Consider the following 115,343-nt stretch of genomic DNA (forward strand, 5'->3'; position numbering starts at 1 on the left):
AGTCGCTCCAGTAGAACCGGTATGACCAGCATCGCCAGTAACCCCCGTGGCGCCTGTAATTCCAGTAGTCCCAGTGACTCCCATAACTCCTGTAGCCCCAGTGTCGCCCTTCAAACTCTCGATGAAATCGGAAGTAGAACCCGTACCTCCATTAGCAAGGTACACATCATAAGCCGAAAGCCCAGTCGCTCCAGTGGAACCGTTAAATCCAGCATCGCCAGTAACCCCCGTGGCACCTGTAGTTCCTGTAGCCCCGGTGTCGCCCTTCAAACTCTCGATGAAATCTGAAGTAGAGCCCGTACCTCCATTAGCAAGGTACACATCATAAGCCGAAAGCCCAGTCGCTCCAGTGGAACCGGTAAATCCAGCATCGCCAGTACCCCCCGTGGCGCCTGTAGCCCCAGTAGCACCCTTCAAACTCTCGATGAAATCGGAAGTAGTGCCTGTACCTCCATTGGCAAGGTACACATCATAAGCCGAAAGCCCAGTCGCTCCGGTGGAACCGGTAAGTCCAACTGCGCCAGTAACCCCTGTAGCCCCAGTATCGCCCTTCAAACTCTCGATGAAATCGGAAGTAGAACCAGTACCTCCATTAGCAAGGTACACATCATAAGCCGAAAGCCCAGTCGCTCCAGTAGAACCGGTAAGACCAGCATCGCCAGTAACCCCCGTGGCGCCTGTAATTCCAGTAGTCCCAGTGACTCCCATAACTCCTGTAGCCCCAGTATCGCCCTTCAAGCTCTCGATGAAATCTGAAGTAGTGCCTGTACCTCCATTAGCAAGGTATACCTCATAAGCCGAAAGTCCAGTGGCCCCAGTGGAACCGGTAAGTCCAGCAGCGCCAGTAACCCCCGTGGCGCCAGTAGTTCCAGTTCCAGTTGCCCCGGTGTCGCCCTTCAAGCTTTCGATGAAATCTGAGGTAGTGCCCGTTCCTCCATTAGCAATGTACACATCGTAAGCCGAAAGCCCAGTCGCTCCAGTAGAACCGGTAAGTCCAACAGCGCCAGTAACCCCTGTGGCGCCAGTGTCCCCCTTCAAGCTATCGATGAAGTCGGAAGTAGTACCTGTACCACCATCAGCAAGATACACATCATAGGCAGACAGTCCTGTCGCCCCCGTGGAACCTGTATCGCCAGGAACGCCAGATTCACCTGTAGCTCCAGTAGCCCCGGTAGAACCTGTAGCGCCTGGAGTGCCCGTGTCACCCGCGATCCCTGTAGCGCCGGTAACCCCATTTGCACCAGTACTACCTGTCGCCCCTGTGGCCCCAGTAGTCACATCAGATTCAATTCTTACGATAGCAGACCCAGGAGTAACCTCAATCGATAATGTATTAGATGTAAATATGAGATTATCTCCTTGACCCATTGGTGCTGAGCCAGAATCACCTATGACTTGGAATAAAAAATCTCCAGTAGCAAAAGAACCAGTTGGCCCAGTAGCGCCAGTTGGTCCTGTAGCACCTGTATCCCCATGAGTGCCAGATTCACCAGTGGCTCCAGTAGAACCCGTAATGCCAGTAGCGCCAGTAACACCGGTAGATCCTGTATTACCCGTATTGCCGGTAACACCAATTTCACCAGTGGTTCCTGGATTCCCCGTTACACCCGTAGGCCCAGTAGGTCCGATAGTTATTGGCGTTTTCAGCACGGAGTCCAACTTGTTCTGCAGGAGCCACTCAGTCTTAGTGATATCCCCAAGGGTGGCCCTAACGCTTTTATTAACTTCTAAAATTTCACTAATTGATGTATTGGGAGAGATTACACCAGGCAAAGTTCCAAGAGCATATTGGATTTTCTCACCCTCGGCATTGAGAATATGGCTCAGGCCCATCTCCTCAAGTGCTATGGACGAAAGGAGCAAATTAATGGAATCTTCCCTTGTCACCGAAATGGTTGGCGTAATATTTGGAATATTCGATTGTGACAACAGAAATCACGCCCTTTCAAACGTATTTCTCCAATCTATTAAAATACAAGCAGGTTTGACACGGACAAATAATCATTGTCATATATTATTCGGAAACTCAAAAGGAGGGATCTAAATGAATGACCATGAGGTATGTTTTATTACTTGTGTGAACGATCAAGAGCAATTTTCCAAAGTAGAGGAAAGAATCCGTGCTCTCCATGTGCCGGATGGGATGAAAGTAGAAATTGTGCAGATTCATAAAGCGACCAGTATTACTTCAGGCTACAATACCGCCATGCAACAGTCTGAAGCCAAATATAAAGTGTATCTTCATCAAGATTTATATATTATGAATGATAATTTCATAGTAGATATACTTAAGCTGTTTACCTCGACGCCAAACCTTGGCATGCTTGGTGTCATCGGTGCCAAAGAATTACCTATATCCGGGATATGGTGGGAGGCTAAATCCAAGTTTGGAAAAGTATTAGAGAGTCACACCGGTGTGATGAATCTCTTAAACTTTCAGGAACCGCTTGGAGCGTACGAGAGAGTGGAAGCACTGGATGGACTCCTGCTAGTTACGCAATACGATGTACCCTGGCGAGAAGATCTTTTTGAAGGGTGGCATTTCTATGATGCATCGCAGTGCTTCGAATTTATCAAGAAAGGATACGAAGTAGGTATACCTAAACAAGCTGTACCTTGGTGCACTCACGATTGCGGGCTAGTGAACATATCTAATGGTTTCGCCGAGAATCAGCAACTTTTCAGGCAAGAATATGGTCTTGGGGGTAACTTCAATGGTCATACTTTTCATAGGCTCGGTAAATTTTGCCGTATGGATCCCACTTGTGACTTTTACGCTACAGAGGGGGTTTCTATCGGAGATGGAGTCAAACTGCAGAAAGATTGCTGGGTTATGCTACCCTATAATAATTATGACGGTGAGCCTCGAATTCGTATTGGAGACGGATGTGATATTGGGAGAAGATGCAATATATCTGCAGTGAATTTTATCTCTATCGGACGTAATGTGATTACAGCGCCAAATGTTCACATCACAGATCATAATCATGAGTACCACAACATCGATATTCCCATCATGCATCAAGGGATTACCTCATGGAGTGATAGGGTTAGTATCGGAGATGGTAGTTGGATCGGAATCAATGCTGTCATCGTGGGAAATGTTTCGATCGGCAAAGGGTGTGTAATTGCGGCGAATTCAGTTGTGGTCTCGGGTACGCAAATTCCAGACTATTGTGTCGTGGCAGGTGCTCCGGCTCAAATTGTCAAACAATACAATAAGCAGACCGGAACTTGGGTGAAGAACATTAAGGAGCAGCATGAACAGAACGAGTTGACTAAGCAGTTGACTGAGACTCCGTTAATTAGTATCTGTATTCCTACGTATAATCGAGAGAAGGATTTGGAGTATTGCCTAGAGAGTATCTTTAATCAGATTGGTAATGATTCGTCGTTTGAGATTATTGTGTCAGATAATTGCTCGACAGATAGTACGCTGCTGGTTTTGGGCAAATACAATGCTAAGTATACTAACTTTAGATTCTCTCAGAATTCTGAAAATATCGGTGCTGATGCTAACATTCACCATGTTATGACGTTGGCTAGTGGTAAGTATGTCATGCCGCATGGAGATGATGACTTCTTTCTTCCAGGCACGCTGCGTTCACTATTCGATCTGGTCAAAGGAAATGAGGATTGTGGAGTTATCTTTCTCGATGTGCTGCATTCAACAGGTGTTGTAGAACGGGGTTTCGGAATGAACGATTACTTAAATAAGGTATCTATTTATAGTACATTTATATCCGGACTGATTTTACGAAGAGAAAGTTTAGTTAAAATTGATTCATCAACACGATTTATTAAACTTTACATCAATCAGGTTTACCTTCAATTCTCAATATTGGCAATGGACCCGAACTTTTGCGTGTACCATCAAAAATTGTTTGGCAGCAATGGTAATATGAGCGGAGGCTACAATTTTGCAGAGGTTTTTATAAAAAATTACCTAGAAGTTTTAAATTATTTCGGTGATAAAGGGCTTGATCCTTCAGCGATTGCGGCAGAAAAAAGCAAAATTGTATATACCTTCTTGTTCTGGTGGTATGGACATATGTTATCTAACAAATTAGAGCAACTTCAACCGGACAAATTTGAACCCATTTTTATTGAGGCTTATCAGAATGAGCCTTATTTCCCGGATATTTATAAACAGATGTTGGAAATAAAGTCGAGTTGTATGTAGCGTCAATTATTGTAGTTGCATATTGAAATAGAAATCGGCCTGTGATTCTGTACATTTCCTAGGGGGAAGTGCAGATCACAGGCCGAATACATTATTAAGATGAGACGATTCTAGCTGGAACACCTTCAGCGATACAATGGGCAGGAATATCATGTTCCACTAAGCTATTAGTGCGAATTATACTACCACGGCCAATACGAATATTTCCCGCGATCACAACACCCTGTTCAATAACGGCACCTTCCCCAATCCATACCTGACCTTCTACTCCAGTAAGTCCCTGAGTTAGAATGGGTTTTCCGATGTCTTTGTAGGCATGATCAGTGTCAGAGATACATACATACTTGCCTATTCTCACATTTCGTTCGAGTTCAATCTTATTAATGACGGAAATAATAAGACCCTCTTCACATCGACAGAGCTCTCCGATAATGATTTTGGGTGTATGACCTATACCCTTGGCAATAATATTTATCCAATATTTATGATCAATGAAAACACTGCTGCCAATGGATATTTCCTCGGGATGGTTATACTTACCGTCCGTAGCTAGAAATGTTCCAGCACCGAAGTGGTTGAATAAACAAGATTGCTCCGGCTCTAGCGAAACTGACATTTCTTCACTCCTCTCAATAGCTTTATTATTGCTGTCTTGGCGACCAAGGTCGAATGGAGTTAATTATAGATAGTCCTTCTTCGAAGTAGGATTCGTTCTGATAAAACTCTACATAAGTCTCTTCAAACGAAGTAAGATCTGATAACGTTGTGCCAGCAACAATCGCTCGAAAACCGGGTAGTACATAATTAAATAGGCTGAACTTTTTCTCACTATTGAAGGCATCTTCACTTAATCCTTTTCCAACATAATGCTCTAGAATGGTAAGGTAGCCCCTAATAATAGCCCCTCCGTAATTGTATACCTCTGAAGCCATGCCTGCGTAAGTGAACATCGAGCAGTTCATAATACAGAGCCGAGGATTAAGCTCAAGAATTCCATATTGCAGATATAGCTGATTATAAGAGGAAGAAATAAATTTCTGGGGATCTGCGATTTGCTGGAGTTCCTCTCTCCGAAAGACAAGAGAAGTAATAAAGGTCGCATAGAATGACGTTGCAGCTAGGTAACTATTCATGCCCTCACCAATAACGATGGCGCCGTCTCCGCTTAGAACATTCACGAAAATAATGCCACAGTCCTGCTGCTGATATAAGACATGCAATAAAGGTTGGATCGTGTTATCCACGAAGAAATCGTCATCACCTTGAAGCTTGATAAACTTGCCGGATCCCAATTGCATCGCTGCAAGAATGTTGCGGTCACCACCGATGTTCTCGGTATTCCGGACGTATTTGAGATTCGGATACAGCTCACAATAACGTTTGGCTACTTTAGCAGTGGAGTCTGTAGAAGCGTTATCGGATACGATGACTTCAATAAGATCATTGTTAGGTACTTGAGAGAAAATGGAGTTTAGGCAGGCATCCAGACAATTAGCTCGATTGTAGGTAGGGATACAGATAGATAACAAGGGCTGTAGCTTTCTGGATGTGAGAATTTTATCTGCTTCCTCTTTGGTCGCAATATCTAACCATTGATTGGAAGTCGAGTCATACAACTGGACGATTGATGCAGGGCATCCTGCAACCACGCAGTAGTCAGGTACATTATCATAAACGATACTATTAGGTTTAACGACACTCCCCGTTCCGATCTTGACTTGTCCTAGGATTTTGGCATTAGTTCCGATCCAGGAGCCCTCACCAATGATGATTCCTTTCGAAGAAAAATGGACGGATTTCTCTTGAGCAGCTGCCACAGGTACATTGATCCAATCGCTGATAATGACGTTTGGAGCGATGAGAACATTCCGTTCCAATTGAACCAAATGCTTGGCCATTATCTGTAAGCCCATGTTGATATGACAGCCGTCACGAATAACAATAACCGGATTTTTCTCTTCATCTAGGTATGGAGAACCTGCGTACAAGGTGTAGGGAGCACTCATGTATATGCTATTATCAATGGCTATTCGTTCAGGAAAATGGAACTCTCCTCCGTTATGGATAGAGTTGTTGTTACCGAATCGATGGAGTTTTGCAATAAGATCCGGAGAAATGTGTGTGCTCATAGACTTCACTCTTTCTTCTTTCGTTTGTCAACCATGCAGAAGTTGGAATCAATTTATATCATTACGCAGTGTATGCAGATAAGCAGAGTAGGGTGTTCATTTCTATGATGTCTGTAGTGAACACGCAGTAACCATCATTTGAAACCCGCATAATATAGCAGTAGTTTGACAATAGGGGGTTTCTTAGCTGATGACAGTATTCGAAGCGGAAAAAAGGAAACAGATACAAGAACTGGCTGAACTTTTTTATGCGGAGAAATGGCCACTTAAAGCTTTTGCGCCCGGTGTTGATTACGTTCCGGTTAGTGGCAAGGTATTCGACAGTTCAGAGTTAATCCACTTATTGAATGCCTCTCTAGACTTCTGTTTGACTACAGATCGATATGCTCAACAATTTGAGAAGGAATTCGCTCAATTCATGGATAGACGTTGTTGCATACTAACAAATTCAGGATCGAGTGCAAACCTTTTGGCGATTTCTGCACTGACTTCCCCACAGTTAGGTGATCGGCGTTTGATGCCAGGGGATGAAGTCATTACAGTTGCCGCAGGATTTCCTACGACGGTGAATCCCATTATCCAGAATGGACTGATTCCGGTATTTGTGGATGTTGAGATACCTACCTATAATGTGGATCCAGCGATGGTGGAAGCTGCAGTTAGTGATAAGACAAAGGCTATCATTATCGCGCATACCCTAGGTAATCCATATCGTGTTGATGAGATTAAGCGTATCGCAGATAAATATAAGCTTTGGTTAATTGAGGATGCTTGTGATGCCGTAGGCAGTACCATGGGTGGGCAAATGGTAGGAACCTTCGGCGATTTGGCCACCGTCAGTTTCTATCCAGCGCATCACATCACGATGGGAGAAGGAGGTGCAGTTCTTACTTCCTCACCGAAACTCAAGAAAATAGTGGAGTCATTTCGAGATTGGGGCCGGGACTGCTGGTGTGGTCCAGGCAAAGACAATACATGTGGCAAACGCTTTGGGGTAAAACACGGGGATCTCCCACAAGGGTACGATCATAAATACACATATAGCCATATCGGATACAACCTAAAGGTAACCGATATGCAGGCAGCAATTGGAGTAGCTCAACTACAAAAGTTACCAGATTTTATTACTCGCAGGAAATCCAATTTTAAATATCTACATGAAGCACTTAAGCCATTGGATGATGTACTGATTTTACCGGAGGCTACGGAAGGTAGTGACCCAAGCTGGTTTGGGTTTCCGATTACTTTGCGGGATGAGGCTGCACTGACGCGAAATGAGTTAGTGCAGGCATTGGAAGAGAATATGATAGGTACACGGCTTTTATTTGCAGGTAACATACTTCGTCAGCCAGCCTACAAGGGAATTAACTGCCGGATTGTTGGATCATTGGACAATGCGGATCGAATCATGAATAACACTTTCTGGGTCGGGATTTATCCAGGGATTACCGAAGAAATGCTGAATTACACTGTGGATGTTCTTCACCATTTATTGAGAAGGGAGGGAACGGTGTGAAGGCTGTTATTCTGGCAGGAGGATACGGAACTCGGATCAGCGAGGAAACACAACTCAGACCCAAACCAATGATTGAGATTGGAGACCAGCCCATCTTATGGCATGTGATGAATGTATATGCCCAACATGGATATAGGGAATTTATTGTTTGTTTAGGATACAAGGGAAATGTGATTAAGGAATACTTCGCACATTATCACTTGTTTGGATCAGATGTTACGTTTGATTTTGGAAACTCCAAGAATGAAATTACGGTACACAACCATTATCACGATTCATGGAAAGTGACACTGGTGGATACAGGTAAAGAGACAATGACAGGGGGAAGAATCCGCCGTATTCGCAAGTATGTGGGGGATGAACCGTTCATGCTCACATATGGGGATGGACTTTCTGACATTAATATTGAAAAGCTAGTGGAATTCCATAAAGCACATGGGAAACTAGCAACAGTGACAGCAGTGCAGCCGATGGGCAGATTTGGAGTATTACAACTAACACCCAGAGGAGAGGTACAAGGATTCGAAGAGAAGCCGAATGGCGATGGAGGATGGGTGAGTGGTGGCTTCTTCATCCTACAACCTGAAGTTTTTGATCTGATTGATGCTGATATGACCTTATGGGAGAAGGAACCGATGTCTCGTTTGGCTGCCTCGGGTCAGCTTATGGCTTATCATCATAATGGATTTTGGCATCCGATGGATACACTCCGTGATCGGAATTACCTGGAGGATTTATGGAAATCAGGGAGGGCTCCGTGGAAGAAGAAAGGGGAGGAATGATGGTGTTCGCACCTGATTTCTGGAAAGGAAAAAAAGTGTTAGTCACAGGTCACACCGGATTTAAGGGGAGCTGGCTCTGTCTATGGCTTCAGTCTCTGGGAGCTGAGGTAACAGGGTATGCACTACCCCCAGTAGGTGATTCGAACTTATTTAGTTTATGTGGATTAGATACGAAAATGAATTCTGTCATAGGTGACATTCGTGACTACGTACTTTTAGAACGTACAGTCCGTGAGAATAATCCCGAAATCATTATTCACATGGCCGCACAACCATTGGTGAGGTACGGTTATGAGCATCCAGTTTTAACCTATGAAGTGAACGTTATTGGGACGATTAATGTGATGGAAGCCGTTAGATTGGCGGGTTCGAGTGTTCGTGCGCTACTAATCATCACTACAGACAAATGTTATGAGAATCGTGAGTGGGCATGGGGATATAGAGAGATTGACCGATTGGGTGGTCATGATCCGTATTCGAATAGCAAGGCCTGTGCCGAACTTGCTGTGGCGGCATATCGCAGTAGTTATTATCCCCCGGAGAGATACGATACTCATCAGCTCAGTTTGGCAACAGCTAGAGCTGGTAATGTGATCGGAGGAGGCGATTGGTCGCCAGATCGGATTGTTCCCGATATTATGCGAACTTTGCTCGCTAAGAAGCGACTTCGTATACGCAATCCAGAAGCCATACGTCCATGGCAGCATGTTCTTGAACCTCTACATGGGTATCTGCTACTAGCGCAGGCTATGGTAGAGCGTGGGGTTGATGTAGCTGGGGGGTGGAACTTTGGCCCAAGTGACGACAGTACCCGAAATGTGAAGTGGTTAGTGGAATCTATTATTGAAAAGTGGGGGCAAGAGGCGGATTTTGATAGTGATGAAGGCCCTCATCCTCATGAAGCTGCAATTCTGAGATTGGATAGCTCTAAGGCACAATCTCAATTAGGCTGGAAACCCAGATGGAACGTAAATCAAGCGTTGGAGCTGACTGTAGAGTGGTTTCGGGCTTATGAAGCGGGAGCAGTAATTGTTGATGAATGTAATAGGCAAATAAAGATGTACTCCGAAAGTGAAATATGAGTTGGAACATTTTGATAGATATGAGGTGATCTTATTCTTACCAGTATTGTAATTCTGACTCGCAATCAGTTACCTCTGACGAGGATGTGCTTGGAGAGCATTCGGAAGCATACCCGGGAGAACTATGAGCTAATCATCATTGATAATGGCTCAACGGACGAAACGATATCCTACCTGCGAAGTCAACCGGATTTGATCGTTCATGAGAACGGGAGTAATGCAGGTTTTGCTAAAGGTTGTAATCAGGGAGTCCAATACGCTTCGGGTGACTATATTATGTTTCTCAATAACGATACGGTTGTAACTGAGAATTGGTTAACCAATTTGTTAAGGGCTCTGAATGCGGATAACAGAATCGGGATGGTGGGCCCTGTGACGAACTATTCCAGCGGACACCAACAGATTCCTGTTTTTTATTCGGACCTTAGCGAACTAGATGCTTATGCGAAAGAGCATTGTGCTAGTCAGGATGGAATTACGGTAGAAGTTCGCCGTTTAGTAGGTTTCTGTATGCTGACTAAAAGGTCGATCCTAGATGAAGTTGGAGGATTCGACGAGCATTTTGGTCTTGGAAACTATGAGGATGATGATATGTCTCTTCGTTTGATACGGCGTGGATATGTATTAAAAGTAGTCCATGATTCATTCATTCATCACGTAGGACACGCGACGATTAATCAGCTTCCTGATGATACTTTATCCACGTTACTTCAGAGAAATTCGCAGATTGCGGCAGTGAAGTGGGGGAAGAACATCCATCAGTTGATCTATAATCCTCCGGTTTCAGTAGCTCTTTGCATGCTACTCCACAATGCGGAATCTACAATTCTTCAGTCATTAAATTCACTTACCGCCGATTTAAATGAAGTGATCATAGTAGATTTAGGTTCTACTGACAGAACTATTGATATTGCAAAGTCATTCACTTCACAAATATACAGTTTGGGCAACTATGATAACATGGCAGAGGCTGCACAATATGCACTCCAACACTGCACAAGCCAGTATGTACTTTGGTTAAACCAAGGAGAAGTCTTAACTTCGGAAGAGATCAAAATATTACGTGGAGTGAAGATATCTGTTGAAGGTTACCCATCTCTTATTCCTCTGCAATTTAACGATGGGCAGGGCAAGAAGGAGGCTGATTTACGCTACCTGATGAGTAAGGAGGCTGGATTTCAGTTTCTAAGCCCTAGTACAGAAAGTAATACAACAGAGGAATAGGGGGAGCAGTAATGATCACGATTAGCTTGTGTATGATCGTACGCAATGAAGAAGAGGTAATTGGGCGATGCTTATCTTCGATAGAGGGAATAGCAGACGAGATCATTATTGTGGATACTGGATCCACGGACCGTACTAAGGAAATAGCCTCTAAATTTACGGACCAGATCTTTGACTTTACATGGATCGACAATTTCGCTGCAGCCCGGAATTATTCATTTAGTAAAGCAACGAAGGAGTTCATTCTCTGGTTGGACTCAGATGATATCATTGATGAGAAGAGCAGAAATCAGTTTATCGAATTGAAGAATAATTTTCCCGCAGGGATTGATCGGGTTACATTACCTTATCACCTCGTGTTTGATGATGCAGGAAATGTGAAATCCACTTTACGTAGAAATCGAATTGTGCGTAGATCTTGTAATTTCCAATGGATTGGACCAGTCCATGAATACCTCGCAGTGTGGGGGCCGGTATTGGATGGTGAGGTCGCCATCAAACATATGAAGAATAAACCGTATACGGATCGTAATTTAAAGATTTACCTTGCTCGTGAACAAAGTGGGGAGGAGTTTACACCCCGTGATCTTTATTATTTCGGCAATGAACTGCGGGATCACGCTAGATACAAAGAGGCAGTAAATTATTACACCCGCTTTCTGGCGACTGAGCAAGGGTGGGTAGAGGACAATATACAGGCCTGTGTAAAGATGGCCCAATGTTTAAAGGAATTAGGCGATCCTAACGCTCAATTTGCAGCTTTATGTCGAACACTATTATACGATACTCCCCGCGCTCAACCCAGCTGCGATATTGGGGGCTTCTTCATGGAGAAGGAACGCTATGCTGAGGCTATTTACTGGTATAAGCAAGCGTATCTTAGTGATAAAGAAACGAATAACCTAGGTATGGTCAATCCTATCTTAAATACATGGTATCCACATCTGCAAATTTGTCTATGCTACGATAAACTTAAAATGCACGAATTAGCCAATGAACATAACGAGAAGGCGCTGGCCTTTCATCACGATCATCCTAGCATGATATATAATCGTAGATACTTCCGAGATGTCCTGGGAGACCGTTTTGTCAGAGGGGAAGGTACACCTCCGATCACTTCTGAATCAGGGTCTTAATTTAGCGATAATAAATTGAATGATTAGAAAAAAAATAAAGGCAAGCTGTCGTCGGGAATTCCCATACAGCTTGCCTTTCACTGTATTTTCTATATTTATAACATAGTTAAAGAGTTACAGGACTATGATTTTAATAAGGTACATCAAAGGATTAGTTTAACTAAGCCTTTGATGAAGAAAGGACAGTGAATACGCATGAAGTCACAAAAATTGTCGCTTTGCATGATTGTAAAGAATGAAGAAAAATGGCTCGCGCGGTGCCTTGAAAGTGTTAAGGATGTTGTAGACGAGATCATTATTGTCGATACAGGCTCAAGCGATCAAACAAGGGAGATCGCCCTAAGTATGGGAGCTATGCTCTATGATTACGAATGGAACGATCATTTCGCTGACGCTCGAAATTATGGTTTGGAGCGGGTCTCGGGGGATTGGGTGTTGTGGCTCGATGCGGATGAAGAAGTGGATGAAGCAGGAAAGGACTATCTTCGAAATGTATTACTAACAAATGAGTGTTACTTAGGCAGAGTACAAATTGTCAATTACTATGGCTCGACTCCTCATGATTACAACCGATCTCATCTTATGGCACAGTATAGGGTGTTTCGCAATGATCAGCATCTCCGTTTTCGAGGCGCTATTCACGAGCAGTTAAATATCGAGGGATTAAAAATAACTGCAGATTCGGTTACGGTGCTTCCAGTTATCGTACACCATTTCGGTTATTTAGATGAAACAGTTCAGGATAAGGGGAAGATGGATCGTAATTTGCGTCTTCTGGAGAAGGAGAGGGGGCGCAAAGACTATGATCCGTGGGTGGATTATCATCTTGCGAGCGAATTGTATCGCGGGGGTAAACTTGCCGATTCGTTCGAAAATGTAAATCTATCGATTCGCCGGTTTATTGAGACAGGTAAGAAACCACCATCTCTACTTTATAATTTGAAATATACGATTTTAATAGGTCTCGGTAGCTTCGAGGGAGCGTGGCCGGGAATTGATTTGGCTATTCAGTTATATCCCGATTATGTGGATCTGCATTTATATAAGGGGATCATCTTGGTGCGTTTGAGACAATATGATAAGGCTCTTGAGGCTCTTAATCAATGTCTAAGGATAAAAGAAGTTAACATATCCCACTTAACAATGGTTGGTGCAGGTAGTTTCTATGCTTGGTATTATATCGGATACTGCTATCAAGAATTAGGAGATTTAGTACGGGCAGAGGAGGCTTATCGAATGACACTGGAGCTATCACCTAATCATCTCGACGCGCAGGAAGCATTACGGGGTATGGGAGTTGCTGAATTTACTACAAGAGTGCAAGAGGAGAATAAGTAATTAACTTATGTAAAATGAATGATTCTCACAACGCAACAAGAACATTGCCAGTGACCTCCAATGTCATCTGGTTATGTTCTTGTTGTTATGTTTATTGATGTAATAAAATGAAGCCGGGCTTAAGGGGGGCGTGTATTTTAAGATATTCTAAGTATTAACGGTATGGGGCGTACGTAGTGGGTGTAGGTCCCTCTGGAGGACATGGATGATTTGTAATTGGAGGAATTCTGGAATTTAGAATGGTTTCTAGCTTCATTTGTAGCAGCATCTCTTTACGAATAACTTCACTCAAAGTGGCACGTACATCTTTATCAACTCTCAGTATATCTTCGATCGAGCTGTGTGGTGTCAGACCTGGAAGCGTCCCCACTACATATTGAATCTTCTCTGCTTCTGCATTAATGATATGACTCAGGCCAATTTCTTCTAACGCAATGGATATCAAAAGTAAGTTAATCGCATCAGCTGTTGTGACTGTGATCGTGGGTGTTATGTTTGGAACATTGGGTAATGACATTAGCTACTCGCTCCCTTTTTACTAAGTAATATTTTTGTGTTGTGGGTATTAATTTAAAGTGAACGTTTGTGTATTTAACCAAATTTGATAGTGAATCTTTAATCATCCTTATACAATCAAGAGGCATCACCCCCCAAATAACGAATGGCTATTCATCGCAATATTCTTCTAAATTGTCGTAATCCTCATTTATACACTCTTCTGACTCAGTATCATCGTAATGCTCGTCAATGAGCTGAATGACCCGATCTAATTTGTTCAGACCTAACCATTGTTCCATAGTTACCTCTTCCATAAATTTAGAAACTGCATTATTGAATTGAATGAACTCTTTAGTTTTGACGCAAAGAGACCGTTCGGCGTATTTCACAAAAGCCTGCATTTTTTCCGCTTCTGCATTTAAGATATGTGACATAGCTAATTCATTCATGGCGATAGAACTGAGAAGGAGAGATATAGTTTCTTTTTTGGTTACTGTAATGAGTGGAGTTATATTGGGAATAGATGGCTGCGACAGGACAATCCCGCCTTTCTGTTCGTTTTATCCGAAGAAATAATTCATCACGTGCTTTACCTATCGATATCTAAGTATATAGTTGGTAAGGCATGTCTTATTACTCTCATCTATTTTTTTGCGTAGCGCAAGATGAAAGGGTGCAGTAAGCCATTGCACTTCCCGAAAGTTTACATACACTACAATAGAAACTTTTATCAGTTTCATACTTACATCCAAGAAAATGTGAATAAAAGTGAGGGGAAGTGTTGTATGTCGCAAGCCAATATACCTAATATTACTCCTGCTATTTCGTTAACACGTGATGAAGTCGTCAATTTAATATTATCTTCCATCGCTATGCAAGAGCTGGGATTAAGTCACATTATTAATGCGGAAGCGGAGAAAATTCAGTATGCGCTAGGAACGTTACCTGGGGGGGGACTTACACCTCCACCCACGATTGAGGAAATTACCGCACTTAACTGTAATGTGAGGGAAACGCTTAGTGAGGTAATGAAGACAGAGTTTATTCTTCAGAATAAGATGGATTCGTTAAAATCGTTTACGCATTCCTATAATGGAGTTACTGGTGGCACGGGACCTGCTGGAGCAACAGGACCCGCTGGACCAACCGGACCAAGTGGCGGGCTTCCAGGACCAACGGGTCCACAAGGACCAGCCGGTCCAACGGGAATAGGGGGCGGAGCAACGGGAGCGACTGGACCCTCGGGACCAATGGGGCCACAAGGACCAGTAGGACCGACAGGAGCAAGTGGTGGAACTCCGGGTCCCACTGGGGCACAAGGACCAACCGGTCCACAAGGTCCAACTGGATCGGGGGGTGGAGGTGGACAAAACTATTGTAATCTTGTCATTGATACACAATGTGTCCCATCTCTAGGAATAGTAAAGCTTCATCAAGCGCTAGCGAACGATATATCGGGTGTTTCATTTAATGGAATTGACATGGTTACTATTACGAGGGCTGGACTGTATTATATCGACTGGGTCGTCACATTGTCTCCATGTCAAATGGTTCCGTCCTTATTCTCACTGCTTATTAATAATTCCCCATACAGTGGTATAGCGCTATATGAGAATTCCGGGGTAATGACCTCAAGTCGAATTGGGTTACTGCTGGTTGGAGATACGATTAGCCTATCTAACCGTTCAGATTCGCAGCGGGGTTTGCAAAGTGCTTACGCCGCTAATACAGCAGGCCATTTATCGATAGTAAGGATAGCCGATGGTGGAGTTGTATAACGACATAGAGGTTTGGTAAGAGGGATTCGCAGATTACAGACTATTGAGATTGTATTCGATAGTCTATTTTTTATAAATTTGAAGATTTACCTTCCTTTATATCGAGAAATAAGTTTAATGTATGACTAGATATTTGTGAGTACTTTCGGAGTTATGGGAATGCCAAGTATGAATTTAGCATATGCATGATACAAATTGTATTGTGTACTTTGGGTTCCCATTGAGGAGTGAGCGTGATGAAGCGATTATCGCTATGCATCGTAACTACAGGTGAAGACAAGAAGCTCGAACGCTGTCTTAGTAGTGCACATACATTGGTTGACGAGATTATTATCGTGAACATGGAGCCTACTGAACGCGCTCGAAAAATAGGTGCATCATTTGGCGCAAAAGTGTTTGATTTCTATAAAAGCGGAAGTTATTCCGATGCTGGAAATTATGCTTTGGAGCAAGCTACAGGGGATTGGATTCTGTGGATGCATGGAGATGAGCAACTAGATCATTCTGATCGAACTAGGCTGCGGGACCTCCTATACATGGAACAATATGATCTTATATTTTTACATGTACTGCAATATGGAACAACTAACCATGGGCGCTTACGGATTTTTGATATAGCCTGCCCAAGGTTATTTCGGAATGGAATCAAATTTCAAATCTTCAGTAAATTCCAAGAGATGCTGAATTATTCGGAACTTACGTCTGAACCGGGGGAGGAAGAGCGAGTAGGCATCTATCCTCTGAAAATTCATGATTATAGACAAAAGTCAGTTCATACAAAGAATAAATCAAATGCTCTCCGTGAATTGGATCAGTTGGGGCGGCAGATTGGGCAAACGGAGGAGAATAATCATTGGTATGCCTATCATTTGGCATGCGAGTATTATCGTCTTCAAGTATACCGTCCCGGATTTAAATATCTAAATAACGTGATCAAGCATTATCTTGATGCGAAGGAGCTTCCTCCATCAATTATTTATAAATTGAAATATTCAGTTGTTTTGGATGAGGTAAGCACTGAAGAGGTTGATCGTGGCTTACAGTTAGCATTAAGAATGCATCCTGATTATGTAGATTTCCAGTTCTATTCTGGAGTAATTCATTTCAGAAAAAAATTGTACGCAGAGGGACTTCATTATTTCGAACGGTGTATGGAACTCGGTGAGAAAGCCGTAGGAAGCTACCTAGTGCGTAAAGGAGTGGGCAGTTACCAAGCGGCTTATTACAAGGGTTTATCTCTAGAGAAGATGGGAAATATCGAGGAAGCTACGGAGTCATACATTGAGTCGCTAGCTATGAATAATTCCTTTAAACCCCCGTTGGAAGCACTAAAGAGACTTATGGGATTTGATTTTAATTTTGAAAAATTGACCAATCGTTTGAAAGGGGACCATGTTATCAACTTGACCGATCTCAGGGCTATGTTGGATGTCGATCAGAAGGTTCACATCCAGATAAAAAAACAAGTACACAGTACTTGATAGGGAGTTGAGATTCATGATTAAACGGGGACCAAGGTTCTCTGTTACGTCAAAACAGAGTGATGATTCATTTGAGTCTAGCGACGAAGATATTCTTAAAGCGATAGCACAAGAAGAACTGGAAATATCCAATGAGGAAAAAAGAGAGAATATGCCTAACGATCAAGAACAACCGTTTCATTTTGAATTTCTAGCTGACAAGATAGTTTCGGATAACAAACGTACAGGAAGAGACGTCTTTCATGATATTCTTGCTTCTGTCGCTATGGAGCAAGTTTCTATATCCTATCTGATTCAAGCTGAGGCATATAAGATCAAAGCGTTTACCGGGGTTGCCGGAGATTTCCCGACGATGCCTACGAACCAAAATATTAATGATTTTCAAAATTCGATTGCCCGTGTTTTGGAAGCACTAGTAGAGAAACAAAAACTTCTTATGAGATTGGTTGAAGTCAGCAAACGTATTCTTGATGAGGGGGAAGGACATGGAGACTTATGAGAAATGGAATCCATTCCAAAAACCGAAGAGTCTGGGGCTTCAAAATTCAGTAGTAGAGACCATTCAGAGTATTGAGGAACTGGAAATGGCATGCACGCGATTATCCTCGTATATACATCGGATAGTAGCTCAGTTGCTACAGGAATCTAGTGAAATGCTCAACACTACAGGGCAAGGTATCAATAAGCATCGTGTAACTGGGGTTGATGAGTTTGTGCAACCAGTTAAGAATATTTCGGTAGAGAAAGATGATCATTTAATGGAGTTTAGTACGCACATGCCTGAAAACTTTATCCCAGTCCTTCAACCACTTAGAACAAGAAAACTTAGTAAAGAAAAAATTAGAACTAGCATGCCATTTATCCAAACTTCACCTAATCTTAGACTAAATAAATAATGGCTATTGCAATTAACTTTTATTTTAGTATTTAAGTTTTCCGAATTCTTCACCATATTGGAGTTGCTGTGCTAATTCGTTCGCTCTGTACAATGAAGAATGAGTTCCTGCATCAGTCCACCATCCTTGTAAGATATCAAAAGTTAATTCATTTCTTTGAATGTACGCATTGTTAACATCTGTAATCTCAAGTTCTCCCCTTCTTGATGGATTTAACGTTTTAATGATATTAAAAACTTTATTATCGTACATATAGATTCCTGTTACAGCGTAATTAGATTTAGGTTGTAAGGGTTTCTCTTCTATAGAGATGATTTTTGTATCTTCAAGCTCTGGAACACCGTATCTCTGTGGATCGGGTACGGCTTGAATTAAAATTTTCGCTCCTTTTTGTTGCGCTTTGAAATGTGCAGTATAAGTAACGATACTATCGGTAAATACATTATCCCCTAAAATAACGACCATCTGGTCATCCCCTACAAATTGCTCAGCTAATCCAAGAGCCTGTGCAATACCCCCGGCATCATCTTGGACTTTATAGGTGAAGGTAACGCCCATTTCTAGACCGCTACCAAGAAGGTTGACTACATCCCCCATATGATCCTTACCCGTAATAATAAGTATTTCTATAATATTGGCTTGTTTTAGTTTATGAACAGCGTGCAGAATCATTGGATATTTACCTACTGGCAAAAGATGCTTATTGGTCACTTTCGTTAACGGATAAAGTCTTGAACCTGTACCACCTGCTAGAATAATTCCTTTCATGTATAGTTCTCCTTTAATGTAGGGTATTATTGTGACCGCCACCCTTAAGGGGTGGCGGTTTGTTTATACATCCACATCGCATATTCAAGTGGTTTAATAATCGCTTGTCGATATGCCTCCGTATCGCCAGACCTTAGGAATACTTCGCGTGCCGGTTTGGGGTTAACCTCTAACAAGTACACTCGACCGGTTTTGTCGATGGCTAGATCCAAAGCGAGTTCACAGAGTGCTCCATATGATTCCTCAAGATAAGCCGCAATATCGAGGCTGAGTCTTTCGGCTGTCCGACGAATTTCGAGGCGTTTTTCCTCATTTGGTGTCCACTGTTTGAGTAGCGTATTCATTGTTACTGCATGACCGCCACCATGTAAATTAGAAGTGACGCTGCGAGCGGGACCTACTCGGCCCGCACAGCCAGTAACCTCCCATTTGCCGCTTCCGTTCTTCTGCACAAGCATACGATAGTCATGAACCCTACCACCCGGAAGTTTAATCTGAATACCTTGCTGGACAAGGAAATTTTTACTTCCCCGCCAGCTAAGTAAATACGAACTTAGACGCGATGTATTGAACTTTTGAGCTGTAATGATTTGCCGGGTTTGTTTCCTACCTTGAACTAAATAACTGTCTTTCCCAAGTCTATCGACTCGAAGAATACCTCTTCCACCAGTTCCATTAATGGGTTTGATGTAGACAGAGGAATGATTCTTCAGGGTAGAGGTCACATTGTTGAAACTTGAAAATAGAGTTGTATCTGGTAAATATGTGCGGAATTTCGGTTTCCGATGGAGTGTTTGATGAACGGTCCACTTGTCTCGTAGAGGACGATTGAGGAAGGTCATGTGTCTATATCGGGCACGGAATCTCTTCAATTGTTCGAATCGCTTACTCCGCTGGATTCGGCAGCGATCAAAGATGAGGTCAGGGAAACTTCGCCACTTACGTGACCAAGTTTTAGACTTTGGATCATAGATAAGTGCGTGAATCAACCGTTTGCTATCGTTAACATCCATTGGTGTGAATACAAAAATGTCTAAACCTATTTTTTGACCTTCTATAATCATTCGTGAATAAATATGCCGTTCTTCAAGTTGTTTCTTATCATTTAGATATAGAGTCAATATGCCCAGGACGGGTTGTGACAACAGGATCACCTTCTTTGAACGTTGTTGGCGACACGACCTTTTGTATAGGGGAAAGGTCGGATATATCTTCTAATAGCAGTAGGGGCCTGCCGCCCTGGCCCTTGATCAGCCCCCGTGCACTTAGTCCTGCGCGAAAACACATTTGGAGACTGGATATATTATTCAAGGAAACCAGGCATGACAGTCGTCCAAGGGCAGAAATTTGGTTCATCAGAAGCTTCGAACCTATTCCTGTTCCGCGATACAGGGGGTGGACGATAACTAGGTTAATCCCGCAACCGTAAGAAGTCATACAGGATGCTCCAGCAATTCTTTCGCCATCCTCGGATGTGATAACCGCCAGCAGAAGTGAGGTTCCCGGTGTTGTCAAATCTTTGGGTGATAATTTCCGGAGATAGCGAGAGGCCTCCTCACTAACGACTTTATTACCAAATCTGGTGATGAAGGCTAAAAACTCACTATGCTGCCGCTCCCAAGAGCCTTCTTTATTGGCCATCAAGGATCTGATTTCCATGATTTTGCTCCTCCATTGTTATCCTAATCTTTAGATTGCTGGGATAGATAATGGCTATAGTGAAAAATGCGTTCCAGCGATTTTTTGCGAATATGAGGTTCATCAAATTTCATGGGTTTGGCATTAGCCTCGAAGAACCACATTTTTCCGTTGGTGTCTATGCCTAGATCCATGGACATCTCGCCTAGATTGTAACCCGCTCCTTTTTCAAGCTGTTTGGCTATGAGCAGGGAGTTCGACTTGAGTCGATTTAGTAGAATCGTCGTCATTTCCTGACCAAACACAGGGATTAATAACTTCTCCGGATCCTCTACACTTCCCCCTTGCGGTACATGTGTAGTAATTCGCTTGAGTCCTGCGAGACGTGCTCCTACCCCAGTTACCATCCATACACCTTTACCTGTTTTTTGCACTAGTACACGTAGATCGAAGTGGCGGTTGCGAAACGTTGCTAGCGAGATTCCTTCCTGCATGATGTAGGGTGTCTTTCCGGTTTCTTTTCTAATCCGTTTCCATAGAGAGGAGAGCACGGCAGTCTTATAAACGATATTTTTCTTTCTTTGCCCTTGAATAGTTAGTCGGTAAGGCATAGGACTGCTAGCGTCGAACTGAAGTAGCATGATTCCTTTACCCGCCTTACCGCTTTCAGGTTTCAGATAAAGACTTTGATATGTTCTTAGCATGGTGGATAGTGACTTGGAAGCAAGCATTCTTTTGGTGTCGGGAACTAACGCTTTTGTCGAGTTTCCCTTTTTAAGCCAGTCAAACAGCCGCCATTTATTGAAGAAGAAAGGATTATAGATATGAATCGAGCTATGATGGAGACATTCATCAATTTTTTGTAGTGCCGCCTTTTTTCGCTCGTCTTCACGAAGTGGTATCCGGTTATATATAACGTCAGGGAGAGGGCACCATTCTTTGTGCCATGCTTTTTCCTCTGGGCTGAACAAATATCCTTGAATTCGTGAGGCAGAAAGCTTTAAATCCTTGGTAGTTACAACGTAGACGGGAAAATTAAGATCCCGTCCTGTTTTCATAATATCCCGGAAGTTAGCGCGATTTCCTTTAAACTGCTTCCACTCATCTTCAACTGTCAGCACGGCAAGGACTGGCTTTCTATCGTCTAAAGGATGGCTCACGAACCTTCCCTCCTCCGAAATTTACTTAGATATAGGCAATGTTCCAGAATATGTTCTACGGACGCTTTTCCTTCCGAACGTAGGGAAGGGTGCTTGAAGATGGAACGCCCAGGTTTAGCGTTAGCTTCGAACATCCAGATTTTCTCTTCCTTATCGATCCCGATATCGAAGCCAAGCTCCCCGATTAGATGCTGTTGCTGAGATTCAATAGCCTCAGCCAATGAGATGGCAGCAGATTTGGCATGCCGTAGAACTTCTTCTCCACGTGCGCCAAATGCCCGACTGAGTGCTTGTTCTGGTGTTAATAACGAGCCCCCATTTTTAAGGTGAGTAGTCACACTACCTTTACCTGACTTTTTGGCTCCAATACCGACGACAACCCACTGGTTTTTACCGTTCTTATGCATATGGAATCGGAAGTCAATCGGACAGCCGTCGATTTCAATAAGTCTAATTCCTTGCTGAGCGACATATCCTCGGAGAGCACTTCCGTGTCGTGCTTGCAGCGTGCGCATCAGACTACCGAAGGAACTGAATCTGAGTAATGCATTTTTGCTGCCTTTACGGTAACGAGCATAGTACCCGCTTTTGGCTATATAGGATAAACGGTATATACCATGGCCAAGACTACCATTATTTGGCTTGTAGTAAATGAGAGAGTGGCTGTGTAGTAATTCTTTGATTTGTTCTGGAGTGGGGTTCATTATGGATTCAGGTACATGCCGACTTGCTACCGGGTCTCTGTCAAGCAAACGGTAAATATCTGCTTTATTGAAGAAACTCCAGTTGAAAAATGGTATTTTCCGACGAATGAATCGTTCACGGAGTTGATTGATAGGAGTGGTAGTCTCCGCACGACGACTGGGCAGTCGATTGTATACAACATCTGGAAGTGGTACAGTCTTCCGGATGAAACGCCCAGCCTCATTCAAGAAATATCCATGAACCGTTTCATTTTCCCAATGGATATTTTTTGGAGTGAAAGCGAAAATATAGGACTTTTTACTGCCGTATCTCAGAAGTTGTTTGATAAATCCAGTTCTTGAACCAAACGGATTCGTCGCAGAAGTAATTGGACCGTCCGATAAAATACCAATGAGTGGGCCAATTTGGACTTCACCATCTTGACTACGGAGATGTATACCGCCTGCATTAGGAATTTTCATTTTCTTATGCACGCCGGAGGTAAGATATAGATGATTTCCCGTTTTCTTAATGGGTTTGAGGGTGGCGGGAAAGAGTTCACCGCCCAATCTGAGACGAACCGACTTTTTCCCCGACAGTTTCAGGTCTTTCATTAAGGCCCCAGACACGTAGACGACCCTTTGGGGCTGCCCAGTGAGATGGACGTTGCAAAAAGTCAAACTCATGAATTTTTCCTCCTATAATTTTGCTACTCCCTAGGTTTACTTAGCAGCAAATAGCGGGCGTAATGAATCGGATTCTCGATCGACTTTCTTGCACTTTTCATATCACCAATCTGTAAGAAAGAGGACCGTCCGGGTTTGGAGTTAACTTCCAAAATCCAGACTTTTCCTTCTCTGTCGACACCGAAATCAATACCGAGTTCTGCAAGGCGACCGAAGTGGGATTCAAGGTAACCAGGGATCCATTGTGACAACTTAGTGAGTAGTATAATTAGTTCATTACTTACGGATTTCCCTTGCTCTCGTATAAGAAAAGGTAGTGCTTCATGGGCAGTACCTCCACCATGGAGATTGGAAGTCAAAGAATTCCTCCGTCCTGCCCGAACTGCCATTCCTGTTAAACTCCATACTCCCTTTTGATTTTTTTGCATTAATACTCTGATATCAAAGGGTTCTTCCTGTGAACTATTCAGTTTCAGATACTGCTGGAGTAGAAAATTTTTATTCTGGGTGAACTTATCAATCCATTCATAACCATCTGCTCTACAGGGGAAAATTCTACGGAATACAGTGTTAGTACCGCTTCGCCCTCTAATTAAGAGTCCTTCCCCCGCACTTGAGACTTTGACATGCAGTGTCCGTTTGCCGTGTGTTCCATTTTGAGGCTTTAGGAATGCTTCTCCTCCATGGGAAGAAAGCCAATCAGACAATTGGGTTGCCCCTTCATACTTTGCAGTTTCAGGTAAATAGGGGGCGATATCATTTGATTTGGATAGTGCCTGATGTACAGCCCACTTTCCAGCCAGTCCCCGAGTTAAATAGACAAATGGTCGTTTCTCAGATAATAGGAATAAACATCGTTGCTTGCGTCGTTGTTGTCTACTGTCTCGTGAGAAGAAGCGGTCATAAATAATATCTGGAGAAGGGAACCACTTTTTGGTCCATTCCCCTTTTTCGTAGGTATAACCTGGTAACCCTATTCTTCCTGCATGGACCCACGTTGGACAGAAGACATAGATAGTCATGTTTTGTCTTCTGCCGATAATACAAAGCTTGCGACAAAAATCTGGTTCAGTGAAGGGGAGAGAACCATGACTCTCAGCGACCAAAATACCGATCGTGCCTTGGATTAGACTGTTCATCGCTTGGTTCCTCCATAAAAGCCGGACAAATAACGAGAGTAATCAATTACTTGTTTAACCGAAGGACGAATTTTACTCCCACCCATGGGGGTGTTATCGTTCTTGGATGGCTTGGAATTGACCTCTAGTAGCCAGATTCTTCCTGTCGTATCTACAGCCAAATCGATTCCGAGTTCACCAAAATGGGCTGGAATCTGTGCATCAACGCCGATTGCAATATCGAGCGCAGCTTTTCGCAGGCGCGTGCCGATCTTAGTCTTAATGCCCCCCGGTAGAGAACTGTGAGCGATCGCATCCTTAACGGTACTTAGCGATCCACCCCTAGCCAAATTGGACACAAAGTGCTGACTTCCAGCAGTTCGGGCGACAATGGAGGTGATGTCCCATTTCCCAGCTAGGTTCTTCTGGACGAGTGCGCGGAAGTCGACGGGACGACGTTCTGTATCGATCAGAAGGAGGCCTTGTTGAATCTGATAACGGGTTGTTTTCATTTTCTCAGCTAAGGAGGAGAAGAGCTTGGTGAGACTAGGATAGGTTTGACGCCGTGTCCCTCCTACTTGTGCAGTTAATGTCTGGTAGCCTCCGCCTTCCAGTCTAGAAATTCGAATGATTCCTTTTCCGAGACTACCTCTAATCGGCTTAAGGAAGATGATGGGGTGCTTGGCGCACATCGCTTTCAACATGGCATAATTACGGAATAAATGGGATTCGGGCATGTACCTTGCTAGTGAAGGATCATGATCAAGCGCGTCAAATACTTCTGTCTTGTCTAGAAATTTTTCGTTGAAAATATGGCTCCCATAGCGAGATTTTACTTCTTTAATAAAATGCTGTACGCTAGGTTTGTTCTCTAACTTGCGAGAAGTAAGACGATTGTAGAATACATCTGCAGCCGGCATTGTAGTCTGCTTCCAGCCGTCGCCATAAACCCAGCCTGACACGATACTGGAGTTTGTATTGATTTGCCCAGTAGTGAAGAAGTAAACAAAAGCGCCTTGCCGCTGACATGCATTTACAAGCTCCTTGCAGAACATGGTGATTTGACCAAATGGTCTTTCCGGTGTGTCCGGATAATCCTTGCTAATGAGTACACCAATCAGTGGCCCAAATTGGATTGTGGATGAATGTGGACGGTAAATTAGCCTTAGCGACGATCGCGGCAGGATGCCCATTTTTCGTGCAATTCCTTGGCTGATACGAACTGCATCAACTTTTGATATTGGAATCACTTTGATTTTGTGCCGAAATGAGCCAAATGATATTTGCAGTGGATGATGAATGGGGATTTTCCACTGTTTGATGAGATTCTCCCCGAGCACGAGACAGTCGTCTTCCAGCAATCCCGGACTCATGATCTGTACCGTTATTTTTTTGGAGGACATGAAGCGGATCTCCTTCCAAGCTTAGGCTTGATGTTTTGGCGGCCAACTGGATACTCTGCGTAAGTGCATGTAATGCATCATATGAGGACGTATAATCCTTGGTGATTAACCTATTTTTGTATTTAAATATTAAGGAGGAAGAAAAGATGAACATTTATGATAAAGCGCATGAACTAGCACAATCTTTGAAAGACAGCCCAGAGGTAGCTGAAATTAATGCAGCTATGAAATTAATCGATATGGAGCCTGAGAGCAGAAAGATGCTCGATGACTTCCGCATTAAGCAGAACGAGGTACAACAGCGGATGATGACGGGTGAGATGCCTTCTCCTGAAGAGATGGAGAAGATGGAAAAATTGTTTGAAGTTTTAAGTCAGAACTTAAGTATTCGCCGTCTGTTTGATGCTGAACGTCGCTTAAGCGTAATTATTCAGGACGTGAATAAGATTATTACGGATAGTCTAGTACACCTGTACGGTTCGGATTCCCAGTTGGAACAGTAGTTTGTATATGCCGTAGCTCGATTTCTTGTAACTTGTCTCATATTCTTCTGATTGTCTTCATAGAATAGAGATATAGATTCAAGAAACAAAGGAGCTGCGACTTATGAACACGTTGAAGAAGAAAAGTAAATTTAAACATGCATTGTACTTGATTCTGGCTTTGGCTATGCTGGTGTATGCGCTACCTCTTATCTCATTCCAGCCCGGAGCGGGTTGGATATCTCTATTTGGCGCGGTTTGGGCTGGTTTTGCCTTTCTGGTGATCGGTGCTCATCTGCATTTCATATTGGGAGTGAATGAGGATAAACAACGGGCGCTAGACGCGATTCGCCTTGAGAAGTATAAAGAGTGGCAAGAGAAGTGGCTGAAGGAAGGCAAACGGGGTCAAAGTTTATGAGAACGGAATGGAGTTGTCGAAAGAATAGTTCAAACTATTGAAGAAGACACTCACTATTGTAAAAAAAGAGAACGCTACACCAAAGAGCAGGTCAAGGTATCCTTGACCTGCTCTTTGGTGTTTACGGTCTATTGCGTTTAATGGGTAGATTACATTCCCCGGCCGTCTTCCATAATTTCTCTTCAACGGTCCGTTCGCGGAGCGTCCACTCGAAGAGCAAGATATCTTTCGGGCTGACTACTTCTGTTCGTCGATGATCATCTTATCGTTGCTCTCACCAGGAGGGACTATAGGATAAACATTTTGTTCTTCCTTCACTATAAATTCCATCAGGACCGGACCTGGAATTTCCAAGGCTTTCTTTATGATAGATTCGGCTTCCGACAAGGTTTGTGCTCGCAATCCAGCTACTCCATAAGCCTTAGCAAAGGTCACAAAATCCGGAGAAGATATCTGAACAGAAGAATAACGACGTTCGTAGAACAACTGTTGCCACTGCCTTACCATCCCAAGATATCCGTTATTCAGAATAGCAATTTTGATAGGTAGACCGTAGTCAACCGCAGTCATCATTTCCTGCAAATTCATCTGAAAACTACCGTCACCAGTAACACAGATGATAGGCCTAGAGCCATCAGCCACAGCCGCGCCAATTGCAGCCGGAAAGCCATATCCCATTGTGCCGAGTCCTCCTGAAGTCAGAAAGGAACGTGGGCGGGAGAATCGATAATGATGGGCCGTCCAGATCTGGTGCTGACCTACATCTGTCGCTACGATAGCATCGCCCGCAGTATATTTGTTCAGCAATTGGATGACCTCTTGAGGGTTCAGGATTCCAGGCTCGGCGGTGTAATGTGGGACCTTCTTCTGCCATTTTGCAGTTTCAACGGACCATGGAGTTGTGGAAGACTGGACTGATAGGGGATTCAGCCTATGTAGTATATCTCCGATATCTCCTTGGATGGCGAGATCAACGGGGATATTTTTATTCAACTCTGCATTGTCGATATCGATATGAATCTTCCAGGAGCCAGGTGAGAAGGATTTAACCTTACCAGATAGACGATCATTAAACCTTGCGCCAAGGCATAATAAAAGATCTGCGTGATGAACAGCACGATTTGCTGCATAGGTGCCATGCATGCCTAACATTCCGAGATATAGGGGGTGGTTGGTTGGAAATGCCCCGATACCCATCAAAGTGCTGACGACCGGAATTTGCGCGCTTTCTGCCAAAGTAAGTAGTTCTTCTGCTGCACCCGATAGGGCGATACCACCACCGGCAATGATAACTGGACGTTCAGCAGAGATTATTGATTCCTTGATACTCTGAATGATTTCATCCGAAATCTTTAGAACTTCAGAATACCCTCTAATGGATACTTCACTTTCAGGAGCAAGACTCGACTTGGCGTTCATGATGTTCTTAGGTAGATCGATCAACACGGGACCGGGTCTCCCTGTAGACGCAATATGAAACGCCTCTTTAATAATCCTGGGTAGGTCTTTGAGATCCATAACAACATAGTTATGCTTCGTTATATCCATCGTCATACCAAAGATGTTCACTTCTTGGAAGCTGTCCCGTCCGATCAGGTCGGTGGATACTTGGCCGGTCAAAATGATAAGTGGTACGGAATCCATGAACGCATTGGCGATTCCGGTAATTGCATTCGTCGCCCCTGGTCCAGAAGTTACTAATGTAACCCCTGGTCGTCCGCTTACTCTAGCGTAACCGTCTGCTGCATGAACAGCAGCTTGCTCATGGCGGGTCAAGATATGTTGAATTTCTTTACAATCATATAGTGCATCATAAATCGGAATGACCGCTCCACCTGGATATCCAAATATGGTATCCACCTTCTCTGCCAGCAAACATTGGATGAGTAACTCTGCACCCGTAATCGTTGTCTGCGCGGATGTTAGGTCTGTACTGCGGCTTACACTCAGGTTTGTTGTCTGACTTTTACTTTGAAGTGTACTCATACTTTTGTCCCCCTGCTCATTATTTTGACTATTATAAACTGATTAAAAATGAAGTGAGAGTGACTCTAGTCATAGAGGAGGAAATTTGGGAGCAGCCAGACACTGAGATGTTTATAAATTCCGGCGTTAAACTTTGCCGATTTTAACTTGGAAATTTATCGGCCCTTGTTCGATATACTCCCATGTGAATTGTCCTGTGTGCATCGCTTCAAATTGAAATCGTAAAGGTAACGGATCATGATCATTCACTAGAAGCATAGCTTCTCCAGGTTGAAGAGCATTGTAAGCCGCGAAAATAGTTTGATGCTTCAAATGTGGTGGAAATTCAGGGGCATTGACGATTGATTTAAATTGACTCATGGATAAATCCTCCTGTTATTAGAAATTCAAAGTACTTGCGATCATTATATCAATCTAACAAGGCTTAATAGTGATATGAATCACCTATTGATAAACTCATCCAAATCTTATCCTGTTACTTCGAGAAGCTGTCAATTATGAAGTGATGTCAGTCACTATACTAATTCCAGTTACAATTAATATAATATTTATAATGGACATTAACTCGGATTGAGGGGGGAATAAGTTGAAATATTATATTCCAAATCAGCATGGGGCTTGGGCGATGTTAATCGTACCGTTTATGTTTGGGGTGATTGCTTCAACACCAAGCCCTCTGCATATTTTGCTGTTTGCATGTTGGTTGCTTATTTATTTGTTGATGTTCCCGCTGCTCCAGTGGATCCGTACTAGAAAGACGAACTTGTATCGAAATCCGATCCTATTCTATGGAGTGCTACTGATACCAGTAGCCATATGGCTCGTAATTCTTCGTCCTGATCTTATTCTTATAGCACTCATGTTTATTCCTTTATTTATCGTTAACGCCTATTATGCTAAGACAAAAAATGAGCGTGCATTATTCAACGATATCGCTGCTATCGTGCAGTTTAGTTTGATGGTGTTCATCTCTTTTAATATCGGAGGAGGCAATAATTACTCCGTTGCGATGGAATTATTCTTCATTAGTGTTCTTTATTTTGTCGGTACTGCATTTTATGTTAAGACGATTATCCGCGAGAAGAAAAATAAATCATTCTATTATTTTTCGATAGGATATCACGCTATCTCAGTATTACTATCTGCATGGCTCCTTCCTTGGTTGATGGTCGTGCCAGCTTCTATACTGTTAATACGAGCAGTTTGGTTACCCCGAACGAAGATTAGCGTGAAACAATCCGGAATCATGGAGATTGTTTATTCCATTATTGTATTAATGAGTGTTTGGGTCACTTACGGATAATAAACTAAGAGTTTTTTGGCCTGTGGGGTTCACCTCGGAGGTCTTTTTTTGTTTGCTAAAATAGTTCAAATGACGTGAGAGCGAGCTCCTTTTTTTAGAGTCCTATAATGTGTATAATAGATACAGAATAGTACAGATTTGAACGGGAGGTATAACAGTTGGAAGGGCATGAAGAAAGTGTCACCAAACACGAGCAGTTGCTTCAGCACATCGAAGGGCTTAAGGTTGGGACGAAGATATCAGTGCGGAAATTGGCTAAAAGCTTGGCTGTTAGTGAAGGGACGGCATATCGTGCCGTCAAGGAAGCTGAGAACCTTGGCCTTGTGATTACGAAAGAGCGGATCGGTACGGTGCGCGTGGAGAAGAAGCCACGAAATATATCCGACCAGTTATCATTCCATGACGTGGTTGAAATCGTTGAAGGGAATGTGCTGGGTGGCGGAGAAGGTTTGAACAAAACACTGCATAAATATGTTATTGGCGCGATGAAGATCGATGCCATGGCTCGATATATTGACGCAGGCAGTTTGCTCATTGTGGGAAACCGTGAGAATACCCACTCCCTTGCCTTAGAGCAAGGTGCAGGCGTATTAATAACCGGTGGTTTCGGAACAAGTAGAGAAGTAAAAGCATTAGCGGATCGGCTGTCACTGCCTATTTTTTCTACGCGACATGATACATTTACTGTCGCCTCCATGATCAATCGAGCGCTGTTTGATAGATTGATCAAGAAAAAAATCATGTTAGTTGAAGACATTGTTTCCACGAAGCCACGTGTGAATATGCTCAAAGTTACAAGTAACATTTCTGATTATGACCAGTTGTCATTGGAAACGGGACAGCAGCATTTTCCTGTGGTGGATGAATGGAATCGAGTGATCGGCATTATTAGCCGTAAAGACGTGGAAGAACTGAGTGGAGATCATAGTATTGAGAAGTGTTTGACGCGGCATCCGATTACGGTAGGTATGCAAACTTCACTAGCTTCAGCTGCACAAATCATGGTATGGGAAGGGATCGACTTCTTACCTGTAGTTGATCGCAATCGGAAGCTAGTCTCATCAGTGACACGTAGGGAAGTGTTACAGGCGATGCGTGATGCTAGGAATCAACCGCAGCTCGGAGAAACGTTTGAGCATCTGATGTGGAATGGGTTTGCTGAGGAACGGGATGAAGTAGGTAAGCTATTTTTCCACGGAATGGTTACACCACAAATGTCAAGCGATCTGGGCACCATTTCACATGGGGTATTAACGTCGTTGATGACACAGGCAGGGCTCAGAGCTGCTAAGGATATGAGTGGAGGGGATTACGTAGTAGATAATCTAACCAATTACTTCGTCCGACCTGTTCAAATCGAGAATCCGATTGTGATTACGCCGTTTGTACTAGAAATGAGCCGCCGGGCGTGTAAGCTGGAGATTGTCATGACCCATCAAGATCATTTGGTCTCGAAGACCATAATGACGCTGCAATCAATCGACCACGCATAACAAGATGAAGTTTATATTATAGAGGTTACTCTACTCTATTCCGCCTTACGACGCGAGAACATGCTATGATTGCGAATCCCTGCGAAGATGTTAAACGCACCAAGCACCATAAACAGAGCTCCAATCACAACGCGAAGTGATGAACCGCTGAACACAAACATTTGAATCAGAGCTAGGACGATGAGCATGGATCCCATACTAATGTTCATTTTGGCGGCGTAAAGTCCACGAAGTGCTCCGTCGAGCGATCTGCGGGACCGGAAACTGAAAACTAGTGAACTGATACAAGAAATGATTAGTCCAGCGTACAACACGTATTGAATGATCTGTGTCATGAGATTAGAGGCTCCTTTTTATATAATCTATCTTTCCAGCTCAAAACCATAATTAGAGCTTGTGAAAACAGCTATTCACTCTACTGTTTTTTCAAGAAATAGTTTAAGTTTTGAGCTGTATTTCTATTATTAATTATTGTAGCATGAAAAATCAGCTCCGGACATAAGGCTTCATATCTACCCAGACTTGCAGTACGCCTTCACTAACCAGCATCGTCTTGATTTGAATACTGTATTCCTTATCGCGAACGGCGTAAATTTTCTTGTTTAATAACGTTCGGGTCATTTTGGCATCGGAATCGATTTCAAAAATGCTTCTACCACGAAGTACTTCAAGTTCCTCATGAAGTTGTTGCATGACTTCTTTGACGGCGAGTGAATCAAGCGGAGGATCACGTTCTTCTACGGTCACTTTGATTTCTTTGATCACCGTTGATCGTTTGCTATATTTCTTCAGTGTTTTATTGTCTTCTTCAGCCTGATGGAGCTGAATTTGTAGATCCTTGTTCTGTATCCATAAAGTGTTGTAGCTTGTCTGATAAATAACATTGTAAGCAACACTTCCTACAACCATTCCTAATACGAATATGGCAACAACCTGCATGAACCTCCGGAACCCTTTTAGTGTCGGTCGGTTGGTTCCATTCATCCCCGACTTCCTCCACACATCCATCTCACAAGTTCCGAGCCCATGTGGGCACCCATAAAGGCAAAAAGCAGATACAGAATCTGCTTGATCGCTGGAGATAAGTTTCCATCAAAGAAATTGCTTTCGATAACTCGCATGGGGTCAATGGTTCCCCCAACCGCGGCAGCTAGCGCCCATATTTTGATGCGATCGGCAACATCTAACATGGTCTGAGTTGGTGGTTGTAGGGATACTACAGCTCCGATTCCACCAACCATTGCCCCTCCCAGTACGATGCCAAAAGCGATAAAAAAGTCCATGACTGCTTTGGTTAAGAACGTACTCATCTTTGCTAATTCCCCTTTCAGCGAATGATCGTCGCCGGGCCAAGTTTCGCTTGTCCGGTCCTACTACCTATTCTATGGGCGCATTTGAGCTATGTATGATAAAATATTTTATAGATAATATAGATTTATTTTCCCGAAAGGAATGGAACTTATGGACGGCTTTGTTCATCTGCACGTGCACAGCGAATATAGCCTGCTGGATGGCGCCGCCCGGCTTGAAGATCTCGTGAAGAAAGCTGTTGACTCTGGCATGAAGGCGCTAGCGTTGACGGATCACGGGGTGATGTACGGGGCGGTTCCTTTTTATAAATTATGTAAAGCCAACGGCATTAAGCCGATTATTGGATGCGAAGTGTATTTTACCTCGGGGTCTCGTAAGGAACGAGGCAGCCGTAAGGATCAGCCAATTCATCATTTGATTCTACTTGCCAAGGACGAAACCGGTTACCGTAATCTCATGAGACTCTGTTCGATTGGGCATTTGGAAGGATTCCATTACAAACCTCGGATTGACTGGGATGCACTGGAGCGTCATAGTGAAGGGCTTATTTGTCTGAGCGCCTGTCTTGGCGGAGAAGTCCCGCAGCATTTGTTGCATGGCCGATATGAGGAAGCAAAGAAAGCGGCCTTGCGCTATCAAGCAGTTTTTGGTGATGATTTCTATTTGGAGTTACAGGATCACAGTATCCCGGAACAGAAACGAGTGAACCCTGAACTCGTGAAATTGTCCCTGGAAACAGGAATTTCCCTTGTTGCTACAAATGATGTTCATTATCTCGGCAGAGAAGATGCCGAGGTTCAAGATGTACTTATTTGCATCGGAACAGGCAAAACGGTGGACGATGAGGACCGGTTCAAGATGACGACGAACCAATTGTATTTTAAAACAGGAGCCGAGATGGCGGCTTTGTTTCCTCATATTCCCGAAGCCATTGTGAATAGTGGACTCATCGCAGATAAATGTAATTTAGAGCTAGAATTTGGTCGTCACATTCTCCCTGCTTATTCTCCGATCCCTGATGAGATGAACGCGGAGTCTTATTTGGCCGCACTTTGTGAGAAGGGACTTTCAGATCGATATAGTCATCTCGAAGCATGGAAGGATGATGAGGAACAGAGCAAGCTTCGGCAGCGTTTGAATTATGAATTGGAAGTCATCCGCAATATGGGGTTCTCTGATTATTTTCTAATCGTGTGGGATTTCATTGCCTTTGCGCATCGTGGTGGCATAGCTACAGGACCTGGGCGGGGGTCTTCAGCGGGGAGCATAGTCGCTTATGTCCTGAAGATAACGGATGTTGATCCAATGAAGTATGCGCTGTTGTTTGAACGTTTCTTGAACCCAGAACGGATTACGATGCCCGATATTGATATCGACTTTAGTGATGAACGACGAGATGAAGTCATCGCTTATGTATCGGAAAAATACGGATCAGAACATGTAGCACAAATAATTACGTTTGGTACGATGGCAGCTCGGGCTGCGGTTCGTGATGTTGGACGAGCACTTAATGTTCCGTTCGGTGAAGTGGACAAGGTAGCGAAGCTTATCCCGGGTAATCTAGGGATGACGATACAACGTGCATTGAAAGAGAGTACAGACCTGAAGGCTCTGTATGATGGTCAGGCACGGATCAAAGTATTACTTGATATGGCTATGAAGGTGGAGGGCATGCCACGACATGCGTCTACACATGCTGCAGGTGTCGTGATTTCACGTGATCCATTGACTGATGTCGTACCTCTACAAACGGGGAGCGAAGGAACGGCGCTTACGCAATACTCCATGGAGAACCTAGAAGCAATAGGTCTACTTAAGATGGACTTTCTTGGTCTACGTACCCTATCTATCATAGAACGGTGTATGTCTTGGATCGGAGAGGAACTAGGAAGTGTACCTGACTTTAAGTTAATCCCAGATGATGATGAGCTAACTTACGCTATGCTAGGACGCGGGGAGACGACCGGAGTATTCCAATTGGAGTCTGCGGGGATGCGGCGTGTATTGCGTGATTTGAAACCATCAGAGTTCGAAGATATTATCTCTGTTCTAGCATTATATCGTCCGGGTCCAATGGAATTTATTCCGAAATATATTGCGGGTAAACATGGAGAGATTACTGTGGATTATCCTCATCCGGATCTGCAACCGATTCTCAAAGACACACACGGTATTATCGTGTATCAAGAGCAAATCATGCAAATTGCATCTAGGATGGCTGGCTTCTCGCTCGGCGAAGCCGACCTGCTAAGACGTGCGGTATCGAAGAAGAAGCGGGAAGTGTTGGACGAACAACGTAGTCATTTTGTAGCCGGAAGTAAGGTTCAGGGTTATACCGAGGACGAGGCGAATGTAGTGTACGATATGATTGTCAAATTTGCCAATTATGGATTTCCACGTGCTCATGCCGCCGCTTATGGTGTTCTTGCGTTTCAGACTGCTTATTTAAAGGCACATTACCCCGTACATTTTATGGCCTCGATGCTTACGGCTGTAATGGGCAATCATCGCAAAGTTGCAGAATATATTCTCGAATGCCGTCGAATGGGGATAACGGTAATGCCACCAGATGTTAATGAAAGTGGCGTGTTATTTACACCTCAGGTGCAGCATATGAATGATAACGTAGCGAGCGCAGATGTTGAAATTAAGGGTAAGAATGGGATGGAAGAACCGGATGAAGAGCCCGCTACGGTAGGTGTTTCTTCAACTGGAACTACCCTCGGAGTGATTCGCTTCGGTCTTGCAGCAATCAAAAATGTGGGGACACAGGCAATGGAAAGTATTCTGCATGAGCGTCTTGAAAGACCTTTTGATAGTCTGCTTGATTTCTGCCGCCGTGTCGATTTACGCGCATGTAATAAGCGAGTGATTGAATCACTCATTCAAGCTGGTGCATTCGATTCTTTGCCAGGACACCGTGCACAATTGCTCGCAATGCTCGATGAAAGTGTTGATGCGGCTCTGAAATGGCGTAAGGAAAGGGATGATTTACAGATCCAATTATTTGATTTTGTGGAAACACCTAACTGGGACATCCAATATCCGAATATTCCAAGTTTCTCTGTAGGTCAGCAATTGGATCTGGAACGTGAGCTCTTGGGGTTGTACCTGTCGGGCCACCCGCTCGATGATTATGATGATTTGCTTGATCAAGAAGGAATTGATCGATTAATGGAGCTTGCAGAAGCGCCGGATGAGAGCCGTAAAATCGTCGCTGGTATGGTCGTTACGGTAAAGACTATTATGACCAAGCAAGGAAAAGCCATGGCCTTTATGGAGCTTGAAGACCAGATTGAACGCTGCGAAGTCGTGCTATTCCCTGAAGTATGGCGGCGCTGCTCAGCGTTGATTGGCAAAGGGGCGTTGCTCGCACTTCGTGCCACGGTCCAGCAGCAAGACGAGGGCTTCAAGCTGCTGGCTGATGAGGTGGTGGCACTGGACGCGCAGAATCTCACGCAATTGCAGCGCGCTGCTGCTGCTCGTGGCCCTGCGCGGGGGCCAGCGCGAGGGGGCAACGGTGCTGGCAAGCCGCCAACGTCTGCTGCAACGAAGGCGCGCAAGGGCGAGGACACAGCGCTGCCCCCTGCAATAGCAGGCAATGAGCCGTCCCCCGCGACCGAAGGGACCGGTGGGGGAGACGCGGTGAGCGTACCGCCGTCTACGCAGCAGCAGGGCAGGCACGAGCGGAAGACGCAGGCACAGCGCGTCTTCATTAAGATTGCGGCCGCGAAGGAGAATGCGGCCCTGCTTGAGAAGCTGAAGGCGCTACTTGCGCTCCATCAGGGTCCTATGGGGACCGTGCTCTTCTACGAAAGCACCGGCAAGCTGCTCGCTTTGAATGAGCGTTATAGCATTAAGCCGTCACCTGAATTGTTCAGTCATATGGAGGACATGCTGGGTCCAGATACCGTAAAAGTAAAATAGAGAAAAAATTAGGTCCGTTCTTCGATAATTAATCGGAGTTCGGACTTTTTAATGAACATTTTGGGAACCTCGCGCATACACTTAGGAACACGATAGGACAAAGTCCGAAATCATTATTCTGGTGGAAGTTGAAAATGGACTATTGCAGAATTCTGACGAGAATGCGGAGGGATAATCATGTCATTTGAAATTGCGGAAGCCCAGTTGCTTCGTAGAGGTGTTAAACTTGGAGATATTGCGGAAATAGTACATTCACTACAAATTGTATATAATTCGGAACTAACGTTGGAAGAATGTCTGGACAGTGTTAAGGCCGTGTTGCACAAGCGTGAGGTGCAGTACACTTTATTTACGGGAATTGCTCTAGATGAATTAGCAGAGAAGAAGTTGCTTCCTGAGCCATTGCAGGCCATTATGGAGGCAGACGAACCACTTTATGGAGTAGATGAGACGATGGCGCTCGGAATCACAAGTGTATTCGGCATGATCGGGCTAACTAGCTTCGGCTACTTGGACAAGGTTAAGCCTGAAATTATTGGTAGGTTGAATGATATGGGAGAGCAAATTCATGTGTTTCTAGATGATTTGGTGGCGGGTCTTGCCGCCGCTGCCTCGGCACGGATCGCTCACAAGAGTCCGAAGGCTAACGATTATCAATCCCCAAAGCAAGTTTGAAGCACGGGCTGGTCATCGGATGAAGGCCGGGAAATCCGGCCTTTGGTATTTGTTGCGGGAAATTTGAAAATTATGTTATCATTATTCTATTAAACGGGTAAACGGGCTCAGAAGTAAAGGTAAGGGGGCTTAGGAAAGGACATGTGGACAGTCATTTATATTGCGCCTACCGCGAAAATTACAGATATGATTAAAATGAGACTCACAGAAGAAGGCTTTCTTGTCCAAACACGTCCCGTCAATTTATCAAAACAGCAGTTTGAGATTTTAGTTCCTTCAGGAGAACTTGAGGAAGTTCAAGAAGTATTAAATTTAATCCTTCATCCCTGAGGAAGGAGTAGGCAAATCATCGAACAATAGATCCTTGACTGTAGATGTAGCCAATAAATTTACGGCTGAAGAGGTGTAGTTGTGTTTAAAGATTTGTTTCAGAAGAAGAGGAAATACGCGACCATTCCTTCAGAGCGCCTAGGAAGCAATGATAGTTCGCAATCGCAAGATCGTCCAAAGCGTGAAGTTCCAGAAGGTTTGATGAATAAGTGCGGCAACTGCGGCAGCATTCAATATAGTAAAGAACTGGAGAAAAATTTAAAGGTCTGTCCTTCATGTGGATATCATATGCGGTTAAACGCCATGGACAGAATTAAGTTCACTGTGGATGAGGGCACCTTTGTCGAATATGATGAAGATTTGGTCTCGGTGGACCCGCTTACATTTCCTGGATATGCCAGCAAGCTGGAACAGCAGACTCTGAAATCGGGTCTACGTGAAGCCGTTATTACTGGGCAAGGAAGCATCGGTGGATTTGAAGCAGTTGTTGCCATTATGAGCTTTGATTTCTTCACAGGTAGCATGGGTTCAGTTGTGGGTGAGAAAATTACACGAGCCATCGAAGCTGCAATTGAGAAGTCTCTTCCGTTAATTATCTTCTCCACCTCTGGTGGTGCACGGATGCAGGAGAGTATTCTCAGTCTAATGCAGATGGCTAAGACTAGTGCGGCACTGTCACGACTCCATGAAGCAGGTGGGCTATATATTTCGGTCATTACGGATCCAACAACAGGAGGCGTATCGGCCAGCTTTGCTATGCTTGGAGACATTATTATAGCTGAGCCTGGAGCGGTATTCGGTTTTGCCGGAAGAATTGTTATTGAGCAAACCATTCGCCAGAAGCTTCCTGACGACTTCCAGACAGCGGAATTCAATCTAGAGCATGGCCAGCTTGATCTGGTCGTCCACCGTAAAGAGATGAGAGCAATGCTTTCCAAACTGCTTGATTTGCACGGTGGGAAGGGAGGAGTCTAAGTGGCTGGGGAATTACCTTTTGAGAGCCCACTAGTTAAGCTGCGTGAGAAGATTCAAGAACTTGAGCAGTTTGGTAGCGAGAAGGAAATCGATTTCGGCGATGAAATTGCGCGGTTGGAAGAACGCTACCGTCAACTTGAGGAAGAGATATACACCAATATTTCGCCCTCACAGAAGATGCATGTGGCCAGACTTCATCAACGCCCTACTTCGCTAGATCTGATTCAACTAATATTTAATGATTTCGTCGAATTGCATGGTGACCGTTTGTTCGGGGATGATAAGGCTATCGTTGGTGGAATAGCCAAGCTGAACGATATACCAGTTACGGTATTGGGACAGCAACGTGGCAAAGACACCAAAGATAATATTGTACGTTTCTTTGGAAGCGCACATCCCGAGGGTTTCCGCAAGTCGATGCGACTCATGCAGCAAGCTGAAAAGTTTGGTCGTCCGATTGTGACGTTTATCGATACAAAGGGAGCCTATCCGGGTATTACCGCTGAAGAGAGAGGGATCTCGGAAGCGATTGCCCGCAATTTAATTGGTATGGCGAAACTTCGTGTGCCTGTCATTTGTGTTGTCATTGGTGAAGGGGGGAGTGGTGGAGCTCTTGCGCTAGGCGTGGGCAACCGCGTTCTGATGCTAGAAAATGCCATTTACTCTGTAATTTCACCTAACGGTGCTGCCTCCATTTTGTGGAAGGATGCTTCCAAAGCAGATCAAGCTGCAGAAGCGATGAAGATTACCGCTCAAGATCTTCTTGAAATGGAAGTTATTGAAGGTATTATTCCTGAACCACGTGGAGGAGCCCATCGAGATTATGAAGCTACTGCTTCGGCAATCAAGAATGCTCTGCTTCATCATTTTGAAGAACTAGCACTTCTTGGTCCGGACGAGCTTGTCGAAGATCGTTATCGGAAATTCCGTAAGATTGGACAATTTTCCGAAGGCGGCAAAATAAACCACCACAAAAAGGAAGAAAAAGAAGAAGTAACTATTATAGAATCGCCTTTAGTGGGTAATGAATAGTAAGATTGCATTATTTGAGAAGAATATGACGAATATCCTATACAAATCGAACGAACTATAGTAAATTTAGTTGTTGGTAAAGGTGATAATAGAGAGAACTAATAAAACGGAGGAAACCCAAATGCGCAAAACAAAAATCGTATGTACAATCGGTCCTTCTAGCGAGTCGTTAGAAAACATCAAGAAGCTTATTATGGCCGGAATGAATGTCGCTCGTCTAAATTTCTCACATGGTGACTTTGAGGAGCATGGTGCTCGTATCAAAACAATCCGTGAAGCGAGTGCAGAACTGGGGAAATCAATCGCCATACTGTTGGACACGAAAGGTCCTGAAATCCGCACAGGCAAACTTAAAGAAGAGCCGATTGAGCTAGTGCAGGATGAGTTTATCACTCTGACGACCGAGGAAATTCTCGGCGACAAAGATCGCATCTCCATTACGTACACAGATCTTCCAGGAGATGTAGAAGTCGGCTCGACTATTCTTATTGACGACGGATTAATTGGTCTTACTGTTGTTGATATTCAAGGTACGGAGATCAAATGCCGTATTGTCAATGGTGGTACGATCAAGAGTAAGAAGGGCGTTAACGTTCCAGGTGTGGATATCTCCCTTCCGGGTATCACAGAGAAAGATGCTAACGATATCGTCTTTGGGGTCGAGCAAGGCGTCGATTTCATTGCCGCATCCTTCGTACGCAAAGCTAGTGACGTTCTTGAAATTCGTCAATTGCTAGAGCGCCACAATGCAGCAAATATCCAAATCATCTCCAAAATTGAAAACCAACAAGGTGTTGACAATTTGGATGAAATTTTGGAAGTATCCGATGGATTGATGGTAGCACGTGGTGACCTTGGTGTAGAAATTCCTGCTGAAGATGTGCCATTGGCGCAAAAACAAATGATTGCTAAATGTAATCTTGTAGGTAAACCGGTTATTACAGCTACACAAATGTTGGATTCCATGCAACGTAATCCTAGACCTACACGCGCTGAAGCGAGTGACGTGGCTAATGCCATTTTCGACGGTACAGACGCAATTATGTTGTCTGGGGAAACAGCTGCAGGTAAATATCCAGTTGAATCAGTTCTGACTATGTCTCGTATCGCTGAGAAAGCAGAATCTGCTTTGGAATATCGTGAAATCTTCATTAAACAAAGTAATGCACAACAAACAACTGTTACTGAAGCGATCAGCCAATCGGTAGCCAATTCTGCTTTGGAGTTGAATGCTAAGGCAATCATTACTTCCACAGAAACAGGTTATACAGCTCGTATGGTATCTAAATACCGTCCTAAAGCTCCGATTATTGCTGTAACAACAGAAGATCAAACTATGCGTCGTCTTGCATTGAACTGGGGCGTTACACCTGTTAAGGGTAATGTTGCTTCCTCTACGGATGAAATGTTCGATAAAGCGATGAAGGGCGGTCTTGATTCCGGTATCGTTAAAGAAGGCGATCTTGTTGTAATCACAGCAGGAATTCCACTTGGACGTTCTGGTTCGACTAACCTGATCAAAATTGGTCAAGTTCGCAAATAGTAATTCAGTCAAATAATTCATTGTTGAAATAAATAATAGTCGGAAACGACAATTCAGAAGGAGCAATGGGGAGCCGGCAACGGAATCCATTGCTTTTTTTGCAAAATAAAATAGGGATCTCAATTGGGAGGAGTTGCAAGTATTATGTTTGTTAGCGAACTAACCATTCTACCTAAATATTCTGAATTTGATATGATGGGGATCATTTATCATGCCAATTATCTCGGATGGTTTGAAATGGGGCGGACTAAATTGTGCCAGGATCTTGGGTTTGAATATTTTGATATGGAGCAAGCAGGGTATATTTCACCCGTTCATGAGATGAAGGTGGAATATAAGCGTGGGATAACCTATGGGGATCGTGTGCTTCTCAGGACATGGATAAGGGAAAATGGTGGTGTCAAGACGGTTTATGGGTATGAAGTTGTGGATGGGAACGGTATAGTGCGTGTGGAGGGAACTTCTTCTCACTATGTCGTGAGGAAAGAAGATTTCAAGCCCGTACAGTTCAAAAAAGTATTCCCAGAATGGTATGCTGCCTTCGAAGAGGCGAGTAAATTTTGATTAAACCAGGGCGAAGCGTTAAAATACTTCTATGAGTAGGAAGCATTACTTATAAAGGAGTTGAATTATGCGTAAATGGATGATCTTATTAATTATTCTGGTTCCCACTGTTGAATTCTGGGCTTATGTAGAGGTTGCAGAAAGGTTGGGTATTGGAAAGACGATATTTCTTACTTTGGCCACCTCGGTCATTGGGGGATTAATGATGCAATTCGAGGGGCGCAAAGTGTTAGTTGATGCCAAGGCTCAAATGAATGGTGGACAAATTCCAGGTAGAACAATGCTGGATGGGATTTGTGTTTTTGCTGGAGGGCTACTATTGCTCTTGCCAGGTTTCTTTACAGATATCATTGGATTCACGATGGTGTTTCCGTTGACGCGTCCGTTATATCGCTTACCATTGATGAAGTGGATTAGTAAGAAAATGAAGGATGGATCTATTACGTATTTCCGACGCTAAAAAATAATGTTCATCTCAGTCTACCGCTGAGTATGTAATTTCTTAGATCGTGAAGTACTCCTGCGCGGGAAATCGCGCCAAAGACGACTAAGGATACCGGGCCAATAATAAGACCGAGGACTCCAAATAATTTCATTCCAACGAACATCGAGATGAGTGTGGGTAGTGGCTCGATCCCGACGTTGCTTGCTAAGATTTTAGGTTCAATTAATTGCCTTGCAACCAAAATGATACCATACAGAATCGACAACCCTATTCCGAGTTGTATGTCCCCTGTCATAAAGGCATAAAGTAGCCAGGGGGCCATAATTGTACCGACACCTAGGTAAGGTAGTAAGTCGACCGCCCCGATAAGTATGGCGTAAGTGAAGGGGGAGTCGACGTGTAGGATTAACAGCCCGATGAATACGATACTGGCAGTTATAGAAATCAATATAAATTGTGCACGGAGATAGCCAAAAAAGGCTTTTTGTAAATCCCTCCACACTTCCCCGGAAGTTTGACGAAAGGGTGCTGGAATAATGCCCCTCAAAATGGTCATGTTCTTATCCCAATTGTTGCTAATAAAAAATGTAGCAAGAAGAATCACACTAACAATAACCCCGAGACCTGGTAATGAAGCGATCAGATTTATGATGCCACTTAACAAAACGGTCACTATTCGTGATACGGCAGAACCTATCGTGGCGGCGGTATTATCGATATTTTTGGTGATTGTGGTGCTGTATCCGGGATTGTTGGCCACGAAGGTGTTGATTTCGCGAATGATCTTTTGTATTCCGTCACTCTGGCTCCAATCTATAAACCATTTTCTCCATTCCGCAAGATGTACATCCAACGTCTCCGCTAAGTGAATCAACTCTTGAAGAAGCCGAGTGATTGCTGCCGTGAGAACGATTGCTGCAGCTCCCCAATAGATCATGAGTCCAATAAGGACAGAGAGCCACTTGGGTAGCTTGAATGCAGTACGCAACCAGTGGACAAACGGATTCATGGCATATGCGATTAACCAGGCGATGAGGAAGGGGTACACCAGTGGGGTTAACCAATATATAGAAAAAAATATTGCTATTAGGACTATGCATACCCAAGTACCTCGTAGCACTCGTTTGGCAATTACGTTATCCATACGTTATTCTCCTTCGTGGTACATGCCTCTCTTCTCTAATACCATATTATTCGTCTTAGATTAGTATTCCGAGAATCGCTAGAATTGATAGATCGACACACAATATACAACTGTCGGCGTATCATCACACAATTAACGACTCGTTGTGACAAAAATCATTGTGCTTCTGAAATCGTTTACAAAATTAATTTATGATTGCGATAAAACAATTTGATATATGGAGTGGGACTCTAGGATGTTCCCTTGCCTCTTGAAATCCAGTATGATGATTTAGAAGGATGTAAATGGCTTAGATTCGCGCTATTCAGATGGTTTTTATCTAACTACGAAAATTTTAAACTTTCAAATTGGAAATGTTTACATGAGCCTATTGCTCAAATTCGCTTTATAAAGGAGAGATGTACTATGACAGCTACTAAAGGCCTCGAAGGCATTGTGGCAGCGACTTCCTCGATTAGTTCCATTAACGATGGCGTACTTGCTTACCGCGGAATTAATATCGACGAATTGGCGGAGAATGCTAGTTATGAGGAAACCGCTTATTTGCTTTGGTATGGCAAATTGCCTACGAAATCTCAATTGTTGACCCTACAGGATCAACTCAGCGAATATGCTGCGGTACCTCAGCCACTTTTAGACCAAATGAAGTTGTACCCTAAAGATGCAAACACGATGTCTGTACTGCGGACGACTGTTTCGGCTCTTGCTTTGTATGATGATTCGGTAAATGATAATTCACGGGAAAGCAACCAGAAGAAATCGATCAAGTTACAATCTCAAATTCCGACGCTTATTGCAGCGTATGCCCGTATCAGGGAGGGTAAAGAACCAATAGCTCCACTAAAAGGTGTATCTATTGCTCATAATTTCCTCTACATGTTATCGGGAGAAGAACCTGATGAAGTCGCGGTTAGCGCTCTGGATCAGGCGTTGGTGCTACATGCCGACCATGAACTTAATGCTTCTACATTCTCGGCACGTGTCACGATCGCTACTCTTTCGGATATTTATTCTGGTGTTACTTCTGCTATTGGCACATTGAAGGGTCCATTACATGGGGGAGCTAACGAAGCTGTCAGCCAAATGTTGAGTGAAATTGGCACATTGGACCAAACGGAGTCATATATTCAAGCTAAGCTTAATAATAAGGAAAAAATTATGGGTTTTGGTCACCGTGTCTATAAGAATGGGGATCCACGTGCTAAACATTTACAGAAGATGTCCTATGAGCTTAGTTTGTTAAAGGGCAACTCGACTTTGTATGATATTTCGATCAAAGTGGAAGAGATTGTTACCGGACAAAAGGGACTTAAGCCGAATGTAGATTTCTATTCTGCATCTGTCTATACACAACTGGGGATTCCGCGGGATTTGTTCACGCCGATCTTTGCAATCAGCCGTCTATCCGGGTGGACAGCACATATTCTGGAGCAGCTAGATGACAATCGGATTATTCGTCCACGCGCTGACTATACGGGACTTAACAACCAACATTACATTCCAATTGAATTGAGATAGAGAGTTCGAGCGGAAACAGGAACGTATTCTATGTTAGAATGAAGATCGTACGTGTTTTAACTAACTATACAAGGAGGAAAATATATCAATGTTGAAATTAGAAAAGTTTAACCTTCCTACCGAGGGTGAAAAGATTCAAATACAGGACGGCAAGTTGTTGGTACCAAATAACCCGGTTATCCCTTTTATCGAAGGTGATGGTACAGGGCGCGATATTTGGAAAGCATCTAAGCGTGTGCTGGATGCTGCTGTAGAGAAAGCTTATAACGGCGAGAAAAAGATAGCTTGGTATGAAGTTTTTGCTGGAGAGAAAGCTTACAATACATACGGAGAGTGGCTACCAGGCGATACGCTGACAGCAATCCGTGAGTTTATCGTAGGCATTAAAGGACCACTTACAACACCAATTGGTGGTGGAATTCGTTCACTGAACGTAGCATTGCGTCAAGAACTTGATTTGTATGTATGTCTTCGTCCTGTGCGTTATTTCGATGGGGTACCTTCTCCAGTGAAACGTCCGGAACTTGTAGATATGGTAATTTTCCGCGAAAATACAGAAGACATTTATGCGGGGATCGAATATAAAGAAGGTTCCGATGAAGTCAAAAAAGTGCTCGCATTCTTACAGAATGAAATGGGCGTGAAAAATATCCGCTTCCCAGAAACGTCGGGTATCGGTATCAAACCGGTATCAGAAGAAGGTTCCAAACGCCTCGTTCGGGCAGCGGTACAATATGCAATTGATCATGAACGGAAGACTGTGACGCTTGTCCATAAAGGAAACATCATGAAGTTCACGGAAGGTGCCTTTAAGAACTGGGGTTATGAAGTAGCTGAAGCGGAATTTGGCGATAAAGTGTTCACTTGGGCGCAATATGATCTGATCAAGGAAGAATCCGGAGTTGATGCTGCAAATGCGGCACAAAAAGCGGCGCTTGATGAAGGTAAAATTCTGATTAAGGATGCGATTGCTGACATTGCATTGCAACAAGTATTAACCCGTCCGACTGACTTCGACGTGATTGCAACGTTGAACTTGAACGGAGATTACCTCTCCGATGCTTTGGCAGCTCAGGTTGGTGGAATCGGTATTGCTCCAGGAGCAAACATTAACTATGTCACTGGTCATGCTATATTTGAAGCAACTCACGGTACGGCGCCGAAATATGCTGATCTCGATGTGGTAAATCCGGGGTCTGTCATTCTGTCCGGCGTAATGATGTTTGAACATCTCGGTTGGCAGGAAGCTGCAGACCTTATTTATAAAGGTTTGGAAACGTCAATCAATAACAAGACGGTTACGTATGATTTTGCCCGACTGATGGATGGTGCTACTGAAGTTAAATGTTCTGAGTTTGCAGACCAAGTCATCAATAATATGTAAGGGGTCCTGACCAAAATGGCAATTTCTCGTAAGAAAATAACGGTTGTCGGTGCAGGATTTACGGGAGCAACAACGGCTCTGATGCTTGCACAAAAAGAACTCGGTGACATTGTGTTACTTGATATTCCGCAATTGGAGAATCCTACAAAGGGTAAAGCGCTTGATATGCTGGAAGCGAGCCCAGTTCAGGGCTTTGACAGTAAGATAGTAGGTTCTTCTTCTTACGAGGATGCTGCGGATTCCGATATTGTCATTATTACAGCAGGAATTGCTCGGAAGCCAGGGATGAGTCGTGATGATCTCGTCCATACGAATGCGGGGATTATTACTTCCGTTTGTGAGAACGTGAAGAAATATTGTCCGAATTCTATAGTTATCATTTTGAGTAACCCGGTAGACGCTATGACGTTTGCTGCCTTTAAGAGCTTGGGTTTTCCGAAAAATCGTGTTATCGGTCAATCCGGTGTGCTAGACACGGCTCGTTACTGTACATTTATCGCACAGGAACTTAATGTTTCTGTGGAAGATGTACGTGGGTTTGTGCTTGGTGGACATGGAGATGACATGGTACCGCTCGTTCGGTATTCAAGTGTTGGCGGTATCCCGATTGATACGCTTATCTCTGCAGAACGAATTGAAGCGATTGTTCAACGCACACGCGTTGGCGGCGGTGAGATTGTTAACTTACTTGGTAATGGCAGTGCCTACTATGCTCCAGCGGCTTCACTAGTGCAAATGACAGAAACCATTCTCAAGGATAAGAAGCGAATCATTCCTGTCATTGCCTTATTGGAAGGCGAGTATGGTTTTGATGGTTTGTTCCTTGGAGTTCCAGTCATTCTTGGTGGTGATGGAATCGAGAAGATCTTTGAGTTGGAACTGACGGTCGAGGAGAAGAGTGCACTTGATAAGTCAGCGGATTCTGTACGTCAGGTTATCTCTGTGGTGAAGGGCTAAGAAGTTAGATAGTACTTTCACTTATTTGCTATAAGAGCATTGCTAAATTTAAACCTCCCATTTTGGGAGGTTTTCTTTTCTTTATTTCGGTTAATAGTTATAATAGAGTATGATATATCTAATTGACATTAAGGAGCGAGGGAATTTATGTATAAGGTTATGTTGTTTCTGCATATCGTTGGAACGTTAGCACTTGGATTTTATTTGGTGCTACCTTTTGTGCTTGGCACAGTTAGTAAGTTATCTCTTGCGGCACAAGAAGGAACTGTATCGGCGGTTAAATCGCTGAATCGTTATGCTCAATATGGATTGGTGATCCAACTTCTTACGGGTGGATATATGATCAGTAAAGGGGAATATTCAGTTGCTTGGATGATCGTCGTTGTGGTTCTATTTTTGGCGATTGCTGCACTGGGTGGAATTATGGGCAAACCACTTCGACTTGCTCTTGAAGGAATTCGTCAGAAGAAGAGCATTACTGCATATGCTGGTAAGCTTACCACGTTAAGCACTGCTCTTTCACTTGGTGTTCTGTTGATTGTTTTCCTCATGGTTTATAGCTCAATTATCTAAATCAGCTAGGGGATTGTTATTCTTCAAAGCTAGTTGTAGCATCGAGAAATCGCTCAATGGGACCGTTACTGGTATTTTCAGTAGGCTGCCCAGAGAGCGATTTCTTTTTTTTGACCGGCTATAACATAATGTAGACAAATCATGTGGCATAAGCTCCGCTAAGTGGGTAATTCTATATTGGATAAGCAAGTTGCATCAACTAACCAATACACAATTACTTCAAGATGAGAAAGGAGCATGTGGGATGTCTGGAAATCAACCAAGTAATAAACAAACAATGCCACCACAGCATCAAAATCAACAACCAGGAATTGAGGAGGAGATGAGCCCTAAACCAGAATACGAGCGTTCTCATCACGCTGGGGGAAGGTTGCAGAACAAAGTAGCGCTTATTACGGGTGGAGATAGTGGTATAGGGAGAGCAGTGGCAGTTGCTTATGCGAAGGAAGGTGCAGATGTTTCCATCGTATATCTTAATGAACATGAGGATGCGAAGATAACGAAACAAGAGGTTGAACAGGAGGGACGTAAGTGTCTTTTGATCCCTGGAGATATCGGTGATGAAGCCTTCGCAGGACAAGCCGTGAGTCAAACGGTTGAGAAGCTCGGAGGCTTGGATATTCTGATTAACAATGCCGCAGAACAACATCCGCAGCAGGATATTACAGATATCACGGCCCAACAATTAGAGAAAACGTTTCGAACTAACATTTTTTCAATGTTCTATCTGACCCAAGCAGCTATGCCGCATCTGAAAAAGGGAAGTTCCATCATTAATACGGCCTCAGTTACCGCTTATAAAGGAAATCCTACGCTGATTGATTATTCATCTACCAAAGGAGCGATTGTTAGCTTTACTCGCGCATTGTCTATGAATATCGTCGGTAAAAAAGGCATCCGTGTGAATGCCGTAGCTCCAGGACCAATTTGGACGCCGCTTATTCCTTCTACATTCGATGAGCAGCAGGTTGCGACATTTGGTGGAGATACCCCGATGCAGCGCCCGGGTCAGCCTGAGGAAGTGGCACCTGCCTATGTATTCCTCGGTTCTGACGATTCTTCATATATTAGCGGGCAAGTTATCCACGTTAATGGTGGTGAAATTGTAAATGGCTAACGGCTAAATCTAATTTCATTGGCGTCGGATACAATAACAAACACCCTATCCCAGTAAAATCGGAGATAGGGTGTTTGCTACATAAGAATAAGTAAGCATCTATTTTCGTTACGATAACTCATCTAATGTCATTTCGAAACTGGGTGCAAAATGCTCTAGGAAATAATGAACTTCCGGCAACGCAAGCTGCTTAAGTTTCTCTTGTATTTGATCCTTGGCCACAGCAAACTCTCGATTGCCGGCAGTTAGTTCCCAGGCACATTTGAGGTAAGCATCAAGGCTATCGGCAGCTTTGACATAGATCATGAGTTCTTTGTCGCTGATTTCACCGTTGTCTTTACCAGGAGACAATAAGTGGTCATACGTAGACTTCAATTCTGAAGGAACCATCGAAAGTAATCGTTCTGCAGCGATATCTTCCATTTCTCTGAAATTAGATAATAGACGAGGATTATGATGCTTCACGGGTGTAGGAATATCGCCAGTAAACACTTCAGTCGCATCATGGAATAGGGCAAGAGTTGCTGCGCGTTCTGAATTTAATTGGCGACTGAATATACTATTTCCAATTTCGCAGAGTAGATGAGTTAGTAAAGCAACGTGATAGGAATGCTCAGCGACATTCTCGGTCTTTGTGTTACGCATGAGGCTCCAACGTTTAATGGAGCGAAGCCGGTACATATAAGCGGAAAAGTGATAGCTCATCAGTGATAAACCTCGCTTTATATTGGTTAAATTTTGTATAGAAATTGTCAGCCTGTTAAATTGTATTATGTTATTATAAATCTAATAAACAGTATCGACAAGAGAGGGGATCCTAGGATGTTGCACAAGTTTGAAGAGAGTGTATATCAATTGATTGTGGAAACTTCGACAAATTTGCCAGGGGATGTGCGTCGGGCGTTGAATCGGGGGATGGTTATTGAGAATCAAGCCACACGTGCGGGTCTCGCACTATCTACGATCTCTCGCAATATAGGTATGGCCGAGGAGCAAATTTCACCGATTTGTCAGGATACAGGGATGCTAACTTTTATTGTACATACACCAGTTGGTGTGAATCAGATAAAAATGAAACGAAATATCCACTCAGCGATCCAGAGAGCAACCAAGGAAGGAAAACTACGTCCCAATTCAGTGGATTCACTTACAGGGGAGAATAGTGGCGACAATTTGGGGCCTGGGACACCCGTTATTCATTTTGAGCAGTGGGAGAGCGACTATATAGATGTGCGACTTATACTGAAAGGTGGAGGCTGCGAGAATAAGAATATCCAATACAGTCTTCCAACTGAACTAGAAGGGTTAGGCCGTGCAGGACGTGATTTGGATGGAATTCGTAAATGTATTTTGCATGCGGTATATCAGGCACAGGGTCAGGGATGTAGCGCTGGATTTATCGGAGTTGGTATAGGCGGAGATCGTACGACAGGATACGAACTTGCTAAGCAACAGCTGTTTCGTACAGTGGACGATGTGAATCCCATTGCTGAATTGAATCAGCTGGAGCAATATACGATGGAGCATGCTAACAAGCTTGGGATTGGTACTATGGGATTTGGTGGAGAAGTGACGTTGCTTGGTTGTAAGATCGGTGCTGCAAATCGACTTCCAGCAAGCTTCTTTGTGTCTGTGGCCTATAACTGCTGGGCGTTCCGCCGTCAAGGGGCCGAGATTAATGCAACAAGTGGAGAAATCATGAAATGGCTGTACGAAAGTGGATCCGATGTGGCGATGGAGCAGCAAGGCAAGAATGATGCTGGAAACACGAATGATACAACTGATGAACCGACTAGTCGCGAAATCGTACTACAAACTCCAGTGAGTGAAGAAGACATTCGTAATCTTCGTGTAGGTGATGTCGTTGTAATCAAAGGTGAAATGCATACAGGTCGTGATGCTCTTCATAAGTATTTGATGGATCATGACTCTCCAGTAGATCTGAATGGAGCTGTAATATATCACTGCGGCCCAGTGATGCTTAAGGATGAAGCAGGCTGGCATGTTAAGGCAGCGGGACCGACCACTAGCATACGAGAGGAACCTTACCAAGGTGATATTATTAAAAAGTTTGGTATTCGCGCTGTAATTGGTAAAGGTGGTATGGGCTCCAAAACCCTTGCTGCACTACAAGAACATGGTGGCGTTTATTTAAATGCGATTGGTGGAGCAGCACAATATTATGCAGAGTGCATCAAGCAAGTGAATGGTGTTGATTTTATGGAGTTTGGAATTCCTGAAGCGATGTGGCATCTAGAGGTTGACGGTTTTGCCGCGATCGTAACGATGGACTCGCATGGGAATAGTTTGCATGAAGGTGTGGAGAAAGCCTCAGCCGAGAAGCTAGCATCCTTAAAAGAAAAGGTGTTTCAATAACTTATGAAGACATTTCGACATAGACTTACGGTTATTATGATGGGGTTGGTGGGGGTATCCATGCTTGCTGCAGGGATATCCATGGCGTTGGTGTTCAAAGATTCACATATTGACGCCTTAGAGGAGAATATGGCGCGTGAGATTAACTTGCTTGAGAACACCTTTCCATTTGAACCTCTCGAAGGAAATCCAGGCGTCACAGACTATTATTCGGCCAAAGCGAAAGAACTGGAGAACTTGATTGGATCTCGGGTTACCTTTATTGGTAACGACGGGGAGGTTATTGGTGACTCCGAGATTTCTGTCTTGGAGATGGACAATCACTCTGATCGAGAGGAAATTATTTCTGCTACAGGTGATAAAGTAGGCAGTGCTATACGTTATAGTGATACTTTGGATGAGGATATGCTCTACGTTGCGAGACATGTCACTTCTGATTTGGGATTTGACGGTTATATTCGATTGTCTATGAGTCTTGCTATAGCTAGTGAGGGGCTGAATAAAGGTTGGTTACTCATGTTCGTGGGATTATTAATTTTATTTCTAGCTGCTACATTCATTAGTTATCGAATCGCTAAGGGGCTAACTAGACCCTTGGAGCACATTACTAAGGTTGCAAATAAGATTTCCAAGTTCGATTACGATGCGAGAGTGCAATTTAGTCGTAATGATGAAATCGGGCAGCTTGGGCAAGCCATTAACGGAATGGCTGATAGCTTGCAGCAGCAATTGAAACGAATCCGTGATAACGAAGGTTTAACGCAGAGCGTATTATCCAATATTACAGGTGGTATTGTAATGGTTGATGCGCAGGGTCGAGTCGCACTCATCAATCGAGAAGCTGAACGTATTTTGCGCATGAAAGAGCATTTATTACTAGGCAAACCCTACCATGTACTCAAGAGAAACTTTGAATTTACTAAGTTTATGGAAGAAGGCATGGAGCTCAAAGAACGTATTCACGAAGAACGGAATGTGTATGATCCAGAGAGTAAGATTTTACATTTTGACGGCGTGCCGATGTTCGAGAACGATGGTAGCTACCGTGGTATGCTCTTCCTCCTTCATGATGTTACAAGTATCCGTCGCCTGGAAGTGATGCGTAGTGAATTTGTAGCGAATGTGTCCCATGAATTGAAGACGCCAATTGCAGCTGTAAAAGGTTTTGCGGAAACACTCCTGGCTGGAGGAGTAAAAGACGAAGAAACCGTTAGATCTTTTCTGCAGATCATTTACGATGAGGGAGATCGTTTGAATCGTCTAATTGGGGACATCCTGGAATTATCAAAGATCGAATCGAAGCAAGCTCCGCTAGAATATGCTCCGATTCCACTGAAGGAATTATTCGATAGTATATTTGAAGTATTGCAATCTGCAGCGGACAAAAAGTCTATCGTAATGCTTCATGACATTCCTGAGCATATGTTTATTGAAGGGGATGAAGATAGGCTCAGACAGATTTTTATGAATCTATTGTCTAATGCAATCAATTATACGCCTGAAGGGGGTAAAGTTAAGGTAGACATCCGAATTGAGAATGAGGGCAGTGATGATGAGAAACTCCGAATTGTAGTGAGTGATACTGGAATCGGGATTCCTAAGAAGGACCTTCCGCGAATATTTGAACGCTTCTATCGGGTGGATAAAGCGAGATCAAGGAATTCAGGGGGAACGGGACTTGGCCTCTCCATTGTCAAACATCTTGTGGAGTTGCATCGTGGTAAGATTACTGTAGAGAGCAAAGTTGGAGAAGGGTCGTCCTTTATTCTTGAGCTTCCATTTATGCATAATTTGGAATGATCTTATTTATTTGTGTAAGCTGTTTTTTGGATTTTACACCGCGTTAACAAAGTGGTGATATGCTGAGCATGTATACATGAGTCAAGATTCGTCAACATCCATCCTGGTTGTAGAAAATATGGGGGTTTATATGACGCAGCGACTATTAGTAATTGAAGATGAGCCGACGCTTTCCAGACTTTTATCTTACAATCTTACGAGCGAAGGATATGCGGTAACCGTGGAAGACCATGGACAAACTGGTTATGATACGGCTTTGAAGAATGAGTTTGATTTAATTCTGTTGGATTTGATGCTTCCTGGAATGAATGGATTCGAAATTATGACCAAGCTTCGGAATGAAGGCGTGAAGACACCGGTGATCATTCTGACGGCTAAGAATGCAGAAGAAGAAGTGGTTGAAGGCTTAAAGTCTGGCGCAGACGACTATATAACGAAGCCTTTTGGAGTGGCTGAACTATTGGCCAGGGTTGCCGCTGTGCTAAGGAGATCGACAGGTGTTGAAGAACGGGAGAAGTTGCCGGAGCGGGATGAAGCACATATTTCACATGGCGCACTTGTTATCTATCCTGAGAAATACGAAGTGACGCTTAGCGGTGAACCGATTACGTTACGGCCAAAGGAATTTGAAGTACTATTGTATTTGGCACGTAAGCCGGGTGTAGTTATGACGCGCGATGATCTAATGAACGCGGTTTGGGGCTTTGATTACATTGGAGGCCAGCGTACTGTAGATGTGCATGTCAGTTCACTACGTAAGAAACTGGAACTTGACCCCGAATCAGTACATATTGATTCGATTCGCGGGGTTGGTTACAAGTTAGTTGTTAATAAGAAAAAACGTCCATCATTAATATAAAATGATGGATGTTTTTTTATGTATAAACATTATAACGTTATATTTACTTTATGGTAAATTCATGTTACCTTAAACATTATAATGTTTACATAAAAAGAGGTGAGAACTGTGAGTGAAAGATTCGTACTTCGTAATGTAAAAAGGGTGAATGAAGAAGAGATCGATATCGTAATGGAGTCCGGTAATATCGTCGAGATCACTGCAGCCGGAGAGGGATGCGGTGCGCAAGTTTGGGATGGCTCGGGCGCTTATGTGTCGAGTGGTTGGATTGATATGCATGTACATGCCTTTCCTGATTTTGATCCCTATGGTGATGATATGGATGAGATCGGAGTTAAGCAAGGTGTAACAACTATTGTCGATGCTGGTAGCTGTGGAGCAGATCGGATTGCTGACTTGGTTGCGAATAGCGAGCAGGCTAAGACGAAAGTGTTCGCCTTTTTGAATATTTCAAAGATTGGATTACAAAGAGTCGATGAATTAACAAACCTAGAATGGATCGATCGGGAAAAGGTAAGACAATCGGTTGAAGCCTATCGGAATGTTATTGTCGGATTGAAGGCGCGAATTAGTAAGAGTGTAGTGGGTGACAGTGGAATAGAGCCATTACGCATTGCCAGGGAGCTATCCAATGAAACAGCGCTGCCGTTAATGGTACATATTGGCTCAGGGCCGCCTGAAATTGAGGATGTTATCTCACTTCTGGAACGTAAAGATATTATTACTCACTATCTCAACGGAAAGAAAAACAATCTTTTTGATGTAGAAGGCAAACCTCTACAAGTATTACTAGATGCGATTGAACGAGGCGTTCATCTGGATGTAGGTCATGGGACAGCAAGCTTCTCCTTTAAAGTGGCTGAATCGGCGAAGCAACATGGTATTGGACTTCATACCATTAGCACCGACATTTATCGCGGAAATCGCCTCAACGGTCCGGTATACAGTATGGCGAATGTTCTCTCCAAATTCCTCTACCTAGGTTATTCGCTTGAAGAGACGGTTGCGGCTGTCACCAATCATGCAGCAGCGTGGCTCGGCAAACCTGAACTTGGGCGAATTCAAGTAGGGGATGTTGCAAACTTGACGTTATTTAATATCCGAAATGAACCAACGGAACTTATGGATTCTGAAGGGGAGCAGAGAGTAGCTAATAGATTAATCGAAGCTAAAGGAGTGGTTGTTAGTGGCGAGTACATTAAATGCTAAATACGGACTCAAACGTGTAATTAATGCAAGTGGCCGAATGAGTATTCTAGGGGTCTCGGCTCCGACCGATACGGTTATGGAGGCAATGAAGCAAGGCGGACAAAGCTATGTTGAGATCACTGATCTAGTTGACAAAGCTGGGGACTTCGTAGCCAACGTTGTAGGCTCAGAGGCAGCTGTTGTTGTGAACTCGGCATCTAGCGGTATTGCTCTCTCTGTAGCAGCAATAGTGACACAAGGCAATCGGCGCCGCAGTGAGCGTCTGCATCAAGAGGAAATTCCTAAGAATGAGATTATCATCCTAAAGGGACATAACGTGCAATATGGAGCTCCCGTTGAAACGATGGTATTTTTGGGCGGTGGTAAGCTTATCGAAGTTGGTTATGCCAATGAAGGTAAGGCAGAGCATATTGAGGATGCGATATCCGAAAAAACAGCCGCCATACTTTATGTGAAATCACATCACGCCGTTCAGAAGAATATGATTTCCGTTGAAGAAGCATGGGAGGTTGCTCGTCGTAAGAATATTCCGTTAATTGTGGATGCAGCTGCGGAAGAAGATATTCAAAAGTACGTGAAGTATTCTGATCTTGCTATTTATAGTGGCTCTAAAGCTATTGAAGGGCCAACCTCTGGCATCGTTGCAGGGAAACGGACTTATATTGAGTGGTTAAAGGTGCAATTGCACGGAATTGGACGAAGCATGAAAGTAGGCAAAGAAACGACATTTGGACTACTTCAAGCGTTAGAAGAATATACCGTCAAACAAGATAAAAGTGAGCAAGAAAAAGAAGCACTACAGGTGCTTATGCCACTAAACGAGGTTGCAGGAATCCGTGTTTCGATTGTACAGGATGAAGCAGGTCGCGCAATATACCGTGGGCGTATTCATATTGATTCGAAACAAGCTGGAGTTACCGCTAAAGAAGTTGCTGAAGGTCTTCAGAGTGGCGAAATTGCAATCTATACGAGAGATTATGGTGTGCGTCAAGGATACTTCGATATCGACCCACGCCCGCTACTTGGGGATGATATGATGGTTATTGAATCAAAAATACGTGAATTAGTTGGGGGACTTTAATATGTCAAATATATCAAAGCGTTTTTATAAAGGACGGGTCGCATTAAATGTACTAGCCAAGGACATTGAGAATGCCAAAGAGATTTTTGAAGCGGCAGAAGGCTATGTAGTAGTGGGTGTTTTGTCCAAGGATTATAAGACGGTAGAAGAAGCAGTAACAGCAATGAAACAATATGGTCAGGAAATTGAAGAAGCCGTATCCATTGGCCTTGGAGCTGGTGATAGCCGTCAAGCGGCTGTTGTAGCGGAAATTGCAAAATATTATCCTGGTAGTCATATTAACCAAGCATTTCCTGCTGTTGGCGCGACACGTGCCAATCTTGGGGAGAAGGATAGCTGGATTAACAGCATGATAGCTCCTACCGGACGCGTCGGATATGTGAATATCTCAACAGGTGCGATAAGTTCCACGCAGGATGAGCCTGCGATTGTTCCTATTAGATCTGCAATTGCACTAGTGAAGGATATGGGAGGAAATGCACTTAAGTATTTCCCAATGCAAGGGTTAAGCCGTGAAGATGAGTTCCGTGCTGTTGCTGAGGCTTGTGCCGAGACTGGATTCGCTTTGGAGCCAACGGGTGGAATCGACATGGATAATTTTGAAGCCATCTTACGTATAGCGCTAGAAGCTGGAGTTCAGCAAGTTATCCCTCATGTATATTCTTCGATTATTGATAAAGAAACAGGAAAAACTAATGTTCAAGACGTGCGCGATTTGCTAGTAATCATGAAGAAGTTGGCGGATCTTTATGCCTAAGAACATTGCAGCCTTTGGAGAGGTCATGATGCGCTTGCAAGTGCCTGGTTATGAGTTGCTTTCGCAAGGAAATACATTGAACTACTCGTTCTCTGGAACCGGAGTGAATGTGATCTCAGCCTTGGCTCGTTTTGGACATAACGGCCACCTCATTACTAGATTGCCTGCTAATCCCCTTGGTGATGCTGCTGCAGCGTATCTGCGGAAGCTGGGTATTACATCTACACTAATGAGTCGGGGTGGAAGTTACATAGGTATGTATTTCTTAGAGAACGGATTTGGTGTCCGGTCTAGCCGCGTAACCTATTCGAATCGCTTGGAAAGCAGTTTCAATACTTCCCCTGAAGGAACGTATGATTACGAAGCAATTGCAGAGCAGATAGACGCGGTTCATTTCTGCGGAATTACTTTAGCGATGAACGAAGTTGTCCGGCAGCATATGAAGTCTCTCGCAAGAGCGGTTAAGCAACGTGGAGGTACTGTCATCTTTGATTGTAATTACCGTCCATCCCACTGGGGAGAGAATGGTTATGAGAAGGCGAAACCCCATTACGAAGAAATGCTGCAACTAGCGGATATCGTGATGATGAACGAAAAAGATGCCATGTTAACCTTGGGTATGAGCACGGATAAGGTAGAACGTGAAGAGCAACTTGAGGAACTTATTCCAGCTGTTGCGCAGCAATATGGTATCCATACCATTGCAGGGACCCATCGCTCTATACACAGTGACAATTCACATTCCTTGCGTGGTTTTATCTTTAAGGATCGAACCTTCACTTATTCAAAAACGCTGACTTTTGCCGTCTATGATAGAATAGGGGCAGGAGATGCCTTTGCCAGCGGAGTCATTCATGGCGAGCTAGAAGGATACCCGGTGGAGAAAACCGCCCAATATGCAGCGACAGCAGGTATGTTGGCACATACGGTGGTAGGTGATACTCCCATGGCTTCTGCAGAGGATATACTTCGGACTATGACGCAATCCGTAGGAGATGTAGAAAGGTAGTGGAAACAACCGTGAGCTTGTCACGCAAAGATAAACCGTTATATTTGCAGATCAAAAATATCCTCAAAGATCGGATACTGTATGGTGTCTATCCTATAGGAACCAATATCCCATCAGAACCACAATTGGAAAAAGAGTTTGCAGTCAGTAAGATTACTGTCCGCAATGCCATTCAGGAGTTGGCTCTAGAAGGATATCTCGAAAAAGGCAGTGGCAAAGGAACGAAGGTAATCCGGAATACGTCCGCTTCTAAGTTATCCAAATGGAAACGATTCACAGAGATTTTGGTAGAAGAGGGTTATCAAATCCAAAAACAATGGTTGCGAGCGGAAGTGATTCGTAACGAAGTGGGGACTGAACCTTACCGGTTATTTGGGGAACGTTGTCTAAGCTTGGAACGAGTTTACAACCTGAATGATGCGCCGTATATTCACTACACGCATTACGTAACAATAGCTATGGAGGATTTGAATCTGAGTGATTTGAATGCCCAGTCCCTCTATGAATTGTTAGAAGAACAGGAGATTTCCTTGGATAAGCTTCGGGATGAATTTACGGTTGCAGTCCCATCGGAGCAAGTGGGAGACATATTACGGATTAGCAAGGGGACCCCAGTGCTGAAGAGGTCTCGTTATTCTTACGACGTACAGGGAAATGTAATTGAATTCAGTGTGGGTTATTACAATACAGAACTGCAAAATTATGTTGTAAACTACGATGTGTAATTAAGTGAGCTATTCTAGAAGTATTTTTTGCTTCTAGGATAGCTTTTTAATTTTTGGATAAATAGCGGGCTAAATTTTACACTGCGTTTACAATCAAGCCTATTATTGTTTACATACATTAGGTAAAATTGTGGTATGTCTGAGTAGAAATTGCCTGAATCAGAGAAACTGGATACGATGGCATAAGTGTTGATCCTCATCTTGTACCTGAAGCGCTGTTACGCATTTTGATAAGTTGTGAACTCGTGCTTTGTATGTTGGGTAGAGATGTTTATTTAGAGAAGGAGTAGTGACATGGAACCAATCATTCGCATTAAAGATTTGAATTTGTATTACGATCAATTTCATGCGCTAAAGGATGTATCGATGGATATTCCTGAGAAAGCGATCACCGCATTTATTGGCCCGTCTGGCTGTGGTAAGTCAACGCTGCTTCGGACCCTGAATCGGATGAATGACATGGTTGTCGGTACCCGTATAGAAGGTTCAGTACAAATAGCGGGTACAGAAATATATGGCGATGATGTGCAAGTTGAATCACTTCGCAAACAGGTGGGAATGGTATTCCAACAACCTAACCCATTTCCTAAGTCAATTTATGATAATGTCGCTTATGGTCCTCGTTTACATGGAGTAAAGGGGAAAGCTGAACTCGATGAAATTGTTGAGCAAAGTTTGCGGCAAGCAGTCCTTTGGGACGAGGTTAAGGACTTCCTTAAGAGATCAGCACTTAGTTTGTCAGGTGGGCAACAGCAACGTTTATGTATCGCGCGTGCGATAGCTGTTAAGCCAGACATCTTACTTATGGATGAAGCTACCTCAGCTCTGGACCCTATTTCAACATTAAAAATTGAAGAATTAGTTCAGCAGCTACAAGATAGGTATACAATTGTTATGGTTACACATAACATGCATCAAGCAGCTAGAATTTCAGGTAGGACTGTTTTCTTCCTGAATGGTGAAATTGTGGAGGTCGGTGATACTCAGAAGCTGTTTTCAACCCCGCAGGATTCACGTACTGAAGATTACATTTCCGGACGTTTCGGTTAAGAGAAGGGAGCAGATGATCTATGATTCAAAGAAGAGAATTTGATCGAAATCTAGAAGAGCTTCGCCAGTTACTGGGACAAATGGGAAAGCATGTGGAACATGCATTGCAGGAGTCTATTGTAGCGTTACAAACTTTTGAATCAAGCAAAGCTAAAGAAGTAATTGAACAGGATATTAAGCTTAATGCGATGGAAGAACAGATCATGGAGATCGGCTCACGATTAATTGTGACCCAACAACCCGTAGCTAAGGACCTTCGTCGGATTATCGTTGCATTTAAAATTTCCAGTGATTTGGAGCGGATGGGGGATTTAGCGGTTGATATCGCTAAGGTAACCTTGCGTTTGGAAGGCCAAACTTTAATCAAGCCACTGATTGACATTCCGCGGATGGTTGAATTGGTCATTCTCATGATAAGTGAATCTTTACAATCCTATTTGGATGAGAATACCGATTTGGCGTACAAGATGGCCAAGGATGATGATGAAGTAGATCATCTATACAGTCAAATGATTACTGAATTGTATTCGTTCATGATTGAGAACCCTAGCTCCTTGCAACAGGCGATGCTGTTAACTTTGGTCGGACGTTACATAGAAAGAATTGCCGATCATGCCACAAATATAGGTGAGAGTGCCGTTTACTTGGTTACGGGACATCGCCCAGATTTGAACCAATAGTTACTTTTTCATTAAATAAGCGACCGAATTACAAAGTAGATTGATCTACTTGTAATTCGGTCGCTTTTGTTTTTTTATAAAGGCGAGGCTTGTGTTAGAATAAAGGTAGGAGATAGCTGAAGGAGTAGGTGCTATATGGAAAAGTTGATTCTGATTGATGGAAATAGTATTATTTACCGGGCATTCTTCGCTATGCCACCACTAACTAATTCTAGAGGATTGCATACAAACGCTGTGTATGGATTCACAAATATGTTATTACGTCTGATTCAAGAAGAGAAACCAAGTCATATTCTAGTGGCATTTGATGCGGGCAAAGAAACATTCCGTCACGAAGGTTACAAAGAATATAAAGGTGGTCGTGAAAAGACACCACATGAGCTTTCGGAACAATTCCCACTGATGCGTGAATTACTAGAAAGCTTCGGAATTTCTTGGTTTGAATTGGCTGGTTATGAGGCAGATGACATTATTGGCACACTCAGTAAACAAGGGGAAGAGTCCGGCCTTCAAGTACTTGTTGTCACAGGTGACAAGGATATGCTTCAGGTCGTTTCTGAGAATGTAAAAGTAGCACTCACTCGTAAAGGTATCAGTGAGGTGGAGCCGTATGGACCGAAGGAAATTGAAGAGAAGTATGGTCTTCGTCCTGAACAGATCATTGATCTAAAAGGGTTAATGGGTGACGCTTCTGATAATATTCCAGGCGTTCCGGGTATTGGTGAGAAAACAGCATTGAAGCTATTGCATCAATATGGTTCGGTTGAGGAAGTGTTGGCTCATAGTGATGAATTGAAGGGTAAAATGAAAGAAAACTTAGTAAATCATGCTGAGGATGCGTGCATGAGCAAGAAGTTAGCTACTATTTTCCAAGAGGTACCGATTGAACGCTCGTGGGAAGATATGGTCTTTGCTGGAATCCAGGAGGATAAGGCAGCCCCAATGTTGCGCAAACTGGAATTTAAGTCGCTAATCGAGCGCATGGCTTTTACTGCTAGTCCTGCTGGAGATGCATCAGTTTCGGGTGATTCTCGGGTTGTATCTGAAGTTGATGTGACCATTGTAAATTCGAGCACATTGCCTGAACTTACAGCACTTCTTCCACAAATTGAAGTGATGTATGTTGAATCGTATGGAGAGAACCCACATCATGCTATCGTTATGGGCATGGTATTGTCGACTCCAGAGCGGCACTTCTTCGTTCCCTTCGAATTTCTAAAGAGCAAGGAGGCAGGGGTTATTGTCTCTTGGCTTGGGGATGCATCTGTTCCAAAACGTGGATATGATCTGCACCGAGCAGATTTAGCGCTGCATTGGCAAGGCGTTTCTTTGGCTGGGGAAGAGCACGATGTCCAACTTGCTGCCTATATACTTGATCCAACGGATAACAACCAAACACCTAGCGACTTAGCTGCTAAATACGGCTTGGCCTATTTAACTCCAGATGAAGAGGTATATGGTAAAGGTGCGAAGTTCAAAGTGCCGGATCAGGAGACACTTAGTAAGCATCTTGCTCGAAAGGCAGAAGTGCTGTTACATATCATTGCGCTTCAACGGAGTGAGCTAGAGAAGAATGAGATGAATAGGTTGTTCTATGAATTGGAAATGCCTTTATCACGTATTCTAGCTGACATGGAGAAGCAGGGGATAGCCGTAAATCGAGCAGACTTAACCCAGCTTGGCAAAGAGTTTGAGTCGCAAATTACGAAACTGGTTACCCGGGTATACGAAATTGCGGGTACAGAATTTAATTTGAATTCACCAAAACAATTAGGTGAGATTCTATTTGATAAATTGGGTTTACCTGTGATGAAGAAGACCAAGACTGGTTATTCAACAGATGCAGAAGTTTTGGAAAAGTTGGCCCCTTATCATGAAATTGTTCAGTACATTCTGGACTACCGTCAGTTGGCCAAACTACAATCAACCTATGTTGAAGGATTACTTAAGGAGATCTCTCCAGTAACTGGGAAGGTTCATACGTATTACCGCCAAACCATTGCAGCAACGGGTAGATTAAGTAGCCAATTCCCCAATTTACAGAACATTCCGATCCGGATGGAAGAGGGTAGAAAGATACGTAAGGTATTTGTTCCGTCGGAGGAAGGCTGGTTTATTCTCGCTGCGGATTACTCTCAGATCGAACTACGTGTATTGGCTCATATTTCGGAAGATGAAGGGTTGCAAGAAGCATTCCTACATGATCTGGACATTCATACGAAAACAGCGATGGATGTATTTGGAGTATCTGCGGAGGAAGTTGACTCAAATATGCGTCGATCAGCTAAAGCGGTCAACTTCGGAATTGTATATGGAATTAGTGATTATGGATTATCTCAGAACCTAAATATTACGCGTAAAGAAGCTTCGCAATTTATCGAGAGATATTTCCAAGCTTTCCGTGGTGTTCGTCGGTATATGGACGATATTGTCCTTGAAGCAAAGCGCGACGGTTATGTAAAGACACTATTAGAACGTCGACGTTATTTACCGGAGATTAACGCATCTAATTTCAATATTCGTTCCTTTGCAGAACGTACAGCTATGAATACACCGATTCAAGGAACGGCAGCAGACATCATCAAACTTGCCATGGTGTTAATGGATGAAGCATTGAAGAATCATGGGCTAAAGAGTCGGATGTTACTTCAAGTACACGATGAATTGGTATTCGAGGTTCCACCGGATGAGATGGATATCATGAGTAAACTCGTGCCGGTGACCATGGGAAGAGCCCTTCCATTATCAGTTCCGTTGAAAGCAGAAGTTAGCAGTGGCCTAAATTGGTACGAAGCGAAGTAAATCCTATAATAACTGGATGAGGTGAGGGACAAAATGCCGGAATTGCCGGAAGTAGAGACGGTCAGAAGAACATTGACCGAATTAATCGTCGGGAAGACAATCGAATCCGCGACCGTGTCACTCCCCAGAATAATTCAGCGACCGGATGACATCAAACGATTCGAAATGGAATTGATTGGTCACCGTATTTTAGAGATCGGACGCCGGGGGAAATTTCTACGGATTGTTATGGATGGTCTCGTGTTGGTATCCCATTTACGTATGGAAGGCAGATATGGACTGTATGACAAAAGCGATCCTGTTGAGAAGCATACGCATGTCATCTTCCATTTCAGCGATGGTACCGAATTAAGATATAAAGATGTTCGCCAATTTGGAACTATGCATTTGTTCCCAGCAGGTGAAGAATTTAAGAGTAATCCATTGGCTAAACTGGGATTGGAACCACTAGATAGCTCTTTTACTGCCGACGCTTTTCGTGAAGCGATCTCTAAGCGATCGACGAAGATCAAACCTGCTTTGCTCAATCAGGAATATGTAGTCGGACTCGGGAATATTTATGTGGATGAAGCGTTATTTAGAGCAGGAATCCACCCGGAAGTTCCGGCAAATGAGCTGAGTACGGATCAGCTTGACTTACTGTATGCTGCAATTCTTACGACACTAAGAGAAGCTGTAGAGGCAGGAGGGTCTTCCATTAAATCCTTTGTGAACGGTCAAGGGGAGATGGGGATGTTCCAACACTCATTTCAAATTTACGGTCGGAAGGACGAGCCTTGCGTTAAATGCGGACATGCTGTGGAGAAAACAGTCGTAGGAGGACGTGGCACTCACTTCTGCCCGAACTGTCAAAGACCGAAAGAGCTGATTAACAAAGCACCAATAAAGAGAACCCTCTCGAATCGATCCAACAAGAGTAAAGAGGTGAGGGAATGAATATTGGTTTGACCGGTGGAATCGCCTCGGGAAAAAGTACGGTTTCTCAATATTTAGTTAAACGTGGTGCAGTATTAATCGATGCAGATGTCATTTCGAGAGAAATGATGATGCCTGGTCATCCGGTGCTCGCCGCCGTTGTGCATACTTATGGTCCCTCTATTCTGAACCCAGATGGCACACTAAATCGCAAGAAATTGGGGGGCATTATATTCTCTAATCCGCAGGAGCGTAAAGTCTTGGAGGCTATTACGCACCCTGCGATTCGAGAAGAGATGCAGCGGCGTATGGCTAAGTTCGAAGCGGATGATCCACAACGTTTGGTCGTCGCCGATATTCCCTTGTTATATGAATCCAAGCTTGAGGATTTATACGATGAAATTATGGTCGTATATGTACCTAGGCAAATTCAACTGAATCGACTCATGTTAAGAGACAATCTTAACCAGCAAGAGGCAGAGGATAGATTGAATGCACAAATGGATATTGAAGTGAAGAGGGAGATGGCGGATATACTGATTGACAACAGCCTCGGAATCGACGAAACGGAACGCCAGATCGACATTTTTTGGCGGGACAAGGGATTGTTATGAGGTGGCTTCGAAAAAAAAGGGTATTGTTACTGTTATTTATCAGTTTTACGGTTATTGTTTTTTTTAATTCCAGTTGGATTTCGTTATTTTACCCGATTCAATATAAGGATGAAATTCGTCATCATGCGGAGAAAAATGGGTTAAATCCCTTGATGGTGGCTGCAATTATTCGGGTTGAAACCAATTATAAGACCGGAGCCGTATCTAAGAAGGGTGCCTTGGGTGTCATGCAAATCATGCCAGATACCGCCGAGTGGGTCATAACCAAAGCGAAGTTTAAGAATGTATCGTTAGATAGGGTCAAAGAGGAACCGGAAACGAATATCGAAATTGGAACATGGTATTTGAAGTATTTGTTCGATCAATTTGAGGGGAACGAAACTGCGATGATTGCTGCATATAACGCGGGTCCAACGAATGTGAAGAACTGGATCAAAAGCGGGAGATGGGATGGTCAGCTAAAATCGTCAAAGGACATTCCTTTTGGTGAGACAAGACATTATGTACAACGGGTATCTCACTATTACAAGCAGTACTCCGATATTTACGATGAATTTTAATTTACGAAAAAACTTCCCCTAAAGGGCAGGTTAGGGTATATATAATAAGGAAAGAAAGCACTGGAAGCGTTTAGCTTCCAATGCTTTCTAGATCGGTTATTTGAATTGGCCTGCAAGGTGTTGTTCTGCTAAGGTCACTAATCGTTTTGTGATGTAACCACCGATCGAACCGTTTTCGTAAGAAGTCAGGTTACCTGCGTATCCATCTTTCGGGAAAGAAATGCCAAGTTCTTGAGCAACTTCGTATTTCATTTGTTCTAAAGCCCCGGAAGATTGTTTTACAACTAGGTTATTCGAAGAGTTGTTTTGGCTCATGCTGTTCACCTCCTTGGGTTGGTAAGAGTATTATGTACAGGGATCGCGATCTTCATTACGTATTTAATAAGTTATTTTTTGGTATTATTGCAAATCAATAAGATATTTATAGAAGGGAGGTCCAAAGACTTGAAATGCCCCTATTGCGATTATTTAGGTACTAAAGTGCTGGACTCTAGGCCGGCGAATGAGAATCGGTCCATAAGGCGCAGACGCGAGTGTGAGAAATGTAGTCGTAGGTTTACTACTTTCGAAATGGTTGAAGAAATGCCACTCATCGTCATTAAGAAGGATGGAAGCCGTGAGGAATTCAGCAGGGAAAAGATGTTACGAGGATTGATTCGCGCCTGTGAGAAACGTCCCGTTTCTGTCGAACAACTTGAATCTATTGTCTCTGAAGCAGAACGTTCACTACGGCATTCAGCTAATACAGAGGTTGAGAGCAGAGAAATCGGTGAATTAGTTATGGAGCAATTATATCCGGTCGATGAAGTTGCCTTTGTCCGGTTTGCATCTGTATATCGCCGTTTCAAAGACATTAATATGTTTATGAAGGAACTCAAGATTCTTTTGTCAAAGAATACGGGAGTCGATAAATAAAATAGGACAAGCCTTTTACATCTGCGATTAATTTCGCGGGTGTATTTTTTTACACAGAGTTTACAAAACTAATACAGAGAATTGATACTCGGTTTATATAATTGGTATTGTACAAACAAACAAGGGGGATACCTAAGAGATGAAAAAGAGTTTGATGTTGGTTTTGACACTAATCCTTACTTTCACATTGGCCGCGTGCGGTCAAAACAACGATGCAAAGAACACTACAGAATCAAATGGTGGAACGGCCTCTGGGAATACAAATGGAGGAGAACTTTCCGGATCGATTCTAGCTGTTGGATCTTCTGCACTTCAGCCTTTGGTTGATCAAGCTTCTCAAAAATTCATGGATTTAAACCCGAAGGTGTCTATCCAAGTACAAGGCGGAGGCAGTGGAACTGGCTTGACTCAAGTCTCTGGAGGACAAGCGGACATTGGTAACTCTGATGTGTTCGCTGAAGAGAAGTTAGAGGCAACTCCAGCTGCAGAATTGGTTGACCATCAAGTTGCTGTTGTAGCTATGGCGGCTGTTGTAAACCCAGACCTGAATATCGATAATCTAACTAAAGATCAACTGGTCCAAATTTTCACTGGTGCAGTGACTAACTGGAATGAAGTTGGGGGTCCTGATCAAGCGATTCAAATCATTAATAGACCATCCAGTTCCGGTACGCGGGCTACGTTTGAGAAATATGCTCTTGGAACAAAAACAGCAGACCTTAAAGGAGCGATTCAAGAAGACTCCTCCGGTACAGTAAAGAAACTTGTTAAAGAAACACCTGGAGCTATTGGTTATCTTGCTCTTTCATACCTTGATGATTCCATAAAAACAGTGAAATACGATGGTGTGGAAGCGAATGTAGACAATGTAGCGAATGGTTCTTATCCTGTATGGGCATATGAACATATGTACACTAAAGGTGAGGCTAATGAAGTTGTAACAGCATTCCTAGATTTCATCAAATCTGATGAAGTACAAAATGCGGATGTAGTTGAACTGGGTTACATTCCAGTTAGCAAAATGCAAGTTACACGCGATGTAGAAGGAAATATCACGAAATAAACATATCACAACATCATATCAGCAAGAAAAGAGGCGGAACTATCTGCCTCTTTCTGTGCTGTGTAAAGGGAGAGGTTTCATGGCTCAGTCCGGCGGGAAAAAAAGGGTACAACCGCATATCATAGAGGAATGGACCGGTAAGATATACACTTCATTATGTATTACTTTTTTGATTGTAACTATATTTTCAATGGTTTACTTTGTTGCAGCTAAAGGATTAAGTTCGTTTTTTGTAAACGGGGTTAGTTTTAAAGAGATTTTTGGTAGTACAGTCTGGAAACCTGACGGAGAACCGCCATTGTTCGGAGCGTTACCATTTATTATAGGTTCCTTTAGTACTTCGATATTAGCCGCACTCATTGCAGCTCCTCTTGGTATTTGTGCAGCATTGTTTATGGTTGAGATTATGCCAAAGTACGGAAAAAAGTATTTGCAGCCTGTAATTGAACTCTTGGCTGGTATTCCTTCCGTAGTCTACGGTTTTGTGGGTTTGAGTGTTGTTGTACCATTTTATAGAGATCTGTTTCCAGGGCAAGGACTAGGGATAGTGGCAGGAGCTACGGTTCTATCTATCATGATCTTGCCAACGATTACTTCAATTGCTACAGATGCGCTTTCTGCTCTTCCTTCCGGACTTAAGGAAGGTTCTTACGCATTGGGTGCAACAAGATGGCAGACGTTGTATCGGACAGTTATTCCTACAACGATGCCTGCATTAATGACGGGGGTTGTACTCGGTATGGCCCGTGCTTTCGGTGAAGCTCTTGCAGTTCAAATGGTTATTGGTAATGCACCGCATATTCCGACTTCCCTCTTTGAATCAACATCGACATTAACAAGTGTCATTACATTAAGTATGGGGAATACGGTCATGGGTTCAGTTCAGAACAATGTACTGTGGACTTTAGCATTTATTCTTATGGCGATGACGTTCATCTTCGTATTTACAGTTCGATGGCTTGAGAGGAGAGCGAAACGATGAGTGCAAAAACTGCAGATAAAATAGCAACAGCGGTAATCATTACACTTGCGGGTTTTATCGTTCTTATTATGGCGGGGCTACTGGGATTCATTCTTTATCGTGGGGTCGGACATATTAGTTTTGACTTTCTGACTTCTGCTCCTCAGACGATTAAAGCTGGGGGAGGAATTGGGCCACAGTTATTTAACTCCTTATACCTGTTGATATTAACTATGATTATTACGATCCCTTTAGGTCTAGGTGCGGGCATCTATATGAGCCAATACGCTAAACCGGGGAAGATTACTGATTTTATTCGATTGATTGTGGAAGTATTGTCTTCGTTCCCTTCCATCGTAGTTGGTTTGTTCGGCTTGCTTGTTATCGTTAATATGTTTGGCTTTGGGTTCTCCTTGTTCTCAGGTGCGTTAGCTCTGACGGTATTTAATCTACCGCTGATGGTGCGGATCACTGAGCAGGCTATGGCTAGTGTCCCTCAAGCGCAGAAGGAAGCCAGTCTAGCTTTGGGCTTGTCTAAATGGAAAACGATCAAATCGATCATGCTACCTATTGCGTTCCCGGTCATTCTAACAGGTACGATATTGTCTGCTGGCCGCGTGTTCGGAGAGGCTGCGGCACTGCTGTTCACTGCAGGTATGAGTAGTCCAAGACTTGACTTCGGTAACTGGAATCCACTAAGTCCAACGTCGCCGTTAAATCCTTTTCGTCCTGCAGAAACGCTTGCTGTTCACATTTGGAAGATCAACTCCGAGGGCTTAGCTCCGGACGCACCAGAAATTGCTGCAGGAGCTTCAGCTGTGCTGATTCTTACTGTGTTGATTTTCAATCTCCTTGCTCGCTACATCGGGCGTTTAATGCACAAGAAATTCACGGCCACGAAATAGGAGGGCTTTTATATGCATAATATCGAATTATCGACTAAAGATTTGAACGTATTCTATGGAGAGAAGCATGCGGTCAAGGATATTTCACTCGACTTTGCTGCTAAACAAGTAACAGCTTTGATTGGTCCTTCAGGATGTGGGAAATCTACATTCTTGCGGAGTCTAAATCGGATGAATGATTTGATTGATGGAGCAAAGATTACGGGGGAAATCTGGTTGGGGGACGAGAATATTAACGACCCTAAAACGGATGTTGTGCTAGTTAGGCAGAAGATCGGAATGGTGTGGCAGCGTCCGAATCCTTTTCATAAATCTATTTACGAGAATATAGCCTTTGGGCCTCGTTACCACGGGATAAGAGATAAACGGAAACTGGATCAAATCGTTGAGGAATCGTTAACAAAAGCAGCGATTTGGAACGAGACGAAAGATCGTTTAAATAAGTCAGCACTTTCATTATCTGGAGGACAGCAACAACGTCTATGTATTGCCAGATCTATTGCCGTCAGTCCTAACATCATCTTAATGGATGAACCTGCTTCGGCGCTCGACCCTATCTCTAGTGCCAAAATTGAGGAGCTTATTGCCGATTTGAAGCAGGAGTATTGTATCATTATCGTGACACATAACATGCAACAAGCTGCGCGAGTATCCGATAAAACGGCCTTCTTCTTGATGGGCGATCTTGTCGAATATGATGATACAAGTAAGATTTTCACAAATCCATCGGAGAAACGAACTTCTGATTATATTTCCGGAAGATTTGGTTAATTCATGGCTACAGAATAATAAACCCGGACGCTGTTAAGCGGACCGGGTTTATTTGATTCCCTGGGTCTACAGTAAGGAGATAACGAGCAAATTATAGAGAACTAGAGGCAGAATAACGTCATTAAAACCAGCTCCAGGTCCACCGAAGAAAGCACGAGATTGTGGATGATGACCTTGCTGTCCTAGACCGGGATACTGATGACCGCCATGATGACCGCCATGATGTCCGTCATGATGTCCGTTATGATGTCCGTCGTGATGTCCATCGTGGTGACCACCTTGATGCCATCCCTGGTGCCATCCTTGATGCCCTCCTGGGTTCCAACCTTGATGTCCTCCATTCCATCCATTGTGTCCATGCATAGGAGTCCCAGGAATGATTAGGAACATGTGGTCACCATCCATATGAGACAATCGGCCTTCATATGTTATTCCATCTACTGTCTGTACGCGTATAGGATGATTAGCATATTGATTCCCGAGCTGGTGAACCTGATTCTTGATTCCTCTCATGGCTCGAATCGAGTTTTCATCGGCTCTATAAATAACTTGATTTTGACTCTGCCCTTGTAAAGACATAAATTTATTACCTCCACTAAGTCTTTTTTTCCTTCTGCCGTATCGTATGCGGTAGTCTATAGGGAGGTGCCTAGTACTGTTGTGCCAATAATGACGAGGGATTCTGATCTCTGTCTTCAGTAATCAAAAATAAACAAGATGCACGAGCATTTTAGCTCTAAGCGCCTTATTTAGGATTTGTTCTTATTCAGTTTCTTCTCAGTTTCTTCGCGTTCTTTAATTAATGAGTAAAATGAGAATAAATCCCCAAGTACCGTAAGCCCAGCTGCGATGATAGCAAGGTCGTCGGCTGAAAGTTCATTATTAGCTTCTTCTTCTTCCTCTAAAATAATGTTTCTTTTTGGCAAGGATATCACCTACACCTGAATTGTATTAGTTTCATCATATGCAATGAATTACTAACTGGAGCAGGCGATTTTCATATTACATAGGATTATCGATGTGCAAGATTTTATTTATTCAATACAAGGCAAGTGCCGTGTCTGAAGAGACCAAATCCTAATATGATGATCTATACTTCTGAAAAGGGAGGGAAAACAAATGTCGGGATGTTGTAATGATGGAATTGTTGGTGGAGCTGGATTAGGGACTTCTACAGGGGTTATATTGGTTTTGTTCATTCTTCTTGTAATCGTATCAAGAGCATGCTTATTCTAATGTAACAATCCTGAGTGAACTACAGGTCCAGTATATTGATTTGCTGGGCCTGTAGGTATTTCTGTTTATATTAGTAGCTTTTAATTTCGATATCCCTTATTTAAGTAAGTTGAGAAGTTCTTAACAACAGATGTATCGTTATGATGCTCTTCCTCCGGTTCAAAGCGGGCAATGAACTGATCACCCCACAATATTGGAAATACATAAAAACTGTATTGGCTGATATTTATTCCATATTACCAGTATATAACGAAAGGAAAAAGCCCCGCTAGTTTGGATTCAAGCGGAGCTCTTTCAAGTGTAGATTAAATTTTGGGTTCGAAAGTACGACAGTCGGTTTCTGCTGAATTTCTGGCTTGCTTTCCCTGATGACTTACTACATAGATAGAGGATGCGGCGCATTTATTCCCGGGAGCCCAATAATTACAATTGTTTACTTCACATAGTACATCCTTTGCCATAGTTATTTCACCCCCCTCCTATATTAAATAGGATGATCAGGATAAATGGGGGATATACATGAGGAAATCACCATGATGTGAGAAATATGTGATGAATTAAACTCCTTGCGGGAAAAGTGCATCAAGAGCAGGGCAAGGGCGCTTCTCTAAATATTGTTCAAGTGGGGCAGGCATATTAGAATATATGTCTTTTAATGAAGTGCCCTTATAAATATTACCGATGATTACGGGATGGCACAGCTCAGAGATAAGTATATCGCCATTGCCATGCAAGTGAAGTTGTTTCATTCCTTCAATGCAATGTGGGAAGTACACTCCAGGTTGTTCTTCAAATCCAAGTGCTTCCGCAAATCGATCCATACAAGTAAAGTAGAGAACAGTATCATCCTTCTTGTGTTGAATTAGATCATTTACAGCCTGTTTCAACGCATCCCGTGCAGCGATTGACTTCCAACCCGTATGGTCCATGATGATGCTGTTCTGAATTTCGTGAGTTCTTACACCTAATTGGTAAACTTTATTGCTTATTTCCTGCATATTATGCTCAGTCTCAGCGAATAGAAGAGTCTCGAGAACTATATCAATGCTAGTGGTTGCGCACATGGAAATGTTACTACATATTTTATCGAAGATACTTGGATGTACGTTGTAGTAGTTAGAATGACTCTCAGCAGTTGTAAAATTAAATGAGAAGTGGATGGTAGTTAATCCGGCATCAGCCAATTGCTGAATTCGTTCAGGATTTAACAAGCTACCGTTGGAATTCAACTGGGTTTCAATACCTCTGGATCTGCAGTAAGCTACAATCTCGACACAATCTTGAAATTTCAAAGTGACCTCGCCACCGGAAAGTCGAACTCTTTTGATGGTTGGAATCTCTTCGAGGATACGAATAACTTCTTTGCCATCTATAGATTCCCCATCGTTTCTGTTATAAGCACAGCAATAGTCACAACGGAAATTACAATTGGAGGTTACCCCAACTTCTAGCGCCTCCAATTCATAGGTAACGGGTTTCTCAAGCTCAAGGAATTTATATTTTATATTGTTCATCGTTTCAAAGTACCTCCTGAAGATAATATGATGTGTTGTGTTAAAATTAAACATCCAACCTTAGTGATTATATAGGTATATCCATTTTGATTTTGTGATCTATTTAACTTTTTGAAATAATGATTGACATGTGCCGTGATTTTTTATAAGATATAATAGTCGCTCGCGGGGCCTTAGCTCAGCTGGGAGAGCGCATCGCTGGCAGCGATGAGGTCAGGGGTTCGATCCCCCTAGGCTCCACCAAAACTTTATATTTATGGATTGTTAGCTCAGTTGGTAGAGCACTTGACTCTTAATCATGTGGTCCAGGGTTCGAGCCCCTGACAATCCATCCTTAAGAAAACGGCAGAGATGCCGTTTTTTTGCTATGTAAATATTTATCCTTAAGGCATAAAAAAAGCTGCCGAGATCTTCTCGACAGCCTAAGCATTTCCTCAAATTATTTGACCAAGCCACTAACTGCTTGTTTTTCTTTCCACATCATTGTAATTACAAGACCAATAAACATAATGACTGCAGCAAAGAGATACGGATAGTTGATGTTGACATCAAATAATATACCGGCTAATGCGGGCCCGGCGATATTGCCTAAGCTTGTATATGTTGAGTTCATTCCAGCGACAAATCCTTGTTCTTTTTCTGCAGTTTTTGATAAAAAAGTCGTTAATGCTGGTCGTAGCAAGTCAAATGCGAGAAAGATGAAGCTTGTTACTAGCAAAACGGCTAAATAGCTGGAGATCATGGTGGATGCTACTGCTAACACGATGCCAGTAATTAAGCATATCTGGATGAGTTTCTTTTCACCAAGCTTACCGACCATTTTACCAAACAAAAAGACCTGAACAACAACCCCGAAGATGGAACTTATTGTAATAATGGTTGCAATATCTCTTGGAGTGAAGCCAAATTTATGATCAGAGAACAGACTAAATACAGTTTCATAAGCTGATAAACCGAAGGCCAGAACAAACACTATAATAAAGGCAATAATATATAGTGGATGAAGCGATCGCTTAAGATCACTTATAAAGTTGGTATCTTTTTTTAGCTTACTAATTTCCAAAAGCTGCTGTTTGGATAGTGGCTCTTTTAAAATAAATAGGGATGAAATACATGTTATTAATGCGAAACCACCAGCAAAGTAGAATGGGGCACGCACACCTAGCTCAGCAATAAAACCTCCGATACCTGGGCCAATAATAAAACCGATACTAATGGCGGCAGAAATATAGCCCATGGCTTTTGGCCTTTCCTCTACTGAGGTAATATCTGCAACATAGGCAGTAACGGCTGGCATAATAAATGCACCACTAATGCCTCCTAATATTCTGGATAAATAAAGAACGGATACATGTGTACCTAAACCAAAGATCACTTCTGATACACTGAAGATGAATAAGCCGATGATAATCATTTTCTTTCTGCCATAAGTGTCAATCCATCGTCCTGCTAGGGGAGACATGAGAAATTGTGCGAAGGCAAAGGCCGCCATAAGATAGCCCATTGATTGGCCCGATAAATGCATCATATTCATAAAGGATGGCATTACAGGGACGATAAGTCCGACTCCTAGAAAAACGATGAAGATATTACTTAATAAAATGAGTAAGACTGTTTTTTGTTCTTTTATTGGTTTCTTCATGAATGAATACCTCTCTTTGTATAGTCATAGCTGTGAAATACCTCTCCAAAATACGGTCCATGAGGCATTTAGTTTCTCATTTAGACGTATTTCATTATTCCCATAAACAAGCTCTAGCATGATCGAATCAACTACACCTGAGAAGGCAAGAGTAGGGATGGAGGCTACATCTTCCTTGATGACTTTGGCATCGATCCAATCTTGAAATTTGCGTTCTAGCACGGTTTGAATCTTATTCTCCGTATCGATTACTTCCTCATCAATCGCTGCAGCTAGATGGGGTGGTGGAAAAAAAGAAATACGCAACCAAAACTTTAACTGCTCGTTCTTTTGAAACAAATCAATTACCAATTGCAGATATCCTAATAAATCTGCTTTGGGACTTTGGGTATCCACTTTACTTAAATACTTTAGTTTCGATGTGATTTCTGTCTCTTTGGCATCTTGTAAAACTTGTAGAAAAAGATCATCTTTTCCTTTGAAATGAGCATAAAGAGACTGCTTTCTCATACCGACCTTCTCGGCAATTTGAGATAGAGATGCCCCCTCATACCCATGAGTTGTAAAACACGTCAAAGCGATGTCTTTAATTTCTTTACTTTTCAATAAACTCACCTCGATATTGACGAACGTTCGTCAGTTATACTACCAAATCTAATTTTTTTATGCAAATGAAATTTTATGTATGTGATTAAGGTCATGAGAAGTTCTATTCTGAATGAACTTTTTTTCAAAGTAATTAATGAAGGAACGCATTCTCAAGGTGGGGTATGGCTTGCGGAAATCGATCAGGGGTTTGAACCATGACAATCCATCCATAAGAAACGGCAGGGATGCCGTTTCGTGGAGGACCAGCGATTTGTGTGAATAAATATGATAACGAATTTGAGGCTCATGCTGAGAACTCTGCACACTCTGAGAAATAACGCTGCTTCTAACGGAACTGAGCGCCGTTAATAGGCTGTAAATAGGCATGTTATTATTCTAACGGAACTGTACGACGTTATTGAGGAACTTAGGTGCATTAATCTGCTTGTTTTCGGCAAATAGCATCGCTCAGTTCCGTTACATAATAATTATGGCAAGTTTTCAAGAAATAAGGTCTGCTAGTTCCGTAAGCGATAGACACGATATCTGATTTTACCGTTAGTTACTTCTATAAGGTCCAAATCAACCAGCTTATGCAGAAGTTGCCGGGCATAACGTTCTGTGATTCTTAGATGTTCTGCTAGTTCCAGTGGCGTAAAGGGGTGCAGTAGTCGCCTGGAAAAACGAAGGGTTTCAGCTTCAAGAGCGGTCATTTGGCAAGGTAAATCGGATGAGATGAATCTACCGATAAACGAAAGAATCAGCTGCTGACATTGCTGAGGTTCATCTTTGATGGAAAGATAGGCGATCGGTAGGAGAAGCCAATCGTCCAGTGCCAGTAAACACTGCCGCCAGCATAAATCCTTAAAGCGCTTTACATCAAGATCTCTTGCATGGGGACCAAAGCCTTGGATTTCTATTCCGCCTTTCATACCTCCAGGCATATAGGCCAGGTCTACATAACGAAATCCATTGTGAAAATCACGCACCTCCCATTCAGGATAGAGATTATCGAAATTTTTAACAGTGGGAAACCAAATGGTCCGCAGAAATTCCACACTTCCATGACCTAAACCCTTCTCAAGCAATTCACGCCTACGAAAATTAGCTGTTGTTATATTGTTTTGCATCCATTCCTCATATTTTTGCTCAAAGCTTGACACGAGCTCTCACTCCTCTAATAGTATGGAAACAGAAAAAAGCCGCCCGATACAAAAGTATCGAAGCGGCGTGTACTTCACGACCTGATTATTTTTATTATAACGCGCGAGGTTCCCGTCTACAACATTAATGTTGTGTTGTATCAACTCCCAGTCCCATTTACATTCAGTTTAAAAATGCCTGTTACGATCTCAATATAATCAATAAGGTTGATTGGAGGGATTGAAATGGCTTATATAAACAGAAAAGGAATGGAGCCAAACTATGGTGATTTGGCTGTGGAAGCATACGGACTCGTCAAAACATTTGGTGACAACCGTGCGGTGGATGGTGTTAATTTGAATGTGCGTGCGGGAACGATCTATGGTGTGCTTGGACCGAATGGGGCAGGCAAGACCACCACCATTCGAATGCTGGCGACCTTGCTTCGACCAGATGCAGGCTCGGCGCGAATATTCGGGCATGATGTGCTGAAGGAGTCGCAAATCGTCCGTCAATTGATCGGGGTGACCGGCCAGTATGCTTCGGTAGACGAGTCACTTAGTGCTACTGAGAATCTGATCATCTTCTCTCGATTACTCGGGTTGGGGCGCGCGGAGGCACGGAAAAAGGCAGCGGATTTACTCGAGGAATTTGGACTGACGGAGGCCGCAAAACGTCCACTTAAAAATTTCTCTGGTGGTATGCGCCGCAGATTGGATTTGGCGGCAAGCCTTATTGCTCAACCACCGCTTATTTTCCTGGATGAGCCGACTACGGGGCTAGATCCGCGTACGCGTTCACAGATGTGGGATACGATTCGCAGGCTGGTGAATACGGGATCAACCGTCCTGCTCACAACGCAATACCTTGAAGAAGCAGATCAACTAGCAGATCGGATTGCAGTCATCGATTACGGTCGAGTCGTCGCCGAGGGTACAGCGGATGAACTGAAATCATCCGTAGGCACCTCATCGTTACATTTGAGTGTTCAAAATCCGCAGCAAATCGAGGATGCCCGTCGGACCGTTGAACAGGTGCTGAAGGTACAGTCTAATGTGTCGTTGGAAGCTGGAAAGATTACGGCACCGATGGCGAACGCTGATTTGGTCACAGACCTATTGATCGCCCTCCGAACGGAAGGAATTCATTTGTCTGAGATGAGTGTGCAGAAGCCGACCCTGGATGAGGTGTTTCTAACTATCACGGGCCATGGGGTGAAAGCAGATGCACCACTCACATCCGACCCATCAAGTAAAGTGGAGGTGGCAAGAGTATGAATAGCAGTTCTTTGAAGCAGAGCGCTAATCGCCAACTGAAAAATCACACGAGCTTCGGTCAGGCGATCCGCCACTCTTTGACGATGGCCTATCGAGGTCTATTGAAGATTCGGCGTACCCCTGAGCAATTGTTCGATGTTACACTTCAACCCATCATCTTTACCCTTATGTTTACCTACATCTTTGGTGGAGCCATCTCCGGTGACATCGCGAGTTACTTACCCGTCATCATTCCAGGCATTCTGGTACAGACCGTGATTACGACCTCAATCGTTACAGGTATCCAACTGCGCGAAGATATGGATAAAGGTGTGTTTGATCGATTCAAGTCGCTACCTATCGCTCGTATAGCACCGCTCGCTGGGGCTTTGCTAGCAGATACCGTTCGGTATACGATAGCGACAGTTCTCACTTTTAGCATGGGATATATTATGGGGTATCGTCCCGAGGGTGGCCTAGCTAACGTCGCCATTGCCGCGATTCTAGTAATTTTCTGCTCATGGGCTATTAGTTGGATCTTTGCCTTCTTTGGGGTTATTGCTCGCACGGCGTCAAGCGTACAGGGGATATCGATGATAGTGCTGTTTCCGCTCACGTTTCTTTCCAACGCATTTGTCCCGGTCGATACTATGCCCAACTGGCTTCAATGGTTCGTTAAAATCAATCCGATCTCGCACTTAGTCACTGCTGTCCGGGAACTGGCCAACAATGGAACCGTGGGCTGGGATCTCGTCATCTCCCTTATCGGTGCGGCTGTGATTGTTGCAATCTTTGCTCCAATCACTGTACGTGCATATATGCGTCGGACTTAGTGCAACGAACTTCGATGGTAGAGTAGAGAGGGGACTCTTTCATTACAGACGTCACAAAAAGAACGGAGAGGCGTGAATCACGCTTCTCCGTTCTTTTGCTATCAATTAAGAACCATATACTTCAAATTCATAGAGTGAATATCCATATGTTGTCCCTCTTGTTATACCAAGTACTCTTACATATCTACCGCTCTTGGCTGTAAACGTAATATCGTCAATTCCGCCATCGCCAGTTGTTGTGGTATAAGCATCTGTCCAAGTGGTTTTATCATTGGAAACTTGGATTTTATAGCCCTTAGCGTAAGCATCTTCCCAGTTTAATTTTACGCGATAGACGCTTTGGGTGGCACTCAGGTCTACATAAATCCACTCGTTATTGCTACCTTCATTACTAGCCCATCTCGTCGTCAACACGCCGTCAGTCGCTTTGGAAGCTTCAAATCCAGTTCCTTCTATGGAGCTTGCTACAGCCGTTTTGCCAAGAGCAAGATTAACGCTTGTTGGTGGGTTTGCATTTGTTGTTGCGGTCGCTGTATTACTATTTGCTGAAAAGTTACCAGCCGCATCAACTGCTTTAACTGTATAACTATAAGCGGTGGATGCCGTCAATCCATTGTCACTGAAAGTAGTACCCGTTGATGTACCAACTGGAGCACCATTGCGAGAAATTTGATATCCAGTTACCCCGACATTATCTGTTGAAGCTATCCAGCTTAAATTGATTGAGCTGTTTGATACTACAGCTGTAGTCAAGTTTGTGGGAGCTGTAGGGGCTTGTGTATCTGGTGTTGGTGTTCCGCCGCCAGCAGTAGGTATCCACCAATTTCCTGAAATGAAGAGCATGTTAAGCAAGTTGTAGGAATCGCTGAAATATCCCTCTTTCTTATTCTTCATCCAGTCCCAACCAGCATTCACCCATGCTTGATGTGCGCTGTTTGTTGTTGCTGCTGAAATAAACGGTGATACGAAAACGGCTGTAGCATATGACCCTCTTGCCGTACCATTTAATTTATATCCGTCTTTAATATTTCCTGGAACGCCACTTGTCTTACCTTTAATCCATACTGCCATTTTGTTAGCAATATCCCGGCCTCTAGTGTCTCCGTAAAAAGCGTAGTCCATTACAATTCTTAATGGAACCCGGCTTGCATTGTAGTTATATTCGTTATCATAATCACCCTCCAAAAAACCGGATGGAGCAGGTTGAGGGGGATTGTTAATAACAAAGTCAGAGATTAGACCTGTGCTAGATGAGTAAGAGGTTGAGAATTGACCATAAACGGTGTACAAGTTATTGATGACATCTAACCATACTTGATCTCCTGTAACTTCGTGGAAAGCTCTAAAATGGGAGAGCATCCAATCGGAAGGACGAGTATCGTATGTGCTTTTCCCATCCCAATCTCCCAGGTTTAGCCTGTTATTCGTTGTTACATTGCTAACTTTGATTCCGTTGGTGATCATTTTTTTGGCTTCTTGTAAATAATTAATTGTACCTGTCGATCCCCATTGACGATCTGCGAGAATCAAGGAATAAGCGATGTCTATATCACCGTCGGTAGCTGAGTCGTAATGCCCTTGGGCACCACTGTTATCCGCAACAATCCAGCCCATTAGATTGGGATTAATCGAACTTTTGAAGGCTCTTGCTGTTTTGAATAGGCCGTCATAGATTGTTTTTGCATTCGAATCGTAGCCTGCCATAAGGGCGGTGATGACCATTCCATAACCTTGGCCTTCTGAAGTTCCGAGAGGAGGGTAATCTTCAGGATCACCAGTAATTTCACCTTTTACATAATATCCGCCAGGCAAGGAAACTAAGTCGTTTTTCAAGTATTTCCCTTTCCAATAGTCATAATAACTTGAAACTGCGCTATTCATAGATGCCTGGGTTACGTGATTAGGTTTAATTATACCTGGATAGGTAACTTGTTGAGGAAATGGTTTAAGTTCGCCGGCAGCGTGAGCTTTCGATTGAAATGGAGTAAGAGCACCCAGTAGTGTCACAAGCATTGTTAGACAGAGAAGAACATGGCCAATCAATTTCAACATACGTTTGTTTGATTTTAAAATGTACATTATAACTCCTCCTTTTATTTTTTTCTAACAACCTTAGACGCTATCACTGCCTCCTTTCAGTGTTTTATAACTACATTTGGGTTAAAGCGCTTTAACTAAGAGACACACTTAAACTAAAGTATAAGCGCTTAAACTTTCAGGTAATATAAAAAGTAATTTAGAAGATGCAAGAGGTGCATGTCGCCCACTGAATCAACCAAGTTACTTATACCCTCAAATGTAGATGAGAGATTGTTATTCTCTCACCACTAATTTAACATACAAAATTTGTATATGTCCACAATAAATTCATTTCAATTTTAAAATGCTGTTTTTTCTCTATTTGAAAATGAAATAATCATGCGGTTCATGAGAATTACCAGAGATGAGAGAAGGGGTTTTATAACGAAAAAACTGCTAAACATATAGATTGCTAAGTGCTTAGCAGTTTTTCTGGGGATTAAGCTGAACATTGATTAATTATAAGTTATCGTAGATTGACTCTAAATAAGCGATACTCGCTTCTAGATGCTCTTCAGTTGTACTTTCCAGAAGCCCTTGTAGATGAGGGCGCTGATATTTCATATAACGTAGAATTGGCTCAAAATGAAGATATCCTTGGCCAACTGGGACAAATTTAATTTTCCCATCCGTAACCTTAAAGTCTTTTAAGTGAATTACGGCAATTCGGTCCCCTAAGAGTTCGAACGCTTCCGTAATGATATCCTCTTGCTGCAAATAATTTGCAGGTGACATGAGATTCGCGCAATCTAAGATGACTTGAAGATTGTTGGATGGAATGGCATCCAGTAATCGACGTGTCAATGAAACCGTGTGAAGGGGATGATTCTTTCCTGCTTCAATCCCTACTGTCACGCCAAATCGCTCGGCTTCAGCTACCATACCTTTGAGCGATGTGACGACATCTTTAAAGGCGTCTTCGGTAAAGTTGTCCAGCGTGTAGCCTTGCCCCTTGGTACCTGTCTCCGTTCCAACCAGACTAGCGCCAAAGTCTCTAGCTAAGCGAAGATGGGTACCGAAATCAGATAATGCTTGCGCTCGTTTAATAGGATCGGGATCCACAATGTTGACGTAACAACCCAAAACCGCAATTTGGATACCTGCTTGTCGAAATGCATTACCGAAATAACTAGCAGTCCCCGGACTTAATGCCGACAGGCTGGGTACATTTTCGGGAAAAGATTTCTTTACCGCAAATTGAATATTCGCAAGTTTGTAATGTTGTAACTTCCCAATGAGATCGTTCAATGGAATTTGCCCAAAATCATGGGCTCGGATTCCTAAATTAAAGGGGGGGGCCATGTTCGATGTCTCCTCTTTAAAAATCTTGTTTGTGAGGCGCTAGCTTATCCCAATCAAAAGTAACCCCAATGCCTGGTACTTCTGGTGCAATAGCCATTCCTGTTTCCTTGTCTATAACCAACGGTCGTGTGGTGTATTGATCAATGGGGAAGCTGTGCATTTCCAGATAACCTGCATTTGGCATAGCAGCAAGTAAGCTAACGTGCAATTCTTGCATACCATGAGTGGATACAGAAACGTTATAAGCCTGGGTTAGGTGAGCGACTTTTAACCACCCCGTGATTCCGCCCACGTTAGATGCATCTGGTTGTGGGAAATCTACATGACCGTATTGCAACATGTGTTGAAATTCAGTCAATGTCCGTAAGTTTTCTCCGCCTGCGACAGCCATGCCAGATTCTTCTGCAATTCGAGCATAGCCAGCATAATCTTCTGGAATTGTAGGTTCTTCTAAGAAAAGAATATCGTATTTCAGGAATTCACGACCTGCTTTAATTGCTTTTTCTACACTCCAACTCATATTGGCGTCGACCATAAACGTCACATCTGGACCAATTAATTGGCGTACTGCAGCGACTCGTTTCACATCTTCGGCTAATGTTTTTTGTCCTAGCTTAATTTTGACGGCTTTTAGGCCCATGTCTAGGTACTTTTGATTGTTGTTCAACAACTTCTCTAGTGAGAAATTCAAATCAATCGCTCCGCCGTAACATTTGACCCGATTGCTTGCGCCACCAAGCAATTTATAGAGTGGTTCTCCAGCTTTCTTGGCCCGTAAATCCCAGAGAGCGATATCACAAGCTGCAATTGCAAAGCTTGCCAAACCCCCACGCGCCACATAATGAATTCCCCAATTCATTTTATCCCAAATGCTTTCAACACAACTGGCATCTTTACCGATTAATATATCTGTTAACTCATTAGCGATCAGTGAGCAGATGGCTTTGCCACCGAATCCGCCTGTATATGTGTAACCTACGCCTTCACGGCCGTCATCCGTTTTGATTTTTACAATGGGAACTTCAAAATGAGTATGTAGTCCATGTTTTGCATCTTCCATAATTTCAGGTAATGGGATGCGGTAATATTCTATAATTACCTCTTTAATTAGCGCCATGTTCACGAACTCCTTTTAAAAGTTGTTTTAAAGTCGACAAAGTAGAAGCAGTAGATTGATTAATGGATTCAGCCACTAGGCCAGCAATTTGCCGAGCTCCTATATCAGAAAAATGTGTGTCATCGGCAACGCCATTTGGAAAATTCGGATGTACTTTTTCAGGTAAATGCATGAATAGTTTCATAGACTCTTGTTCCCCTAAAGTATGGTAGAGCTGTTGTGAAGCTTCGAATATATCGATTAACGGTGTTTCCGTCTCGGCGGCGACTTGTCTCATAGCTGCAGGGTAGGGCCCCACAGCAAGAGGATCGAGATTCCCATCTGCAGTAAAGCGGCGACGACTTACGGATGTTAATAACACTGGAATCCCACCACGTATGCGTGCGGATTCTATAAATCGAATTAAGTTATGACGATAGTCTTGATCAGGATCGGTATATCGAGTGGGATCTTCTATCTTTTCGTCATTGTGTCCAAATTGAATAAACAGGTAGTCACCAGCTTGGAAATCTTGCTCAATGTTAGCTAAGCGACCTTCCGCGAGAAAGGATTTGGTACTTCGTCCGTTGATAGCACGATTATCCACGTGAACGGAAGACCCGAAAAAAGCTTGGAAGTATTCTCCCCAACCTGACATAGGTTTTTCGGCAGCACCTTTTATAGCCGCAGTGGAATCCCCAGCGATAAACAGTGTAGGTGTCATTTTGCATTCCTCTTTAACATAGTGATGTTTCTTAAGCCAATTTGTCGCGAGTCTAACCCATTGCTGGCAATGAGGGTTTTCATCAGCGAGTCCTAGACCATGACGTCCCGCTTCAAAGACATGAAGTTCGAAGGGGATTTTCTTCGCTGATAGTGCAGAAGCGAACAGTAGACTATTTTCTACGGGAACACTAGCGTCATCTGCCGTTGTCCACATAAGGGTAGGAGGTGTCTGAGATGTCACTTGCTCATGTGCCGAGAATGCGTGTGTCGCATCTGCTGATGGAGCTTCTCCGAGAAAATGCCACCGACTTCCTTCATGGGCATAAGGATCTTGAAATGAAATCACAGGATAACTTAATAGGAGGAGGTCCGGTTTCTCATTTCCCTTAGTGGCAACAGTGGCTGCCAAGTGTCCCCCTGCGGAAAAACCCACCAAACCTACTTGTTGCGAGATTACGCACCAATCTTTGGGCGCTTGACGAATCCATTTCAAGGCATCTTCTACATCTGTTAATTGGGAGGAGGCATCGAAATCTCCAACTTGGTATTTAAGTACACCGGCATGAATTCCTAGACTATTCAACCACTTAGCAACAGGTTCACCTTCATGATAAGCTAGGTGATGGTAGCCACCACCAGGTAATACGAGTATAAATGGGCGAGCTTCATGCGTTGCAACTGGATATAGAAAGAGGGAAGAGGTTCCCTTGGGGGAAACCTCCTGTGCGATCCGCTCATTGTTAGGACAAATCTCTAACATAAATTAAACCCGAAGTATTCTGAAGCGTTATTATATGAAATGTCATCCACCATTTGCCCAAGTAGGGTGATGTCATTCGGAGCTTCGCCACGCTCTACCCATTCACCAACCAATTCACATAGAACCCGGCGGAAATACTCATGGCGTGTATAGGATAGAAAACTGCGAGAGTCCGTTAACATGCCGACAAAATTACTCAGTACGCTATTATCGGCAAACATGGTTAATTGCTGACGCATTCCACTACGGGTGTCGTTATACCACCAACCGGATCCCAATTGAATTTTACCGGGGGTGTCTTTCTGGTAGCAGCCCATTAACGCTAATAGCGCTGGATAATCCTTTGGATTCAAAGAATATAAGATGGTCTTAGGTAAGCCTTGCCGACATTCAGCTTGGTCTAACAATTTGGAGAGCGCTTCTGTGATCGACAAATCATTGATACCATCGTAACCCGTATCAGGCCCTAATTTCTCGAACATCGGCGTATTGTTGTTTCGATAGGCATGCAAGTGCAATTGCATGGTCCAATCTTTCTCATAATAGAACCCAATCAATGAAGACAGAAGTTCAGTCCGATACATCGTAATTTCATCTTGTGATAAGTCCTCTCCAGCAAGCCTCTTAGCAAAAACCCGCTCAACCAATTGAAGATTACTTGGTTGGTAACGCAAGACATCTAGGGCATGGTCAGACAAGCGACAACCATTGTCGTGGAAGAAGTCTACCCGCGCCTTCAATGCCATCACCAATTCACTATAAGAAGTGATAGTAGTGCCAACAACTTGTTCTAGTTTCTGAATCCATTCCTTGAAACCTGTGGCATCAATGTTCAATGCTTTATCGGGACGGAATGTCGGCAGTACTTTGAAATCTTGTTCTTCTTTCTTTAATGCTTGATGATAGCTCAAATCATCCGCAGGGTCATCCGTGGTGCATATGATTTTAACGTTGGCACTTTTGATAATATTGCGGCGTTTAAATGGATCAGTAGCTAACTTCTGATTTACTTCTTCCCAAATTCTTGGTGCAGATTCTTCATTTAACAGTTCATTGATCCCAAAGAAACGACGAAGCTCCAGATGGGTCCAACTGTATAAAGGGTTACCGATGATTTTCGGGACGGTTTTCGCCCAGGATACAAATTTGTCGTAGTCAGAAGCGTCACCTGTAATGTGGGATTCTGGAATGCCATTGGCCCGCATCAACCGCCATTTGTAGTGATCACCATACAGCCATGCTGCGGTTAAATTCTGGAACGGCTTATTTTCATAGATTTCTTTAGGATCTAGGTGACAATGGTAGTCGATGATCGGCATATGTTTGGCGTGTTCATGGAATAGTTGTTGGGCCATATCTGTGGTTAACAAGAAATTATCATTTAAAAACATTTCTTTTGCTCCTTTGGTTTGTGGTATGAAGGTATGAGGTTAGGCTATAAAGTAACTCCTGTTTTAAAAATAGCTAGTTCGCGCACATCATTTTGTTCATTCCGTGTTTTCTGGCCACTTGCAACTGAAACCACGTAAGTAATAAATTGTTCCAACACTTCAGCCATGGATGACTCCAGGAGGGAACCTGCGTTAAAATCCATCCAATGCTTTTTGTTGGCGAAAATATCATTATTCGTAGCGATTTTTACTGTTGGTACGAAACTACCAAATGGTGTGCCACGGCCTGTAGTAAATAAGACGAGATGGCAATCTGACGCAGCTAATGCAGAGGAGGCAACAAGATCATTACCTGGTGCCTGCAATAGGCTAAGTCCTTTTTTGCGGAGCTTCTCACCATATTGCAATACGTCAACAACAGGAGATGTTCCGGCTTTTTGGGTACAGCCTAATGATTTGTCTTCTAACGTACTAATACCGCCCGCCTTGTTTCCGGGAGAAGGATTCTCGTATACGGGTTCTCCGTAAGAAAGGAAATATTGTTTGAAATTATTGATTAAAGAGACCGTTTGTTCAAAAACTTCGCGATTTTCTGCACGTGCCATGAGCATTTTCTCCGCACCAAACATTTCAGGGACTTCAGTTAATACCGAAGTTCCGCCTTGCGAGATAAGAAAATCAGAGAAGGCACCTAAGAGTGGGTTAGCTGTAATGCCTGAAAAGCCATCCGAACCGCCACATTTCAAACCTACATTTAGTTCACTAACAGGAATAGGCTCACGATGATCATCTTGTGCAGCAACATAAAGCTCTTCTAATAAGGCCATACCTGCTTCGACTTCATCGCCAACTTCTTGTGCCACTAGGAATTTCACACGACTGTCGTCATAATCTCCCATCATGTTACGGAACTCGGTTACGATATTGTTCTCACAACCAAGGCCAAAGACCAATACACCACCAGCATTGGGATGCTTTACAGCATCTAATAAGATACTGCGGGTCATACGGTGATCGTCACCCAATTGAGAGCAGCCGTAGGGATGTTTGAGAACGGTGATATTATCAAAGGCTCCTAGATCTGGATGAAGGCTTTTGAATGTCGATAACATTTGCTCTGCAATACCATTTACACAACCAACCGTTGGGACAATATACAGGTCATTACGAATGCCGACTTTGCCATTTTCACGACGATACCCGTCAAAAGTAAGCTCACGTTTGGGGTAGATAACAGGATGAATATCTGGTAGATATTCGTATTCTTCCTCACCCGCTAAATTGGTTTTTATGTTATGTGTGTGAACCCATTGGCCCCTTTGGATTGCCTCTGTCGCATGCCCAATAGGATAACCGTATTTTGTGATAATGGCTTCAGGTGCAAAGTCTACTAAGGCAATTTTATGGCCTTGAGGAATGTCTTGTTGTATAAGAAGCATTTGGTCGTCGAAATGAAGTTCTTCACCTGCTTGAATCGGACGAAGGGCAACCGCTACAGTGTCGCGAGGGTTCATTTTCATTAATTGTTGCATAATGTCTCCTTTCCTAAACCAGTTTTTGTAAAGCTACACGGCTACCTAATTCTTCTAGCTGTGCTAGATTGGACTCTAGGGTCTCGCTTAAATGAGGAACCTTCGATAAATCCTGGCCCCATAAGCTTTCTTCTTTAAGAATAGAGCTGATAAACGAAGCCGGGTTACTCCATGCTTGATCGAAAATGGCTAGAACTTCAGGACTATCTTGACGCTCCAGACGATCTCCCCGATAGCTAAGCAACAAAGCCGCAAATGAGAGGGTCATAAGTTTTGGAAGTTCTGCGTTTTCTTGTTGATATCGAAGTAAAACCGGCAACAGGCGAGTTTTAAATTTGGATATGCTGTTCAGTGAGATTGATGTTAACTCATGACGGATAAAAGGATTTTTGAATCGTTCTTGTACTGCCTCAGCGTAAGTATGTAATGCTTCCTTTGGTAGATTTAGCATGGGGATCAATTCATCTTCCATTAACTGCTTAACGAAAGAGGAGAAACAGTCATCATTCATCACATCTTCTACCGTTTCAAGACCTGCCAATAGGGCAAGAGGTACCATAGCTGTATGAGGACCGTTCAAAATATGAACTTTTTGTTCGCGGTAAGGTGTCATATCATTTGTTACTACAACGTTTAGCCCAGCTTTAGTGAAAGGCAACCGTTCGGAAATCCATTCAGGACCTTCAATGACCCATAAGAGGAAAGGTTCTGCCGTAACCATCACATTGTCTTTATATCCTATTTCTGCTTCTAATTCTTTGGCTTTGTCACGTGGGTAACCTGGAACAATGCGGTCTACCAAGCTGCAACAGAAGGTATTCTCTGCTTCCAACCATTGGAGGAAGTCATCGCCCAACTGCCATTCTTGTGCGTATTGCTTCACGATTTGATGTAATTTCTCGCCGTTCCGGTCGATTAATTCACAAGGGATAATAACGAAACCTTTTTTCCCTAATTGGAAACGTTTATGTAGAAGGGCTGTTAATTTAGCGGGAAAACTTTTCGGCGGCGCGTCTGATAATCGGTCATCCGGGTTATAAGCAATCCCAGCTTCAGTCGTATTGGATGTAATGAATTCTAACTCGTCATTTTCAGCTAAGGCTAAATAATCTTCATATTGGGAGTATGGATTAATGACCCGACTAACGCTGGTAATAATCTCTGAGTCATTAACCGTTTGCTGATTTAGAATGCCATTTAAAAAAACGGTATAAAGGTTATCTTGTTGTGCTAAAAGATGACTCAAACCCTGTTCGATAGGTTGAACTAAGACCGCACTCCCATTAAAAAGTCCTTGGTTGTTCATTTGCTGTAATTGCCAGTCTACGAAAGCACGCATGAAGTTTCCTTCTCCAAATTGGATCATACGCTCAGGGAAGCTAGGCAAATCGGGGTGGGTGGCTCTAGAAAGTTGTGTTGTCATAATGAATTTCAATCTCCTTTTATGGGTTTATTTTTTTATGCACACGTGAACATTTTGCTATATAAAAAAGAGAAGCTCTTTTTTATCAGGAATCATAAATCTTTTGTTGATAGGTAGCTTCCTAGACCTATAAATCATATTTCTTTAGTTAGTTTTGCTACGGTTTGACGAACCATTAATGAAGTTTGGACAAACAGTTGCTCAGGCTTGGTTTGTGGTTGGTTCATTAGTTCGATTAGTTTTGTAGTACCAAGCTCGCTAATGTCGGCAATCGGTCTATGTACTGTTGTAAGGGCGGGATTCGTATACTTGGCAAACATAATATCATCAAATCCAATGAGGGAGAGCCCAGTCGGTACAGCTACTTGCTTGGCGAAGCAAGCATTCATAGCGCCAATCGCCATATCGTCATTACTACAGAACACTAGAGTTGGTGGTTCAGATAGAGCCAATAAGGTACACATTCCTGTATAGCCACTTTCAATACTGTAATCACCGGATACGAAATAATTAGAGTTTAGTGAAAGACTATGGGCAAGCAAACTATCAAGGAAACCTTGTTTACGTTCCATGGACGACTTGAAACCAGACTTGCCTTCAATGATTGCACATGTTTGATGTCCTTGAGAAATGGCATAATCCATAGCTTCTTTTACACCCTGACGATCATTTGCGACTACATTCATAATACTTGGATCTTCCAATTGACGATTCAGAACCACTAACGGAATACCTACTTTTTTAACATGGTAGATAAATGAATTATCCGCGTCGCTTTGACTCATAACAAGAATACCATCGAAACGTTGTGGTAGAATGGAATCCAGGTTCTGAATGCTATCAATCCCGGTTACAGTAAGGTTGTAGTTCTCATTCAGTACATGGTTAATGCCTTTAATCACATCTACGAGAAAACTTGCCGATGTTCCTTGATCAATACTGGATAAGAACAATCCAATGGTATAAGATTTTTTCATTACTAGGCTTTTTGCGCTGTAATTCGGAACATAATTTAACTCTGCAGCGATTTTCTCAATCTTATCACGTGTATTTTTCTTGATGAGTGGGTTTCCATTCAGCGCTCTGGAAACTGTAGTGTGGGAAACACCAGCGACACGCGCAATGTCTTTGATTGTAACCATAAATTCTCCTCAAAAAAATGTTGTTAACGATTTCATTTTAAGTCTTATTCCCAGCAAAATCAAGCATTAAATTAAATGCACACGTTAAAAATGTCATTGTCATTCGCGTTTTGAAAGCGCTATAATTAGAAAAGATGATGGAACTAAAAGGGGTAGCGTAATGAACAAAGGCAGAATGTTTAACAAAATATTTTTTCCCATTCTAATTTTGGGAATAGGGCTTGTGATTAGTTTTGGGAGTTATATTTATTTGAGTACTACAAGTTCTGTAATTGAAAGGGTCTCTAATAGCAAACAAAGTTACATAACACAAATTAAAAACAACCTTGAACAAAAAATTCGGACGATTGAGTATGCTTTCAATACGTATAGCACCACAAGCTCCTTTAACGAGGTAGTGAAGAATCCAATTACGGAAAAGGATTTCCAGGCTTACCGAACGGTTAACACACAACTCAATTACATTGCTACAATGGGCTTGGAAGGAACTGAATATACACTTATTAGTCTAGATAAGAATTGGCAGATCTCAAATGGAAAGTTATCTACTCTGACTGAAGATGATCTTAATAATTTGTATATTAACTATATTGATGATCATGATAAAGGATTATTTTGGATCAAGACGGACCAGGGTATTCGTTTTGTAAATACGCTTCCCGTTTTTTCGAAAAGGAAAATAGCCATTGCGTTATCGGATATTTCGCTGCAAACATTGAATCGGGCCATTGATACGGACGAGCACAATCCTGTTTTTATTTTGAATGGCCAAGGTAAATTGATGTATGAAAATGATAGTAGTGAACAATTGTTTCCAAATCAACTTGAGGGAATATCACAGGTGCTTAGTACCTTCAATGACTCCGGAATTGTAACAGTGGATACAATCAATAATAAATCGGTACAACTCATTTTTGCGAAATCCAGCTATAACAATTGGATATATTGTACTGTATTAGAACAACAAGAGATTTCTGATTCTTTGAAGACTACTAAATTTGGTTTGATCACGATGGGGCTTGTATTAATATTGTTAATCGTCGTGGTTGCTTATGTGATCTCCATTATCTTCACAAAACCGATTCGGCGAATTCAACAGAGCTTGCCAAAAAATACGCACTTTTCTTCCAAGAATGAATTCGAATCTATTATGGATTCGATAGATACGATTTTAATTGAGAAAGAAAGTCTTGAAAGTTTAATTAAAGCCGAAATGCCGCAACTTGAAACTCAATTCATTCTTAATCTGTTTCGAAATCGTGTCTCACCGGAGGAACTATCAAGAAAAATGCCACGGTTTGGTTATCAAGAGGTTTGGGATCCCATGTATGTTACTATGTTGATCCAATTAGATAACTTGGGAGGCAGGGAAGCTTCAGACAAGGATGTTTTATTATTAGCGATTAATAAAATTGTAGAAGAATTTATCCCAGAGCAGCAACGTTTGCTTCCAATTATTTTAAATGATGATACCCAAGCCACGATTTTGAGATTTACAGAATTCAGTGAACAAGAAATTAGAAGGAAAGTCTTGGATGATGCAGCAGCACTTATTAAGAATGTTAATGATTATTTGAATCTATCGATCAGCATTGGTATTAGTAAAACATATGAGAACTTATTAGAAAGTAAGGAAGCTTATGAAATGAGTAAGCAAGCCTTACACCAACGATTAAATTTGGGCAAAGAATCGATTATATTCTATGAAGATATTTCAATGGTAGTTTCAGGTCCGGTGTTGCTTTATTATCCTGTTGAATTAGAATCGCGACTATTTGATGCCATTCGACTAGGGGATGAAGAACAAGTATCCAGTACTTTACATCCTTTATTAGCGGATATGATGAAGAAGAATAACCATTCAGCGAATTTTGAAGTTACATTGGTTCGCTTCGTGAATAACTTGATTCAATTAGAGCAGCTCTTAGGGGTAGAGGTGTTATTGACGCAAGATAATCATGCGTTGTATCACCGACTGTTAGATATTCGGAATCCAGAAGAGATTGAACGAATGTTGCTAGAAGAAGTGATTCTTCCTATGGTGAGAAAGATGAAGGAGAAGACGAATAAACAATTTCGGTGTCTCTCAGAGAAAATTGCCGCTATTGTTCGTTCCGAGTATGATCAAGAGCTGTCGTTAGAATTAATTGGAGACCGTCTCCATTACAATCCTAGTTATTTAAGTAGTATCTTTAAGAAGGAATTTGGAACTACCTTTAGTGAGTATCTGATGAACTATCGACTGGAAGTGGCGAAAAAGTGGTTGATTGAGACAGATATGACCATTAAGGAGATTGCCGAACGCTTGGAATACCATAATTCGCAAAACTTTATTCGTTCGTTTCGTAAGAAAGAACATGTAACACCTGGGGCTTATAGAAAGATGAATTTAGCCGATTAAAGTACAGAGAAGGGCTGTCCCCAAGACCATTATTTAATGGTTTAGGGGCAGCCCTTTTGTTGTTACATAATTCTCATAAAGCGATTTTATCAGAACGGTTAACAGTACCTGAGATTATCCCTTTACAGCTCCAAGCAAGGCACCTTTGGTAAAGTGTTTTTGCACAAAAGGATAGACAGCTAGTATTGGAACGGTGGCAACGACGATAACTGCCATTTTAATGGTTATAGCCGGAGGTTGTATGTCCACTACGGCCCCGTCAGCCTGCATACCACTAGAGACGATGACGATTTGACGAAGCAAGACTTGGATCGGCCACTTCACGGAGTCATTGATATAGAGAATAGCACTCATATACGTATTCCAATAAGTTACTGCGTAGAAAAGAGATATGGTTGCAATCGATGGCAACGCGAGCGGTAACATGATTTTAAAGAAGATACCTAAATCGTTACTACCATCTATCTTCGCTGATTCTTCTAAACTATCCGGCAAAGCTTGGAAGAAGTTCCGCATGATGATCAAGTTGAAGGCATTAACCGCTACTGGCAAAATCAAGGACCAATAAGAATTTATAATTCCGAGACTTTTTACTACTAAGAATGAGGGAATCATTCCACCGCTAAATAACATCGAGAATACAACTACAAAGTTAATCACATTTCGACCGAGAAGATATCTTCTGGATAATCCATAAGCCATTAAGGCTGTTAGGAACATGCTTGTTATCGTTCCAACGACAGTAATTCCAACGGAAACTCCGAGTCCTTTAAAAATAGTTGGAGTCGATAGAATATAACGATAAGCATCCAATGAAAAGGTGGTCGGAAACAAGATAAATCGCTTGGACACCACTTCTTGAGTTGAAGCAAAAGAACTGGCGATGATATTAACAAAAGGCAAGAGACAGATCAGGGCAATCAGGATTAATATAGTGCTGTTTACTATGGTGAAAATGCGACTCCCAATAGATTCTTTTTTCTTGGCTGGTTTGACTGATTTGTGTGTCAATGAATTATCCTCCTTATAATCGATTACATATTAACTTTATCAAGATAGCAGAATTACGTATATAATCCGGGCATGTGATGTTCATGTAATTGATAGAGGATGAGCCTAGGAAAAGTATAATCATAATCTTAGGTGATAATCATCAGATGAGATGAAAAGGGGAATAAAGCTGATGTCTACACGGTTTTGTTAACGCTATCATGTAATGATTATATACGGAATATAGCAAACTATTTAATATGAAAGCGTAATCAGCAATGACAAGAGGAGGATACGAAGTGAAAGTTTCAAACATCACTGCGACAAACAGAACAATAAAAAGGGAGAGAATTTCAACGAATCTCCTAAGTGTAAAAAGAAATAAGTTGCTCTACCTTATGATTTTACCCGGTCTGCTTTACTTCATTATCTTTAAGTATTTGCCTATGGGTGGATTGGTGATTGCCTTTCAAGATTATCAACCATTTCAGGGGATACTAGGTAGCCAATGGGTCGGATTCAAGCACTTTATTCGTTTATTTACAGAACCAACCTTCTTTATGCTCCTTCGTAACACATTGATTCTGTTTGCGATGAACATTATATTCTTTTTTCCATTACCTATTATTTTAGCGTTAATGCTTAATGAGGTAAGAAATAGGTATCTAAAAAACTTCGTTCAAACCATTATCTATATTCCACATTTCATGTCATGGGTAATTATTGTTTCTATTACCTATGTGTTCTTAACTTTAGATGGTGGAGTCATAAATGAGATGATTGTGAGTTTAGGAGGCAAGAAGATTAGCTTCTTGACTTCATCGGAGTGGCTACGGACGATCTATATTGGACAAATCATATGGAAAGAATTGGGATGGTCAACAATCATTTATCTGGCTGCGATTACGGTAGTTGATCCGCAACTTTATGAAGCGGCAGAGATGGATGGTGCAGCAAGGTTAAGAAAAACATGGCATGTTACATTACCAGCGATTCGTCCGGTAATTATTACATTGTTGATTTTGAAAATCGGTAGTACGTTGGATCTTGGTTTTGAACATATGTACTTGTTACTGAATTCATTAAACCGCGATGTCGCTGAAATATTTGATACCTATATATACACAGCAGGAATGAAAAATGGTCAATTAAGTTACAGTACCACAGTTGGTATGTTCAAAGGTGTAGTTGGTTTAGTTCTAGTAATGGCTTCTAATAAGCTAGCGAAGAAATTAGGAGAAGATGGCGTGTACTAAATAAGTACAATATAAATCTATTAAAAGGGAGAATAAAAATGAAAAAGAGATTTGTCAGTATGGCTCTGGTACTTACTTTACTTAGTAGTCTACTAGTAGCGTGTGGTGCGAATGAGAGTAAGGGAAGCGAGGATAACAAGGGGAAAGAGGCGGGTAGTGCAAGTGAAAATTATGATCCGAATTCAAAACTTGATGTGACCTGGTTAAATATATTGCATACTGCTTCTCCACCAACGGATACGATGGTGAAAAAGATTGAGGAATATACAAATTCTAAAATTACTTTCAATTGGGTGCCAGATGCTTCCAAAGAGGAACGGATCACAACCGCCCTTGCTTCGGGTGACTTAGCGGATATCGTTACACTAACTATGTTGACAAATTCATCGGTTAGAAATTCGTTGAAATCAGGAATGTTCTGGGAAGTATCTGACTACTTAGATGATTATGAAAACTTGAAGTTAATTCCTCAAGCAGCAAGGGAAGCTGCTTCAATTGAGGGCAAGTTGTATGGTGTTCCTTTCCTTAATAACTTAGCACGTGGAGGTTTGATTTTCCGCCAAGATTGGCTTGAGAATTTAGGGATTGCAGAACCAACAACATTAGATGAGGTTTATGAAATTGCCAGAGCGTTTACAGAGGATGATCCTGATGGTAATGGCAAAGATGATACGATAGGTTTTGGAGACAGATCGGATTTAAGATATGGAAGTTTCAAAACACTAAGTTCTTATTTTGGTACACCTAATGGATGGGCAGTAGATGAGAATGGTAAGTTTACACCAGAATTTGATACGCAAGAATATATGGATACGCTGAATTATTCAAGAAAACTATATGAAAATGGTTATTTAGCTCAAGACTTTGCGGTAACAGCAAAATCAGACCAAGAGCAACAATTTGCACAAGGTAAAGCCGGCATTTTTACCGGTATAATTGGTATAACTGGTTTGAGAACCCTAGCTGAAGGATTGAATATGGATTTTAAATTATTACCTGTTAACAAGATTTCTAATGGAGATGGTGAGTATCACATCTGGTCCGAGGGAAGCGGAGTAAATGGCTTAATGGCATTCCCTAAAACCGTTGTTAAGACAGAAGCCCAATTAAAAAGAATACTTAAATTTGTGAATGATATTTGCGATGAAGAAGTATCCATGTATATGACTCGTGGTATTGAAGGCGTTCACTATGAATATGACGCTGAAGGTGTTACCCACATTATTAATAAAGATTTATATACTGCTGAAGTAACGCCTTTCTCAAGCAGTAGACCGATGCCGACTCTTTTTCCTTTGAAAAGTGAAAATCCAGAAAAAGAATTAACTACTAAATTGATCAATGAAAATGATGCATTTGCTGTTTTTGATCCAACTGTACCTTTAGATTCAGCTACAAATAATGAACAAGGTACTGAATTAGCAAAAATCATTACCGATGCTACTTTCAAATACATCATGGGTCAAAGTGATGAGGCTGAATTTAAGAAGGCTGTGGAAACTTGGAAGAAATCCGGTGGATCAGCTATTATCACTGAATATGAAGAAGCGTATAAGTTAACTAAAAAATAAAATTGAGTTTGATTCGATCCCACCTTCGGGTGGGGTCCCTTTTAATAGAGGGAAATAAATGAATACCATCAAAAGGTGATCTTATGAAAAGTGTTATAAGGGTAAGCCAACAGGGAAATGGTGATTTTGAAACGATTCAGTCAGCAATAAACAGTATTCCGCAGGACTCTTCACAGACAATCCTGATGACAATTGAATCGGGTGTATACAAAGAGAAACTTGAGATTAATAAACCTAATCTCTACCTACTCGGAGATGGACATGTACGAATTGTTTATGATGACTATGCGAAGAGAGAGAATGCAGTGGGTATGCCTATGGGAACTTTCGCTTCAAGTAGTACCTATATTTCATGTGCCAATATCAAAATTGAGAACATCACTTTTGAGAATACGGCAGGTGAAAGTGATCAGGTAGGCCAAGCAGTTGCGTTATACGTAGATGCTGACAAAGTCGCTTTTAAAAATTGTTCTTTTTTAGGTGCACAAGATACGTTGTATCTAGGAAGACCTAAAGAAGAACTGAATAATAAAAGCGGACGAAACTATTTTGAAAATTGCAGAATTGTTGGTGATATTGATTTTATCTTTGGTTCAGCAACAGCTTATTTTCAAGAGTGCCAAATCGTTAGTAAGGATCAAGGGAAAGAGATCAACGGATATATTACCGCTGCTGCAACTCCGGTAGATAAGGAAGTAGGGTTTGTCTTTCATCAGTGTAAATTGTTGAGTGATGCGGCTAAGAACAGCGTTTACTTGGGCAGACCATGGCGGGATTATGCTAGAACGGTATTTATAGATTGCTGGATGGACCAGCATATACATCAAGAAGGTTGGAACGATTGGGATAAAACATCTGTTGAAACAACGGTGTATTATGGAGAGTTCGGCTCAGCCGGACCGGGAGCAAACGTAAGCAAACGTACGGTTTGGTCTGCACAGTTAAACGAAGAGGATTTAAAAAAATTCTCCCTAAATGAGTGTTTTAGAGGAGATATATCATGGATTTATGAGTGGGAATAGTAACTGGAGGGGAACTAATTGACCTTACAATGGGCTATTAAAATAGCAGATTCCATTATGGAACGCACACCATTACTACATGAGAACAAAGGTAGTCATGGTAAATGGTCTTATGAAAATGGGGTTGTGTTAAAGGGATTTGAATTGCTGTGGAAGCAGACGGGTGAGTATAAGTATTTTCAATTCATTGAGGAAAATATGGACTACTTTATTCATGAAGAAGGTAACATACGGGGATATCAACTTGACGAATATAATATCGATCATGTTAACAATGGAAAATTACTTTTCTCTCTATACAACGAAACCAAGCGGGAAAAATACAAAAAGGCGGCAACCCTTTTAAGAGAGCAATTAACAACACATCCTCGGACATCGGAAGGTGCCTTTTGGCATAAAAAGATTTATCCCTATCAAATATGGTTAGATGGTCTCTACATGGGAGCTCCTTTCTATTTAGAATACTTGCTGACGTTTGAAGATGGACAAGGTATAGATGATGTAACGAAGCAATTTGTGATTTGTGAGAAGCATACGAAAGACTCCCAAACAAGTCTACTGTATCACGCTTGGGATGAGAAACGAGTTCAACCATGGTGTGATTCCGAGACGGGATTATCTGCTAACTTTTGGGCACGTTCCATGGGTTGGTTTGTTATGGCATTAGTAGATGTGTTGGAAATAATCCCAACCGAGCATGCAGATTATCATGAACTGGTGCGTATGTTGAATGACGCCTTAACTGCCATGAAGAATTATCAGGATTCGGAAACGGGAGTCTGGTACCAGGTGGTGAATCTGGGAGGGAGTAAGGGGAATTACTTAGAGGCTTCTGCTTCGAGCATGATCGTATATGCTATTGCTAAAGGAATTCGTATAGGTGTGTTAGACATGAACTGGTCTGAGGTGTTGGATCGAGCATTTAATGGACTCATTACAGAATTTGTGCTTGAAACAAAGGAAGGCCAAGTTAATTTGAATAAAAACTGTCAAGTTGCTGGGTTAGGTGGACCTCAAGGACGTGATGGATCTTATGCGTATTATATTAGCGAACCTATTATTACAAATGACTTCAAAGGCTTGGGTGCATTCTTGCAGGCTTGTACTGAATACGAGGCATTAAGATCATAGAATAGACGGGGAGAGATTAAAAGATGCGACATTATAATATTATAGATTTCGGAGCAACAAGGGATAGTCAGGAATTAGCTACAGAGGCTATTGCCAGCGCGATTGAAGCGGCAAGTATAGCAGGTGGGGGGACGGTTTATGTTCCAGCGGGTACGTTTCTAACCGGGGCCATCTTTATGAAAAGCAACATAGAATTGCATTTAAGTCCTGGTGCTGTCCTATCATTTAGCACGAATCCTGAGGATTATCCCGTTGTGGAATCCAGATGGGAAGGAGTCAAACAACAGGTTCATGCTTCATGTATCTATGGTAATGACTTGGAGAATATCTCGATTACAGGAAGCGGTACATTGAACGGTAATGGGCAACCATGGTGGGAGAAGAGACTTAAGCGGCCAGAGGAATTGATCTATCCTAGACCAAAGTTAATTAGTTTTGATCGCTGCCATCGTGTAACTTTAAAGGATCTGACTTTAACCAATTCTCCTAGTTGGACCGTGAATCCAATTTGTTGTTCAAATATCACGGTTGACAATGTGTCCATTCTCAATCCAGCTGATTCACCAAATACAGATGGTATTAATCCTGAGTCATGCTCTAATGTTCGGATTAGTAACTGTAATATTGACGTTGGTGATGATTGCATTGCCATTAAATCAGGAACTGAAGACACGGAGGAACGAATTCCTTGTGAGAATATCACGATTACCAACTGTACCATGATTCATGGACATGGCGCGGTTGTGCTAGGAAGTGAAATGAGTGGTGATATCCGTAATGTAACGATCAGTAACTGTGTGTTTAAACAAACAGATCGAGGCATTCGTATGAAATCAAGACGAGGACGCGGGGGAACGATCGAAGACATACGCATCAGCAACATTGTAATGGATGATGTGATTTGTCCATTTATTCTTAACCTGTATTACTTCTGTGGACCACGTGGTAAAGAAAAATATGTGTGGGACAAAAATCCGTATCCTATTACAGATGAGACTCCGTGTTTTAGACGCATTCATTTTGCTGATATTACCGCAAGGAATGTTCACACTGCAGCAGGATTCTTATATGGGCTTGCAGAACAATATGTTTCAGAAATCACATTTGCTAACATTGATATTTCGATGGCGGAAAATGCTATTCCGGGCCGTCCAGCTATGATGACAGGTATCGAAGATATGAACAATCGTGGTTTCTATTTGGGCAATGTAAGAGATGTTCAATTTAGACATGTGACGATTGAGAATCATGAAGGACCTGCCTTCTACATCGAAAATGGAGAAGATGTTGAAGTTATGGATTGTCGATCCAAAAATACTAACAAACCCGAACAACTAGTAGAGCAGGTTACAGTTACACCTTCTAATCATAATATTAGTGAATGAGGTGGGCTAGCAATGGTTCGTGATCAACTCAAGAAATTATTAGGTGATCTCCCTGATAATAATAGGCCTATCAAGGCTACAATGATGACTCAAGACGAATTTGATGGGTATCATCTAGAGTCAATCCTACTCGAGTTAAATGGAATCGAACAAGTACCTGCTTATGTAGCAAAACCCCTAACAGGAGAGGGGCCGTTCCCACTTGTCATCGTAAATCATTCTCATGGGGGAAATTATGCTCATGGGCGTAATGAATTTATTAAGAGCAGTCCCTACTTGCAGCAGCCATCATTCGCTAAAGTCCTAACAGATATGGGCTATGTCGCTTGTTGCATTGATATGTGGGGCTTTAATGAACGCGGTGGCAAAACAGAGAGTGAACTGGTGAAGGAAATGCTGTGGAATGGCCAAGTGATGTGGGGCATGATGCTCTACGACAATATGCGGCTAATAGATTACATGTGCAATCGTGAGGACATTGACGCTACCCGAATTGCCACACTGGGTATGTCAATGGGCGCAATGATGGCATGGTGGATGGCTGCACTAGATGAGCGGATTGGGGTCACTATCGATATTAGCGGACAAGTAGATGCGCATACATTATTGGCCAAAAGAGGACTGGATCATCATGGTTTCTATTCCTATGTTCCCGGTTTGTTAAAACATTTCACGACGCTAGAAATCCAAAAGCTGATTGTCCCTCGTCCACGAATGAGTTTAGTAGGTAGAAACGACCGGTTGTGTCCTATTGAAGGGGTCGAACATTTGGCTAACGGTCTATTTGAAGCTTACAAGGATGCAGGAAAACCAGAACATTGGCAGTCCATTATTACTAGTGGCGGTCATATGGAGACAAAGGAAATGCGGATGGAGTGGCAACGGTTTTTAGCCCAGCATTTATAACAGCGGGCATTAATTTACCGAGGCAGGGGCATTTCATCAAGGTTTCTAATCTACTGAAGGAACGGGGACAAGACCATGCTTGTAGGAAAAGAATCTTTTTGTGATTTTCATACCATTCAAGAAGCGATTGATTCACTAGAGCAGCAATCTTCAACAAAACATGAAACGCTTTATATTTTGTCGGGGGTCTATGAAGAAGAGGTGCGAATTTATCGTTCGCATCTTACCATCATAGGTATTGGTTATGTTGAGATCATCATGAATCGTTATGCCAAGGAATTAGGTGAGACAGGAGAAGAGATTGGAACTTTCGCGACTCCAACTATATTCTTGGGGGGGAGTCATCTTATCCTAGAGAATCTCGTCATTGTCAATTCGGCAGGACAAGGTAAAGACGTTGGACAGGCAGTAGCTGTATATGCCCATTGTGATGAAACGGTTTTTAGAAATTGCACTCTTAGAGGTCATCAAGATACGTTGTTTACAGGTCCACTACCACCCGCACCCAAAGAGAGATTAGTGTTTGGTGGGGTCCATTTAAGAGAACATCATCACCAATATCGCCAGCTGTATCAGAATTGTTATATTGAGGGCACTGTGGATTTTATATTTGGTGGAGCAACTGCCTACTTTGAAGATTGTGAAATTCGCAGCTTGTACCCTGGAGCGGATACTATTGGGTATATTACTGCAGCTTCTACACCCAAAGGGCAGAAGCATGGTTACGTATTTAGGAATTGCTATCTGACAGCGGCTTCTAATGTTCCTGCGGTATTTCTGGGACGGCCTTGGCGAGAGTATGCTAAAACCGTATTCGTAGATTGCAAGATAGGTGGGCATATTCATCCGCTTGGCTGGGATAATTGGAGTGACGCTGCTAATGAACAAACCGTTTGTTATCAGGAACAAGGTGTACAGAATGCAGATGAATTACGGAAGCATCGCGTACCTTGGGCGGGGTGTTTTGAGAAAGAGGAAGTAACTCTGGGTAAGGAACATGTTTTTACCGGAAGTGACTTTTGGAAGCGGGAAGGAAAGTAATGAGCGTGATACAAAATCCGATATTAAAGGGTTTCAATCCAGATCCCTGTATCTTAAGAGTTGAAGATACTTATTATATTGTAGTGTCTTCGTTTGAGTGGTTGCCCGGGGTACGAGTGTATCAATCCAAGGACTTGGCACATTGGGAACATTGCACCGATATTTTAACGAATCAAGTTGATTTAAGAGGAAATCCGAAAAACTGTAGCATTTGGGCACCGCAATTAAGTTATCACGATAACCTTTTTTATCTCTTATATACGGATGTGAAAAGTACCAAACGCCCATTTAAGGACGCTCATAATTTTCTCATCACGGCTCCTTCGATTGAAGGACCTTGGTCGGAACCAGTCTATCTTAATAGTAGTGGATTTGATCCTTCTTTATTTCATGACGATGATGGTCGCAAGTGGTTACTGAATGCACTGTGGGATTATCGTATTGTAGAGGGGAATAAATCTAGCGGCATTGTTATACAAGAATACGATAGTAAGCAACAACGGTTAGTAGGCCAACCAATTAAACTATTTGATTGTACACCATTAAAGAAAACAGAAGCACCTCATATCTATAAGCAGAACGGATACTATTATTTGATTACTGCAGAAGGTGGCACGGGTTCAGGACATGCGGTAACGGTGGCTCGTTCTGAACAATTATTAGGCCCTTATGAAGTTGATCCACAAAATCCTATGCTTACTTCGCGGGACAATCCAGAGTTGCCATTGCAATGTGCAGGACATGGCAGTCTCGTAGTAACACCCAACGGCGAATGGTATATGGCGCACCTATGTACTCGTCCTATTAATGGTAAATATGAAATTCTAGGACGAGAGACGGCTTTACAGCAAGTGTACTGGAATGAAGAAGGATGGTTACGATTAACAGCGGGTGGTAATACTCCACAATTAGAAGTGCCGGCACCTAAAGGGAGCTCGTTAGAAATTTGGAAGCAGAATGCTATATTTGAGGATACCTTCGATGGTCGGCGGATAGAGAAAACGTGGAATTCACTACGAATAATGGTAGATGAGAGTTGGTGTTCGCTTACAGAGCGCCCCGGCTATCTTCGGCTGATGGCTGGAGAGTCAATTCAAAGTCTTTTTCAACACCATATTCTTGCGATTCGGCAAAGTGATATGCAATTTCGAGCTGAAACAGCACTAGAATATTATCCTAACAGCTATTTGCAAATGGCTGGCTTGTTGCTTTATCTAAATGATGAAAACTACCTATATGCATATGTCAGTCTCGAAGAGGGGCAAGGCAAGGTATTGCGGATAATGAGATGTGTAGCAGATACCTTCACAGTAGTTCCAGAAACGATTGCACTTCATGAGGCTTGTTCCATTCATTTAGCAGTAGAAGTGGAAAATACAAAAGCTCAATTCTACTATCACATGGGGAATGAATCGGGTTGGGAATCACTATTTGATGTGGAAGATATCAGCTTCCTATCGGGTGGATTCACAGGGAATTTTGTTGGGATCGCCGCTCATGACATGCAACGATATCAAGGTAGCTACGCTGATTTCACTCATTTCCGTTATCATGGAAAAGATGTTTGAGTCTCTTAAAGTCAAAGAAAAAACCTCCGAGTGGAGGTTTTTTCTTGCCCGATAATATGCTGCGAATGCTCTACATCGATTCATCAAGCTTAGATTTTGATTTGGCACCTGAATTAGTGTCACGATATTGTCCTGGTGTCATCCCTTCCTGTTTGCGGAAGGATCTGATGAAGTTCTGTGAGTTGTTATATCTTAATTTGGCTGCAATATCCTTGATCGGCATATCGGTCTCTCCCAGCCATTTCTTAGCCATCTTGAATCGATACATCGTCAGGTATTCACTGAAATAATAATGAGTCTCCTTACGGAAGACGCTGCTAATATAGTTGGCATTGTAATGAAGCCGCGAAGCGCATTCTTCTAATGTAAGATCCGTATCATAATCATGCTGTATCAAATCGATGATCTTCTCTGAGATGTTGTGGTACTGGGCATTTTGTCTGCTGTTAAAAATTTTGATCATAGGATGAATGACCATGCTCCAGAACCAATCCTCAATTTCCGCTACGGTGTGAAGGTCAAGCAATTCTTCAAAAATGGAGCCATTTGCATGATAAATTTGATTGAGGCTAATCCCTGATTCCTGCATCATAATGAGTAAATTATTAAGCAGACGGGTTAGTGGAATTTGATATTCCTGCGGTGAAAGCTCTACAGCAAAGATGGTTTTAAAAAGCCCATGAACCAGTTCCTTTGCCTTATCGGTTTCAGCCAATTTGATAGCATCCATTAGATCATTTTCTTTATGTGTAGGATAATTTAAATTCAAGTAGTGCTTACCCGAGTTAATATTCTCATACTGGATAATGACACCCTTACCAAGCTTAATACGGTGCTTTAATGCTTCAAGCCCTTCTCTGTAGGCAATAGATAGTTTGTCGATACAGTTGAATGGCAAGCTCAGGCCAATACTAACCTGCAGTTTTAAACAAGTATTTATTTCCTGCTGTAGCTTCTCTGTTAAAGAATAAAGTGTTTGGTGATAGGATTCGATATTACAATCTGGACTGCCAAATAATACGACTACCGCATGGTCCATAATTACAGGAGCAAGTCTTTGCTCTGAAGGGACCAACTCTTCGATGATATTGTGTACGGCAAATAATAATAAGTTGAGATCCTTCTTCTCATAGCTAGTATCTTCGGAGAAGTCGATGGATAAGGTAATGACAGCCATCGTCTTCCATTCCTCAACCTGAGTATGATAGTCGAATTGTTCCAGTTCTTCGAACAGTTTACGCTTCTTAATGTTACCGTGGAAGGCGTTGATTAGGAAAAATGTGCGAACCTGCTGGATATGCTGCCCCAGTTCTTTTTCAAGCTGGGATTTGGTTTGGAATAAATTATGTACTTGCTCCCCAATTACCTGAAACTCATTGGTATGTTTTAACCTGAGATCAGTCTTGCGCTGCCCTATTTGATTGAGTAGTCTTTCAATTGGTGTATACATCTGGCGGGAACCTATCCAAGCTAATATAATCGACAATAGCAACATAACAATACATAAATATATAGTAATAGTACCAATCTTATTAGATTCCTTCGTCAGACTTTCCATTGACGTAACGGATAGGTATACCCACCCATTTAACTGAGACCTCAAATAAGTAACTGAATATTTTTTATTGTTTATCAGAGTTTTAAACTGTCCGGATGTTTTCTCCGGATCTGAAATCAAAGAGAGTTCTTGAAATCCACTTTCATCAACAGGTTTGCCGATTAATGAGGAATCAGGGTGGAGTAGGATTCTGTTATCTTCGTTTAATATCATAATACTATCCAAAGGTTGCACGTCTGTGTTGATATCATCTTGAAGACTGCAGGCTGGAATATTTGCAAGAGCTAGTCCGTATTTTTGTAGCTTTGAGTTCGGAAGCTTCTTTATAAGACTAATACTATAATTACAGCCTGTAGGATTAATGCTTTCCTCACTATAGAACCATGAAGAGGGGGTTAGGATCCATGAAGTATTATCAGGAGTACTTAGTAGATTTGAAAGTTGCTCATGGTCCTTATATTGATCTAATCGATAGAGCCCGGAATTTTTGATCATCCAATTTTGCCGTTGGTTCAAAAGGATAACATCTTCTAATTTTGTATCAAAGGATTGCATGTTACGGATTTCACTTCTTAAATCATTGTATAAAATGAAATCGTTTTCATTTAATTGGTTGTCGAGTGCTTTTTTTAATACACTTGAGCTAACGACTTGGTTTAAAGTTTGATTGACAGTAGTGAGCTTATGCTCAACATTTGAACTGATTTGTAAAATGAGTTCCATTTTACTTTTGTTTACATTTTTTTGGATTTCTTTAGAGGATGTCAGATATGAAAATGAACCGATGAACAGCACAGGGAGCGTGCTAATGACAAAGGTAAAAATAGTTAGTTTACTTAAGAAGCTTAATGGTCTCACTGGACTCAGCACCTTTGCTTATGTAGAAGTAGTCACTGATCTAAGTGTATGTAATCTGGTCAATAATGACAATAATCATCTCGTGTCCCGATAATCATTTACCCTAATTATGAGTATGAACGGTAAATATTTCAAGTGATTTGGTGTATTGTGATATTTATAGGACGAATATAGCGGGCTAAGCAACATACATAACTTTTAGGGGGAAACAAAGAATGTCTAGAGAATCTGTTAGGAGAAGAGTAACCTATTATGGCTGTTTGTTTTTTATACTCGCTATTTCCTTGTTAAGCGCATGTGGTAATGATGAGTCTGCAGGGACAAAGTCTAGTGAGAATCTTCCGAGGATTTCTATTCTGGCACCGCTTCACTTTCCCCAGCAGCCTTCAAAGGAAATAATGGATGAAATTGAAAAATTGACAGAAGTACACCTCGATATAAGATGGGTTCCTGAGGGTGTCTATACGGATAAAATGAACACGGCACTGACAACGAATTCCCTAGATAAAGTTACCTTTGTGAAATTTTCGGACTATAATCTAGTGAAAAATGCGATTCGTTCTGAAGCCTTTTGGGAGATTGGACCTTACCTTCAGGAATTCTCTAATCTTAAAAACCTAGATAAAGCTATTCTTAACCAAGCCGCCATCGATGGTAAAATATATGGCTTATATACCGAACGCCCCTCGTCTAGACAGGGAATCATTATCCGAAAAGATTGGCTCGACAATCTTCAATTAAGTAATCCCCAAACAATAGATGAGCTATATGAGGTCATGAAGCAGTTTACTTATAATGATCCTGACCAGAATGGTAAACGGGATACGATTGGATTAGTTGACCGTAACGATCTTGTCTATGGTGTATTCAAGACGCTGAGTTCTTATTTTGGTACCCCAAATAATTGGAAGATAGAGAACAATCAAATTATTCCTGAATTCGCGACAGCGGAGTATATGAACACTATGAACTTTATGAAGAAATTGTATAATGAGAAAATTATTAATCAGGACTTTGCTCTTACTAGTAAAGAAGTTCAACGGGATGACTTTATCCGCGGGCAAGCTGGTGTATATATTGGAAGTATGACAGACGTGCAGAGATTGTCTGTTGAAGCTCAGGCTCTGAATCCAAAGGTAGAATTGACACTGATCAATCGGATCGAGGGGCCTGATGGATATAAGGTATGGTCTATCCCAAATTACAACGGATTGTATCTCTTCTCGAAAAAGGCCATTACGACAGAGGATGAGTTGAAACAGGTGCTTACCTTTTTTGATCGGATGATGGATAAAGACGTAGCAAATCTAATGATGTATGGGTTTGAGGGGCGACATTATGAACTTCAAGACGGGAAGGTCATTCTTCCAGAGGAAACCTCGCAACTACGTGTAAATGAAGTGAATCCTCTATATTCTTTGATGATTGCTGATGTTAGTAATAAGAATATTATGGAGGTAGGCAAGAAGGAGCAACTGACCGCCCTTGCGGATCAGTTGATTAAAGACAATGAACTGTTTCTTGTTAATGATCCAACAGTTCACCTAAGCTCCCCAACCTATGATGAGAAGAATGTGGAATTGTCTACGATTATTGTAGATGCTACGTACAATTACATTCTCGGCAATTTAAATGTAGGTGAATTTCAACAAGAGATAGAGCGCTGGAAGCGTAATGGTGGGCTCCAGATTATCCAAGAGTATAATGAGGCAATCGCACGCGATATGAAATAAAATCTTTCTTTGGAACCACTGCGTAATTAGCGCAGTGGTTTTATTGGTCTCTAACACATAATTAGTGCATGACGATGGATGGTTCGCTATATGCAAGGATGTTGCAAAGGACCTGCTACCGATTTCATTTACCGGGAAATACTCCAGCTAATTTGATGGGAGAACCCATAATTCCTCATCTAACTGGAATAACTCCAGTTAAATCAACGATTCACCGTCACTATACTTCTCAAGCGTCAAATTAGCTGGAGAAATTCCAGTTCGTTACCTACTGGCGGAAGCAAGTACCATATTAGATGGAGATATTCCTTGTATATAACTCCACCCAATTTCAAGTTTATTCTTTATACATTGTGTATAAGCACCTGGCCACACGGCTAGGTGCTTTTTTATATGCTGTTCAGTTATCACGATAATCATTTGCCCAGATGCCTTTAAGAATAGGCGTTTATGAGTAAATGATTATTTTCGTAATCGTGCAGTGAATGTACTGTGGAACTTGTAACCAATACAAGTCCAATGGAGGTCAAAACGGTATGAAGAAAAAATCTTTCTCCATCTTGTTAACTGCATTATTAACTTTCAGTGTAATGCTATCTGCTTGCTCAGGAGGTAACAACAGTAGTAAAGAAAAAAATGATCCAGCTCCTACTACTAACGGGGGGGACACTACAGCAGTGGTTGTAGAGCCAGAAGCACCGACAGAAATCAAGATCATGCTTCCATTAAATACGACAGACACGCCACCAGACACGATTAAAATTGAACTTGAGAAATTGACTAACACGAAACTTACCTATCAATTTTTCCCTGCAGATTCGTATGAAGAAAAATTAAATACATCATTTGCTACCGGCTCATTACCACAAGTGACCTACTTAAAGAATCAGGCGACATTCGTTCAGATGAAGGAGTCGATTAAGGACGGACAATTTTGGGAAATAGGACCCTACTTAAGCGAATTCCCGAATTTGAGCAAATTAAAACCAGAAATTCTGAATAACACCAAAGTTGATGGTAAGCTGTATTCGCTTTATATCGGTAGACCGCTTGCCCGTCAAGGGATCATCTATCGTAAAGACTGGGCAGACAAATTAGGCATTAGTGCACCGGCTAATTTAGATGAACTATACGAAATGGCAAAGGCTTTCACGGAACAAGATCCTGACGGTAATGGTCAGAAAGATACAATAGGCGTGGTTGACCGGAATGAACTTTACTATGGTGCTTTCAAAACGATCTCAGCGTGGTTCGGCACACCGAACACATGGGGGGAAAAAGACGGTCAATTAGCGCCAGAGTTTACATTCTCGCAGTATGTTGACACGATGGATTTCTTCAAAAAATTACGTGATGGCGGTTATATGAACCAGGATTTCGCGGCAACTAGTAAAACGGATGCTGTAAATATGTTTACTAGTGGAAAAGCAGGTCTCTATATCGGTGGATCTATGCAAGATATTGATACCCTGAATAAGGATTTAATTAAGAATTATCCTGATGCGGTACTGGACACACATAGTATGGTTGCGGGTCCTGATGGGAAGTTTGCTCAATGGATGATTCCGGGCTATAACAATGTCGCTTTATTCCCGAAATCTGCAGTGAAGGATGAGGCAGAGCTCAAGAAGATCCTTGGTTTCTTTGACAAAATGATGACTCCTGAAGTAGCCAACTTGATGTTCTGGGGAATCGAAGGTACACACTATACGGTTGTAGACGGAAAAGCGAAACCAGGAGATGACAAGGAACTAATCGAACGTGAAGTAAAAGGTTATAAGGACAGTGTTATCGGAGAAGCTGAAACGAATGGAATGTACCAACCTTATAACATACTACCAGGTAGAATTCATGCCGAGGAATTGGTTTTGGAAAATGTTAAGGTAGGTGTTGCAGATCCAACGGCTGCTCTTGATTCGGCAACCTATGTGGAAAAGGGCGTTGAGCTCCAACAGATTATTACGGATGCAACTTACAAATATATCTATGGACAGATCGACAAGGCTGGCTTCGACAAAGAGGTTGAAAGTTGGATGAGTCGGGGCGGTGCCCAAATTATAGAGGAATACAATGCTGCGAAGTGATCGTGATTTTAGCTTAAAGTAACACTGATGGCTAAAAGTGAAAAGGCTATTGATAGATTTCAATAGCCTTTTCCTTTAATTACGACATAGGTAGCAACATATTCGAATTTTGAAGGAGAGAGGGAGAGTATCATGCAGGAAGTCACCGCTCAGCCCAGTTCAGCTCCAAAACTGAAGCTCAAGAAATACAAAAGTAACAGCGAGCTCAAAAAGCGTGTGTGGAGAAACAAATGGCTGTATGTCATGTTAACACCGGGCGTACTTTATTTCATCATATTTAAATATTTCCCCATGTATGGATTGATTATCTCGTTTCAAGATTACAAACCTTACCAAGGAATACTAGGTAGTGATTGGGTAGGGTTGAAGCATTTCCAAAGACTGTTCACAGAGCCTGATTTTTTAAATATTTTAGGGAATACGCTTATTCTATTCGGACTGAATATTCTTATATATTTCCCGATCCCTATTATACTTGCGCTGATGTTAAATGAACTCAGAGGTACATTCTTCAAAAGATTTTTTCAAACCCTAGTTTATATACCACATTTTTTGTCATGGGTTATTATTGTCTCGATTTCCTTTGTTATGGTCACGATGGACGGAGGAATTATTAACGAGTTGCTCTCCTATTTTGGATTTCAAAAAGTGAATTTCTTACTAAGTCCTGGTTGGTTCAGGCCTATGTATATCATTCAGGTCATCTGGAGAGAAGCGGGCTGGGGGACAATTATTTATTTGGCATCCATTGCGGCCATTGATCCTGGACTTTATGAAGCTGCACGTATGGATGGAGCCGGACGAATGAGACAAATTTGGCATATAACGCTTCCGGCAATTCGAGGTGTCATTATTACCTTGTTTATTTTGAAAATCGGTTCCGTTCTGGATCTTGGATTTGAACATGTATATCTGTTGCTCAACTCCATGAATCGAGAAGTTGCGGAAATTATTGATACGTATGTATATACCGCGGGAATGAGGCAAGGCAAATTCAGTTATAGTACGGCTATCGGATTCTTCAAATCCATTATTGGCTTGATTATGGTTATGTCCGTAAATAAGCTATCCAAAAAAATGGGTGAAGACGGTGTTTATTAGTATTTTGAAGGAGGAATCAAAATGGTAGAAGACAGATCTATAGGCGGTAGACTTTTTGCTGCATTTAACTTTACGTTGTTAGCCATCATCGCTTTGATTACTGTGCTTCCCTTTATCCATGTCGTAGCTGGCTCATTCACAACGAGTGCGGAATTAGCGGCTAATAAATTTGTGCTGATTCCAAAGGTATGGAGTCTAGATGCATACAAGTTTATCTTCTCAACAAATACGATATTTAAGGCAATGGGTGTTTCCATCGGTGTTACGCTAATAGGTACAATGGTAAGCATGCTATTAACTGCGCTTATGGCATACGGTCTTGCGAGAAGGGATTTGGATGGGCGTAATGTTGTGAACTTCTTGGTTGTATTCACCATGTTGTTTCATGGTGGAATGATTCCTACATTTCTAGTAGTGAAGGAATTAGGGCTGATCGATTCTTATTGGGCTCTCATTCTTCCATCTGCGATAAGTGCATTTAATATGATCATTCTCAAGAACTTTTTTCAAAATATACCTGAAGGTCTTGAGGAATCAGCTAAAATTGATGGTTGTACTGATTTTGGAATATTGTTCAAGATTGTATTACCGCTATCCATGCCGGCGATTGCAACGATTTCCTTATTCTATGCGGTTACATATTGGAATAACTACATGAATGCCATTCTGTATCTGGATGATAGTGCTAAATGGCCGATTCAGGTTCTACTGAGACAAATTGTAGTCCTTGCTAGTGGTATGGATCACAGCGCTACACTGGATGCCACGAATCCACCGCCGGACCAAACGATTAAAATGGCTGTTATTGTTGTCGCAACTATACCAATTCTATCGGTGTATCCGTTTATGCAGAAACACTTTGCTAAGGGTGCAATGTTAGGATCTATGAAAGGCTAGACAAGAGGTAGAAGAGAGAAAATTTCATTTTGGAAGGAGCTTTGAAATGACTGTGAGTCGGCCGCAGACACCTATGGAATGGGCTAGGAAGGCCTGTGATTCGTTAATGGACAATTACGCAGCAGGTGAACTTCCTCCTGCACACCGTTGGCACTATCATCAAGGGGTATTTCTCTGTGGAATGGAATCCCTGTGGGAATCGGTTCATGAAGATCGCTACATTGATTATATTCAACAATATGTAGACGATCTGGTAGATGATAACGGTAACTTATACTTTGCCCGAGATGAACTGGATGCTGTGCAGGCAGGCCTTTTACTCTTTAAACTTCATGAACGGACAGGCAAGCTTAAGTACAAAATTGCTGCAGATAAGTTACGAAACTTGTTACTTACGTTAAATAAAACCTCTGAGGGTGGGTACTGGCACAAGGATAAGTATCCGCATCAAATGTGGTTAGATGGGCTCTATATGGCAGGAGTATTCTCTTTGAAGTATGCCAATGTCTATGGAGATGAAGGCTTACGTGAAACCGTACTACATCAGGAGAAGTTAATGCGTAAGTATATGAAGGATGATGCAACTGGCTTATTGTATCATGCTTGGGATGAAAGTCGGCGTATGCCTTGGGCCAATCCGCAAAGTGGATGTTCTCCAGAATTCTGGAGCAGATCACTTGGCTGGTATGGTCTCGCATTATCGCAATTTCTAGATCTGTTGCCTGCTCATGATCCTGGGCGAGTGGAGATTGCTTCTAATTTGCGTGATTTTGTATCCGCACTTATTCGTTATCAGGATAAGGAGAGTGGACTCTGGTATCAGGTAGTCGATAAAGGAGATCAACGTGATAATTGGCTGGAGACTTCGGGATCATGTTTATTCGTTTATACGATTGCCAAAGCAGTGAAGCAAGGAATCACCGGGGAAGATGCTTTGGTTGCTGCTAAAAAAGGATACGAGGGCTTAATCAACGTGCTTCGATGGGATGAACAGGGGAGGCTGATTTTACCGGATATCTGTATCGGTACTTCAGCAGGAGATTATGAGAGTTATGTAACACGACCAAAGGTAAGTAATGACTTACATGGAGTTGGGGCGTTGGTTATGGCATGTGTTGAAATGCAAACTTTACTCAATCTTTAATAGTTAGAAGTCTTATATTTTCACTAGAAAAGGACTTGATTCTCTGGGATTGAAGGTAATCAGGGGATTGGGTCCTTTTATAATTATATTTATTTTGGAGGTAGGGGATGAAAACGTCACGGTGGAGTATTAAAACAGCAAATTCTATCATGGAACGATGTCCAAAATTGTATGAAGACAAGGATCAGCAAGGTAAATGGGCATATGACAATGGTGTGGTGTTAAAAGGATTTGAATACCTTTGGAAGCAGACCGGGGAGCGCAAGTATTTTCAATTTATCCAAGATAATATGGACTACTTTATTCAAGAGGATGGCAGTATTCGAGGATATCAACTTGATGAATACAATATTGATCACATTAACAACGGGAAGTTATTATTTTGCCTATACAAGGAAACCAAGCAGGAGAAATACAAAAAGGCAGCAGATTTATTAAGAGAGCAGTTAAAGTCACATCCACGAACCTCGGAAGGTGCTTTTTGGCATAAAAAAAAATATCCTTATCAAATTTGGTTGGATGGTCTCTATATGGGAGCACCCTTCTATTTGGAATACTTGCTGACATTTGAAGAAGGACAGGGCATTGATGATGTGACGAAACAATTTATTCTGTGTGATAAACATACGAGAGATAGCGAAACGGGACTGCTGTATCATGCATGGGATGAGCAACATCTACAACCTTGGTGTGATTCAGAGACCGGATTATCCTCTAACTTTTGGGGACGTTCTCTAGGATGGTATGTCATGGCATTAGTGGACGTACTGGAATTATTACCAACTGAGCATGCAGATTACGATGAATTGGTGCGTATTTTGAATGAGACTTTATCTGCTCTGAAGAAATACCAGGATAGAGAAACTGGAGTCTGGTACCAAGTGGTGAATCTGGGTGGGAGAAAAGGGAATTACCTAGAGGCTTCCGCTTCTAGCATGATCGTATATACCATGGCTAAGGGGATTCGGTTGGGCGTATTAAATGATACCTGGTATGAATCATTAGACTCAGCATATCTAGGACTTATCATAGAGTTTGTACTTGAAACCAAAGAAGGATGGGTCAATTTAAATAAAAATTGCCAAGTAGCTGGTTTAGGCGGAGCGGATGGGCGAGATGGTACTTATGCCTATTATATTAGCGAACCTATAGTTACGAATGACCAAAAAGGCATCGGAGCTTTCTTGCAGGCCTGCGCTGAGTACGAACAATTAAGAGGTTAGATCAGGCAATAGAATAGGGGAGGAGAATAATATCATGCAAGTGTATAACATTGTGGATTTTGGGGCCTTCAAGGATAGTGAAGCGTTAGCGACAGATGCAATTTCGCGTGCCATCGAAGCGGCAAGTGAAGTAGGGGGAGGAACGGTGTATGTTCCATCCGGTACATACCTGACGGGTGCGATCTCTTTGAAAAGTAACATTGAATTGAATTTAAGCCCGGGTGCAATCCTTTCTTTTAGTACGAATCCAGCGGATTATCCTGTGGTGGAATGTAGATGGGAAGGCGTAAATCGACTGGTTTATGCTCCTTGTATCTATGGAAAGGATTTAGTCAATATCTCGATCACAGGTAGTGGAACTTTAAATGGGAATGGAGGACCTTGGTGGGATAAATTTCGGAATCATCCCGAGGAGTTACAATACCCTAGACCAACTTTAATCGGCCTTGAGGGCTGTCAGCGGGTAACGCTGAAAGATGTGACACTTGTGAACTCTCCCAGCTGGACCGTCAATCCTATCGCTTGCTACAATGTCACGATCGATAACTTATCTATTCTTAATCCAGCCGATTCGCCGAATACAGACGGCATTAATCCTGAATCATGCTCTAATGTTCATATTAGTAACTGTAATATTGATGTAGGTGATGATTGTATTGCGATAAAAGCGGGAACCGAAGACACCAAAGAGCGGATTCCTTGTGAGAATATCACGATCACCAACTGTACGATGGTTCATGGACATGGGGGCGTTGTACTTGGAAGTGAAATGAGCGGCGATATTCGTAATGTAACCATTAGCAATTGTGTCTTTAAACAAACTGATCGTGGGATTCGGATGAAATCAAGACGGGGACGTGGGGGGACGATAGAAGATATTCGGATTAGTAATATTGTGATGGAAGACGTGATATGTCCGTTCACTTTAAATCTGTATTATTTCTGCGGACCTCGTGGTAAAGAAAAATATGTGTGGGATAAAAACCCCTATCCGATTACGGATGAAACTCCATGTTTTAGACGTATCCATTTTGCCAATATTACCGCACGTAATGTCCATGCTGCTGCGGGTTTCTTATATGGGCTTGCGGAGCAATATGTTTCGGAGATTACATTTACCAATATCGATATATCGATGGCGAAAAATGCAGTTCCAGGTCATCCAGATATGTTAACGGGCATCGAAAAAATGCACAATCGTGGCTTTTATCTGGGCAATGTAAGGGATATTCAATTTAGTCATGTGACGATTGAGAACCATGAAGGACCTGCCTTCTACATTGAAAATGGTGAAGAGGTTGAAATCATGAATTGCCGTTCGAAAAATACTATTAAACCCGAAAAACTAGTGGAGCAGGTGACGATGACACCTTCAAATAATAGTCTAAGTGAATGAGGTGGTTCATCAAATAACATGTGAACAACTCAAATGTAATTGCAGAAAGACCGGATAACGTTCATAATGGCATGGAATAAATTTCATGGTGCAGGTTAAACTATATAAACTAGTAGATGCACTAAAAGTTGATAGAAAGTTGATAATTAAGCTTTACTCTCTTTGGTAGAGGTGTGAAAAATTGCAGACTAAAATACTAATTGTTGACGATGAAATCGATATTGTTAACTTACTTCGAGATTATTTTGAGATTATCGGTTATTTCGTTCTAACCGCAAAGAATGGAACAGAAGCACTAGACCAAGCAGGGAAAGAGCCTGATATTATTCTGCTCGATATCAACATGCCCGCTATGGACGGACTTGAGGTCTGCAAAATTATCAGAAATCATGTTTCATGTCCAATTCTTTTCTTGACTGCAAAGATTGAGGACGCTGATAAGATCAATGGATTTCGTGTGGGCGGAGATGACTATATCGTTAAGCCGTTTTCAATTGACGAGCTTGGTGCAAGAGTCGCCGCCCATTTACGTCGTGAGACGAGAAATCAAACTAAATCCAAAGTAAACTTTGCCGGTGATTTAGTCATTGATTACGGGGAGCGTACGGTATCTTATAAACATGAGCCGTTATCTTTTGCCAAAAAAGAATTTGATATTATTGAATTTCTGTCAATGAACAGTGGAC

Annotated in this window: 104 protein-coding genes, 2 tRNA genes and 1 pseudogene (2 of these 107 cut by a window edge); 69 read left to right on the forward strand and 38 right to left on the reverse strand. The window is 42.4% G+C overall.

Annotation, left to right across the window (positions count from 1 at the left end; translation table 11 throughout):
• Nucleotides 1–1,929, reverse strand: partial view of a beta strand repeat-containing protein gene (locus tag EJP82_RS13345; RefSeq protein ID WP_246054118.1) — the beginning only. Its footprint begins 3,315 nt before the window's first position; the window shows 1,929 of its 5,244 coding nt (coding positions 1–1,929); the start codon lies at nucleotides 1,927–1,929; the stop codon falls past the left edge of the window.
• Nucleotides 1,930–2,044: 115 nt separating this feature from the next.
• Between EJP82_RS13345 and EJP82_RS13350 the strand changes: the two genes are divergently transcribed.
• The gene (locus EJP82_RS13350; protein WP_127192566.1) at nucleotides 2,045–4,183 is read left to right on the forward strand and encodes a glycosyltransferase; all 2,139 of its coding nucleotides are present in this window, start codon (nucleotides 2,045–2,047) and stop codon (nucleotides 4,181–4,183) included.
• 94 nt (nucleotides 4,184–4,277) lie between these two features.
• Here the strand turns inward: EJP82_RS13350 and EJP82_RS13355 are convergent, their stop codons facing one another.
• Nucleotides 4,278–4,799, reverse strand: a complete 522-nt coding sequence (locus tag EJP82_RS13355) for an acyltransferase (protein WP_127192567.1) — start codon at nucleotides 4,797–4,799, stop codon at nucleotides 4,278–4,280.
• A gap of 25 nt (nucleotides 4,800–4,824) precedes the next feature.
• The gene (locus tag EJP82_RS13360; protein WP_127192568.1) at nucleotides 4,825–6,312 is read right to left on the reverse strand and encodes a glycosyltransferase; all 1,488 of its coding nucleotides are present in this window, start codon (nucleotides 6,310–6,312) and stop codon (nucleotides 4,825–4,827) included.
• A 190-nt stretch (nucleotides 6,313–6,502) separates the two neighbouring features.
• Here EJP82_RS13360 and rfbH point away from each other — a divergent pair, with 190 nt between their 5' ends.
• The 6 genes from rfbH (at nucleotide 6,503) to EJP82_RS13390 (ending at nucleotide 13,390) form a co-directional block, all read left to right on the forward strand.
• A complete protein-coding gene (rfbH, locus tag EJP82_RS13365) occupies nucleotides 6,503–7,828 on the forward strand; it encodes a lipopolysaccharide biosynthesis protein RfbH (protein WP_127192569.1) in 1,326 nt (441 codons plus the stop codon).
• Entirely contained in the window at nucleotides 7,825–8,610 is a 786-nt protein-coding gene (rfbF, locus tag EJP82_RS13370; RefSeq protein ID WP_127192570.1) for a glucose-1-phosphate cytidylyltransferase, read from the forward strand. Before rfbH ends, rfbF begins: the two co-directional genes overlap by 4 nt.
• Entirely contained in the window at nucleotides 8,610–9,692 is a 1,083-nt protein-coding gene (gene rfbG, locus EJP82_RS13375; RefSeq protein ID WP_211350110.1) for a CDP-glucose 4,6-dehydratase, read from the forward strand. The genes rfbF and rfbG overlap by 1 nt, the downstream gene beginning before the upstream one ends.
• A 54-nt stretch (nucleotides 9,693–9,746) precedes the next feature.
• Nucleotides 9,747–10,916 (forward strand): glycosyltransferase family 2 protein, encoded by a 1,170-nt coding sequence (locus EJP82_RS13380; protein ID WP_281278197.1) that lies wholly within the window; start codon nucleotides 9,747–9,749, stop codon nucleotides 10,914–10,916.
• An 11-nt stretch (nucleotides 10,917–10,927) separates the two neighbouring features.
• Complete coding sequence (locus EJP82_RS13385; RefSeq protein WP_127192572.1) at nucleotides 10,928–12,052, forward strand: glycosyltransferase; 1,125 nt, start codon at nucleotides 10,928–10,930, stop codon at nucleotides 12,050–12,052.
• Nucleotides 12,053–12,247: 195 nt separating this feature from the next.
• Nucleotides 12,248–13,390 carry a glycosyltransferase family 2 protein gene (locus EJP82_RS13390; RefSeq protein WP_127192573.1) on the forward strand — a complete coding sequence of 381 codons (1,143 nt, stop codon included), beginning with the start codon at nucleotides 12,248–12,250 and terminating at the stop codon, nucleotides 13,388–13,390.
• Nucleotides 13,391–13,544: 154 nt separating this feature from the next.
• On the opposite strand, the gene EJP82_RS13395 is transcribed toward EJP82_RS13390, so the two are convergent.
• Both EJP82_RS13395 and EJP82_RS13400 read right to left on the reverse strand, forming a co-directional pair.
• The gene (locus tag EJP82_RS13395; protein WP_211350104.1) at nucleotides 13,545–13,907 is read right to left on the reverse strand and encodes an alpha-helical endospore appendage domain-containing protein; all 363 of its coding nucleotides are present in this window, start codon (nucleotides 13,905–13,907) and stop codon (nucleotides 13,545–13,547) included.
• A gap of 148 nt (nucleotides 13,908–14,055) precedes the next feature.
• The gene (locus EJP82_RS13400; RefSeq protein ID WP_211350105.1) at nucleotides 14,056–14,322 is read right to left on the reverse strand and encodes an alpha-helical endospore appendage domain-containing protein; all 267 of its coding nucleotides are present in this window, start codon (nucleotides 14,320–14,322) and stop codon (nucleotides 14,056–14,058) included.
• Nucleotides 14,323–14,673: 351 nt separating this feature from the next.
• Here EJP82_RS13400 and EJP82_RS28655 point away from each other — a divergent pair, with 351 nt between their 5' ends.
• The 4 genes from EJP82_RS28655 to EJP82_RS13420 all read left to right on the forward strand — a co-directional run bounded on the left by EJP82_RS28655 (nucleotide 14,674) and on the right by EJP82_RS13420 (nucleotide 18,043).
• Nucleotides 14,674–15,666: an alpha-helical endospore appendage domain-containing protein gene (locus EJP82_RS28655; RefSeq protein ID WP_281278195.1), complete on the forward strand. Its 993-nt coding sequence runs from the start codon at nucleotides 14,674–14,676 to the stop codon at nucleotides 15,664–15,666.
• A 236-nt stretch (nucleotides 15,667–15,902) separates the two neighbouring features.
• Nucleotides 15,903–17,147 carry a glycosyltransferase gene (locus EJP82_RS13410; RefSeq protein WP_127192574.1) on the forward strand — a complete coding sequence of 415 codons (1,245 nt, stop codon included), beginning with the start codon at nucleotides 15,903–15,905 and terminating at the stop codon, nucleotides 17,145–17,147.
• 16 nt (nucleotides 17,148–17,163) lie between these two features.
• Nucleotides 17,164–17,646, forward strand: coding sequence for an alpha-helical endospore appendage domain-containing protein (locus EJP82_RS13415; protein WP_127192575.1), 483 nt, complete (start codon nucleotides 17,164–17,166; stop codon nucleotides 17,644–17,646).
• On the forward strand, nucleotides 17,633–18,043 hold the full coding sequence (locus EJP82_RS13420) for a hypothetical protein (RefSeq protein WP_127192576.1): 411 nt from the start codon (nucleotides 17,633–17,635) through the stop codon (nucleotides 18,041–18,043). Before EJP82_RS13415 ends, EJP82_RS13420 begins: the two co-directional genes overlap by 14 nt.
• A 24-nt stretch (nucleotides 18,044–18,067) precedes the next feature.
• Here the strand turns inward: EJP82_RS13420 and EJP82_RS13425 are convergent, their stop codons facing one another.
• The 7 genes from EJP82_RS13425 to EJP82_RS13455 are packed head-to-tail and all read right to left on the reverse strand — an operon-like array spanning nucleotide 18,068 to nucleotide 25,500.
• On the reverse strand, nucleotides 18,068–18,811 hold the full coding sequence (locus EJP82_RS13425) for a sugar phosphate nucleotidyltransferase (RefSeq protein ID WP_127192577.1): 744 nt from the start codon (nucleotides 18,809–18,811) through the stop codon (nucleotides 18,068–18,070).
• A 44-nt stretch (nucleotides 18,812–18,855) separates the two neighbouring features.
• Nucleotides 18,856–19,956 (reverse strand): YheC/YheD family endospore coat-associated protein, encoded by a 1,101-nt coding sequence (locus EJP82_RS13430; protein ID WP_127192578.1) that lies wholly within the window; start codon nucleotides 19,954–19,956, stop codon nucleotides 18,856–18,858.
• Nucleotides 19,913–20,470, reverse strand: a complete 558-nt coding sequence (locus EJP82_RS13435; protein WP_127192579.1) for a GNAT family N-acetyltransferase — start codon at nucleotides 20,468–20,470, stop codon at nucleotides 19,913–19,915. The genes EJP82_RS13430 and EJP82_RS13435 overlap by 44 nt, the downstream gene beginning before the upstream one ends.
• A 23-nt stretch (nucleotides 20,471–20,493) precedes the next feature.
• A complete protein-coding gene (locus tag EJP82_RS13440) occupies nucleotides 20,494–21,609 on the reverse strand; it encodes a YheC/YheD family endospore coat-associated protein (RefSeq protein ID WP_127192580.1) in 1,116 nt (371 codons plus the stop codon).
• Nucleotides 21,606–22,979 (reverse strand): YheC/YheD family endospore coat-associated protein, encoded by a 1,374-nt coding sequence (locus EJP82_RS13445; RefSeq protein ID WP_127192581.1) that lies wholly within the window; start codon nucleotides 22,977–22,979, stop codon nucleotides 21,606–21,608. Before EJP82_RS13445 ends, EJP82_RS13440 begins: the two co-directional genes overlap by 4 nt.
• 23 nt (nucleotides 22,980–23,002) lie before the next feature.
• Nucleotides 23,003–24,118 (reverse strand): YheC/YheD family endospore coat-associated protein, encoded by a 1,116-nt coding sequence (locus tag EJP82_RS13450; protein WP_127192582.1) that lies wholly within the window; start codon nucleotides 24,116–24,118, stop codon nucleotides 23,003–23,005.
• On the reverse strand, nucleotides 24,115–25,500 hold the full coding sequence (locus EJP82_RS13455) for a YheC/YheD family endospore coat-associated protein (RefSeq protein WP_127192583.1): 1,386 nt from the start codon (nucleotides 25,498–25,500) through the stop codon (nucleotides 24,115–24,117). Before EJP82_RS13455 ends, EJP82_RS13450 begins: the two co-directional genes overlap by 4 nt.
• Nucleotides 25,501–25,646: 146 nt before the next feature.
• Between EJP82_RS13455 and EJP82_RS13460 the strand changes: the two genes are divergently transcribed.
• Together EJP82_RS13460 and EJP82_RS13465 are read left to right on the forward strand one after the other, a co-directional pair.
• A complete protein-coding gene (locus EJP82_RS13460; RefSeq protein ID WP_127192584.1) occupies nucleotides 25,647–26,003 on the forward strand; it encodes a YlbF/YmcA family competence regulator in 357 nt (118 codons plus the stop codon).
• Between the two features lie 103 nt (nucleotides 26,004–26,106).
• Entirely contained in the window at nucleotides 26,107–26,400 is a 294-nt protein-coding gene (locus EJP82_RS13465) for a hypothetical protein (RefSeq protein WP_127192585.1), read from the forward strand.
• A gap of 237 nt (nucleotides 26,401–26,637) precedes the next feature.
• Here the strand turns inward: EJP82_RS13465 and ilvB are convergent, their stop codons facing one another.
• Nucleotides 26,638–28,386 (reverse strand): biosynthetic-type acetolactate synthase large subunit, encoded by a 1,749-nt coding sequence (gene ilvB / locus EJP82_RS13470; RefSeq protein WP_127192586.1) that lies wholly within the window; start codon nucleotides 28,384–28,386, stop codon nucleotides 26,638–26,640.
• A 126-nt stretch (nucleotides 28,387–28,512) separates the two neighbouring features.
• Nucleotides 28,513–28,746 (reverse strand): DUF2249 domain-containing protein, encoded by a 234-nt coding sequence (locus tag EJP82_RS13475; RefSeq protein WP_127192587.1) that lies wholly within the window; start codon nucleotides 28,744–28,746, stop codon nucleotides 28,513–28,515.
• Between the two features lie 226 nt (nucleotides 28,747–28,972).
• Here EJP82_RS13475 and EJP82_RS13480 point away from each other — a divergent pair, with 226 nt between their 5' ends.
• Both EJP82_RS13480 and EJP82_RS13485 read left to right on the forward strand, forming a co-directional pair.
• Entirely contained in the window at nucleotides 28,973–29,689 is a 717-nt protein-coding gene (locus tag EJP82_RS13480; protein WP_246054122.1) for a YwiC-like family protein, read from the forward strand.
• A gap of 158 nt (nucleotides 29,690–29,847) precedes the next feature.
• Nucleotides 29,848–31,182 carry a DRTGG domain-containing protein gene (locus tag EJP82_RS13485; RefSeq protein ID WP_127192588.1) on the forward strand — a complete coding sequence of 445 codons (1,335 nt, stop codon included), beginning with the start codon at nucleotides 29,848–29,850 and terminating at the stop codon, nucleotides 31,180–31,182.
• 35 nt (nucleotides 31,183–31,217) lie between these two features.
• On the opposite strand, the gene EJP82_RS13490 is transcribed toward EJP82_RS13485, so the two are convergent.
• From EJP82_RS13490 to EJP82_RS13500, 3 genes are all read right to left on the reverse strand, one after another.
• The gene (locus EJP82_RS13490) at nucleotides 31,218–31,517 is read right to left on the reverse strand and encodes a YtpI family protein (protein WP_127192589.1); all 300 of its coding nucleotides are present in this window, start codon (nucleotides 31,515–31,517) and stop codon (nucleotides 31,218–31,220) included.
• Between the two features lie 151 nt (nucleotides 31,518–31,668).
• A complete protein-coding gene (locus EJP82_RS13495; protein WP_127192590.1) occupies nucleotides 31,669–32,166 on the reverse strand; it encodes a sporulation membrane protein YtrI in 498 nt (165 codons plus the stop codon).
• The gene (locus EJP82_RS13500; RefSeq protein WP_127192591.1) at nucleotides 32,163–32,492 is read right to left on the reverse strand and encodes a YtrH family sporulation protein; all 330 of its coding nucleotides are present in this window, start codon (nucleotides 32,490–32,492) and stop codon (nucleotides 32,163–32,165) included. Before EJP82_RS13500 ends, EJP82_RS13495 begins: the two co-directional genes overlap by 4 nt.
• Before the next feature lie 151 nt (nucleotides 32,493–32,643).
• Between EJP82_RS13500 and EJP82_RS13505 the strand changes: the two genes are divergently transcribed.
• The 8 genes from EJP82_RS13505 (at nucleotide 32,644) to EJP82_RS13540 (ending at nucleotide 41,999) form a co-directional block, all read left to right on the forward strand.
• Entirely contained in the window at nucleotides 32,644–36,420 is a 3,777-nt protein-coding gene (locus EJP82_RS13505) for a DNA polymerase III subunit alpha (RefSeq protein WP_127192592.1), read from the forward strand.
• A gap of 177 nt (nucleotides 36,421–36,597) precedes the next feature.
• On the forward strand, nucleotides 36,598–37,095 hold the full coding sequence (locus tag EJP82_RS13510; RefSeq protein ID WP_127192593.1) for a phosphatidylglycerophosphatase A family protein: 498 nt from the start codon (nucleotides 36,598–36,600) through the stop codon (nucleotides 37,093–37,095).
• Between the two features lie 141 nt (nucleotides 37,096–37,236).
• Nucleotides 37,237–37,425 (forward strand): glutamate decarboxylase, encoded by a 189-nt coding sequence (locus tag EJP82_RS13515; protein WP_127192594.1) that lies wholly within the window; start codon nucleotides 37,237–37,239, stop codon nucleotides 37,423–37,425.
• A gap of 81 nt (nucleotides 37,426–37,506) precedes the next feature.
• Nucleotides 37,507–38,400, forward strand: coding sequence for an acetyl-CoA carboxylase, carboxyltransferase subunit beta (gene accD / locus EJP82_RS13520; RefSeq protein ID WP_127192595.1), 894 nt, complete (start codon nucleotides 37,507–37,509; stop codon nucleotides 38,398–38,400).
• Nucleotides 38,401–39,432 carry an acetyl-CoA carboxylase carboxyltransferase subunit alpha gene (locus EJP82_RS13525; RefSeq protein WP_127192596.1) on the forward strand — a complete coding sequence of 344 codons (1,032 nt, stop codon included), beginning with the start codon at nucleotides 38,401–38,403 and terminating at the stop codon, nucleotides 39,430–39,432.
• Between the two features lie 121 nt (nucleotides 39,433–39,553).
• Nucleotides 39,554–40,975, forward strand: a complete 1,422-nt coding sequence (pyk, locus tag EJP82_RS13530) for a pyruvate kinase (protein WP_127192597.1) — start codon at nucleotides 39,554–39,556, stop codon at nucleotides 40,973–40,975.
• Nucleotides 40,976–41,119: 144 nt separating this feature from the next.
• Nucleotides 41,120–41,539: an acyl-CoA thioesterase gene (locus tag EJP82_RS13535; RefSeq protein ID WP_127192598.1), complete on the forward strand. Its 420-nt coding sequence runs from the start codon at nucleotides 41,120–41,122 to the stop codon at nucleotides 41,537–41,539.
• Nucleotides 41,540–41,606: 67 nt separating this feature from the next.
• Nucleotides 41,607–41,999, forward strand: a complete 393-nt coding sequence (locus EJP82_RS13540) for an FxsA family protein (protein ID WP_127192599.1) — start codon at nucleotides 41,607–41,609, stop codon at nucleotides 41,997–41,999.
• Nucleotides 42,000–42,009: 10 nt separating this feature from the next.
• Here EJP82_RS13540 and ytvI read toward each other — a convergent pair whose 3' ends face one another.
• Entirely contained in the window at nucleotides 42,010–43,128 is a 1,119-nt protein-coding gene (ytvI, locus tag EJP82_RS13545) for a sporulation integral membrane protein YtvI (protein ID WP_127192600.1), read from the reverse strand.
• Nucleotides 43,129–43,533: 405 nt separating this feature from the next.
• Here ytvI and EJP82_RS13550 point away from each other — a divergent pair, with 405 nt between their 5' ends.
• The 5 genes from EJP82_RS13550 to EJP82_RS13570 all read left to right on the forward strand — a co-directional run bounded on the left by EJP82_RS13550 (nucleotide 43,534) and on the right by EJP82_RS13570 (nucleotide 48,677).
• Complete coding sequence (locus tag EJP82_RS13550) at nucleotides 43,534–44,646, forward strand: citrate/2-methylcitrate synthase (protein WP_127192601.1); 1,113 nt, start codon at nucleotides 43,534–43,536, stop codon at nucleotides 44,644–44,646.
• A gap of 88 nt (nucleotides 44,647–44,734) precedes the next feature.
• Nucleotides 44,735–46,030: an NADP-dependent isocitrate dehydrogenase gene (gene icd, locus EJP82_RS13555; RefSeq protein WP_127192602.1), complete on the forward strand. Its 1,296-nt coding sequence runs from the start codon at nucleotides 44,735–44,737 to the stop codon at nucleotides 46,028–46,030.
• A 15-nt stretch (nucleotides 46,031–46,045) separates the two neighbouring features.
• Nucleotides 46,046–46,987: a malate dehydrogenase gene (mdh, locus tag EJP82_RS13560; protein WP_127192603.1), complete on the forward strand. Its 942-nt coding sequence runs from the start codon at nucleotides 46,046–46,048 to the stop codon at nucleotides 46,985–46,987.
• A 147-nt stretch (nucleotides 46,988–47,134) separates the two neighbouring features.
• Entirely contained in the window at nucleotides 47,135–47,560 is a 426-nt protein-coding gene (locus tag EJP82_RS13565; RefSeq protein ID WP_127192604.1) for a hypothetical protein, read from the forward strand.
• A gap of 244 nt (nucleotides 47,561–47,804) precedes the next feature.
• Nucleotides 47,805–48,677, forward strand: coding sequence for an SDR family oxidoreductase (locus tag EJP82_RS13570; RefSeq protein WP_127192605.1), 873 nt, complete (start codon nucleotides 47,805–47,807; stop codon nucleotides 48,675–48,677).
• Nucleotides 48,678–48,785: 108 nt separating this feature from the next.
• Here EJP82_RS13570 and yfbR read toward each other — a convergent pair whose 3' ends face one another.
• Entirely contained in the window at nucleotides 48,786–49,382 is a 597-nt protein-coding gene (gene yfbR, locus EJP82_RS13575; protein ID WP_127192606.1) for a 5'-deoxynucleotidase, read from the reverse strand.
• 117 nt (nucleotides 49,383–49,499) lie between these two features.
• On the opposite strand from yfbR, the gene EJP82_RS13580 reads away from it, so the two are divergent.
• From EJP82_RS13580 to EJP82_RS13645, 14 genes are all read left to right on the forward strand, one after another.
• Nucleotides 49,500–51,053 (forward strand): fumarate hydratase, encoded by a 1,554-nt coding sequence (locus EJP82_RS13580; protein WP_425464342.1) that lies wholly within the window; start codon nucleotides 49,500–49,502, stop codon nucleotides 51,051–51,053.
• A gap of 3 nt (nucleotides 51,054–51,056) precedes the next feature.
• A complete protein-coding gene (gene pnpS, locus EJP82_RS13585) occupies nucleotides 51,057–52,853 on the forward strand; it encodes a two-component system histidine kinase PnpS (RefSeq protein WP_127192607.1) in 1,797 nt (598 codons plus the stop codon).
• Nucleotides 52,854–52,983: 130 nt separating this feature from the next.
• Complete coding sequence (locus EJP82_RS13590) at nucleotides 52,984–53,712, forward strand: response regulator transcription factor (protein WP_127192608.1); 729 nt, start codon at nucleotides 52,984–52,986, stop codon at nucleotides 53,710–53,712.
• 108 nt (nucleotides 53,713–53,820) lie between these two features.
• Entirely contained in the window at nucleotides 53,821–54,921 is a 1,101-nt protein-coding gene (locus tag EJP82_RS13595; RefSeq protein ID WP_127192609.1) for an amidohydrolase/deacetylase family metallohydrolase, read from the forward strand.
• Nucleotides 54,899–56,002, forward strand: coding sequence for a DgaE family pyridoxal phosphate-dependent ammonia lyase (locus EJP82_RS13600; protein ID WP_127192610.1), 1,104 nt, complete (start codon nucleotides 54,899–54,901; stop codon nucleotides 56,000–56,002). The genes EJP82_RS13595 and EJP82_RS13600 overlap by 23 nt, the downstream gene beginning before the upstream one ends.
• Nucleotide 56,003: 1 nt before the next feature.
• Entirely contained in the window at nucleotides 56,004–56,759 is a 756-nt protein-coding gene (gene dagF / locus EJP82_RS13605; RefSeq protein WP_127192611.1) for a 2-dehydro-3-deoxy-phosphogluconate aldolase, read from the forward strand.
• On the forward strand, nucleotides 56,752–57,768 hold the full coding sequence (locus tag EJP82_RS13610; protein WP_127192612.1) for a sugar kinase: 1,017 nt from the start codon (nucleotides 56,752–56,754) through the stop codon (nucleotides 57,766–57,768). The genes dagF and EJP82_RS13610 overlap by 8 nt, the downstream gene beginning before the upstream one ends.
• Nucleotides 57,768–58,493 carry a GntR family transcriptional regulator gene (locus EJP82_RS13615; protein WP_211350106.1) on the forward strand — a complete coding sequence of 242 codons (726 nt, stop codon included), beginning with the start codon at nucleotides 57,768–57,770 and terminating at the stop codon, nucleotides 58,491–58,493. The genes EJP82_RS13610 and EJP82_RS13615 overlap by 1 nt, the downstream gene beginning before the upstream one ends.
• 294 nt (nucleotides 58,494–58,787) lie before the next feature.
• Entirely contained in the window at nucleotides 58,788–59,543 is a 756-nt protein-coding gene (gene pstB, locus EJP82_RS13620) for a phosphate ABC transporter ATP-binding protein PstB (RefSeq protein ID WP_127192613.1), read from the forward strand.
• 20 nt (nucleotides 59,544–59,563) lie between these two features.
• Nucleotides 59,564–60,223, forward strand: coding sequence for a phosphate signaling complex protein PhoU (phoU, locus tag EJP82_RS13625; protein WP_127192614.1), 660 nt, complete (start codon nucleotides 59,564–59,566; stop codon nucleotides 60,221–60,223).
• A 135-nt stretch (nucleotides 60,224–60,358) separates the two neighbouring features.
• Complete coding sequence (gene polA, locus EJP82_RS13630) at nucleotides 60,359–63,025, forward strand: DNA polymerase I (protein ID WP_127192615.1); 2,667 nt, start codon at nucleotides 60,359–60,361, stop codon at nucleotides 63,023–63,025.
• A 33-nt stretch (nucleotides 63,026–63,058) separates the two neighbouring features.
• The gene (mutM, locus tag EJP82_RS13635) at nucleotides 63,059–63,961 is read left to right on the forward strand and encodes a DNA-formamidopyrimidine glycosylase (protein ID WP_127192616.1); all 903 of its coding nucleotides are present in this window, start codon (nucleotides 63,059–63,061) and stop codon (nucleotides 63,959–63,961) included.
• Nucleotides 63,958–64,554 carry a dephospho-CoA kinase gene (gene coaE, locus EJP82_RS13640; protein WP_127192617.1) on the forward strand — a complete coding sequence of 199 codons (597 nt, stop codon included), beginning with the start codon at nucleotides 63,958–63,960 and terminating at the stop codon, nucleotides 64,552–64,554. The genes mutM and coaE overlap by 4 nt, the downstream gene beginning before the upstream one ends.
• Entirely contained in the window at nucleotides 64,551–65,114 is a 564-nt protein-coding gene (locus EJP82_RS13645; RefSeq protein WP_127192618.1) for a lytic transglycosylase domain-containing protein, read from the forward strand. Before coaE ends, EJP82_RS13645 begins: the two co-directional genes overlap by 4 nt.
• A 96-nt stretch (nucleotides 65,115–65,210) precedes the next feature.
• Here the strand turns inward: EJP82_RS13645 and EJP82_RS13650 are convergent, their stop codons facing one another.
• The gene (locus EJP82_RS13650; RefSeq protein WP_127192619.1) at nucleotides 65,211–65,429 is read right to left on the reverse strand and encodes an alpha/beta-type small acid-soluble spore protein; all 219 of its coding nucleotides are present in this window, start codon (nucleotides 65,427–65,429) and stop codon (nucleotides 65,211–65,213) included.
• 129 nt (nucleotides 65,430–65,558) lie between these two features.
• Between EJP82_RS13650 and nrdR the strand changes: the two genes are divergently transcribed.
• The 5 genes from nrdR (at nucleotide 65,559) to pstB (EJP82_RS13675) (ending at nucleotide 69,729) form a co-directional block, all read left to right on the forward strand.
• Nucleotides 65,559–66,029 carry a transcriptional regulator NrdR gene (gene nrdR / locus EJP82_RS13655; RefSeq protein WP_127192620.1) on the forward strand — a complete coding sequence of 157 codons (471 nt, stop codon included), beginning with the start codon at nucleotides 65,559–65,561 and terminating at the stop codon, nucleotides 66,027–66,029.
• 139 nt (nucleotides 66,030–66,168) lie between these two features.
• Nucleotides 66,169–67,092, forward strand: coding sequence for a phosphate ABC transporter substrate-binding protein PstS family protein (locus EJP82_RS13660; protein ID WP_127192621.1), 924 nt, complete (start codon nucleotides 66,169–66,171; stop codon nucleotides 67,090–67,092).
• Nucleotides 67,093–67,171: 79 nt separating this feature from the next.
• Nucleotides 67,172–68,074: a phosphate ABC transporter permease subunit PstC gene (gene pstC, locus EJP82_RS13665; RefSeq protein ID WP_127192622.1), complete on the forward strand. Its 903-nt coding sequence runs from the start codon at nucleotides 67,172–67,174 to the stop codon at nucleotides 68,072–68,074.
• Nucleotides 68,071–68,958, forward strand: coding sequence for a phosphate ABC transporter permease PstA (gene pstA / locus EJP82_RS13670; protein ID WP_127192623.1), 888 nt, complete (start codon nucleotides 68,071–68,073; stop codon nucleotides 68,956–68,958). Before pstC ends, pstA begins: the two co-directional genes overlap by 4 nt.
• A 12-nt stretch (nucleotides 68,959–68,970) precedes the next feature.
• The gene (pstB, locus tag EJP82_RS13675) at nucleotides 68,971–69,729 is read left to right on the forward strand and encodes a phosphate ABC transporter ATP-binding protein PstB (RefSeq protein WP_127192624.1); all 759 of its coding nucleotides are present in this window, start codon (nucleotides 68,971–68,973) and stop codon (nucleotides 69,727–69,729) included.
• Between the two features lie 66 nt (nucleotides 69,730–69,795).
• On the opposite strand, the gene EJP82_RS13680 is transcribed toward pstB (EJP82_RS13675), so the two are convergent.
• Both EJP82_RS13680 and EJP82_RS27965 read right to left on the reverse strand, forming a co-directional pair.
• Nucleotides 69,796–70,308 (reverse strand): hypothetical protein, encoded by a 513-nt coding sequence (locus tag EJP82_RS13680; protein ID WP_127192625.1) that lies wholly within the window; start codon nucleotides 70,306–70,308, stop codon nucleotides 69,796–69,798.
• A 170-nt stretch (nucleotides 70,309–70,478) separates the two neighbouring features.
• On the reverse strand, nucleotides 70,479–70,655 hold the full coding sequence (locus EJP82_RS27965) for a hypothetical protein (RefSeq protein WP_170220182.1): 177 nt from the start codon (nucleotides 70,653–70,655) through the stop codon (nucleotides 70,479–70,481).
• A 193-nt stretch (nucleotides 70,656–70,848) separates the two neighbouring features.
• Here EJP82_RS27965 and EJP82_RS28170 point away from each other — a divergent pair, with 193 nt between their 5' ends.
• Nucleotides 70,849–70,965, forward strand: coding sequence for a YjcZ family sporulation protein (locus tag EJP82_RS28170; RefSeq protein WP_211350107.1), 117 nt, complete (start codon nucleotides 70,849–70,851; stop codon nucleotides 70,963–70,965).
• A 305-nt stretch (nucleotides 70,966–71,270) separates the two neighbouring features.
• Here EJP82_RS28170 and EJP82_RS13685 read toward each other — a convergent pair whose 3' ends face one another.
• Both EJP82_RS13685 and EJP82_RS13690 read right to left on the reverse strand, forming a co-directional pair.
• Nucleotides 71,271–71,426: a DUF1540 domain-containing protein gene (locus EJP82_RS13685; RefSeq protein ID WP_127192626.1), complete on the reverse strand. Its 156-nt coding sequence runs from the start codon at nucleotides 71,424–71,426 to the stop codon at nucleotides 71,271–71,273.
• Nucleotides 71,427–71,522: 96 nt separating this feature from the next.
• On the reverse strand, nucleotides 71,523–72,479 hold the full coding sequence (locus EJP82_RS13690) for a radical SAM protein (RefSeq protein WP_246054125.1): 957 nt from the start codon (nucleotides 72,477–72,479) through the stop codon (nucleotides 71,523–71,525).
• Nucleotides 72,480–72,646: 167 nt separating this feature from the next.
• On the opposite strand from EJP82_RS13690, the gene EJP82_RS13695 reads away from it, so the two are divergent.
• Both EJP82_RS13695 and EJP82_RS13700 read left to right on the forward strand, forming a co-directional pair.
• Nucleotides 72,647–72,722, forward strand: a tRNA-Ala gene (locus EJP82_RS13695).
• Between the two features lie 15 nt (nucleotides 72,723–72,737).
• Nucleotides 72,738–72,810 (forward strand) — tRNA-Lys (locus EJP82_RS13700).
• Between the two features lie 108 nt (nucleotides 72,811–72,918).
• Here the strand turns inward: EJP82_RS13700 and EJP82_RS13705 are convergent.
• From EJP82_RS13705 to EJP82_RS13715, 3 genes are all read right to left on the reverse strand, one after another.
• A complete protein-coding gene (locus tag EJP82_RS13705) occupies nucleotides 72,919–74,121 on the reverse strand; it encodes an MFS transporter (protein WP_127192628.1) in 1,203 nt (400 codons plus the stop codon).
• Between the two features lie 24 nt (nucleotides 74,122–74,145).
• Nucleotides 74,146–74,727, reverse strand: a complete 582-nt coding sequence (locus tag EJP82_RS13710; protein WP_127192629.1) for a TetR/AcrR family transcriptional regulator — start codon at nucleotides 74,725–74,727, stop codon at nucleotides 74,146–74,148.
• A gap of 500 nt (nucleotides 74,728–75,227) precedes the next feature.
• On the reverse strand, nucleotides 75,228–75,872 hold the full coding sequence (locus EJP82_RS13715; protein ID WP_127192630.1) for a transcriptional regulator: 645 nt from the start codon (nucleotides 75,870–75,872) through the stop codon (nucleotides 75,228–75,230).
• 225 nt (nucleotides 75,873–76,097) lie between these two features.
• Between EJP82_RS13715 and EJP82_RS13720 the strand changes: the two genes are divergently transcribed.
• Both EJP82_RS13720 and EJP82_RS13725 read left to right on the forward strand, forming a co-directional pair.
• On the forward strand, nucleotides 76,098–77,129 hold the full coding sequence (locus EJP82_RS13720) for an ATP-binding cassette domain-containing protein (RefSeq protein ID WP_127192631.1): 1,032 nt from the start codon (nucleotides 76,098–76,100) through the stop codon (nucleotides 77,127–77,129).
• Nucleotides 77,126–77,941, forward strand: coding sequence for an ABC transporter permease (locus EJP82_RS13725; RefSeq protein WP_127192632.1), 816 nt, complete (start codon nucleotides 77,126–77,128; stop codon nucleotides 77,939–77,941). The genes EJP82_RS13720 and EJP82_RS13725 overlap by 4 nt, the downstream gene beginning before the upstream one ends.
• 105 nt (nucleotides 77,942–78,046) lie before the next feature.
• Here the strand turns inward: EJP82_RS13725 and EJP82_RS28430 are convergent, their stop codons facing one another.
• The 9 genes and pseudogenes from EJP82_RS28430 to EJP82_RS13765 all read right to left on the reverse strand — a co-directional run bounded on the left by EJP82_RS28430 (nucleotide 78,047) and on the right by EJP82_RS13765 (nucleotide 89,392).
• Nucleotides 78,047–78,694, reverse strand: a complete 648-nt coding sequence (locus tag EJP82_RS28430; RefSeq protein ID WP_425464343.1) for a galactose-binding domain-containing protein — start codon at nucleotides 78,692–78,694, stop codon at nucleotides 78,047–78,049.
• Nucleotides 78,695–78,751: 57 nt separating this feature from the next.
• Nucleotides 78,752–79,954 (reverse strand): annotated as a pseudogene (locus tag EJP82_RS28435) (family 8 glycosyl hydrolase); the annotation flags it as partial.
• A gap of 525 nt (nucleotides 79,955–80,479) precedes the next feature.
• On the reverse strand, nucleotides 80,480–81,322 hold the full coding sequence (locus EJP82_RS13735) for a sugar phosphate isomerase/epimerase family protein (protein ID WP_127192634.1): 843 nt from the start codon (nucleotides 81,320–81,322) through the stop codon (nucleotides 80,480–80,482).
• 16 nt (nucleotides 81,323–81,338) lie between these two features.
• Nucleotides 81,339–82,439 (reverse strand): mandelate racemase/muconate lactonizing enzyme family protein, encoded by a 1,101-nt coding sequence (locus EJP82_RS13740; RefSeq protein ID WP_127192635.1) that lies wholly within the window; start codon nucleotides 82,437–82,439, stop codon nucleotides 81,339–81,341.
• A complete protein-coding gene (locus EJP82_RS13745; protein ID WP_127192636.1) occupies nucleotides 82,426–83,904 on the reverse strand; it encodes a prolyl oligopeptidase family serine peptidase in 1,479 nt (492 codons plus the stop codon). The genes EJP82_RS13740 and EJP82_RS13745 overlap by 14 nt, the downstream gene beginning before the upstream one ends.
• Nucleotides 83,898–85,295, reverse strand: coding sequence for a glucuronate isomerase (gene uxaC / locus EJP82_RS13750; RefSeq protein WP_127192637.1), 1,398 nt, complete (start codon nucleotides 85,293–85,295; stop codon nucleotides 83,898–83,900). Before uxaC ends, EJP82_RS13745 begins: the two co-directional genes overlap by 7 nt.
• Nucleotides 85,296–85,339: 44 nt before the next feature.
• Nucleotides 85,340–86,827: a UxaA family hydrolase gene (locus EJP82_RS13755; RefSeq protein ID WP_127192638.1), complete on the reverse strand. Its 1,488-nt coding sequence runs from the start codon at nucleotides 86,825–86,827 to the stop codon at nucleotides 85,340–85,342.
• Nucleotides 86,828–86,840: 13 nt separating this feature from the next.
• Nucleotides 86,841–88,250 carry a tagaturonate reductase gene (locus tag EJP82_RS13760; RefSeq protein ID WP_127192639.1) on the reverse strand — a complete coding sequence of 470 codons (1,410 nt, stop codon included), beginning with the start codon at nucleotides 88,248–88,250 and terminating at the stop codon, nucleotides 86,841–86,843.
• A 134-nt stretch (nucleotides 88,251–88,384) separates the two neighbouring features.
• Nucleotides 88,385–89,392, reverse strand: coding sequence for a LacI family DNA-binding transcriptional regulator (locus EJP82_RS13765; RefSeq protein ID WP_127192640.1), 1,008 nt, complete (start codon nucleotides 89,390–89,392; stop codon nucleotides 88,385–88,387).
• Between the two features lie 160 nt (nucleotides 89,393–89,552).
• Between EJP82_RS13765 and EJP82_RS13770 the strand changes: the two genes are divergently transcribed.
• Nucleotides 89,553–91,793, forward strand: coding sequence for a helix-turn-helix domain-containing protein (locus tag EJP82_RS13770; protein WP_127192641.1), 2,241 nt, complete (start codon nucleotides 89,553–89,555; stop codon nucleotides 91,791–91,793).
• Between the two features lie 114 nt (nucleotides 91,794–91,907).
• Here the strand turns inward: EJP82_RS13770 and EJP82_RS13775 are convergent, their stop codons facing one another.
• A complete protein-coding gene (locus EJP82_RS13775) occupies nucleotides 91,908–92,804 on the reverse strand; it encodes a carbohydrate ABC transporter permease (protein ID WP_127192642.1) in 897 nt (298 codons plus the stop codon).
• A gap of 377 nt (nucleotides 92,805–93,181) precedes the next feature.
• Here EJP82_RS13775 and EJP82_RS13780 point away from each other — a divergent pair, with 377 nt between their 5' ends.
• From EJP82_RS13780 to EJP82_RS13815, 8 genes are all read left to right on the forward strand, one after another.
• Nucleotides 93,182–94,039 (forward strand): ABC transporter permease, encoded by an 858-nt coding sequence (locus tag EJP82_RS13780; RefSeq protein WP_425464344.1) that lies wholly within the window; start codon nucleotides 93,182–93,184, stop codon nucleotides 94,037–94,039.
• 38 nt (nucleotides 94,040–94,077) lie between these two features.
• Entirely contained in the window at nucleotides 94,078–95,610 is a 1,533-nt protein-coding gene (locus EJP82_RS13785) for an extracellular solute-binding protein (RefSeq protein WP_127192644.1), read from the forward strand.
• Between the two features lie 83 nt (nucleotides 95,611–95,693).
• A complete protein-coding gene (locus EJP82_RS13790; RefSeq protein ID WP_211350108.1) occupies nucleotides 95,694–96,632 on the forward strand; it encodes a pectinesterase family protein in 939 nt (312 codons plus the stop codon).
• 18 nt (nucleotides 96,633–96,650) lie between these two features.
• The gene (locus EJP82_RS13795) at nucleotides 96,651–97,763 is read left to right on the forward strand and encodes a glycoside hydrolase family 88/105 protein (protein WP_127192645.1); all 1,113 of its coding nucleotides are present in this window, start codon (nucleotides 96,651–96,653) and stop codon (nucleotides 97,761–97,763) included.
• 23 nt (nucleotides 97,764–97,786) lie between these two features.
• Complete coding sequence (locus tag EJP82_RS13800; RefSeq protein ID WP_127192646.1) at nucleotides 97,787–99,148, forward strand: glycoside hydrolase family 28 protein; 1,362 nt, start codon at nucleotides 97,787–97,789, stop codon at nucleotides 99,146–99,148.
• 12 nt (nucleotides 99,149–99,160) lie between these two features.
• Nucleotides 99,161–100,054, forward strand: a complete 894-nt coding sequence (locus EJP82_RS13805) for a dienelactone hydrolase family protein (protein WP_127192647.1) — start codon at nucleotides 99,161–99,163, stop codon at nucleotides 100,052–100,054.
• Nucleotides 100,055–100,129: 75 nt separating this feature from the next.
• Nucleotides 100,130–101,095: a pectinesterase family protein gene (locus EJP82_RS13810; RefSeq protein ID WP_127192648.1), complete on the forward strand. Its 966-nt coding sequence runs from the start codon at nucleotides 100,130–100,132 to the stop codon at nucleotides 101,093–101,095.
• Nucleotides 101,095–102,663 carry a glycoside hydrolase family 43 protein gene (locus EJP82_RS13815; RefSeq protein ID WP_127192649.1) on the forward strand — a complete coding sequence of 523 codons (1,569 nt, stop codon included), beginning with the start codon at nucleotides 101,095–101,097 and terminating at the stop codon, nucleotides 102,661–102,663. The genes EJP82_RS13810 and EJP82_RS13815 overlap by 1 nt, the downstream gene beginning before the upstream one ends.
• A 70-nt stretch (nucleotides 102,664–102,733) precedes the next feature.
• On the opposite strand, the gene EJP82_RS13820 is transcribed toward EJP82_RS13815, so the two are convergent.
• The gene (locus tag EJP82_RS13820) at nucleotides 102,734–105,079 is read right to left on the reverse strand and encodes an AraC family transcriptional regulator (protein WP_127192650.1); all 2,346 of its coding nucleotides are present in this window, start codon (nucleotides 105,077–105,079) and stop codon (nucleotides 102,734–102,736) included.
• A gap of 215 nt (nucleotides 105,080–105,294) precedes the next feature.
• Between EJP82_RS13820 and EJP82_RS13825 the strand changes: the two genes are divergently transcribed.
• The 8 genes from EJP82_RS13825 to EJP82_RS13860 form a co-directional block, all read left to right on the forward strand.
• On the forward strand, nucleotides 105,295–106,812 hold the full coding sequence (locus EJP82_RS13825) for an extracellular solute-binding protein (protein ID WP_127192651.1): 1,518 nt from the start codon (nucleotides 105,295–105,297) through the stop codon (nucleotides 106,810–106,812).
• A gap of 536 nt (nucleotides 106,813–107,348) precedes the next feature.
• Entirely contained in the window at nucleotides 107,349–108,896 is a 1,548-nt protein-coding gene (locus EJP82_RS13830; RefSeq protein ID WP_127192652.1) for an extracellular solute-binding protein, read from the forward strand.
• 132 nt (nucleotides 108,897–109,028) lie between these two features.
• The gene (locus EJP82_RS13835) at nucleotides 109,029–109,997 is read left to right on the forward strand and encodes an ABC transporter permease (protein WP_127192653.1); all 969 of its coding nucleotides are present in this window, start codon (nucleotides 109,029–109,031) and stop codon (nucleotides 109,995–109,997) included.
• Between the two features lie 21 nt (nucleotides 109,998–110,018).
• The gene (locus EJP82_RS13840; RefSeq protein ID WP_127192654.1) at nucleotides 110,019–110,894 is read left to right on the forward strand and encodes a carbohydrate ABC transporter permease; all 876 of its coding nucleotides are present in this window, start codon (nucleotides 110,019–110,021) and stop codon (nucleotides 110,892–110,894) included.
• 46 nt (nucleotides 110,895–110,940) lie between these two features.
• Nucleotides 110,941–112,038 (forward strand): glycoside hydrolase family 88/105 protein, encoded by a 1,098-nt coding sequence (locus EJP82_RS13845; RefSeq protein ID WP_127192655.1) that lies wholly within the window; start codon nucleotides 110,941–110,943, stop codon nucleotides 112,036–112,038.
• A gap of 107 nt (nucleotides 112,039–112,145) precedes the next feature.
• Nucleotides 112,146–113,261, forward strand: coding sequence for a glycoside hydrolase family 88/105 protein (locus EJP82_RS13850; protein ID WP_127192656.1), 1,116 nt, complete (start codon nucleotides 112,146–112,148; stop codon nucleotides 113,259–113,261).
• Nucleotides 113,262–113,295: 34 nt separating this feature from the next.
• The gene (locus EJP82_RS13855; protein WP_127192657.1) at nucleotides 113,296–114,657 is read left to right on the forward strand and encodes a glycoside hydrolase family 28 protein; all 1,362 of its coding nucleotides are present in this window, start codon (nucleotides 113,296–113,298) and stop codon (nucleotides 114,655–114,657) included.
• Between the two features lie 181 nt (nucleotides 114,658–114,838).
• Nucleotides 114,839–115,343, forward strand: the 5' portion of a protein-coding gene (locus EJP82_RS13860) for a response regulator transcription factor (RefSeq protein ID WP_127192658.1). 170 nt of this gene lie beyond the right edge of the window; 505 of the gene's 675 nt are visible here — the first part of the coding sequence; its start codon is at nucleotides 114,839–114,841; its stop codon lies off the right edge, out of view.

This window comes from Paenibacillus anaericanus (assembly GCF_003994475.1).
Lineage (GTDB): Bacteria > Bacillota > Bacilli > Paenibacillales > Paenibacillaceae > Fontibacillus > Fontibacillus anaericanus.

Bases quoted from the DNA above. Each gene is read 5' to 3' on its own strand.
- EJP82_RS13350 (WP_127192566.1), top strand. From the start codon at position 2,045: ATGAATGACCATGAGGTATGTTTTATTACTTGTGTGAACGATCAAGAG.
- EJP82_RS13355 (WP_127192567.1), bottom strand. From the start codon at position 4,799: ATGTCAGTTTCGCTAGAGCCGGAGCAATCTTGTTTATTCAACCACTTC.
- EJP82_RS13360 (WP_127192568.1), bottom strand. From the start codon at position 6,312: ATGAGCACACACATTTCTCCGGATCTTATTGCAAAACTCCATCGATTC.
- rfbH (WP_127192569.1), top strand. From the start codon at position 6,503: ATGACAGTATTCGAAGCGGAAAAAAGGAAACAGATACAAGAACTGGCT.
- rfbG (WP_211350110.1), top strand. From the start codon at position 8,610: ATGGTGTTCGCACCTGATTTCTGGAAAGGAAAAAAAGTGTTAGTCACA.
- EJP82_RS13385 (WP_127192572.1), top strand. From the start codon at position 10,928: ATGATCACGATTAGCTTGTGTATGATCGTACGCAATGAAGAAGAGGTA.
- EJP82_RS13390 (WP_127192573.1), top strand. From the start codon at position 12,248: ATGAAGTCACAAAAATTGTCGCTTTGCATGATTGTAAAGAATGAAGAA.
- EJP82_RS13395 (WP_211350104.1), bottom strand. From the start codon at position 13,907: ATGTCATTACCCAATGTTCCAAACATAACACCCACGATCACAGTCACA.
- EJP82_RS13400 (WP_211350105.1), bottom strand. From the start codon at position 14,322: ATGTCACATATCTTAAATGCAGAAGCGGAAAAAATGCAGGCTTTTGTG.
- EJP82_RS28655 (WP_281278195.1), top strand. From the start codon at position 14,674: ATGTCGCAAGCCAATATACCTAATATTACTCCTGCTATTTCGTTAACA.
- EJP82_RS13410 (WP_127192574.1), top strand. From the start codon at position 15,903: ATGAAGCGATTATCGCTATGCATCGTAACTACAGGTGAAGACAAGAAG.
- EJP82_RS13415 (WP_127192575.1), top strand. From the start codon at position 17,164: ATGATTAAACGGGGACCAAGGTTCTCTGTTACGTCAAAACAGAGTGAT.
- EJP82_RS13420 (WP_127192576.1), top strand. From the start codon at position 17,633: ATGGAGACTTATGAGAAATGGAATCCATTCCAAAAACCGAAGAGTCTG.
- EJP82_RS13425 (WP_127192577.1), bottom strand. From the start codon at position 18,811: ATGAAAGGAATTATTCTAGCAGGTGGTACAGGTTCAAGACTTTATCCG.
- EJP82_RS13435 (WP_127192579.1), bottom strand. From the start codon at position 20,470: ATGGAAATCAGATCCTTGATGGCCAATAAAGAAGGCTCTTGGGAGCGG.
- EJP82_RS13445 (WP_127192581.1), bottom strand. From the start codon at position 22,979: ATGAGTTTGACTTTTTGCAACGTCCATCTCACTGGGCAGCCCCAAAGG.
- EJP82_RS13450 (WP_127192582.1), bottom strand. From the start codon at position 24,118: ATGAACAGTCTAATCCAAGGCACGATCGGTATTTTGGTCGCTGAGAGT.
- EJP82_RS13455 (WP_127192583.1), bottom strand. From the start codon at position 25,500: ATGTCCTCCAAAAAAATAACGGTACAGATCATGAGTCCGGGATTGCTG.
- EJP82_RS13460 (WP_127192584.1), top strand. From the start codon at position 25,647: ATGAACATTTATGATAAAGCGCATGAACTAGCACAATCTTTGAAAGAC.
- EJP82_RS13465 (WP_127192585.1), top strand. From the start codon at position 26,107: ATGAACACGTTGAAGAAGAAAAGTAAATTTAAACATGCATTGTACTTG.
- ilvB (WP_127192586.1), bottom strand. From the start codon at position 28,386: ATGAGTACACTTCAAAGTAAAAGTCAGACAACAAACCTGAGTGTAAGC.
- EJP82_RS13475 (WP_127192587.1), bottom strand. From the start codon at position 28,746: ATGAGTCAATTTAAATCAATCGTCAATGCCCCTGAATTTCCACCACAT.
- EJP82_RS13490 (WP_127192589.1), bottom strand. From the start codon at position 31,517: ATGACACAGATCATTCAATACGTGTTGTACGCTGGACTAATCATTTCT.
- EJP82_RS13495 (WP_127192590.1), bottom strand. From the start codon at position 32,166: ATGAATGGAACCAACCGACCGACACTAAAAGGGTTCCGGAGGTTCATG.
- EJP82_RS13500 (WP_127192591.1), bottom strand. From the start codon at position 32,492: ATGAGTACGTTCTTAACCAAAGCAGTCATGGACTTTTTTATCGCTTTT.
- EJP82_RS13505 (WP_127192592.1), top strand. From the start codon at position 32,644: ATGGACGGCTTTGTTCATCTGCACGTGCACAGCGAATATAGCCTGCTG.
- EJP82_RS13510 (WP_127192593.1), top strand. From the start codon at position 36,598: ATGTCATTTGAAATTGCGGAAGCCCAGTTGCTTCGTAGAGGTGTTAAA.
- EJP82_RS13515 (WP_127192594.1), top strand. From the start codon at position 37,237: ATGTGGACAGTCATTTATATTGCGCCTACCGCGAAAATTACAGATATG.
- pyk (WP_127192597.1), top strand. From the start codon at position 39,554: ATGCGCAAAACAAAAATCGTATGTACAATCGGTCCTTCTAGCGAGTCG.
- EJP82_RS13535 (WP_127192598.1), top strand. From the start codon at position 41,120: ATGTTTGTTAGCGAACTAACCATTCTACCTAAATATTCTGAATTTGAT.
- EJP82_RS13540 (WP_127192599.1), top strand. From the start codon at position 41,607: ATGCGTAAATGGATGATCTTATTAATTATTCTGGTTCCCACTGTTGAA.
- ytvI (WP_127192600.1), bottom strand. From the start codon at position 43,128: ATGGATAACGTAATTGCCAAACGAGTGCTACGAGGTACTTGGGTATGC.
- EJP82_RS13550 (WP_127192601.1), top strand. From the start codon at position 43,534: ATGACAGCTACTAAAGGCCTCGAAGGCATTGTGGCAGCGACTTCCTCG.
- icd (WP_127192602.1), top strand. From the start codon at position 44,735: ATGTTGAAATTAGAAAAGTTTAACCTTCCTACCGAGGGTGAAAAGATT.
- mdh (WP_127192603.1), top strand. From the start codon at position 46,046: ATGGCAATTTCTCGTAAGAAAATAACGGTTGTCGGTGCAGGATTTACG.
- EJP82_RS13565 (WP_127192604.1), top strand. From the start codon at position 47,135: ATGTATAAGGTTATGTTGTTTCTGCATATCGTTGGAACGTTAGCACTT.
- EJP82_RS13570 (WP_127192605.1), top strand. From the start codon at position 47,805: ATGTCTGGAAATCAACCAAGTAATAAACAAACAATGCCACCACAGCAT.
- yfbR (WP_127192606.1), bottom strand. From the start codon at position 49,382: ATGAGCTATCACTTTTCCGCTTATATGTACCGGCTTCGCTCCATTAAA.
- EJP82_RS13580 (WP_425464342.1), top strand. From the start codon at position 49,500: ATGTTGCACAAGTTTGAAGAGAGTGTATATCAATTGATTGTGGAAACT.
- pnpS (WP_127192607.1), top strand. From the start codon at position 51,057: ATGAAGACATTTCGACATAGACTTACGGTTATTATGATGGGGTTGGTG.
- EJP82_RS13590 (WP_127192608.1), top strand. From the start codon at position 52,984: ATGACGCAGCGACTATTAGTAATTGAAGATGAGCCGACGCTTTCCAGA.
- dagF (WP_127192611.1), top strand. From the start codon at position 56,004: ATGTCAAATATATCAAAGCGTTTTTATAAAGGACGGGTCGCATTAAAT.
- EJP82_RS13610 (WP_127192612.1), top strand. From the start codon at position 56,752: ATGCCTAAGAACATTGCAGCCTTTGGAGAGGTCATGATGCGCTTGCAA.
- pstB (WP_127192613.1), top strand. From the start codon at position 58,788: ATGGAACCAATCATTCGCATTAAAGATTTGAATTTGTATTACGATCAA.
- phoU (WP_127192614.1), top strand. From the start codon at position 59,564: ATGATTCAAAGAAGAGAATTTGATCGAAATCTAGAAGAGCTTCGCCAG.
- polA (WP_127192615.1), top strand. From the start codon at position 60,359: ATGGAAAAGTTGATTCTGATTGATGGAAATAGTATTATTTACCGGGCA.
- mutM (WP_127192616.1), top strand. From the start codon at position 63,059: ATGCCGGAATTGCCGGAAGTAGAGACGGTCAGAAGAACATTGACCGAA.
- coaE (WP_127192617.1), top strand. From the start codon at position 63,958: ATGAATATTGGTTTGACCGGTGGAATCGCCTCGGGAAAAAGTACGGTT.
- EJP82_RS13645 (WP_127192618.1), top strand. From the start codon at position 64,551: ATGAGGTGGCTTCGAAAAAAAAGGGTATTGTTACTGTTATTTATCAGT.
- EJP82_RS13650 (WP_127192619.1), bottom strand. From the start codon at position 65,429: ATGAGCCAAAACAACTCTTCGAATAACCTAGTTGTAAAACAATCTTCC.
- EJP82_RS13660 (WP_127192621.1), top strand. From the start codon at position 66,169: ATGAAAAAGAGTTTGATGTTGGTTTTGACACTAATCCTTACTTTCACA.
- pstC (WP_127192622.1), top strand. From the start codon at position 67,172: ATGGCTCAGTCCGGCGGGAAAAAAAGGGTACAACCGCATATCATAGAG.
- pstA (WP_127192623.1), top strand. From the start codon at position 68,071: ATGAGTGCAAAAACTGCAGATAAAATAGCAACAGCGGTAATCATTACA.
- pstB (WP_127192624.1), top strand. From the start codon at position 68,971: ATGCATAATATCGAATTATCGACTAAAGATTTGAACGTATTCTATGGA.
- EJP82_RS13680 (WP_127192625.1), bottom strand. From the start codon at position 70,308: ATGTCTTTACAAGGGCAGAGTCAAAATCAAGTTATTTATAGAGCCGAT.
- EJP82_RS28170 (WP_211350107.1), top strand. From the start codon at position 70,849: ATGTCGGGATGTTGTAATGATGGAATTGTTGGTGGAGCTGGATTAGGG.
- EJP82_RS13685 (WP_127192626.1), bottom strand. From the start codon at position 71,426: ATGGCAAAGGATGTACTATGTGAAGTAAACAATTGTAATTATTGGGCT.
- EJP82_RS13690 (WP_246054125.1), bottom strand. From the start codon at position 72,479: ATGAACAATATAAAATATAAATTCCTTGAGCTTGAGAAACCCGTTACC.
- EJP82_RS13705 (WP_127192628.1), bottom strand. From the start codon at position 74,121: ATGAAGAAACCAATAAAAGAACAAAAAACAGTCTTACTCATTTTATTA.
- EJP82_RS13720 (WP_127192631.1), top strand. From the start codon at position 76,098: ATGGCTTATATAAACAGAAAAGGAATGGAGCCAAACTATGGTGATTTG.
- EJP82_RS13725 (WP_127192632.1), top strand. From the start codon at position 77,126: ATGAATAGCAGTTCTTTGAAGCAGAGCGCTAATCGCCAACTGAAAAAT.
- EJP82_RS13735 (WP_127192634.1), bottom strand. From the start codon at position 81,322: ATGGCCCCCCCCTTTAATTTAGGAATCCGAGCCCATGATTTTGGGCAA.
- EJP82_RS13740 (WP_127192635.1), bottom strand. From the start codon at position 82,439: ATGGCGCTAATTAAAGAGGTAATTATAGAATATTACCGCATCCCATTA.
- EJP82_RS13745 (WP_127192636.1), bottom strand. From the start codon at position 83,904: ATGTTAGAGATTTGTCCTAACAATGAGCGGATCGCACAGGAGGTTTCC.
- uxaC (WP_127192637.1), bottom strand. From the start codon at position 85,295: ATGTTTTTAAATGATAATTTCTTGTTAACCACAGATATGGCCCAACAA.
- EJP82_RS13755 (WP_127192638.1), bottom strand. From the start codon at position 86,827: ATGCAACAATTAATGAAAATGAACCCTCGCGACACTGTAGCGGTTGCC.
- EJP82_RS13760 (WP_127192639.1), bottom strand. From the start codon at position 88,250: ATGACAACACAACTTTCTAGAGCCACCCACCCCGATTTGCCTAGCTTC.
- EJP82_RS13765 (WP_127192640.1), bottom strand. From the start codon at position 89,392: ATGGTTACAATCAAAGACATTGCGCGTGTCGCTGGTGTTTCCCACACT.
- EJP82_RS13770 (WP_127192641.1), top strand. From the start codon at position 89,553: ATGAACAAAGGCAGAATGTTTAACAAAATATTTTTTCCCATTCTAATT.
- EJP82_RS13780 (WP_425464344.1), top strand. From the start codon at position 93,182: ATGATTTTACCCGGTCTGCTTTACTTCATTATCTTTAAGTATTTGCCT.
- EJP82_RS13785 (WP_127192644.1), top strand. From the start codon at position 94,078: ATGAAAAAGAGATTTGTCAGTATGGCTCTGGTACTTACTTTACTTAGT.
- EJP82_RS13790 (WP_211350108.1), top strand. From the start codon at position 95,694: ATGAAAAGTGTTATAAGGGTAAGCCAACAGGGAAATGGTGATTTTGAA.
- EJP82_RS13800 (WP_127192646.1), top strand. From the start codon at position 97,787: ATGCGACATTATAATATTATAGATTTCGGAGCAACAAGGGATAGTCAG.
- EJP82_RS13805 (WP_127192647.1), top strand. From the start codon at position 99,161: ATGGTTCGTGATCAACTCAAGAAATTATTAGGTGATCTCCCTGATAAT.
- EJP82_RS13810 (WP_127192648.1), top strand. From the start codon at position 100,130: ATGCTTGTAGGAAAAGAATCTTTTTGTGATTTTCATACCATTCAAGAA.
- EJP82_RS13815 (WP_127192649.1), top strand. From the start codon at position 101,095: ATGAGCGTGATACAAAATCCGATATTAAAGGGTTTCAATCCAGATCCC.
- EJP82_RS13825 (WP_127192651.1), top strand. From the start codon at position 105,295: ATGTCTAGAGAATCTGTTAGGAGAAGAGTAACCTATTATGGCTGTTTG.
- EJP82_RS13830 (WP_127192652.1), top strand. From the start codon at position 107,349: ATGAAGAAAAAATCTTTCTCCATCTTGTTAACTGCATTATTAACTTTC.
- EJP82_RS13835 (WP_127192653.1), top strand. From the start codon at position 109,029: ATGCAGGAAGTCACCGCTCAGCCCAGTTCAGCTCCAAAACTGAAGCTC.
- EJP82_RS13840 (WP_127192654.1), top strand. From the start codon at position 110,019: ATGGTAGAAGACAGATCTATAGGCGGTAGACTTTTTGCTGCATTTAAC.
- EJP82_RS13845 (WP_127192655.1), top strand. From the start codon at position 110,941: ATGACTGTGAGTCGGCCGCAGACACCTATGGAATGGGCTAGGAAGGCC.
- EJP82_RS13850 (WP_127192656.1), top strand. From the start codon at position 112,146: ATGAAAACGTCACGGTGGAGTATTAAAACAGCAAATTCTATCATGGAA.
- EJP82_RS13855 (WP_127192657.1), top strand. From the start codon at position 113,296: ATGCAAGTGTATAACATTGTGGATTTTGGGGCCTTCAAGGATAGTGAA.